We start from the raw sequence: 112177 nt of genomic DNA, 5'->3' as shown, positions 1-112177 counted from the left end.
GCTGGCACTTCGACGTCCAGCCGGTGAACATCGCCGGCGGCACACCGCGCTACGAGCATCACGAGCGGATCTGTGTCGAGAACAACGGTCCCTTCGGTGGTGGCGCCGTGGGCGTTCCGTTCGAAGGGTCAGTGATCGCCCGCTGACGCCAGGATTTCCCCGGATCCGGCCCGCCTGAGTTTCCTCAAGGCATCCTCTCTCCCAGCCGGATTCGAACTTGGGCGGGGCTCCGATACCACGGAGTCCCGCTCTTCTTTTGCCGGTGGTGAGGTGGTTCTTTTACCCGAACTTGAGAGCCAGAGCCGCAGCGACGGCGTCGGCCTCTTCAGGCGTCAGGGGGGCCTTGTAAACGTTGACCATCTTGGTCACCGCGTCCTTCCAGAACTGAGCCCCTTTGCCGCGCGGCTGGGTGGTGATGTAGTCGAGCGAATGGCAACTCGAACAATGGTTCACCACGACCTCAGCATCTGCGTCGGCAAGTTCTGTCGGGGTGTCGCCGATCGGAAAATCGAACGTCACCGGCTGGGCGGCCGTGGCGATGCTCAGAACGAAGGTGCCGGCCCCGAGCAGGATGGCGAGGGGACGGATCATGCGACCTCCAGGGTCAAGGTCTCGGCCACATTGCGCATGTAGCCGGCCGGCTGCCACAATGGGTCGAGCGGTTGAGTGGCACCGCTCTGGCTGAATGCCCGCACCTTGATCGGATGACGGCCCTTGCCAAGCTTCGACCCCAAGCGCCACTCGCGGAACGAGTAGCGGCCCAGATCCTCGCCAAGCCGGGCTTCCTGCCAAGTCCCGCCGTCATCGGTCGACACCAGCACTCGCGCGACACCCTCGCCTCCGCTGAAGGCGATGCCCCGCAATTCGGTGCTCCCCGTCTCCGGCACGACCTGGCCGTCGCAGTGGCTGGTGACGAACGAGCGGACGTTGAGGCGGCTGATCGGCCGGGTCTTGTCAGGCTTGCCTCCCGGTTCGACGCAATTGCAGTCGTTGTCGGGCACGCGATAGGCGGTCTTCATCCAGTAACCGTCAAATACGCCTTCTACGACGTTGATCTCACTGAGGTGCTTGATCCAGTAGGTCCCGTAATAGCCCGGCACGACCAGCCGTAGCGGAAAGCCGTTGAGGAACGGCAAGTCGGCGCCGTTCATGGCAAAGGCGACCAGCACCTCGCCATCGCGCGCGTGATCAAGGTCCAGCGCCTTCACGAAGTCGGGGATCGTATCGAGCGGCGGCTTGTCGAGGCCGTTGAAGGTCACTTGCCCCGCCCCGGCTTTGACACCTGCACGATCGAGCAGCGCCTTGAGCGGCACTCCGGTCCAACGGGCGTTGCCCATCGCGCCATTCCCGAGCTGCCCGCCGCCTACGCGCGGTTCGAAGAAGCCGCGGCTGTTGCCCGAGCATTGGTTGACCGCGACGATCTCCTGGACGGGAAAGCCCGTCTTGAGGTCTGCCAACGACAGGGTTAGCGGCGTGTCGACCAGCCCACCGATCGTCAGCCGAAACGTCGCTGGGTCGATGGTGCTGGGCAGACCGGAGAGGTGATAGCGGACGAAGAAGGCATCGTTCGGCGTCAGCACTCCTTCGTTGAAGACCTCGAATGGGGTCTCCAGCTGGGGCGGACGGGCTGTCAGCCCGATCAGCGGCCGCTTCTGTGGGAGCTGGACCAGGGGCCGCTCGCCGTTCGCGAAGGGTTGGACGATGCGCTCCTGAGCAAGGGCGCGGGCGGACAGCACGGATGCGGCTGCCCCGACGAGGAAGCCCCGCCGTTGTACGAATGTCATGCGGGATTGGCTCCGGAAATGGCGCTCTTCAGGATCGGACGCGGCCCAGCGCCGAAGCGCAGGTCGTGTCTGTCGACAAAGGACCGCAGGATATCCGGCTGGTGAACCGTCGTGTGCCTGCGGGAGTCCTTCAACGTTCGCGCGTCCAGGTGCGGGGCCAGCAGTTCGATCAGGCGACCGGTGTAGTTTCGCAGCAGAGCGCCATGGGGAATGGCGATCTTGGTGCTCGACGCCTTGAAGAACTTGTTGGACCCCGCGACAGTCGCGAAGGCGTCGTCCGGCCCGTTCTCGATCGCCATCTGCGCCACGATCCCCACCCCCATGCCGAGCTTGACGTAGGTCTTGATCACGTCCGCATCGACGGCGGAGAGATGAAAGTCGGGCTGTAGCCCTGCGCTGGCGAAAGCCGCGTCGATGTTGGAGCGACCGGTGAATTCCGGCGTGTAGGTGACGATCGGGTAGCGCACGAGATCGGCCAATGTGGGCGCTTTGACCCGCGCCAGCGGATGCTCGTGCGGGACGATGGCCACGTGCTCCCAGGTGAAGCAGGGGAAGGTCTGGAGGCCCAACTCGCCATCGACCGCTTCGGTCGCCACGCCGATGTCGGCTTCTCCCCGCAGCAGCATATCGACCACCGCGCTTGGGCTGCCCTGCCGCAGCTCCACTTCGACATCGGGGAATTCCCGGCTGAAGCGGACAAGCACTTGCGGCAGCACATAGTTGGCCTGGTTGTGCGTCGTCGCGATCGTCAGGCGGCCCTTATCGGCCTGCACGAACTGCTGGGACAGGCGCTTGAGGTTCTCGGCCTCCTGCAGCAGGCGGTCGATCACTTCGGCCGCGCTGTGCCCCGCCTCCGTCAGACCGACCAGGCGTTTGCCCCGGCGGACGAAAATCTCTATCCCGAGTTCGGCCTCGAGCTCCTTGATCTGTTTGCTGACGCCCGACTGCGATGTGAAGAGCCCGTCGGCAACCTTGGTCAGGTTGAGATCGTTCTGAACCGCAGCGCGAATGTATCGGAGTTGCTGGAAGTTCATAGGGTGCCCGCCTTGATGAAGGGGGCGCGACGGACATTCAAGCCGCTGACTCCACGCACTTTCTGTGTTCGCGCCACCATACCACCCGCCAATTCAGAGGAGCAGCATCCGGTGTCGGGTAGCTTTCTCTACCGATTTGATTGAGAAATGTGTCCCTGGCAAGACTCAAAGGGCAGCCCGTTTCGCAACTGCGACAAGGAATTCTTCTATCGGTGCAAGATGGAGCGAGAAGTCAGAAGTTCACGATCCAGTCGCCTGAGAACACCCACCCCGTCCCGCCGACTTGCGACGGCAGCGAGGAACCGCCCACGGGGGAGCCGTTGAGCTTCAGCGCCTGGATGTTGAACCGGGTTTCCTTCCGGTTGAACGGATAGATATTGGCGCCAAGCGCCAGCTCCCACGGGTCGCCGTACTCGCCGAAGATCTTGGAATAGGTGACATAGGGCTGGAGTACCTTCGAGATCGCCATGGCGGAGGCCTGGAGCGAGAAGCCGGTATCGTAGAGCTCGGTCACCGGGATCGGCCCGACCGTGACGAAGTCATCCACCCAACGGAAGTAATATTCGCCTTCGAAGTGGAATCCCTTGAACTTCACGCCCGCGTTGAGGGCGAGCATCTGGTAGGTCGCCTTCTCGATGTGGCCCCCGGTGTTGAAGGGATCGGGGCTGAACAGCAGAGTGCCGTCCGACAGGCGGATCTGGCTGTTCTCGAAGTCGTCGAGGTCAGGCTGCCCTTGAGCGTCCTCCCGGCTGCGCGTGAAGTGGACGCCGACGAGGGTAGCGACTTGCTGGTGCTCTTCGAAGTCACCCATGCCTGCCGAAGGGCCGAATTCACCGGTGGTGGGCATCCACCACAAAGCGCCCGACAGGGTGTTGAACCCCGCGTCGAGCTCCTGCGAGCTCACGCCCAACTGGGCGAGATTGTTGGCCAGCGCGACGCGGTAGCGAAGTCCGCGCGCGATCTCGCCCTGAGCGTCGATCCCGGTTGAGTAGGACCCGCGGAAAAACTCGTCCGCCATGACCCGGTTGTCGTTCCGCAACCAGTTCGGGAAAGTGTAGTTGGTCGAACGGGTGGTGGGCAGCGGCATCACGCCTGCGGTAACCGTCAACGCATCGTTGAAGTGGTACTGGAAGTATCCACCCAGGACGACCTGTGCGCCCTCGCCCATTTGCGGGTTCGAGGTCCAGAAGAAGAAGTAGTAGCGGAAGTCGGGGTCGAACAACCAACCCTTGAAGTTCCAGCTGAGCTTCTGGAACTGGATGTCCTCGCGGATGTCCGCCAGCTCCTTGGTCCGGCCGAACGCGTCGACGTAGGTTGGGTTGAGGTTTTCCTGGTTGAGGTACCGGGCATAGGCGAAGACACCGGCGCCCAGCTCGCCTTCGTCTCCTCGGACCAAGACGAAACCTCGGCCGGGAATGTAGCGGCCGCCAAAAGAGGGGTCTTCTCCGGATACCGCCACAGCGGTCGGCGGTGGCGCAGGATCGGCAATCGGGGCTTCAGCCAGATCCGGTGTGCTGAATGTGGTCTCGTAGTCTTTCCCGTCGCTCGAAGCGGTCACCGCAGGACTTACGGGTTGGCCTGAAACCGTGGCGGTCTCCGGCTGACGCGCGGCTGGCTGCACAGGGATCGCGGCCGCTGCTTCGGGTTCCGCAGCCTCCTCCATTCCCAGCCGCCTTTCCAGGGCTTCGATGCGCGCATCGAACTCTCGCCTGGATTGCTGCAGCTCGCGCAGCTCGGCCTGGATCGCGGCGCGGTCCTCGGGAGACATGGCCGTTTCCTGCGCTTGCGTTGCCCAAGGAAAGACCAAGGCGGCGAGGGACAGGGATCCCTTCAACCAGGCCAGTCGCAACCCTCGTCCGTTGTTGGACATTTTCCCTCCGCGGCCAGTGCGCTTTGTCCAACCTATGCTTCCGCAGGAGCCGTTCACTCGGGTTTTCTCTCAATAGAGCCGGTATTTACCCTGAGGAGGTCAGCCGGGCACATTGGCTTGTTCCCACGCTCGAACTTTCGCCCGCCCCGCGTCGAACAGGCGCTCGTAGTTTCCCAGAGTGATCGCCTGTCGGGTTTCGGGCCGAACCTGACCGAAAATCCCGTCCCACAAATGGAACACCCGCAAGTTCGCCTCGATGTTGGCCGGGGCCACATTGTCGGTGCCGAACAGGAACCGGTCCGGGTACTTGTCGAACAACTGCGCGGTCCGCCGCATCGTCTCGGGAGAGGTCACGGCGTACTTGGCGACCTCATCCCAGCTGATGTCGAAGTAGACATGCGAAAGCTGCGGGTCGGCCAAGAGCTGGTCGACCAGTTCGAGGTGATTAGGGGGTCGTTCGCCGTTGGGTCCTGGATCCTGCACCGGCTCGGGCGAGACGACGCGCCCCAGTCCCGTATGCGCCCAGATGATGGTCGTCTGGGGATGGCGCAGCAGCAGTTCGCGCATCTGGGTATAGTAGATCGGCAACGCGTTGCCCTTGGCGAACGGCACATCGATGTCGCAATGGAGGATCACGACGAGCCCAACCTCACCCGCAAAGTCGAGTATCTTGTCGAGCGCCGGGTTGAGCAGCGAGGCCGTCTCGCCCGCGACTTTGCTCGAGACGAATTCCTTGTGCACGCTGAATTCGCCGATCCCGGTGAACACGCCGGGGTAGATGGTCAGCACGCGGCGGATGTGGTCGGGGGCGTACATGTCGGCCGGATTGAACCCGGTGATCATCGGGTCGAGCCGCGCGCGCTGGTCTGGCGGCAGCGCGAGGTATTCGGTCGCGATTACCGCGTCGGTAAAGCTGTAGTAGTAAAGCGAAGCGTCCGACTGCAGGTAATAAGTGGGCGCGAAATCGCCCGAGTTCGGGTGGTACCAGATCTGCTGCAGCGGGATCCCGAACAGCGTCGAGCGCTTGACGGTATTCCCCATCATCTGGACGTATTGGGCCGCCGTCAGCCCCCGTTGAATGTAGTTGGTCAGATGGAAGTGGGAGTCACTGTAAAGGTAACCCCCACTGTCCTGCGCGTGCGAGGGCGTGCTGAGAAGCGCAGCCCCGAGTGCGGCCAGTGCTGCGACCCTGCGCACGCTCCGCTTCCGTTCAACCGAACTGCGCGTAGGGGTTGGCCTTGAGCTCGTTGACGATGTCGATGATCGCCTTCTGCCCGCGCACGCTGTTCCCCGCATCGTCGAGCGGTGGCGCGAATGTGCCTATGCCGAACTTGCCGGGCACGACCGCCAGAATCCCGCCACCCACGCCGCTCTTGGCCGGCACGCCGCCGGTGTGGAATGCCCACTTGCCGCTGTCGTCGTACATGCCCGCTGTCGCCATGATCGCGAGCACCCCGGGCACGATGCTCGGATCGAGCACCTGCTTCTTGGTCACCGGGTTGCGCCCGCCGAAGGCCAAGGTCGCTGCCATCGTGGCGAGGTCCACCGCGTTGACGTTGATCGAGCACTGCCGAGTGTAGAGATCGACCGCCACCGCCGGGTCCGACGGGAACCGCTCATAGGCCGACATCAGCGCCCCGATAGCCCGGTTGCGCTGGTTGGTCGCCGCTTCGGATTGATAGACCGGCTGGTTTACCTGAAGCTGGCGCCCGGCCATGTCGGAATGGATACCAATGATCTTGTTCCACACCTCGTCCGGGGTGCCCTTGACGTTGCCGACCGTGGCGATGGCGCCCGGATTGACCAGCGGGTTCATCTCCTTGCCGCGATACTGCTCGACCGCAGTGATCGAGTTGAACACTTGGCCGGTGGCGTCGACCCCGACGCTGTCTTCGATCAGCTTCGAGCCCGACTCCTGCATCACCAACGCAGCGGTGATCGGCTTGGAGACCGACTGGATCGAAAACTCCTGCTTGGAATCTCCGGCCTGGTAGACCGTGCCGTCACCCGTCACGATCGCGATGCCGAAGAAATTCGAGGGCACCTCCGCCAGCGCCGGAATGTAATCGGCGTTCTTGCCTTCGTTGAGGCCGCGGTACTTGCCATAAGCGTTGTCGAGCGCCGCCTGGATCGCGCTCGACGACGGGCCTGAGCCACGGCCCTGGGCAAATGCGACCTCGGGAAGACCCACCGCCCCCGCCACGGCTCCAAGCGCCAGCACGCCCATCAGCTGGCGGCGATCAAGATCGAAATCGGCCATCGTTGTCTTCCCTGTCGCTCGAGTGTGTCCGTCAGTTGCCCCAGATGTCCTTGCTTGAGAACGAGGCCTTGAAGCTGGTCTGCAGGCGCAGATCGTCGCCTTGCGCGCCATCGTTGTCGGTCCGCTGGCCCCACAATAGTTCGATGCCCGCCAGGAGCCGGCTTTCGGGCTGCCACAACAGGTTGACCGAGGCGTACTCGCCTTTGTGGAAGGCCGTCGGGTCCTGGAAATTGGTGTTGTCGACTTCGGTGAAGCTGTAGCCGAGCGCCGAACTTAGCTGCTCGGTCCACTGCATTTCGATGTAGCCGGTGACGCCCAGCAGCTCGACCGCGTCGGCCTCAAGCAACAGGCCGTTGCCCGGCGTCGGCGGGACGCCTGGGGTCACCTGGCCAAGCTCAGCCGAGGGCGCCAGGTCCATGCCGCCATCGTTCATGTAGCTGGCAATACCCTCGCCATAGACGACGCCGCCACGGAAGGTCACGGGCGCGAACTTGAGCACCGTGGTGGCGTTCAGGCCCCAGCCGGTCTCGCTGCCGGAAGGTTCGTTGTCGGGCGTGTCGACCGTGTCATAGCCGACCTTGCGCAAGACGCCGGCGAGCTGGACGTGCCCCCAGTCGCCGCCGTAGCGGACCTGGCCGGTCAGATCGGGGAGTTCCTCGGTGCCGCGCAAGTTGGCGGCGACTTCGGGCGACACCAGCCTGATCGACCCAGGGTCGACGTCGTTGTTCGGCTGCTCAAGTCCGATCTTCGCCGTCCACCCGCCCCCGTCGACCAGCGTCAGAGCGATCTGCGGGTTGCGGATGAAGACCATTCCCGCTGGCCCCCAATAGTCGACCACGTTGGGGAATATGTCGCCATCCATGAACAGCGTGTTGGTCTGCCCCGCCAGGATTGGACCCCACTTGGCATAGGCATGCCGCAGGCGGAACGTAGTCTGCCCCTCGTCCACTCCGACGCCGTAAAGATCGAATTCGAACTTCGCCTCGTAGGGCTTGCCGGCAATCATACCATCGGCCTTCACGCCGAGGCGCGATTGCCGCGCGCTGGCGATGAACTGGCCGTCACTGCCATAGAGACCATCGACCGTCGGGATCTTCGAGGGCCGCAGCGTCGCATCCCAACTGGGGTTCACGCGGTCAAAATCCTGGATCAGGTCGACCTGGGCAAATCCGTAGAGCTCGAGATTGTGATCGCTGCCGATGCCCCCGCTATCGGCCGGCTTGCTTGCGGCAACCTGCGCGGCCTGCGCGGCTTGCTGCTGTTGTTGTTGCGCATCGGCCTGGGCCCGGGCGGCCACTTGCGCCTCCAGCTCGGCCAGGCGCTGCCGGAGCGCTTCGAACTCCGCCCGCTCGGCCGGGGTCATCCCCGACTGGGCTTGAGCCGGCACCGCTGCCACAATCGCGCTCGCCGCGACGAAAGCCAGAATCCTGCGCATTTCGCTTGCCCCTCCTGAGAAAGGCCACTCCCTGTGGCCAATCAAATTCAAGAGGTTGAACTATGAACCTTGGGAATGGGCCGCCAATCAGCACAAACCCTCATTTAACTCCGGGAACTTTGTGGATAGTCGGGAGCCGTTATTTGCTTCGCCATTTCATCGGGTTCGAAAAACTCTTGACGAAATCGACCCGCGATTTGCGCTTTTTCGAGGGTCAGTTGGCTTCGCTAATCTCTGCCGGGGTGGCAACGGCACTGTCCGACCCAAGCGCACGATAGAGCTCGATCCGATTGCGTACGCCGATCAGCAGGACCGCCACCTCCCTCTGCCGGGCGACATAGAGGCTGCGCTGGGCATCGAGATTGGCGAGGAAGCTGTCGATGCCGCCGCGATAGCGAGCTTCGGTCAGGCGGGCGGTGTCTGCCGTTGCTTCGCTGCTCACTCGTGCAGCGCGCAGGCGTTCTCCGATCGTGCCTTGCACCGCGAGAGCGTCGGCCACCTCGCGAAAGGCGGTCTGGATGGAGCGTTCGTAGGCGGCGAGCGCGGCGTCGCGCTGCGCCTGGCTCACCTCGACATTGGCGCGACGTCCGCCGCCATCGAAGATAGTGTAAGCGGCATCGGCGCCGAGTGTGGTCGGGAACGCGCCGCCGGTGAACAGCGAGCCCAGCGTATCGCTCGCCACTCCAACGAGGCCGGTCAGCGAGATGCGCGGGAACATCTCGGCGCGAGCGACGCCAATGTCGGCGTTGGCGGCCCGGAGCAAATATTCGGCCTCGACGATATCGGGCCGGCGCAGCAGCACAGCGGAATCGAGACCCGCCGGTAAAGTTGCGACCGATGCAAAGACTTCGTCCAGCCCGGCGGGGAGCAAGGCGGGATCGACCGCGCCACCGACCAACAGCCGTATCAGGTTCTCGTCCTGCGCCACGGCGGTGGTCTGCGCGGCGAGGTCACCCTCCGCCGTCGCCAGCACCTGCTCTGCCTGGCGGACGTCGGTTCGAGGAGCGATGCCGCCTTCGAGTCGCGCCTGCGTCAGCTGGACCGCGCGGCGGGCGTTGGCGGCTGTGTCGGCGGCGACGGCCAGGAGCTCGCGGTCGGCGGCGTATGTCGCCCAGGCGTCGGCCAAGTCCGCGACGAGGCCGATGCGCACGGTTCGTCCGGAGGCCTCGGTCGCCAACATGCGCTCGCGCTCCGCCGCCGTGGCATTGGCCAGGCGCCCGAACAGGTCGAGCTCGAAGCTCGCGACACCGCCTTGGAGCGCGTAGCTCTCGCTGTCCGCCCCCTCCCGGGTGAGGTAGCTGCTCGAAGCGCTGACGCCAACTTCGGGGAACTGCCCGGAGCGGACGACACGGAACTGCGCCCGAGCCGCCGTCAGATTGGCGGCAGCGATGCGCACGTCGCGGTTATTGACCAGGGCTTGGCCGATCAGCGTCTGGAGCCGCGGATCCTGGAACACGTCGCGATAGGAGACCTCGGGCAGCGCCGCTTCGGTCTGGGCCAGGTAGGCGTCACCGGCCGGCCACGACACCGGCACCGGCGCCTCGGGCCGAACATAGTCCGGTGCCAGCGAGCAGCCGGCCAGGGCCAGCGCCAGGAGGCTAGCGGAAAGGGAGCGGTTCAAGCGGCCGTCTCCGGGTCCGGGCGGCGGCCGAACCGCTCGCGCAGCTTCTTGAGCCCTTCGCGCGTTCCCCGGCGCACCAGGACGAACAGCAACGGAATGTAAAAGACCGCCAGCAGGCTCGCCGTCAGCATGCCGCCGATCACCGAAGTGCCGATGGCGATGCGGCTGTTGGCGCCCGCGCCGGTCGCCAGCGCCAAGGGCATAACGCCGAAGATAAAGGCAAAGCTGGTCATCAGGATCGGGCGCAAGCGGATGCGGGCAGCCCGCAGCACCGCGTCGATAACCCGCGCGCCTTTCTTCTCCTCGTGCTCGGCGAACTCGATCATCAGGATCGCGTTCTTCGAGGCGAGCCCCATCGTGGTCAGCAGGCCGATCTGGAGGAACACGTCGTTCTCCAGGCCGCGCAGGTTGGCGAGGAACAACGACCCTACTAGGCCGAGCGGGATCACCAGCAACACCGCCACCGGAATCGACCAGCTTTCATAGAGCGCGGCCAGGCACAGGAACACGACCAGCAGCGAAACCGCATAGAGCAGCGGCGCCTGGCCTGAAGCCTGGCGTTCCTCGTAGGACGCGCCCGACCAGCCGACGCTGGTGCCTTGAATCCCGCTCGCCAGGCGCTCGATTTCCGCCATCGCCTCGCCCGAGCTGACGCCCGCGGCGGCCTGGCCGGAAATGCCAAAAGCCGGAACTCCCCCGAAGCGGCTGGTGCTGGCCGGAGTGGTTGCCCAACCGATATCGGAGAAGGCGGAGAAGGGCGCCATGCTGCCATCGGCCGAACGCACGTACCACTGCCCGAGGTCTTCGGGCTTGGCGCGGTACTGCGCATCACCCTGGACGTAGACACGCTTGACGCGGCCGTGCTCGATGAAGTCGTTGACGTAGCGCCCACCCCAGGCGGTCGAGAGCGTGTTGTTCACGTTGGCCTGGGTGAGCCCATAAGCGCTCAGCCGTTGCGTATCGAGATCGACCTTCAAAGTGGCTACGTCGGGCAAGTCAGCCAACCGGACTTGCGTCAACAGCGGGCTTTTGTTGGCCAATTCCAGAAGGCGATCCTTGGCCGCCACGAACTCTTCGCGGCTCATCCCGCTCGAATTCTGGAACTGCATGCTGAAGCCGGAGGCGTCGCCCAGCCCCTGCACCGATCCCGGCACGAGGGTGAAGACCTGGGCATCGCGCAAGTTGCGGAATGCGGCCGTCGCGCGCTGGGCGATCGCGTCGGCGGTGTTCTCCTTGCCCGGGCGGTCGTCCCAATCCTTGAGATTGACGAAACCTTGCCCGGTATTCTGCCCGGCGACACCGCCACCCCCGCCGCCGCCGGCAACCAGGAAGTGGAAATCGACGTTATTCTTCTCGTAAGTGTCGAGGTACTTCTCGATTTCGTTGCGCACCTCGATGGTGCGGGCCTGCGTCGCGCCAGCGGGCAAGCGCCACTGGATTTGCACCCGTCCCTGGTCCTCGCCGGGAATGAACCCGCCGGGGAGGCGCCAGAACAGGAAGACCAGCAGCACGATGATCACCGCATAGAGGCCCATGAACAGCCACTTGCGGTCGATCACGTTGCGCACCGCCGAAACGTAGCGCAGCACCATGCGGTCGAAGGTGACGTTGAACCACACCTTGGCGTGCTCGAGAGCGTTCGCAATTCCTGCGAAGCGGCCGTGATGCGGGTGGAATTCGGTCCTCGAGCCATGCGATCTGGGCCTGAGGACGTTGGCGGTGATCGCGGGGCTCAGGATCAGCGCGACAAGGACCGACAGCACCATGCAGGAGATGATGGTGATCGAGAACTGGCGATAGATCACCCCGGTCGAGCCGCCGAAGAACGCCATCGGCAGAAACACGGCCGACAAGACCAGAGCGATCGCGATCAGCGCGGTCTGCAGTTCCTTCATCGACTGGATGGTGGCCTCTCGGGCGGTCATGCCCGGGTTCTCTTCCATCAGGCGCTCGACGTTCTCCACCACCACAATCGCGTCGTCGACCAGCAGGCCGATCGCGAGGACCAGCCCGAACAGGGTCAGCGTGTTGATGCTGAAGTCCGCGAGGTAGAATATTCCCAGCGTACCGAGCAGCACGACCGGCACGGCGACGGTCGGGACCATCAGCGCGCGCCAGTTCTGCAGGAAAGCGAACATCACCAGCACGACGAGCACGACCGCCTCTAGCAGCGCCTTCTGCACCTCCGTCACCGAGAGGCGGATGAAGGCAGAGCTGTCGTTTGCGTAAGTATAGGCGAGCCCCTCGGGCAAGCTGCGCCCCAGCTCTTCCATCTTGGCCTTGACCAGGTCGGCGGTCTTGAGCGCGTCGGCGCCCGGCGTCAGCGAGATCTGCATGCCCGCGCCGGGATAGCCGCTCATGCGCAGGATTACGTTATACTGCTCGGCCCCGATCTCGACCCGGGCGACATCCTTGATGCGCACGCTCGAACCGCTGGGCAGGGTCTTGAGGACGATATCGCCGAACTGCTCCGGGGTCTGGAGCTTCGACAGCGCGGTCACCGTCGCTTGCAGCATCTGCCCCTCGGGCGAGGGAAGGCCGCCGACGTCGCCCGCGGCGACCTCGGTGTTCTGGGACTGGATCGCGCTGACCACGTCGCTCGGCATCAGACCGAAGCCGGCCAGGCGTTGCGGGTTGAGCCAGATGCGCATCGCGTGGGGCGAGCCGAACACGTTGACGTCGCCCACCCCGGGAATGCGCGACAGCGGGTCCTGAATATTGGAGGCGAGGTAGTCCGAGATGTCGACGTAGTTACGCGTGCCGGTGGTGTCGTAGACCGCGACCATCAGCAAGGTATCGGCGTTGGACTTGGTCACCCGCACGCCCTGCTGCTGCACTTCGGCTGGCAGGCGAGAGATCGCAGTCTGGATCTTGTTCTGCACCTGCACCTGGGCAATGTCGGGATCGACGCCCTTCTCGAAAGTCGCGGTGATGCGCGCCTGGCCGCGCGAGCTGGAGCTGGCGCTGAAGTAGAGCAGGCCGTCGAGGCCGGTGAGCTGCTGCTCGAGAATCTGCGTGACGCTGTTCTCGACTGTTTCGGCCGATGCGCCCGGATAGTTGGCCTGGATGTTGACGTTGGTAGGCGCAATGTCGGGATATTGCTCGATCGGCAAGGCGCTGAACGCACCGATCCCCCCGAGCATCACGATGATCGCGAGCACCCAGGCAAAGATCGGCCGGTCGATGAATATCCGTGACATGGCGCGTTACCGGGCCTGTCCGGACGCGGGCTTGCCGCCGCCGTTCCTTCCCGGCGGAGAGACGTTTTGCGGCGCGCTGGCCGGCACCGGACGGACCTCGCCGTCGGGCCGGAGATTATTGCCGAGCCCCTGGGTGATCACCTTGTCGCCCGGGTTGAGACCGGCGGTCACGACCCAGTTGGTGCCGTTGGTACGCGCGGCAGTCACCTTGCGGCGCTGCGCCTTGTTGTCCGGAGTGACGACGAAGACGAAGGCCGAACCGTCGAAATCGCGCTGCAAGGCCGGTTGCGGAACGAGGAACGCGCGCGGCTCGACGGCTTGGTCGAACACGGCTTTCACGAACATGCCCGGAAGGAGCAGGCCCTGCGGGTTCGGGAAGCTCGCCCTCAAAGTGACGGTGCCGGTGCTCTCATCGACAGCGATGTCGGAGAACTTCACCTGGCCGGCAACGCCATAGTCGCTGCCATCTTCGAGCAGCAGGCGCACGCTCGTGCTGCCGGGAGTCACTTCGCCCCGCTGCAAGGCCTGGCGCAGCGAGGTCAGCTCGGCGCTCGACTGCTGCATGTCGACGAAGATCGGGTCGAGCCGCTGGATCACCGCGAGCGGGCTCTGCTGGCTGGCGTTGACGAGCGCGCCGACGGTATAGAGCGAACGGCCGATCCGTCCGCTGATCGGGGCGGTCACGGTCGTGTAGCGCAAGTTGATCCGCGCGGTATCGAGCGCCGCGGCATTCTGCGCGACGCCGGCCCTGGCAACACGCGCCTGTGCCGCCGCGTCGGTGTAGTCCTGTTGCGCGATCGCCTCCATCTCGGCGAGCGGCTGGTACCGGTCAGCCCGTGCAACCGCCGCGTCGGCGCTGGCCCTAGCGCTGGCGAGATTGGCTTCGGCCTGGTTGACCGCTGCGCGATAGAGGCTGGCGTCGATCTCGTAGAGTGGCTGCCCCGCCCGTACCACGCTGCCTTCGGTGAACAGTCGCCGGCGGATCAGGCCGTTGATCTGCGGCCGAACTTCGCTGGTCTCATAAGCCACAGTCCGGCCCCCAAGGGTGACCGAAACGGGCACGGCGGAAGGTTGTACGACGACATAGCCGACTTCAGGTGCCGGACGACCATCCCCGCCACCTGTGTCCGAGCAGGCCGCCAGGACCGAGAGAAGGATGCAAAGGCCTCCACGAATGAGGGCCGATCGCGTGTTCAACATTGCTGGGCTGCGCCCTTCGCCACTGGTTCAAGATTCCGGGGGGGCTTTCAGCGAAAGGCGCCCATATCACAAGGGGGTCATCAACCCTTCTGACAATTTGCGACAAATTCGCGGAAAGGAAGGCGCGTGCCCTGACCGCTTGTTAGCAGGAAATCCCCATTCGCCTACAGGGTTTACCCCGATTAAGCCGACCCCCGATTGTCCATAGCTCTGGCGTAAAGGGGGGCCTTGGCCTTTGCGCATTACGCCAATCCTGTTCCTGCTCGTCGCCCTGATGCTCGGCGGATGCAACCGGCAGGATTCGCTTTCCGCCCCGCCGCGGTCGACCAGCGTACCCCAGTTCGAGAGTCAAAACTCGACGCTGGTGGTGCCGATCGAGCTTCCTCTCGACGATCTGCAGAGCGCGCTTGAACGGCGGACGCCCCACACGCTGTGGTCGATCGACCGCCGCAACAAGAGGTGTGTGAGGGGTCAGCGGGTCAAGGTGTTCGGCGAACGGCTCAAGGTGACGCCCGACATCGACTGCCGGATCGTGGGCCAGGTGACCCGGGGCCGGATCACCCTCTCGGGTTCAGGCAAGCGGCTTACGATCAACATGCCAATCAAGGCCGTAGTGAGCGCACGGGACGTAGGCGGGGTCTTGAAGGGAGAGACAGCCACGGCCACCGCCAATGTGCGGGCGGATGTTGCTTTCGGCCTCGACTCCAACTGGAACGCCTCCGCCAAGGTCAATATCTCCTATGACTGGGCCGAGCCACCGGGGATCGACTTCCTCGGCCAGCGGATCGAATTCGCCAGGAGGGCCGATAAGGAACTCGCCGGAGTCATCGCCAGGCTCGAGCGGGAAGTTCGGGCGGAAGTCGGGCAGGCGAATATCAGGCCGATCCTGACCGAGGCCTGGAAGCAGGGCTTCACCAACATCCGCCTCAGCAGCAGGAACCCGCCCGCCTGGATGCGCATCACACCACAAGGCATGGGCCTGGCGGGCTACAGCGTCGATGGACGCAAGGTGATTTTGACGGTTGCGGTCGAGGCCCAGACCGAGACTTTCGTCGGCGACGAACCGCCTGCGCCGACCCCCACGCCGCTGCCGCCACAACTGGCCGAGGTGCAGGACGTCGGGCTCAATTTCTTCATGCCGGTGGTCGCCGACTATGCGCAACTCGAGCCCGTGGTGTTGAGGGAACTCCGCAAGCTGGCCGACAAGGGCATCAATATTGAAGGCGTGGGCTCGGTGAACGCGCAGTTCAACGAGGTGACGATCTTTGCCACCGACAACGGCCGACTGGCGGTCGGGATCGATGCCGAGGTCGAACCGATCGGCGCGCGCACCGGAATGAGCTTCGGCAAATCGAAGGGCAAAGTCTGGCTGACGGGCCTGCCGATCAGCGAGGCGGATTCGCAAGTGGTGCGCATCCAGGACCTGCGGATCTATGGCCGCACCGACGGCATGGCTACCAACCTGCTGCTTCGCCTGGCCTCTAGCGAGAGCGTGCTGCAGAGGATCGCCAGCAGCCTGGAGGAGGACTTCACCAAGGATTACGACAAAGTGCTGGGCAAGGCCCAGCGTGCGGTGGCTGGCAGGCAAGTGGGCCGGTTCCTGCTCTCGGCACAAATCGACGAGGTCCACCACGACAAGGTTCAGGTTACGGGCGCGGGCCTGTTCACCCCGGTGAGGGTGAGCGGCAGGGGCCAGATCAAACTCGTCCCCCAGAAGCAGACGAATTGAGCCGCTTTAGCGTCGGTAGAATGGGGGCAGTTGGGCGTCGACGTTGAGCCAGACGCTCTTGGGCTCGGTGAACTCGTCCATCGCGAAAAAGCCCATCTCGCGGCCATAGCCCGAGTCCTTGACCCCGCCGAACGGCGAGCCGGGGTGGAACCGCTTGTAGCAGTTGATCCACACCATGCCGGTATCCATGCCCCGAGCCATGCGGTGGGCGCGGTTGAGGTCGTTGGTCCATAGCCCGCCGCCGAGGCCGTAGGGTGTGGCGTTGGCCATCTCCAGCACCTCTTCCTCGCGGCTGAAAGTCGAGACCGCGGCGAAGGGGCCGAAGACTTCTTCGTGACAAACCCGGTCCTGCGGCTGGGCAGTCACCACCGTGGGCTCGACGTAGCAGCCCTTGGCGAACGTTTCGCCTTCGGGGGCCTTGCCACCGGCGAGGATCTCGCTGCCTTCCTGGTGGGCGATCTTGACGTAGCTGAGCACCTTCTCCTGGTGCATGCGACTGGTCAGCGGACCCATTTCGGTCGCCGGATCGCGCGGGTCCCCCAGCTTGATCGACCGGGTCAGGTTCAGGAACTTGTCGAGGAACTCGTCCCGGATTGTCTCGTGCAGGATGATGCGGCTGCCGGCGATGCAGGCCTGGCCCTGGTTATGGAAAATCGCGAAGGCCGAGCCGTTCACCGCGGCATCGATGTTCGCATCATCCCACACGATGTTCGCGCCTTTGCCGCCCAGTTCGAGTTGAACGCGCTTGAGGTTACCCGCCGAGGCTTCCACCACTTTGCGGCCCGTCGCGGTTGAGCCGGTGAAGCCGATCTTGTCGACATCCATGTGCTCGGCCAGCGCCTGTCCGGCCGTGGCGCCAAAGCCCGGCACGACGTTTATGACGCCTTCGGGGAAGCCGACCTCGGCCGCGAGCTCGGCGACGCGCATGGTCGAGAGGGGGGTCAGCTCGGCAGGCTTGAGCACCAGCGTGTTCCCGGCGGCGAGTGCGGGACCCATCTTCCAGCTGGTGAACATCAGCGGGAAGTTCCAGGGTACCACCAGCCCGACCACGCCCACCGGCACCCGCATCACGTAGTTGAGGAATCCGGTATCGACCGGGATCACCCGGCCTTCGTGCTTGTCGGCGATGCCGGCGAAGTAGCGGAAGGTCTGCACCGTGCGGAAGATGTCGAGGTTGTGCGTGTCGCGGATCGGGTGCCCGGTATCGAGCGTCTCGGTCAGTGCCAGGGTGTCGCGGTCTCTCTCGATCGCATCGGCGAGCTTGTAGATCAGCTCGCCGCGCTGGGTGGCCGACATCGCGCGCCAGACGGGCAGCGCCTTCCGAGCTGCCGCGACAGCGCGGTCGATATCCTCTCGGTCGCCCTCCGCCACTTGCGCCAGCACCGAGTTGTCGTGCGGGTTGAGCACGTCGAAGGTCTTCCCGCTCGCCGCGTCGACGAACTGGCCGCCGATGAACAGCTTGGTCTGGAAGGCGGGCAGAGTAGCGGTGTCGAGCATGGGCATCCCTCTTGTTTTGCAGCTGTTTGCCACGCCAGCGCGGCCGATGCGAGGCCCTGTGCACAGCCTCCGACAACCCATTGCGGACGTTGAGCTTAGGGGTACACTCGACGCCAAGAACAAAGGTTCGGAGAGGGAGCCGATGAATCTGAAAAACCTGACGCGCGGCCTTGCGCTGCTGAGTTTCGCTGTCGCCTTGCCGATGCCGGCGCTGGCGCATCATTCGTTCGCGATGTTCGACAATAGCCGCTCGATCACGCTGCACGGCAAAGTCAGCAAATACCAATGGACCAACCCGCACGCCTACCTGGAGGTCGACGCCGACCAGCCCGGTGGCGGCACCAAACATTACACGCTGGAGATGACCAGCATCAACATGATGTCCCGCGGGGGCTGGACTTCGCGGACGGTCAAGACGGGCGACGTGGTCACGGTGGTGGTCGCGCCGCTGCGCGACGGGCAGGCCGGCGGCCTCGTGCTCGAAGTGACGCTTCCGGACGGGCGCAAGATGCTGCCCGGCGTGCCCAACGCTCAGAACTACAAGCGCACGTCCTGAGCCGATGGAAAGGATGACGATGGCTTCGAAAGCCCTGTTGATTGGCGCCAGCCTCGCGGCGTTGGCGTCCCCGGCCCTGGCCGAACCGGACTTCACCGGCAGCTGGGAACGGTACCCGCAAGCGGGCGAGACACCCGACCCGAAGTACGCGCCGACACCGATCCCCAACCCGCCGCTCAAGCCCGAATACCTGGCGAAGTGGAAAGAGCACGAGGCCAAGCTAGCGGCGCGCATGGCCGAGGGGCAACCCGCGGGCGACAACTATGTGAAGTGCCTGCCCGACGGCATGCCGGCGATGATGCAGGGCATGTTCCCGATGGAGATCTTCCAGCGGCCCGAACAGATCAACATCACCCAGGAAGCCTTCAACCAGACGCGTCGCGTCTACATGAACGAGACGCTGCCGCGCTGGGACGAGCTCGATCCCACCTTCTACGGCCGCTCGGTCGCGCACTGGGAGGGTGAGACGCTCGTGATCGAGACCACCGGGATCAAGGAAAACGTCCAGTTCCGCTGGACGCCGCATTCCGAAGGCATGAAAATTACAGAGCGGCTCCACCTGCTCGCGCCCGATATCCTGCGCAACGAAATCGTGGTCGAGGACGAATACCTCGCCCAGCCCTGGACCTACTCTTACACCTACCGGCGGATGCCGGGATACAAGCTGCTCGAGTACGTGTGCGAGGATAATCGCGAGTACGTCGACGAAACGGGCATGGCCCGGCTGCGGATCGAGGAACGATAGCGGGCCCGAAATCCTCCGTGTGAGGCGCAGCTTCACCGGGAGGATCTGGAGGGTATCCCCCTCCCGCGTGCGGGAGGGGAGCAGGCTTACCCAACCTCCCGCGAGCGGGAGGGCAGTCGGGACCGCCTCACCTCGCAGGCAAGGCGAACGTCACATAACGGCTGGGTCCGGGATCGGGCTGGCCCTTGTGCGAGAACAGCCCGTCTCCGCCGACGGGAATGGTGATGTATTCGCGCCCGCCGACTTCGTAGATCGCCGGCACACCCTCGGTCGCCGCGTCTAGCTTGTGCTCCCACAGCACCTTGCCAGTCGCGGCATCGCGGGCGCGGAAGGTGCGGTCGCCCGCGGTGCCGACGAACAGCAACCCGCTGGCCGTGGCCACCGGGCCGCCGCGCGGGGCCTGGCTGCCGATGCCGGTGATGCCCTGCTGTTGCAGCAGCATGCTCTCCCCGTTGGGGATGTGGTAGAGCATTTCGCCGGTATTCATGTCGTAGGCAGTCAGGAACGAGAACGGCGGCTTGATCGCGACCATGCCGTTCGACTGCATCAGGAAGTTGTACGGCGTGTTGAAGGGCGTCACGCCGGGAGTGTAGCCCGGCATCGTCTTTGGGTCGGTCTTGGTGTCGGGGATCAGCGTATTGAGCACCGGGATCTCGCGGCTGACCACGAACAGGCGCTGATGCACCGGATCGATCGCGGTGTTGCCCCAGCTGGTCCCGCCGTTGTGGCCCGGGATCGAGATCGAGCCCTGCACGCTCGGTGGCGTAAACAGGCCCTCGTTGCGCGCGGTACGCAGCAGTTCGCGCAGCTTCGCCTGGTCCTCGGGCGGGATGTAGGGGTTGATGTCCGCTTCGGTGAAGGTCTGGCGCGAGAACGGCTTGGGCCAAGTGGGGAACGGCTGGGTGGGCGAGGTATGCTCGCCCGGCGCGTCGGACTGCGGCACGGCGCGCTCCTCGATCGGCCAGATCGGCTCGCCGGTGCGGCGGTCGAAGGCGAATACGAAGCCGTGCTTGGCGACAACGATAACCGCCGGGATTTTCTTGCCGTCCTTGGTGATGGTCATCAGCTTCGGCGCATTCGGCAGGTCGAAGTCCCACAAGTCGTGGTGAACCGTCTGGAAGTGCCAAAGGCGCTTGCCGGTACGGGCGTCGAGCGCGAGGATCGAGTTCCCGAACAGGTTGTCGCCCGGGCGATTGCCACCATAAAAGTCCGAACGCGCCGTGCCGGTCGGGATGTAGGCCACGCCGGTCTCGGTATCGACGGTGAACTCCGACCAGTTGTGGACCCCGCCGAACTTCTCGCGGTCCTGTTCGGGCCAAGTGTCGGAGCCGACCTCACCCACGCGCGGCACGACGTGGAACACCCACTTCAGCGCGCCAGTGCGGATGTCGTAGGCTTGGATGTCTGCCGGGTGCGAGGCATAGCCCCCGCCCGCCGGCAGCGAGATGATGATCGTGTCCTCGAAGATGCGCCCCGGATTGTTGGTCATCAGCGGCCGCGGCGTCTCCGCGTGTCCGGCCGGAAGGGCATCGCGCAAGTCGACGCTGAAGCCCGGAATGTACCTGCCAGTGCGCGCATCGATCGCGCGCAGGAGGCCATCGTTGAGGAAGACCAGGCGGCGGTCGCTGCCGTCCTTGCTCTGCCAGTAATTGATCCCACGCGTGCTGATGCGGCCGGTAGTCTCGCTCTTCCACAGCTGCTTGCCGGTCGCCGGGTCAAGCGCCGCGATCTGGCCGTCGCCCGTCTGGACATACATCAGGCCGTTGACGACAATCGGATTGAACTGCGGCGCGGCACCCTCTCCCGTCGGGAACTCCCACGCGACCTGCAGCTGCCCGACATTGGCCGGGGTGATCTGGTCGAGCGCGGTGTACTGCGAGCTGTCCGGCCCACCGAGGTACTGGTCCCACCCTACATAATCGAAGGTCTCGTTCGCCAGCGCGGCCTGGTTGGCCGAACCCGCTCCGGGTGTTTGCGCACAGGCAGCGAGGGAAAGGGCGAATCCGGAAACGGCAAGCAGTCTGGCGCGAAGACGCGCGCGGCCGAGGTTGTTGAGCATGGAACTCCCTGATTTCTTTCTATTATGTGTTATTGGGGCAGTGACGGGATCAGCCGAAATCGACCGGATAAGGTTTGAGTTCGCCCGAAGCGTAGCGCAATTCAAGACCGGGCGTACCGTTCTCCATCACCATCAGCATCGATCGCTTGGGTGAAAAGCCCTGGTGGCGAATGTCGGCCGGCATCGCGCACACGTCTCCCGCCTTCATCACGATCCGCCCGCGTGGCAGGCCGGAGTTCTTGTCGGCGATCTGCCAGTGAATCTCGTCGGTGAGCTGGATGAACCACTCGTTGCGGTCGTTGCCGTGGATTACCGGCAGCATGTGCTCTTCACTGGTGACACAGCAGATGCTGGCGCCGGTGATCGCGGTGAAAGACGGGTTCCAGGTCACGTCGGCCCGGGCGATGTGGTCGAACAGGTTGATCGCGTGGAGCTGCCCTTCGAAGCCGGGTTCGCATTCGATGTCCGGCTTGTCGAACTCCAAGTCGGCGAAAGCTCGGTTGATCGGATGGCCCGTGGCGTCGGAACGGACCGGCGCGTCGCCCTCCAGCCCGAGCATGCGAGTGGCGGACTGGAAGCCGCGGACCAGCGGATCGGTGCGCTCTCGCGTCTTCGAGCCCAGCGGCGATCCGGTCTCGAGCGGGGCGCTGAGCGGATCGTAGCCCTCGTTGATCCAGTTCCGGCTGATCGTCTCGAACGCGTCCTTCACCACCTCGGCCGGAAAAGTCTCCAGGTGGTCGATGCCCTGGTCCTTGCACCCCTGGTCATAGGCGCCGGCAAACACGTCGACCGTGCCGTAGTGATTGGTGGTGCCAAAGATGTCGTCGAAGAAAATCCAGCCGTAGAAGAAGCCCCAGCCGATATCACGCACCATGGCGCGCAGAAACCGGTCGATCTCGATGATGTGGCTGCCCTTGGGCCATTCGATATGCGCGAAATACTCGTCGCGGCGGAAGGTGAACTGGCCGAGGCGGAAGCTGTCGTAGCCGGTGTCTGGATTGGTTCCGATGGCGACGACTTTGGAAGATTGCACGTCCATCGTTCTCTCCCTCAGCTCAAGGTGCAGATATCGGACCAGCGCTTGGTCGTGACCGGACCGTCCATGGTCTGGACGAGGACGACCCCGGGCGCCGCCGAGGTCAGCTGGTAGGCCGCCCCTTTCGGCAAGAGCACCTGATGTCCGCGCCTCGCCCTCACGCGTCCCATCGTCGGACCGTTCGGCTTGGCGCCAAGCTGCGCCGCCCCGCCTGCGTGGCTCGGCACCTGGGCGTCCGCGAGCTTGACGAAGTTGAAGGTTATCTCGCCGTCCATGACGATGGCGAACTCGTCGTGCGGCGCGGCATACCAGGGGGACTCGCCATCCACTCGCATGACCTCGGCAACATACTCGAGGTTTTGCGCGACCGCGGTTCGTTCGAACGGAGGGCTATGGCTCGCCACCTCGAACACGTTCGAGAACGCGTATTTGCGAAGGTCATCCTTGAGCTCGATCACGCCTTTCTCGAAGGCGCTCAGCGAACTGACATGCGTCTTGTAAGCCACGACGCTATCCTCCCACGACTGTTATGTTCTTGGGTCGTGGCCGGATGATAACATCGTCGGCAAATCGACGGCAACCGCTCGATTGGATTGCCAGAATGCCGGCGCGGTCAGTGGCGGCCTAGGCGTCGTTCAGCTTGAAGGGGATCTGCACCAGCCCGGTAATGGATACGGGCCGGCCATCCCTTACCGTGGGGGACCAGCGCCACTTCCCAACCGCCGCAACGGCCGCGTCATCCAGCGCGGGAAAGCCGCTCGATCGCGAAACGGAGACGCTTGCGACCCGCCCATCCTCCGTGATCACCAACCTCAGCACGACAGTACCTTGCTCGCGCTTGCGACGGGATGCGTTGGGGTAGACCGGCGGAGCCCCGCTCAGGAGGTTCGTATTGAGATTGGCAACCTTGACCGGTCCGGGTGCCGCTGGCGCAGCGGAAGGCGCGGCGACCGGGGCCGGTGAAGGGACCGGGGGCACGGGAGCCTGGGTTTCCACCGCCGGTTGCTGCTCGGGCCGCGGGACCACGAGGTCAGGCTGCGGCACGATTTCGGCGACCCGAGGTTGCGGCTGCGCCACAGGATCGAGGTGGGCTTCCGCCGGCTTGGGTGGAGATGGCGGTGCCGCCTCGGGAGAGGTCGGACGAACGTCGAGTACCGTCAATCTCTCTTCCCGGGACTTGGTCATCGAACCGATGCCCAGGGAGAGAAGCGCGGCGAATATCAGCCCTTCCAGCCCAACCGTGACACCGACGGCGATCCAGTTCAGCCGCCGGAAGCGGTCAACCATCCCGTCGCGCAAGCTGGCGACGACGGACGCGGCAGACTCTGGCCGTGCGTCGGGAAGAAGCGGGGATTTCGCGGACATGACAGTCATTTCCAAATTCGATCGCGTGGGAGCCGATCAGCCATCGGCCTCAATGCGCTGGAGCGTTCGCGGATCGAAGAAGGCTTCGACCTTCTTTCCATTCTCGTCGAAGCCGTAGACTTCATAGCATCCGTAATAGACCTGGATCTTCTGGATCTTCCATCCGGCCTCCTTGAGTTGCTGCTGCAACTTGACCGAAGGCTGCCGCTCCTTGCGCGGCACGGTGCACGACACGTTGCCGTGAGCCAGGGCGGGCAAGGACGTGAGGCCGGCCGTCAGGACCGCGCCTGCCGTAATCAACGCCGTGATCGTCTTCTTCATGACATGCTCCTGGAGATTTCGCCCGCTGACACCGTTAGGTCTTTGCCCAACGCCGCAGCAGATTGTGGTAAAGGCCCGACAGGCCCGCAAGTTCGGGGCTATCCGCGTCCAGTTGTCCTGACAGGCTCTGGATCGTCTGGTCGAGATCGAACAGCATCTCGCGCTCCGCGACATCGGCGACAAGGCTCTCGATCCAGAAGAACGAGGCCAGGCGCTCGCCACGGGTGACGGGCGCCACGCGATGCAGCGTGCTTGCGGGATAGAGCACGGCATCCCCTGCCGCGAGCTTGACAGCTTGCGCACCCAGGCTGCTTTCGATCTCCAGCTCTCCCCCGTCGTAGTCTTCCGGATCCGAAAGGAACACCGTGATCGAAAGGTCGGTTCGCACCATCCGGTCCGATCCAGGCGCGCGCATCAAAGCCGCGTCGACGTGCGCACCATAGGTCTGACCCACGCCGTAGCGGTTGAAGCGCGGAGGGTAGAGCTTGCGTGGAAGCGCCGCCGAAATGAACAAAGGGTCGGTCCACAGGCGGTCAACGATCCGCTCGCCCAGTTCGAGGGCGAGGGGTGCGCCATCGGGCAGCTGCCAGTTGTTCTTCTGGCCGCGGGCAAAGGCTCCGGCTGTGTTGGCACCGCTCTCCCAGTCGGCATCGGCGAGCTTCTTTCGAACCGCGCCCAGCGTCTCGCTATCCAGCACACCTTCGAGGATGACGATCATGCCGCTCTATCTCCCGGCGCCCAGAGGAACCAGGTCGGTATCGCGCACATCCGCCAGCGTGGCACACCCGGAGAGGGCCATGCACGCCTCCATCTCCTGGCGCAGAAGCTTTATCATATGAGCCACGCCAAGGGCCCCGGCCACACTGAGGGCGTAGGCCTGGAGGCGACCGACCAATACTGCATCGGCGCCCCCCGCGATCGCCTTGAACACATCCGCGCCGGAGCGAATTCCGCTGTCGAGCATGAGAGGGAACCGGTCTCCGACCGAGGCGCGCACGGCCGAGATTGCCGAGACGCTGGCCGGCGCGCCATCAAGCGCCCGGCCGCCATGGTTTGAGACAATGATGCCGGAAACGCCACGCGTGACCAGTTCCCGCGCATCCTCGGGATGCAGGATACCCTTGACCCATAGCGGCAGGCCCGTCTCCTGGGCCAGCCAATCGATGTCACCAAAGGTCGGTGCGCCCCGCATCATCCCGCACAGGATCTCACTTTCGCCGGGCTCCAGGTCCTGGGCGGGCGGTTTGGGATAATCGCGCAGATTGGCCATCTCCGAAGGAGGGACGAATCCGGCCTCAAGAGCGCGATGGCTTGGAAGCTGGATCGGCGTATCTACCGTGACAACCAGTCCGGTATAGCCCGCCGTTTCGGCGCGGCGCACAATGTCGCGCGTGACCTGACGATCCGGCTGGAAGTAGAGCTGGAACCACCTGTCGGGTCCCGCGACCGCCGCCACGTCCTCAAGACTAAGCGACGCCATCGTGCTGGCGATGAAGCAGGTATCGGTGGCCTGCGCCGCCGCCGCTGACGCCCTTTCGGCATCGGCGTGGAAAAGCGCCTGCGAGCCGACGGGTGCCAGCATGATCGGATGGGGCCGTTGCTGCCCGTTGAGTACGCAGCGGGTGTGCCCCCCGCTCACCCGGCGCAAGGGCTGGGGCACGACGCCGAGGTTCGCGAACGCGGCGAGGTTTTCGGCGGCTGTCCGGCCTGGTCCGCTGCCCCCCTCGAGATAGGCAAACAGAGCCGGGTCCATCACCTCCGCCGCAAGGCGAGCGTAATCCGCCGCACTGTGCACGCCGGCGGGTATCTCGTGAAGGGATAGGGGCTGCTCGTTCATCGTATCCCGCAAGTGCCGGCCCAGACTCGAATGTCCGGACCGGCTTTAGCTGGCGTTTCGTTTATCAGAAACTGATGTTCAATGTTCCCGTTACTCTACGGGCGTCGCCCTTGTAGAGCATTGCACCGGAACGATAGACCGCGAGATAGTATTCCTCGTTGGTCACGTTGTTCACGTTTACGCGCAGTTCCATGTTGTCGGTGAGGTGGAGCTCCGCAAACAGGTCGAGCACTGTGTAAGCGGGCACGATGCGCGAACCATCGCCGGTGACGGCACCGGTGTCCGGCTGGCCGCCGTACCGCTTGCTCTTGTATTTGACCGCGCCGCCCAGGGCGAAGTCTTCGGTGATCTGATAGCGGCTCATGAACTGCACCTGGTTGTTGGCGAAGTTTGCCAACGGCTGACCGATGTTCGCCGGAGTAAACGAGTCGGTCACCTTGCTGTCCATGATCGCGATGCCACCCTGTACGGACCATTCCGGGGTGATGTTGCCGGTAGCTTCAAGCTCGATCCCGCGGACCCGGTTCGCCCCGGTGTTGACGGTGCCGGCGCTGGTGTAGTCCTGCCCTGAGAGACCTTCCATCACGTCGCTCTTGTCGATCTGGAACAACGCTGCGGTCAGCAGGAGCTTCTCGTCGAAGATGTTCCACTTGGTGCCGACTTCGTAGTTCCACGACCGTTCGGGTCGGGCTCCGACATCGACGCCACCGACGATGACGAAGCCGCCGTAGCCGGCGCTTGTGCCAACGTCGGACTCGCCGCCGTTGATGTCCGCCGAGCTGGCGATCGAGGCATAGATCACACCGCCGCCGCCGACCTTGTAGGTCAGGCCGAGGTGGCCGTTCCAAAAGGTGTCGGAGTCTTCGTACGAGGTGACGGCAAGTGCGGCGGACTGAACATCGAGATTGAACTTGTATTTGTCCATGCGCAGGCCCGCGAATACGGTCAGGTCGCCGATGTCAAAGGTATCCATGACGTAGCCGGAGATTGTTTCCACTCCCCAGTCCTGATCCCAGCGCCCCTGCGTGACCCGCCGGTTCATCAGGGTATTCAACCCGTTCACCACGTTGCCGCCGGTGTCGTAGACGCAGAACTGGGTGCCGCAATTGGGTGTGCCCGTGAACAGCCTGTTCGAGCCATCGAGGGCGTTGACGTACACACCGTTCAGCACCTTGTGATCGGTGTATTCCGCGCCGAAGATCAACTCGTGGTCGAGGCCGGCCAACTGGGCGTTGACGTAGAGATTGGTCTGGTTGGCAAAATAACGAACCTCCTGCCAGCCGTTGTGGGTACCAAGCTGGACACGCGGATTGGTTCGGCCGTTTGCGCTCGTCAGGACGTAGCCGTTGTCCGAACTCCCGTAACGCGTCAGGTTGTTGAGGCGAACGTTTGGTGAGAACTCGTACCTGATGCGGGCGGTACCGACGTCGACCTGGGTGTCCTGGAAATCCTGGGCCTGGGCGTAAGTCGGGACCTCGACCGGCTCGTTGTCTGTCGTGAGATACCCGCCAAGGTCCGGATTATCGTGCGCCCTCAGGCCGTAATAGTCTGCCGTGATGCTGAAGTTGTCGGTCGGGGTATAGTAGGCCGACGTGGCCAGCCCCCTGCGCTCGCGGTCCGCGGGACCCCGATCGGGAACGAGCTCGTAGGCATAGAGCACATTGGCGCGGACAGCGAAGCTGTTGCCGGTCGAATAGTTGATGTCAGCGGTGGTGCGCACGAACTGGTCGGTGCCGATCCCGACCGATCCCTTGCCGAAATTGTAGTCGATCGTCGCCTGCTTGGTGATCGCGTTGATCGCGCCGCCTGCCGTGCCGCGCCCGCCGAAGGTCGAGCTCGGGCCCTTGGAGATCTCGAGCTGTTCGATGGCGAAGCTCTCGCGCGTCGTCATGCCCGGGTCGCGCAGACCGTCGACGAAGACGTCGCTACGCGCTTCCTGGCCGCGAATGATGTAGCGGTCGCCAAAGGCGTTGCCGTTCTCGCCGGTGCCGACCGTGATGCCAGGCTGGGAGTCGAGAATCTGCTTGAGATCGGTGTAGCCGGAATCTTCGATCTGGGACCGAGTCAGAACCGTAATCGTCTGCGGCGTTTCCGCGATCGGGCGTGTATGGCGTTCGTCGCCCGACGTCCTCGCCTTGTACGGTACGCCGACCTGAGCATTGGGGTTCGGATCGATTGCCGTCGCTTCGACAGTGACGGTTGCCAGGGGCGCTTCGTCAGCCTCTTCCGGTTCGGACTGGGCCAATACCGCTGTCGGCATCAGCATCGCGACGGAGAGCCCCAGAGCCGCGCCCGCCTTCAGGTGACCATGGCCGGAACGAAGGCTTCCTGGCCGGCGGATGTTGCGAGTTGCGGTCCCCATTGATTTCCCCTGTTTGGAATTGTGGTTGAAATATAGATACTTATTTTAGACGCAATCGAGCTATCGCTCGTCGCAAAGAGAATCAGCAATTGCGATGCAATCGCAATAACGAGCGGCGCCTAGCGACCGACGGGATTCCGCACAAGGCCAAATGCGCCAGGGATGGATTTTTTTGGCCTCGCCCGCTCCTGCGCGGAAAACCACGAGGGCAGACCGGGCCGGCCGGACACCCGGAGGCGGCATAAAGGCGCGCCGAGCCCAAGCTAACGCTCGGGCAAAGTGATTACGGTACTTGGAGGGTGGCTATCGGCTCTGCGACAACTCGGCCGTCGCCTTGAGATAGGCGGCGATTGCGTCGATGTCCGCGTCGGCCAGTTCCGCTTTGCGGAAACTCGGCATGGCGCCGATCCCGTTGCGGACAAACAGCCGCAGCGCGTCGCCGTCGAGGTCGTCACGCAGCTCGAGCGCGCCGGGGATCTCGCCGCCGTAGCGCCGCGAGAGAGCCGCCGTGCCCGGAAGCATCGGCGAACCATCGTCGCCCGGACCTGCTCCATGACAAGGAGCGCATTGGCGCTCGAAGATGGTCCGGCCGGGCAGGTCGGCCTTGACCACCACCGCTGGCGTAACCGGAGCCTGCCGGTTCTGGGCGGCAGCGACGCCGGCCATTCCAGCAAGAACCAGCACCACTGCCGCTGTGGTTGTTGTGCGCCGGCTCATTTGCGGAACCTCTTCGGCCAGACGCCCCCGCGGCCGGGGGCTATGATGCCATCGGGATCGACGGCATCCTTCAGCTGCTCGTGAAAGCGCCGGAGCGCGTGGTGGTTGAAGCTGTAGGTATCGGCCACATGATCCTGGTAGATCGGCGCCGCGCGGTAATCGCCCCAACCGTGCTCGGCGGCCACCGCCACGACCTTCTTCATCGCCTGATGAACGATGGCGTTATGCGCCGGGTCGTCGTGCTTCACCGAGGGGGCAAAGACCATCTGGAACGCGTAAGTGTGCCAGTAAAGCGGCGCGGTGGTTGCGTTGAAGAACGGCCGCAAGGGGAACTCCTTCAAGGCATCGCCCAGCACGCGCTGCATCTCGAACACCGCCTCCCCGCTGCGGGGGAGGATCGGGAAGAAGCCCACATGACCATTGTCGCCGACGATGCGCCAGATGCCGAGGCTCGGGACCCCAAGTGCCCCGTAGCGGCGAATGCCGGTCTGGTAGGGCTGGGTCTTGTTGAGCAGCTGCTCCTCGGTCGCGGGCAAGGGGAAATGATCGCCGTCGATCGCCTTCGCTCCCGGGATGTCGGAAAGGATGCGCGCTTTGGCGTAATCCCAGTTCGCACTGGTTGTGGCCTCCGGTCCGAAGAACTGCAGGTCCACCTGCCAGCTCGGCAGGCCCGCGCGCTCTGCTGCCGCGTCCATATCGGCGTCGGAGGGGCCGCCCAGCTTGGTCGCGAGGGCGAGAAACTGTGGATCGCCCATCAACCGCTGCAACGGACTGCCATAGACCGCCTCGCCGCACATCGAGCTGTCTGACAAGTAGTTCACGTGCTCGACCAGCTTCACGAAGTCGCGCCGCCGGGGCACAGTGATCAGGCCCGTGCGGTAGTATTCGGGCAGAGGCATCAGGCGGAAGCCCATCTTGGTGACGATGCCGAAGTTGCCCTGCGCGAACAGGCCCGCCGGGTCAGGCCCGAACCCGTAGCGATATTCCTGCCAGGTCCTGGAACCCGGCAGCGCGCCCATGCCGGTACGCATGAGTTCGCCATTGGGCAGCACCACTTCCATGCCGCAACTGGCGCCGAAGTGATCGCGGAACTGCGGCATGGTATAGCCGATACCGCGCTCCAGGGAGTTGCCGATCGGGCTGCCCCAACCCGGATCGGGGCAATCGACCATGACCTTGAGCCCGCGTTCCTGGATGTGGCGATAGAGATCGAAGTAGGACACGCCCGGTTCGACCAGGGCGAAGTGGCGCTTGTCGTCGACCTCCAGCACCTGGTTCAATCGCTTCAGGTCAAGCACCACGCTGCCGTTCACGTTGGGCGAGGGGCCGCCGTAGCCGTAGTTCTTGCCCGTGGAGATGGGGAACAACGGCACCTTGTACTTGCCTGCGATACGCACGATCGCCTGGACCTGCGGCACGTCGGCGGGAGCAATGGCGGCTGAGGCGTGACGTTCCTCCGCCGTGTCCCACACGGGCGAGAAGCTGTCGCGATAGGGACCAAGATCCTCGTCGCTCGACCAGAGCCAGTCGGCACCCACCGCGCCTCGGAGCTCTTCGAGCATTTGCGAGAACGTGGCCGCATTCATGTCGGGGGGTAGGACCGCCATCGCCTCAGGCCTTCACCACGCTGGGGTGAACGGGCGCGATGACCCAGCTCGCCGCCGCCACGCCGAAACGGTCGGCCGGACGCAGTTCGGTGCGGCTGACCGCCCGGCGACCGCAATCGAAAGCGAGCCGTTCGAGCACGAACAAGGCATCGGTGCCGGTAATGCCGCCGAGCACGAAGCCGGGCTTGCGCCAGAGCGTATCGAGCGTGTTGTACCAAAGCGCGGTAACGTCGCCGTCGATGGTGTAGGTCCGGCGAGCCGCCAGGGCGGAAAGCCCGGCGTCGGCAAGACGGCTGTCGACCACCAGGGCATCGAGGCCTTCGGGTACCGCCGCGAGCGCGCCATAGGGTCCGCTCGCCAGAACTGGGGCGACGATGCCCCACGTCAACATCTCTCTCCGATCGACCATCGGGCCGCCCCCACTGTCGCCCATTCTCGGCGTCACTCAACCTCCCTCAGGTTTTATACGATCGTACAACTTATACGACCGCATAAACGCCTTGCGGCTCAGGTCAAGAGTGACATCATTGTTGCGGAGGTAGCGACAGCGCAGCCCGGGCAAACGGCAGGAGATAGCTCATATCGTCCAGCCTGATGGCGCCCTTGCCCAGAGGGGTGGTGTTGCTTCGGGGCGGTGGTCCGAGAGCGGCGCCGGAGATGAAACGCACTCGCGCGCGAATCTCGTCGTTGGACAGGTGCGGGAGGGATGGAGCGAGAGCCGCGCGAAGCCGCAAGCTGAACTCCTCCATCGAACGCAGCACGCGCTCTTTCAGCGCCGCTTCGCCGTGCGCGGCTAACCCGTCGAGCACGGCCAGCGCCCGCCCGTTCGGCGTGAACGCGGCTGGCCTGAGCAGCGGCTCCAGCCATTGCACCAACACTTCATCGGTTGTTAGCCCGCGGTCCGTTCGGATGCCGCTCCATGCGTCGAGCATCGGTTCGAGGTTGATCCCGCAAAGCTCGTCCAGGAGGTTGTACAAGCTCTTGAAATGATAAGTCACCAAGGCGGGGTTCTGGCCAGCGCCTTCTCCCACCCGCCTCACCGAAAGAGCATTTACGCCTTGCTCGACAAGGATCCTCTCCGCTGCCGCCAGCAGGCGCGTCCTGGTGCTATCTGTCGACACCTTTGCTTCCCTATGGTCCCGCGCGGTGATCCGCAACGGGCGCCTCAGGCCAATGACTTGGAACGCGAGGCCATCACGTCGAAATGGTGGCCCCTGCCGACTTGCTTGAAAGCCTCGAAGCCGGCGTCCCGCAGCATCGCCGCGATCAGGTCCTTGTCAGACCAGCGGCGGTCTACCTCGTAGAAGATGCACTCGATCCTTGGCGCATGGGAGCAGGTCAGCAGCTGCTCGATCACGGTCGCCTCATGCCCTTCGACGTCGACCTTGATCACCAGCGGCAGCGCTCCATCGAGCAGGCGATCGAGCTCGACGGCCGAAACCACTTCGATCGTCTCGGTCTCGGAATTCGATCCTGCGGAGGGACGCAAGGTTGCCATGCCGCTATGGCCACGCGGGACCGAGATCTCGATCCGCTCCGCCTTGTCCGACACGCCGAGATTAAGCGCTGTGACCTTCTCGGCCCCCAGGTTGATGGCGATATTTGCCCGCAGGGCTGCGAAAGTCGCAGCTACAGGTTCGAATGCGATGACCTGCTGGCAATGGGGGTTCTTCGCCGCGATGAGGCTGTAGAGGCCCTGGTTCGCGCCGACATCTGCAAACGCGAAGTCATCTTGCCGGTTGGCCAGGTAGTCCGAAAGAAAACGCCCGTAAGTTCCAGCCCGACAGTAAACGAAAGTCCTGTCATCCCACCGCTGCCAAAGCCGCACGCCATAGGCGGTCGGGCCGTGCGCAGGTTTCTGACCCGTAACCCGGTTCCAGGCCGACCGCACGCGCGCGGTCGATAGCCACACCGTCTTGTGCGCGGTCTTGACGATTCCGTAGCGCCAGAAGCTCATGCGCGATCGCCTGCCGCTCGGCGGTCCAGCCAAGCGACGATCGCCTCTGCCGCCCTGTCGGCGGACGGCCGGTCGTTCAAATCGAAGCTGTAGGCGAAAAGGCGCTGCTGCATGTCGGCATACTCGTTGGGGTAGACGAGCGCTTGGTGAAGGGCGCTGGCCATGGTGTCGATGGAACTCACTACCGGACCGGCCTGCCAGTGCGCAAAATCCGCGGAGCCCTGCCACCTGAGTTCCCCTGGATTGAGGAAGACGCAGGGGCGCGGGCGACGAATGAACTCATAGACCTGGCTGCTCGCGTCGCCGAGGTAGATGTCCGCCGCGTTTGTATAGCTCATGTCGAGCGATGCCGGGCTGCCGCGATCGATGCGGATATGCGGTAGGCCCAGATAACGTTCCGGCACGTGCGGCACGCGCGCGATGGAAGGCGGCGACAACGCGATAGTCCAGCGCTTGGCAAACAGCATCACGTGCGGCGCAAAGATCAGGTTGAACCTGTCCTGCCGGGCAAACCAGTCGAGGACCTCCCTCCCCATCCGATACCACGAGGAAAGAGCCGGCGACGGGTGCGGATTGTAGAGCACGGTCGGGCGATCGTTGTCGAACAGGCGCTTTGCCGGCGCGCTATCTCCGCAAAGGTCGAATTTGGGATAGCCGACGATCGCGTATCCATCGGGCTTCAGCAGGCCCGCCTGCTCAAGCCGATCCTTGATCTTCTGACCGGACAGAAGAACCAGATCGAACCGGCCGCTTGCCGCATCGAAACCGACCGCGCGATCTCCGGCGCCATGACGAGTGTGAATCAAAGCCACCTGCTCCAGCCCGAAGCGAGACTTGAGCAACGTGGAAGTCTTCTCCGGCGCTATGAGGGCATCGAGGCCGCGAAAGCGATCGATATTGCGGCGCAGGATGGAAACCCTGTCGGCAGGTATCGCGCCGCCGGACAGGGAGGCCAGTAGGCTGGTTGCCTTGGATGGAGGGCTCAGACGTTCGATGCGGTGGTCATCGAAGGCATGACCACAGGCAGCCCATGCGCGCCGGACTTCAGCCTCGGCCGCCCCCGTCGCAACGAAGAGCTGCAGCTCGATGCCCGGATAAAGCCGCGCAAGAGCCGATGCTATCGGAAGGGCATGGGCCACCTGATGCCCTGCGGCATGATTGAAGAGAAAGCCCACACGCATCAGTCACGCGGTCCGCCAATCGATAACAGGCCAGCCCTTCAACTGTGCGAGCGCGAGCATCTTGGGCGAAGGATTGACCGCAAAGGCCTCGTCGGCCCATTCGCAGACGTCCCTGTCCGATGCATGATCGGTGAAGAACCTGACATGCGCCTTCGCCCGATCGATCTTTCTTGCCTCCAACGCATCGATGATCATCGTGAGCTTATGCGCGCCGTAGCAATTGGTGCCCGCGATCCGATGCGTCAGAATGTCTCCGCGACGGAGGGCCCCGGTGGCCACGACATCGGCGATCGCCAGGTGCTTAGCCAGCGGCGCGATATAGAGCGAGGGAGCTGCCGTCGCGAGCACGACCGTACGCCCGGCCTTCCGTTCGGCCTCGATCCGCTCGATGGCTTGGGGATAGAGGCCGTCGCGATATAGCTCGGTGGCGAACTCCTCTGCCAGGATCTCCGCCTCTTCGCCCGCCAGGGATCGACCCAGTGCGACCCAATGCATGCATTCCTTCATGCGGGTGCGGGTGATCAGCCCCCCGGCATAGGCCAGCGCTGCCGGGATCAGGATCGGCGTGAGAATGACCCTCCAGGGCGCATGCCGCCGCATCGCGTGCAACAGGAACAGGCTGTACGTCGGCTTCCGCGTAATCGTGCGGTCGACGTCGAAAATCGAAAGCTCGATCATTGGAGCTGGCGGGCTAGCATGCTTTCTACCAACGAGTGATCCGCCAGCTTGTCAACGTCTACCCCGGCTCGCGCGAATGGAATTCGAACCGGACGCGCCTCGACGCCCAGCTTCCGGCCCGCGGCCCCGAAGGCCTCGATCAGCGTCAGCCGCCGCAGAAGGAAGCTCACCAGGAGAGTCGGCCCAAGCTTCCAAGCCATGCGCCAGGGCTTCTTGCGATTGGCCTCGAGCGATCGCCAGTATTGCAGGGCCGGGAACACCGATCGCGAATTCAACGCGAAGAGGTTGGCGCCCGTGACGTCAACGTCGCGGAAGCGCAGCCAGGTTCTCTTGGTCTCGAGCGCGTCCGCCACGAAGGCATGGCTGTCCACCATCCCGACCGCCACGTCGCAATCAGCCGAGTGGTCGAAGAACCAGTCGAGCGTCCCCTTGTCGAGCAGCACGTGATCCGAAGTCGTGATCAAGACCGGCCAATCGAGCCATTGCCGCTGCAGCGTCCCTTCGATGGAGCTGGCGATGCCCGAACCCGAAGTCTCCAGACGAACACGCGGGTCTGCCAGAAACGAACTGAGCGCCGGATTTTCGAACAATAGTTCGGGATCCTGGGCGAGGACGAAGACATCCCCGATCTGCGGATGCGCAAGCAACGTTTGCAACACGTGCGCCAGCATCGGCTTTCCGCCGAGCGGGACCAAGGATTTGGAGGCCACACCGAAAGCATGCGCAAGAGGATCGCCCCCCGGCCTGTCGCCAGCGAGAAGTATGGCATGCCACCGCGTCGTCTGTGCGCTGGCGCTCGCTGCCGTAACGGGACGCAATTCCATGCGTCGCTCATTTCAGAAGCCCCTTGGATCGGTATGGGCGCAACATTTATTTTCGCCCATCTTTGGCCGGGATGGGCGTCGCAAGTATGTAGGAATCCAAATCCAACGATAAGCTGGAGCTCACGCTCAATCTCTACGCCGCCCGGTCGACGCAGGACGGAGAAGCACGCATGAAGGGTCTGGGCCCCCTGGCCTTTGTCATATTGTCGATCGGGAGCGCCGCCGTCGCACAGCGGCCGGCAACGATTTCGGTTCTCGACGCGGTAAGGATCGCCGAACGTAGCGGAAACTGGCAGGTGACCGATGTCGAGATGGACCACTGGGGAAAAACGCCGGTCTACGAAATCGAGGTCGTTCACGCCGCGAAGTCGGAAGAGTACATCATCGATGCCAGGAACGGGAAGATACTGCGGCAAAACTCATCGTTAATGAGAGACTTCTGGGAAGAGGTTTTCGGCCGATCGAACGAGGCTTATCTGAAGCGGGCACGCAGCTTGTCGTCGATCATCGCCCCACTTGAGAGTCGCACCGGAGGCAAGGTGCTTTCGGCGTCGTTCGACGTAGAGGACGGTACAGCCTATTATGAAGTGGAGTTTCTCAGCCAGATCGGCCGCACCAAGCTTTACCTCGATCCGGTAACCGGCCAGCGCCTCAACTTCATTCCGGACGATTAGGGTCAGGATCCATAGGAGTTATCAAGACCGTGCAGGTTCTGCTGATCGAGGATGACACCCGAGTGGCCGAATTCGTCGCCGGGGGATTGCGGCAGGCCGGTCACCAGGTCGACGTTCGCCATGACGGCAGGGACGGATTGATCCAGGCCACTTCGGAAACCTACGACGTGATAGTCCTCGATCGCATGCTGCCCAATGTCGATGGTCTCAAGATCCTTCAGACGCTCCGCGCGACAGGTGACACGACGCCGGTTCTGATCCTGAGCGCGCTCGCCGATGTCGACGAGCGCGTCCGCGGCCTGAAGGCCGGTGGCGACGATTATCTGGGCAAGCCTTTCGCCCTGTCCGAATTGTTGGCGCGTGTCGAAGCCCTGGCCCGGCGCGCTCCACAGTCGGACGCTCCGGTCACCGGGTTTGAAATCGACAACCTGGTGATCGACCTGCTGGGGCATACGGCCCAGCGCGGCGGTAGACGCATCGACCTGACTTCAAGGGAGTTTCGGATTCTTGTTTGCCTGGCGGAAAACGCCGGGCGCGTCGTGACGCGCAGCATGCTGCTCGAACAGGTCTGGGATTACAGCTTCGATCCTCAAACGAACGTGATCGACCAGCACATCAGCAAGCTTCGCCAAAAAATCGACCGCGAGTTCGAAAGGCCGCTGATCCACACGGTCCGCGGCAGCGGCTACGTGCTTCGCGCGGGATGAATTACGTCCGCAGTTTCTCGCTGCGCCTTGCGCTGACTTACGTCGGACTTTTCCTGCTTTCGATCGGGCTGTTGGTCGGTTCGTTCTACTATTTCAGCGTTCACCGGCCGCACGAGGCGCTCAGAAAGCAGATCCGGCGCGAAGCGCTGCAGCTTGAGCAAATCTACGCGGTCGATGGCGAAGCCGCCCTGATAAAAGCGTTGGCCGCGCGCGCCGCGGCGCGAGGCGACAGGGCAGCGTTTCATGTCTTCATCGGTCCGGACGGCGATCTGAAGTCCGCCAACATTCCGACCTGGCCCTCGGAGCGGGGCGATCAGTGGCTCGACCTCGAGGCGGACATCTATACCGAAGGCGCCGAGTTCGATCAGCACGCCTTTGCCCTCGACATCGGGTTCGACAACGGGGCGAGGTTGATGGTTGGGCGCGATGCGGAAGACTTGGAGGAACTTCGCGAACTCCTCGCTAACGGAATGGTTTGGCTGGTGGGAAGCAGCCTGGTTCTCGGCTTGCTCGGCGGCGGCCTGATCAGCCGCGCGATTGGCATGCGACTGGAGCAAATCTCGCGTGCGGCGACCCAGGTCATGGAGGGCGACCTCGCAGGAAGGGTCCCGGTCGACGGCAGCAACGACGATTTCGATCGAGTCAGCCAGACCCTGAATCAAATGCTCGATCGCAACGAAGAACTCTTCGCGTCCGTTCGAAGGGTGTCGGACAATGTCGCGCATGAGTTGAGGACACCGCTAGCCCGCTTGCTCGCGGACGTGGAAACGCTGGAGGCGCGGTATCCGAGCGAAACCAATCCGGAGGTAAAAAGGATTGGGATCGAGACGCGGCGGCTGCGGACGATCTTCGACTGTCTGCTGCGCATCTCGCGCATCGAGGCCGGACGGCATTCGCTGGCCTTCACCCCCATCGCGCCAGTCGCTTTGCTTCAGGATCTCAAGGAGTTCTATGATCCGGCCGCCGAGGAACTGGAGGGTCGGATCAAGATAGAGAACGGGGCATGCGAGACGTTCGGTGGTGACCGGGACCTGCTCTTCCAGGCTTTGAGCAACCTGGTCGACAATGCGCTCAAGTACGGCGGGCCCGAACCCCAAATCGGAATCTCGGCCTGCGACAGGGATGGTTCAGTCTGCTTCACGGTCGCGAACAATGGACCGGAAGTTGGCGAAGACCTTTTGGAGCGCGCAAGCGAGCGGTTCTTCCGAGGCGAGAACGCGACCGATAAGCCGGGAGAAGGACTTGGCCTGGCGGTGGTCCAGGCAATCGCCGATGCTCACGAGGGCCACTTCGAGCTGCGTCACGCAAATGGACAGACCGAAGCGATCCTTTGCGTCCCATCGCGCCGGGTATCCTAGCCCCGGTCTCCTGCGTATCCCAGGTGCTTCTATTTGGGATGAGTCGAGAATAGACCTACGTGAGGGCACCAATTCGAGTTAACCCGCGACTGCCGATCCGCGGAATGCACGGAAAGGAACGTATGTCCCGATCAAGGCGCGAGGTCTTTCTTTCGACCCGGAATACATTGCTGTATTCCGATCCAGAGAGGCTCATCGGCATCGGACGTGCGGTGACCGTGGGGTTCGCCCTCCTGGCGATGTACCTGGACCCGACCCAACCCCGCAAATTCCAGTACGAAGTCAGCACCCTGCTAGCGGCCTACGCGGTTTTCGCGGCGGTCCTCCTCCTCAGACCGATAGATCGACCGACGCGCAGCCTCGCCCACCTATGGGTCCACCTGATCGACTCGCTCGTTCTCGGATTGCTGGCCTTCCTCTCTAACGAACTGACCAGCCCGTTCTTCTCGTTCTTCTCGTTCCCCCTGCTGGCGATGACGATGCGCTGGGGCCTCAAGGGTACGATCCTCGGGGCCGCTATCCTGGAAGTCATGCTGCTGGTCATCGGGATTCCCGATATCCTCGATGGGAACTCGGAGCTGAATTACCTGATCGTCCGCGGCGCCTATTTCTTGGTGTTCGCAACGATGCTGGGATACTTCGCGGCCTATCGCGAACAAAGCCGTGCCAGGCTGATCAGTCTGGCAAACTGGCCGACCGACAATCTCGCCTACGACCAATACGCGTGGCTGAGCCGAATGTGCAGGCATGCCACGACCGTTCTCGATGGTGAGGAACTGATCGTCGTGTGGCGGGAACAGGAGAGCCCGCGCGGTTGCGTCGCGCATTGGCAGGGCGGCCAGTTGTCGATTCATCGCAACGCCGATCCCAACTATTGGAGCAGCGTCGAAACCCATGCGTTTGCCCGTCTCCCGGCGCGCGGCGCGCGCCTCATCGACCGGGCAAACCTTGCGGAAATGAAGCTGGCGCTCGGTATCGCCGGCACTTCCTCGATTACAAAGGAGCCGACAGTCATTGCCGCGAGCTTCCACACGTTGCGGTTCACTGGCCTTTGCGCGATTTCCAATCCCGACAGCCGGCCCGAAGACGCTCTTTCGCTTGTGGAGATCATCGCCTCCCATTTCGCGGGAGAACTGGAACGGTTCGACCTCGTGTCCCAAGTGTCGGACATCGCGCGATCCGAAGAGCGGGAGAAGCTCGCAAGGGATCTCCATGACGGCGTCCTCCAGGACTTGACGGCGATCACCCTCAAGTTGCGCAATGCGCATGTCCCGCTGCCGGAACAGACGCCGGTCCTTCGGGAGATCGAACTGCTGATCGCTGAGCAACAGCGGCGGATCAGGCACTTTGTTGAAGACCAGCGTGACCGTCGCTCGAGTCACACATTCGATGCCGCTTCGGAATTGCGAGTCCTGGTCGGGCGGCTGGCGAACCAGTGGGCGATCGATGTCGAGATCGAAGAGATCGATCTCCCGACCAAGCTGCCCCGAGGAGTTCTGGAGAATGTCGAGCAACTCGTCTCCGAAGCCACCGCGAACGCGGTTCGGCACGGCGCGGCGCGGCAGGTACTCGTGCGCCTCTCCGGCGATTCCGAGAAGCTGGCGCTGGTGATAAGGGACGACGGCAAGGGCTTGGCTGAGGAGAAGCTGGACACGGGTTCGAGTTCGCTGCGCTCAAGGCTTGAGAAATTTGGCGGGAGCATGTCCATTGGCCGCGCCTTTCCGGGCCTGGAAATCACGATGAACATTCCGATGCGAGGCCGCGCATGAATCGAACTGTCCTCCTGTGCGACGATCATCCGCTACTGCTTCAGGGCCTGGTCGACCTGCTGCGGGGAGCCGGCGGATTCGACATTCTCGATTCCACTACCAGCGGCCATCGGGCGCTGAGTCAGATCCGCAAGCTCCGGCCCGACATCGCCGTCCTGGATGTGTCGATGCCTGACATCGGCGGCCTCGACATTCTGCGCGCAGTCCATACCGAACGGTTGGGAGTCCGCGTCGTTTTCCTCACCGCCACCATCCCGGGCAAGAAGGTCGCCGAGGCACTTTCCTATGGGATCTGGGGCTTGTTGACCAAGGATTACGCCACCGAGCACTTCCTCGAATGCCTCCAGACAGTCGCGGCTGGCGAACGGTGGCTTCCCAAGAACCTGCTCGAAAAGGTCGAATTGGAAGAGGACGACGACATCAGCGCGCGCCTCGCCACGCTCACCTTGCGCGAACTGGAAATTTCCCGCCTGGTGTGCCGGGGATTGTCCAACCGTTCCATCGCGGCAGAACTTGGCTCCGCCGAAGGCACGGTCAGCATCCACCTGGGCAATATCTATCGCAAGCTCGACATCTCGAGCCGGACCATGCTCGCCTCGCTCTTCGTGCAACACCACATGTTGACCGACGACTAGCGATGGAAGTGCCCGGGGATACCGCGTTCGCCTCCTCGGCAAACAAGGGCTGGCGTTGGCTCAAGGCCATAGTCGGAATTCTATTCGGCGCGATCGCACTGTTCGTGCTGTGGCAATCGGTCGATTATCGCGATGTGGCCGCCCATTTCGGCAAGGCGGCGGTGGCTCCTCTCATCGTCGGCCTCGTCGCCTACGCGCTCGATTTCCTGCTCCGCGCTTACCGGTTCAAGCTCTTGCTCGAAGGAACCCGGCACGAGATTCGCTTCCTTCCCACCGTGGCGCCCTTTGTCGCGAGCTTTGGAATCAACGATATCCTTCCGTTTCGATTGGGTGATGGTTTTCGTGTCTTCTGGTTTCACGATCGCCTGAACCTCCCGCTAGGAAGGGTCCTCGGCGCTATGCTGCTCGAGCGGCTGCTCGATCTGGTTACGATCGTCCTGTTGGCCTGCCTGGCGCTGATGGCCATCGACGCCGAGGTTTCGGACCTGGTGCTGGAGCGGCTCCGCTGGGTTATGATCGCGTGCTCCGTCGGGGGAGTGTTGATCCTGTTCTCACCCCTGGCGCTCAGCCGGCTCGGGGAGCGCTTGCGCCAATCTCGGCGGCGCACGATCGCGCTTATCGGCGCTGGCATCGCGTCGATGTCGGATGCCATCAAGGAAGCCGGCACACTCAGCCGCATGAGCCGGTTGATCGCTTTCTCGCTGCTTATCTGGCTGCTGGAGAGTGTGCTCGCCCTGGCGGTCTGGGTCAGCCTCGATGGAACGGTCAGCGAGTGGCTCAAGCCGTTCTTCGCCTTTACAATCGCAATGCTGGGTACCTTGGTCCCCGCCTTGCCAGGGCACTTCGGGTCTTTCGACTACTTCGGCGTGCTGTCATTCCAGGCCGTCGGAGTCGATCGGGACTTTGCGGCCGCGGTGATCTTGCTGCTGCATCTCTTGCTGTGGCTGCCGACCGCTCTGTTCGCGATCGGCTGGCTGATTCTGGCGCCAAAATCGGGAAGACGGGTCTTCAGGCCAGCGTCTTGAGGAGTCGAAGTACGCCCTGTCGCAGAGGGGCCCGATGAGCGGTGTCCGCCTCTCCGCGTCCCGCATGCTGGACGAACCAGTCGTAACTTTGTCGCAGCATCGAAGCGTTGGAATGGGCCGGCTTCCATCCGAGCGCCAGAAGCGGCTGAATGTCGAAGAAGCAATCGCAATGATAGGTCCGGTAATGCCAGGGGGTCAGCCCTGAAAGACCCATGGCGTGCAGAACCCGGAGCGACTGCACCGCCGGCCAGACAGGCAGCGGCCGCACGCGCGAGGCGCTACCGGCATGCGCGATGAGCCCCTCGAGGTCCTGGCGCAGCGTTCCGAAGCTGTCGGTGCCGACGTTGAAAGTGCCCTCCAATCGCCGTTTCAACGCAAGCGAATGGAACGCGATAAGGTCGTCGACGTGGATGAACTGCTGTCGCTGCGCCCCATTGCCGATGATCGGAATGGAGGCCCCGTCGCGGATCCATTCGAATAGGATGTGGAAGATGCCGAGGCGGCCTGGGCCGAGGGTCACTCTGGGACGGATAGTTGTTAGCGGGATCGAGGCTTCCTCGCTGATCCGCTTCATCGCGCTCTCCCCGGCAAGCTTGGAGCGGCCGTAGTCCTCGATCGGACGCGGCACGACGTAGCTAGTGATCGCCCCAGGGCCGGTCAGCCCATAGACGGCCGTGGTGCTGAGGTGGATGATGTGCCCAACTTGGCCGCGTGCCGCTGCCAACGCGACATTGCGCGCGCCTTCGCGATTGACCTCGTAATACCGTTGCCCCGCGGCCGACTGAGCAACCAGGGCCGCGTTGTGGTGGACCACGTCGACGTCCTTCATCGCACGCGACACGGCGGCTGCATCGGTAACCGAGCCGCGCTGGAACTCGATTTCCGGAAGCCGGGACGGATCGTCAACGATGTCCAGTACCCGGACCTGTTCGCCCTGCATCGCCAGCTTGCGGGCAATCGTGCCGCCGATGAACCCCGTTCCGCCGGTGATCAGGTGACGCATCGGCCCGCTCAGCCAAACCGGCGTTCGATTGCGTCGAGGACATTGCGGTGGGCCACGCCCATGACCGTCCCCTGCGGGTTCACCACCGTCGGCGTGCAGAGCAGCGAGGCGTCGGCAATGTAGAGACCGTCGGCCCCGTGAACCTTGCCGAATGAATTGGTAGCGGTGCGCCTCTCGTTCTCACCCATGGGGCAGGACGAGAACACATGCACCGACGTGACGCTTCCGTCGGAGGAATCGAGGCTTGAAGGCATGAATTCCACACCTCGCTTCGATGCGACATCGGCGTAGCCCGCGACACACGGAATCACACGAACCGCGTCGGCAGCACGCAGGCCTTCGCAAAGCTTCCGTAGGCCGGTTCCGAGAACGTGGAGATCGTCAGCGGTGAATCCAATCCTGACCAGCGGATCGGAAAAGCCAGGGAGATTCCGCACAGTTGCGGACCCACCGGTCGTCTGCACGTAATAGATACCCATGCGCCTCGACCGCTCCTGCACCAGATCCCAGGCGCCATGCCGGTCAGACAGAGCGACGCCCAGCATCGGCCGCTTGCTGATCGAACATCCCATGCCGAAGGATGGCTCGAACTCCTTGATCTGGTGAACCGGGTCGAGGTCTCCGGCGGCATTCACGTCGCGATCGAATTCGGCCACCACTTTGACCATCGGGTGAAAGCGCAAGCTGTTGCCGACATTGTGCGTGATCCCGGATCGCCTGAGGAGCGCGGGTGTCTGCACCGCGCCACAGGCAACGAAGACTCTTTCGGATCGTATCTCGATCGGCTGCGAGCGTCCGGCGGCGTCCTTGGTAGTGCCTGTCGCGATCCAGGCGCCGGATACACGGCGAAGGCGATCAATGCGCGTTCGAGCGTGAAGTCGCCCGCCATGCTGCAGAAAACGCCGGACGAAAGTCTCCGACATCGATTGCCTTCTGCCACCGTTTCCATCGGGATCGTAACTGAAGAGACGTGGCGCCTCGGTCGATTGCCAACCCAGGGCCTGCGCGCCGCGCTGCAGCCGCTGGGACATCTCGGATGGCGTGCCCGGCACATATTCGACCCGAGCGATTTCCTCGCAAGCCGTGAAGTGAGCCTTCATCGAATGGGTGCCGATGTTGTCGACGCCGAAGTCTTTCCGCCAACTCTCGAGCACATAGTCGGGCGTCCGACGGTAGAGGCCGCGATTGACTTCGCTTCCTCCCCCTACGCAGCGCCCTTCGACCCAGGCCAGTTTATGCCGTCCCAACGCGACGCTCACGCCCCCGTTTCGGTATTTGCGGAGCATCTCCTCTCGTGAAAAGTGGGGTGCGGCATCGAGCGAAAGGTGCTCTCCTTCTTCCACCATCAGGACATCGTGCCCGGCTTCGGCCAGGAGGGTCCCGCTGACGCATCCGCCCGGACCTGAGCCTATCACCAGGATCGACGTGGTCATGACGTCCGGCCGGCTCATGCCGCGACCTTGTCGGTTTCGATGCCGTCGTCGTCCTGGACCTGCGAATAGAGCCCGAACGCGGTGAACGTGGCGTAAAAGGCGATCATGGACCGGCGAAAGCCCAGGCGGCTTGTCCGCCAGGCACCGACTTGCGCCTGTCGCTGCGCCTGATCGAGGCGATGAAAACGACCGCCACGCAAGGGCAGGCTCCACCAGTCGAACATCACCGCGAGCCAGCAGAACCCCAGCCGGAGGTAATCTGGCATGACCTCGACTGTATCTCGTACATATCGGCACACCACCGTGCGATCCGCTGCGCTGGCGGTCGGGCACACCTCCATCGCCAGGGTATCGACCAGCGCGTCCATCGCCCTTCCGGCTGCCTTACGCATGGCCGGATTCCGTCAGGATCGGGGCGAACACGTGGTCGCGAAAATCCCGAAAGGTTGGCGAGCGGTCGTTCGACCTGAACGATCGGATCAAGGTTGGCACCGAAATGGAGCGCGCGGCCTCCCAATCACGGTCGAACCGGTCACCCACGACGATGGCCTGATGGGGAGAGGTGGCCGTGCGATCGAGGATGAGCTGCAACCCTGCCGGGTCCGGCTTGAAGCGATTGACGGCAGGATCCGACGAGCAAACCGCGATGTCGGCCGTCAGTTCGAGTTTCGAGAGCTTGGACTCTACGGGATAGTCGGACCACGCCGCGATGGTGCGCCCCTTCTTTCTCAGGGCAGCGAAAAGCTCGCACGCCCCCGGTGTCCTGCGGCGCCTGAGCCGCGACAGGGGCTCTTGCTCGATCCAGCGTTCGACGATGGTCCGGACATGGGCCTCGCTACAGCCACGGTCTCTTGCCGTGCGACGATATTGTTCTCCGGAGACGCCTGGCGACCTGGCATTGCCGAGGCTCTCCCTGACCTTGCGGAAAGTCGACAGGATGCGGATCGTATCGAGAGAGCGCTGTTGCACACTGTCAGCAACCAGCGCGCGCGCCATGTCCAAGCGCAAGGGCCACTGATCGTAGAGCGTGCCATCCACGTCGAAGATGACCAGCTTGATACCCGACCAGTCGACCCTCATGAGCTAACCTCCGGGGCTTCTCATTTCGACCGGCGTGAACGTGCGTTCCGTCAGTTGGCGCAATTCCGGGATGTCCACGAAGGATAGCAGCAGGAGAGCGAGAGCCGTCACCACCAGTGTGGTCATCAGTCGCCGCGAACGAAACATCCTCTCCGGTCGCTGCGCGATCGAATTCTTGATCATCGCCAGCCAGAAATAGCATCCGAACAAGCCCACGATGAAGGGAAATGCGAGGAGAAATTCCAGCCGGTACTTGATCAGGAACACGCCGACGAAGAACGACGAGACCATGGCGTAGATCAGGCAACTGACCGTCAGGCTTTCCGCCGTATAGCCGCTGAACGAACGGCGGTAGCGTTGCAGCGTCGCAATCCCCTCGCTCGCCACGATATCGCGATATTCCGACAGGCGCTTTGACCCCATCAGGAAAGCCCCGCCGAACCAATAGGCCAGCAGCAAGCTGAGGGGCGGGAAGCTGGTCTGATCGATCATCAGCCAGCCGAGAGTCAGCCGTATCGGGTTATTGACCGATTCCGAGATCACGTCGACGAACGGGCGATCCTTCGAGCGGATCGGACGGACGTTATAGATCAGTCCCGAGATCAGAAACGCGGCCGAGACCAGGAAGAAATAGCTGCCCAGCGTCTTGGCGAGCGTCATGCCGAGCAGCGCAAAGATCAGGTATTCGACCGTGACGAGACCGGGCGAGAGCGAGCAGGCGACAGCTGCCCGGCGCGACTTTGTTGGATGGTGGGCGTCGAACTCGCGGTCCAGCCACTCGTTGATGACGTAGTTCGCCGAAGCGATCGCGATGGCCGACAGGAAACCGACCGGAACCTTCCACAGTGCATCGGCCAGTGAGGGCTCACGCAGCGCATAAGCCAGGACAAGGCCGGGCAAAATGAAGATATGTTTGGTGATGTGATCGAAGCGCGCCAGCGACAAGTAGTCGCTCAGCCTCGATTGCCGCGACGCGACGGGGGCGATGACCTCAGTCACGCTGAGCCCTCTCGTTGCCGTCGGAGACCACGCGGTAGACCCTGCCGTCGGCGAAGGACCCCACGAGCATCGCCGGCAGTCGAGCCGCGAGAACTTGCTCGTCCGCCAGGTAGAACCGCCAGTCGATGCCGTCGAAAAACACGACGGCGATCTCGCCAGAGTTCGCCTCTTCGCGAACGCGCCCGAGTTGCTTTTCGAGCGGATTGCCGGGCTCGGGCAGGTTCGTGCGCAACTGCTTCTCATGCGGAATGAACTGGGCTGTCCGCCCCGTCATGTAAGCGATCACGTCGGGAGCGTTCGAATAAATCCGGGTCCCCGCCGGCAGCGCTTCGACCGTGGCCATCGTGGGCGAGTTGCGCCACTGGATCGACTGGAAGCCGTATCCCTCGCGAGCCACTTCGATGGTCCGTACGCTCGTCCGGACCAAGTGGCCACCGAGCACGACAACCGAAAGCGCGGCGAGGCAGTAGAGCGCCAAGCGCTCGACAAGGATGTCTCGCGACAGCTTCGAGGCCTCTATCGACACCAGCATGACGAGAAGAACGTAGGCCGGGAAAGCGTATCGGCCGGTCAGGCTGAGATTGGCCTCGATCGATACCGACAACCCCACAAAGGCCAGGTAGAAGACGAAGAAGGCCCCAAGCATGAGCGGCAGGGATATCGCCGCATCGTCGATCCCCACTTCGGGGTCGCGGCGCAATTGCCTGGCCGTAATCAACCAACGCCAGCCGGCGAAGCAGACCACGGCAAGTACCGCGAGAATGCGCAGCGAGAAGGGAGCCGGCTTGGGCAGGATCCACGCCGCCATTGCCCCAAAGCTGGCGCGCCACTCCGCCGGGCCCATCGTCCCGTAGAACCAGAGATCGCGACCGATCGATCGACCCACTTCCAACTGACTGATCACCACCCAGCTGAAGAACAGCAATCCGCTCAATCCGCCGAGAATGGCGATATCTCTGACTTTCGCGGCTAATTCCCTTCGAGGATCGAGCAGGAACACGCCGGCGATCGCCGCGCCGAGCGGCGGCATGGTGAACCGGGTCAGCGATCCGATCGCGATCAGGAGGGCGGCGGCAATGAGCCAGGAAAGCCGCCCGTTCTCGAAGTAGTTCAGGATCGCCCACAAGGTCAGGAGCACACACAGCAGGAAGGGCGGCTCCGACAACGCGCCAGTGTGCATCGTCACGAATTGAGGTGAGAACGCGATCAGGGCGGTGCCGACGAAGGCGAACACCCAGCCCTTCGTAGCCCGCGCGATGAGCGTAAAGATGAGGCTGACATTGGCGACGACGAAGATCGCCGCGAGGAAGATCGCCACGGCGTCGAAGCTGAACCCGAGCGCGTGTCCACCGACCAGCAGCCAGTGATACATCGGCGCATCGTATCCCACCGGGCTCAAACCCATGTAGCGGGTGCTGTCGATATAGATGCCGATGCCCTGCCAGGTGTTGGCCACGAACAGACCGATGGAGGGAATCAGGACGGCGAGCCACGCCAGTAACAGCGTTGCCTGGGTGGTCCCGCTGTCCCGGCTTCGACTTAAGGCCGGAGTGGAGAAGAGACTGGCCATCAGCCAAACACCCGCTTGATGTTCTTAGCTACGAAGCGGACCGTCGCATCGGCAATTCCGCGGCCGAGAATGTCATCCAGCGCATCGACCAGCCGGTCGACCTGGGCTTCGTCGACGATGTAGGGAGGCATGAGGTGCAGGACTTCGCGCGCGCCCGGCTGGAAATGTGCCAGGATCGAGTGCCGCTCGAACAACTCCCGGGTCAGCGCTCCGATCAGAACCGTCTGATACGTGACGAACAGCGGATTCGTGCGGATATCGACCAGCTTCGCGGCAAGCTCTTCTCCGAAATTCAAGCGCACCGCCTGGAAGCAGCCCTTGCCTCTGAGCTCGACGATGGTGTTGGGGTATTTGACCTTGAGGCGGGCAAGACCGGCTTTCAAATGTTCGCCGATGCGGCCCGCGCGTTCGATGAGCCGCTCGCCCTCCAGAATGTTGAGCGTCTCGATCGCGACGGCGCAGGATTCGCCCATCCCGCTAAAGCTCGAGCTGTGGAGATTGCAGTCGTTCTTGTTGCCATAAGCCTTGTCCCACAGCGCCTGTGAGGTGACCATCGCCGCCATCTCGCGTTTGCCACCGCCCAGGGTCTTGCCCATGGTGACGATGTCGGGGACCGCCTCGGAGTGCTGGAACGCGCAGAACTGCCCGGTCCGCCCCATCCCGACCTTGATCTCGTCGAAGATCGTCAGGATGTCGGCTTCTCGGCAGATGCGCACGAATTCCTCGAGGTAGCCCGGTGGCGGCGTCTCGCACGATGTTCCGCGGATCGTCTCGACGATGCCGGCGATAATCCGGTTGCCCTTGCCGCGGGTCTCCCTCTCAATGGCCTCGCGCACGGATTCGATGTTGCCGAATTCGGCGTAGATCATGTTTTCCTTGGGAACGCCCAGGAGGAAGCCCGTCTGGACATCGGTCGCCGTTGTCAGGGACAACGCTCCGTGAGTTTTGCCGTGGAAGGCGCCCTGCATGCACAGGAACTTGGTCTTGCCCTTCGGCGTCTGGACTCGCTCGGCAAGCTTCATCGCCGCCTCGTTGGCCTCGGCACCGGACACCGCCAAAAAGGAAACGTCGAGCGGCTCGGGCAGCATGCGCGAGATATTGTAGGCCAGCGCGCCCTGGAGCTTGTGCGGCGCGATCTTGATGCAATCGATCACCTTCTCGTCATGGCACCGCCGCTCCGCAGCGATGATCCGCGGATGGTTGTGGCCAAGCCCGAGAACTCCGAAGCCGCCTGAGAAATCCAGAATCTTGCGGCCGCTTCCGAGTGTAATCTCGGCGCCCTGAGCGCTGGCGATATCGATGTCTCGCAGGCCAAGAATATCGAACACCTGCAGCATGTATTTATTCAAGTGCTGCGAATAGAGCTCCATCGCCGCGGCATTGTCGAGGTTAAGGCACTGATCGAGCGTCAACAGTTTATTGCCAACAAGCCTGTCCCGCCGCATTTCTGGTGCTCTACCGATCGCTGTCACGGGAAATCCTCACTCAGAGATTCCCTTTTCTTTAGCTCATACGGAAACACCGCGGCATCTACAGACCTCCATAGTCCCGATGGGCAGGCGACCTCTCCAAAGCGGTAGTCTTTCGGGTACGCATTTGGGCGAAAGATCGCCTCCATCGCCGCAAAGCCGCGCCGTGGGCCCGCAATCTTGACCCCCGTCAAAGTCAGGGACCCTCGGTAAGGCTACCGGAACGCCCAAATCAAAAATCGAGCATGACATGGACACTATCGTAACGCGGACCGGGTTCTGGTTCGTGGTCATCCTTCTGGCCATCGTCGCCGTGGCGCTGGCGCAGGACGCGGGATACGCCGCGCACATGACCATCGTCGCGCTGGCGGCGGGGGTGTGCCTCATCGTGAGCATGACCAACGTCGACTACACCGCGGTCGCCAACGGCATCCTGCGCGCTCCGGCCGATCCTTCGCGCTATGACGACGATCCGATCCGCTGGGGCGTGATCGCCACCGTGTTTTGGGGCATCGTCGGCTTCCTGGTCGGCGTCTTCATCGCCCTTCAGTTGGCCTATCCGCAGCTTAACTTCGAACCCTACCTCAACTTCGGACGCGTTCGGCCGCTGCATACTTCGGCGGTGATCTTCGCCTTCGGCGGCAATGCGCTGATCGCGACCAGCTTCTACGTCGTTCAGCGCACCTGCCGCGCCCGGCTGGCCTTTCCGCAGCTCGCCCGGTTCGTATTCTGGGGCTACCAGCTATTCATCGTCCTCGCTGCGACTGGCTACCTGCTCGGCGTCACTCAGTCGAAGGAATATGCCGAGCCCGAATGGTACGTGGACTGGTGGCTGACGATCGTCTGGCTCGCCTACCTCGCGGTATTCGTCGGCACGATCGTCAAGCGTTCGGAACCGCACATCTACGTCGCCAACTGGTTCTACCTCGGGTTCATCATCACGGTGGCGATGCTTCACGTCGTCAACAACCTCGACATGCCGGTGAGCCTGTTCGGATCGAAGAGCTACCCGCTGTTCGCCGGAGTGCAGGGGGCGCTGGTGCAGTGGTGGTACGGCCACAACGCGGTCGGCTTCTTCCTCACCGCCGGGTTCCTGGCGATGATGTACTACTTCGTGCCCAAGCAGGCGGAACGGCCGATATACAGCTATCGCCTGTCGATCATCCATTTCTGGAGCTTGATCTTCCTCTACATCTGGGCGGGTCCGCATCACCTCCACTACACGGCGCTGCCCGACTGGGCGCAGACGCTGGGCATGGTGTTTTCGGTCATGCTGTGGATGCCGAGCTGGGGCGGCATGATCAACGGCCTGATGACGCTCAACGGCGCGTGGGACAAGATTCGCACCGACCCCATCATCCGCATGATGGTGATGTCGCTCGCCTTCTACGGCATGAGCACCTTCGAAGGCCCGCTGATGTCGATCAAGAGCGTCAACGCGCTGTCGCACTACACAGACTGGACCATTGGCCATGTGCATTCCGGAGCGCTTGGCTGGAACGGCCTGATTACCTTCGCCGCCGTCTACTATCTCGTGCCGCGGCTGTGGGGGCGGGAGCGGCTCTACAGCCTGCGCATGGTCAATTGGCACTTCTGGCTCGCGACCATGGGAATCGTTTTCTACGCCGGAAGCATGTGGGTGGCCGGGATCACCCAGGGCCTGATGTGGCGCGAATTCGGGGCCGACGGCTATCTGGTGAACAGCTTCGCCGACACCGTTGCCGCGATCCATCCGATGTACGCGCTGCGGGCGCTGGGTGGGGCGCTGTACCTCGCAGGCGGCCTGGTCATGGTCTGGAACGTCTGGGCCACGATCCTCGGCCATCTGCGGACCGAAGCTCCGATGAGCGACGCCGCCTTCGACCCCGCCAAGGATCGCCCGATCGTCGCAGTTCCGGCCGAATAGGAAATCAAATCATGACCGGTTTGGCCCAGCGCCATAAGAAGCTCGAACGCAACGTGACGTTGCTCGCCCTTGGCGCCTTCGTCACTGTCGCGATCGGCGGCATTGTCGAGATCGCGCCGTTGTTCTGGATCGACAACACGATCGAGAAGGTGGAGGGGATGCGCCCTTACACTCCGCTCGAGCAGGCCGGGCGCGACATCTACATCCGCGAAGGCTGCTACGCCTGCCACAGCCAGATGATCCGTCCGTTTCGCGACGAAGCGGAGCGTTACGGCCACTACAGCCTCGCGGCGGAATCGATGTTCGACCACCCCTTCCAGTGGGGCTCCAAGCGCACCGGACCGGACCTTGCGCGCGTCGGCGGTCGCTATTCGGACGAGTGGCACGTGCAGCACCTCAAGGACCCGCAAAGCGTGGTGCCCGAGACGGTGATGCCGAAGTACGGCTTTCTTGCCGAAACCAACCTCGACATCGGCGATCCGGAGGCACGGCTGCGCGCGCTGCGTCGGGTCGGAGTCCCCTACACCGACCGCGACCTGAAAATGGCGATCGCCGACATCACCGCGCAGGCCGACCCGGATGCCGACGCGGGCGATCTGGAGACCCGCTATCCCAAAGCGCAGATCCGCGACTTTGACGGCGACCCGGGGCGCGTGACCGAGATGGATGCCCTCGTCGCTTACCTCCAGATGCTCGGCACCCTGGTCGACGTCAACGCCGCCGCCGCCCAGGAAGAACTGGTGCAGGAGACGGGGCGGTGAGCACGCATTCGACTTACAACATGCTGCGCCACCTAGCAGACAGCTGGGGCTTGCTAGTCATGCTGCTGGTGTTCCTGACGCTGGCGCTCTGGCCATTCCGCCCCGGCGCCAGACGGCGCAACAGCGACGCGGCCAATCTGATTTTCAAGGATGACCACGATGGCGAATAGGCGCCTCGACGAAGCGACCGGCACCGAAACCGTCGGTCACGAATGGGACGGCATCGAGGAACTCGATACGCCGATGCCGCGCTGGTGGCTGTGGACCTTCTTCGCAACCGTGCTCTTCGCTATCGGCTACACCATCGCCTATCCGGCCTGGCCGCTGGTCGAGAAAGGTACGGAGGGAGTTCTCGGCTGGACCAGCCGCGGCGACTTCGACCGGGAGATGCAGCTGGAGCGAGACGGCCGCGCGGCGCTGTTCGCGCAGCTCGCCACCACGCCGATCGAACGCTTACCTGACGATCCTGCGCTCATGCGGGCCGCGGTCTCCGGTGGGAGGGCGGCGTTCAAGGTCAACTGCGTCCAGTGCCACGGATCCGGCGCTGCCGGTTCGGCTGGCTATCCCAATCTCAATGACGATGACTGGTTGTGGGGCGGAGACCTCAAGACGATCGAGTACACGCTGCTCCACGGCATCCGCCAGCCTGGTGTGGACGCGACGCGCACCAGCCTTATGCCGGCTTTCGGTGGCGCGCTCAGTGCCGACCAGATCGCGCAAGTGACCGATCACATCATGAGCCTGTCGGGCAAGTCGAAGGGCGATGCCGCGGGCGCACAGTTGTTCGCGGACAATTGCGCGGCCTGTCACGGTCCCGCCGGCACCGGCAATCGAGAGCTGGGAGCGCCTAATCTCGCGGATGCGATCTGGCTCTATGGCGGGACACGGGAGAGCATCGGGCAACAGATCCGGCAGCCGCGCCACGGCGTGATGCCCGCCTGGAAGCACCGTCTCGATCCCGTGACTGTCCGGATGCTGGCAGCCTACGTCCATTCGTTGGGGGGCGGTGAGCAATTCTTGGAAGTTGCCGCGAACGCGGCGGACCAGGCCGATGAGCAGCGTTGAGCGCATAGCGCCGGACAGCCCAACCAAGCTCTTCGCCAAGCGCCAGCCCGTCCACCCGCGACGGATCGACGGACCCTTCCGCCGCTTCAAGTGGCTGGTGATGTTCGTCACCCTGACCATCTATTACGGTACGCCTTGGGTACGTTGGGATCGCGGTCCTTACGCGCCGGACCAGGCAGTCCTGATCGACCTCGCCAATCGGCGTTTCTACATGTTTGGCATCGAGATCTGGCCGCAAGAGTTCTACTTCGTCGCCGGACTGCTGATCATGGCCGGAGTCGGCCTGTTTCTGGTCACCAGTGCCGTCGGGCGCGCGTGGTGTGGTTATTCGTGCCCGCAGACGGTGTGGACCGATCTGTTCCAGCACGTCGACCGCTTCGTCGACGGGGATCGCAATGCTCGCATGCGGCTCGACGCGGCGCCGTGGAGCGCAGGCAAGGCGGCCCGGCGGGTGGGGAAATGGACGATCTATCTGGTCATCGCCTTTTGGACCGGCGGCGCGTGGATCATGTATTTCGCCGACGCCCCGACGCTGACCCGCGATTTCTGGAGCGGCGAGGCGGCCCCCGTGGCCTATGGGACAGTGGCGGTGTTGACCGCCACCACCTTCTGGCTCGGCGGATTCATGCGCGAGCAGGTGTGCCTCTACATGTGTCCCTGGCCGCGCATCCAGGGTGCACTAATCGATGAAAGATCGCTGATCGTTACCTACAAGGATTGGCGGGGAGAGCCCCGGGGCAGCGTCAAGAAGGCCGAGAAGGATCCCGGCGCTTTGGGCGACTGCATCGACTGCAACTTGTGCGTGGCGGTCTGTCCCACCGGCTATGACATTCGCAAGGGGCCCGACGTCGCTTGCATAACCTGCTCGCTATGTATCGACGCTTGCGATCGGGTGATGAAAGAGGTGGGCCGGCCGCGCGGATTAATCGATTATGCGACCCTCGAGGATTGCCGCAACGAAGCGGCAGGCGGCCAGCCCCGTCCGGCGTGGCGAACGCTAATGCGGCCGCGCACGGTGATCTATTTCACGATCTGGGCGGGCATCGGCCTCGCGCTGCTGTTTGCCCTTGGCACCCGAACCCACCTGGGGATCTCGATCGAGCCGGACCGCAACCCTTCGTTCATGCTCCTAAGCGACGGTAGCGTCCGCAACGCCTACATCGTCAAGCTCCGGAATATGCAGAGCCGGCCGCGCTGGGTGCAGCTCGATCTCAAAGGCTTTCCTGCGGCCGGAATGTGGACCGACGACATGTCCCGGCAGGATGCCGCGCGGCAAATCGTCCGCGAGGTGCCGCCCGACACCACGCTGCCGCTGCGCGTCTACGTCATCGCGCCGGCTGGTAGCCGGCCCCAAGCCTTCGACTTCGCTGCTACGGCTCAGGGCGAACGGCCGGAGCGGGCGGCGGGCGCAACCAGATTTGAAGCACCGGAGGACACACGATGAGCAGGCCATTCACCGGCTGGCATATGGCCACGATCCTCGTGGCCTTCTTCGCCGTCGTGATCGCGGTCAACTTCACCATGGCCCGCCTTGCCTCGTCCACCTTCGGCGGCATCGTGGTCGAGAATTCCTACGTCGCCAGCCAGAAGTTCAACGTCTGGCTCGATGCCGCCAAGGAGCAGGAGGAACTGGGGTGGGACGTGGTGACCACATGGCGGCCCGACGGGCGTTTGGCGGTCGCGGTCACGGGCGCCCCGGCGGGCACCAGGCTTACCGGCATGGCGCGTCATCCGCTCGGTAGGGTGGCCGACATTCCGATCGCATTCGACGGCATCGACGAAGGACGCTTCCTCTCGCAAGAGGTCTTGCCAGAGGGCCGCTGGACTCTGAGGCTCGAACTGGCGCGGGGCGGCGGCCAGGTGTGGCGTCGCGAGGAGACCTTGCGATGACGGCCGTGGCGCTCGAGTCCGAGCGGCTGGAGCGAACCACGCTGGCCGTTCCGGGCGCTCATTGCGCCGGGTGCATGAGCAAGATCGAACGCGGCCTGTCGGCGGTTCCGGGCGTCGCCGAGGCCCGTGTAAACTTGTCGGCGCGCATGGTCTCGGTCAGTCACGAAGAGGGGCTCGACCGGCGCAAGCTGGTGCATGCCCTGGCCGACCTCGGCTTCGAGGCCCAGACCCGTGTCAACGGCTCCGCTCGTCCGGACTCCGCCGCCCGTCAGTTGCTCGCACCACTGGCAGTCGCCGGCTTCGCGGCGATGAATGTCATGCTGCTCTCGGTCAGCGTGTGGTCGGGCGCCGAAGGTTCGACCCGCGACTTGTTCCACTGGCTCAGTGCCCTGATCGGCGTTCCCGCGATTGCCTACGCCGGGCAGCCGTTCTTCCGGTCCGCCCTTGGAGCCCTGCGCAAGGGGCACACCAACATGGACGTGCCGATCAGCCTCGGCGTGCTCATCGCCAGCGGGCTGAGCCTTTACGAAACCGCGGTCCATGGCAGGCATGCCTGGTTCGACGGCGCCCTGATGCTGCTGACTTTCCTGCTCGCCGGCCGCGCGCTTGATGCGATGATGCGCGACAGGGCGCGGACGGGGGTCGATGCTCTGATTAGCCAGGCCCCCCAGGGTGCGACCGTCGTGAGCGAAGATGGAACCCTTGCGTGGCAGGCGACCGATGCCTTGCGCCCCGGCATGATCCTGCGCGTCGTGGCGGGCGAACGCCTTGCCGCCGATGGTGAGGTGGTGAGCGGGGCGAGCCAATTCGATCAGTCACTCTTGACCGGGGAGAGCCGCCCTGTCGCCGCGCAAGTGGGCGACGGCGTTCTTGCGGGGACGCTCAATCTCACCGGCCCGGTCGACGTGCGGGTGAGCCATACCGGCTACGACACGACGCTGGCCGAGATCGTGCGGCTGATGGAGGCGAGCACGCAGAGTCGCTCGCGCTACGTCCGCCTCGCGGACCGGGCCTCGCGGCTCTACGCGCCGGCGGTCCATACGCTGGCGGCGCTGTCGGTGGGGGGGTGGCTGATTGGGGGGGCCAGTGTCTACCAGGCATTGGTGATCGGCGTAGCCGTGCTGATCATCACATGTCCCTGTGCGCTCGGGCTGGCGGTACCGGTGGCGCAAGTCGTGTCCAGTGGGGCACTGATGCGGGCGGGTATCATGGTCAAGGATGGCTCGGCGCTTGAGCGGATCGCACTCGTAGACCGCGCCTTGTTCGACAAGACCGGGACACTGACGATGAGCCGGCCCCAACCCGATCCGGCAGTACTCTCGGCGATCGATCCGGTAGCGGTATCGGTGGCGCTGGCCCTCGCTTCACATAGCGGCCACCCGCTTTCACGTGCCCTGGCGGCATCTCTTTCCGCCGACGGCCACCGGGCGGCTGAGCTCGACGCGGTCGAGGAGCGAGCCGGCGAGGGCATCTTCGCCCGATGGCTCGGCCTGGAAGTCGCCCTCCGCAGGCCCGAGGCCGCCAGCGGCATCGCCGTGAGTCTTTTTGTTGAGGGCAAGCCGACCTGGCTGATCCCTTACGCCTATCACCTGCGGCCCGATTACGCCGAAGCGCTGGCCGAGCTGCGTACTCTGGGGATCGAGGCGTCGATTCTGTCCGGCGATAGCGTCCCCGCCGTCGCCGAAGTCGCGCGCGCCACGGGCCTCAGCGCGCAGGCCATGACGTCGCCGGCGGACAAGCAGGCCCTCATTGGCAGATTGCAGGCCGCGGGGCGGCGCGTCCTGATGGTGGGCGACGGCCTCAACGATGGCCCCGCCCTCGCCGCCGCCGATGCGTCAATGGCGCCCGGCTCTGCAAGCGACGTCGGCCTCCAGTCCGCCGACCTTGTCTTTACCCAGGACTCGCTGCTGGCGATCCCCCGCGCTGTGAGGGCCGCGCGGGCAACGACGCGGGTGGTGAAACAGAACTTCGCGCTGGCGATCGGGTACAACGTGCTCGCCGTTCCGCTAGCGATGGCAGGTTTCGTCACCCCACTGGTCGCTGCCCTCGCCATGTCGACCAGTTCCTTGATCGTGATCGCAAACTCGCTCCGGCTTGCGAGGATCGCCCGGTGACAAGTCTCCTCTTCCTGATACCGGTCGCACTCGGCCTGGGGTTACTAGGGCTCGCGGGCTTCTTCTGGGCGCTGCGCAGTGGGCAGTTCGAGGACCCCGATGGCGCCGCCAGCCGCATCCTGATCGACGACGAGACCGACTGACGGGCCAAGCCCCGACCGGAATCCTCAATCCGCCGGTTGGGATTGGTCCGATGCCCTGCTAGGGGGCCCGCCGGACATGATCACCATCAACAACATCACCGTGCGCCTCGGCGGCCGCACCATCCTCGATCGCGCCTCGGCCGCGATCCCTCCGGGCGGCCGCGTCGGGCTGATCGGCCGCAATGGCGCGGGCAAATCGACCTTGATGAAAGTCCTGGTCGGCCAGCTCGATCCTGACGAAGGATCGATCGAAATGCCTCGCCGCACGAAGCTCGGCTATATCGCCCAAGAGGCACCCAACGGCACCATCACTCCGTTCGATGCGGTCCTGTCTGCGGACGTCGAGCGTGCCCAATTGCTTGACGAAGCAGAACATTGCACCGACCCCGACCGACTTGGCGACATACATGAACGCCTGCTGGCCATCGACGCCTACACCGCCCCGTCGCGCGCCGCGATCATCCTGACCGGGCTCGGCTTCGACGAAGACATGCAGGCTCGGCCGCTCGACAGCTTCTCCGGTGGCTGGAAGATGCGCGTCGCGCTGGCAGCGCTCTTGTTCTCGGCGCCCGACGTACTCCTGCTCGACGAACCGTCGAACCACCTCGATCTCGAATCGACGCTGTGGCTGGAGAACTTCCTCAAGGCCTACCCCGGCACCCTGATCATCATCAGCCACGAGCGCGACCTGCTTAACAACGTGGTCGATACGATCGTCCACCTGCAAGCCGGCAAGCTCACGCTCTACCCCGGCGGCTACGACGCCTTCGAAACCCAGCGGGCCGAGCGAGCCGCCCAGCTGGCAGCAGCGAAGGCCTCGCAAGATGCCCAGCGCGCCAGGCTGCAGGACTATGTGGCGCGCAACAGCGCCCGCGCCTCCACGGCAAAACAAGCGCAATCGCGCGCCAAGATGCTGGCCAAGATGCAGCCCATCGCAGCGCTGATGGAAGACCCGAGCCTGAGCTTTGACTTCCCGAGCCCCGACGAGATGCGCCCGCCGCTGATTACGCTCGACCTCGCGGCCGTGGGCTATGGCGGGAAACCGATCCTGCAGCGGCTTAACCTGCGGATCGATCCGGACGACCGCATTGCGCTGCTCGGCCGCAACGGTAACGGCAAGACCACGCTTGCACGCCTGCTTGCGGCGCAGCTGAGCCCGCTCGATGGTCAGATGCAGGCCTCCGGGCGGATGCGCGTAGGCTATTTCACGCAGTATCAGGTGGAGGAACTCGCGTCCGATGATACTCCGCTCGAGCATATGACCCGTGCCATGAAAGGCATGACGCCCGGCGCGGTCAGGGCGCAGCTGGGCCGGTTCGGTTTCTCGGGCAATCGCGCCACGACGAAGGTCGGCCAACTCTCCGGTGGCGAGCGCGCGCGTCTGGCCTTGGCCTTGATCACGCGCGATGCGCCGCACCTGTTGATCCTTGACGAGCCCACCAACCACCTCGACGTCGATGCCCGCGAGGCTCTGGTCCAGGCCCTCAACGACTTCGACGGGGCGGTCATCCTGATCAGCCACGACCGTCACATGGTCGAACTGACTGCCGACCGGCTGGTGCTGGTCGATAACGGTACCGCGGTGGACTACTCGGGCAGTATCGAAGACTACATCGACTTCGTCTTGGGCCGTAACCAGCCGAAGACCGGCTCGCGGCCGAAAGGCGAAAAGAAGGACCGCAAGGCCGCCGCGCAAGCGCGTGAGCAGGCCAAGCAGATCGGCAAGGAAGTTTCCGACGCAGAAGCGGCCATCGCGCGCCTGCAAGCCCAGGCCACCAGCATCGACCTTGCCATGGCCGATCCCGCCGCGGCGGAACCGGCCCTGCGCGCCCTGACGATGGGCGAGCTTGCTCGGCGTAGGGCGCAAATCGCTGAGGAATTGGAGCAAGCGGAATTGCGCTGGATGGCCGCAAGCGAACGGCTGGAAGGCCAGACTGCATAAGCAGCGGCCAATGGCTGGAGAGACAGCGTGCGGACCAGGCTAAGCATCTGCAGGAAGAAGGTGCGGTACAGCTCGAAAGACGAGGCGACCGCATCGGCGCGACGCGATGGCTTGCGGCTCCGTCCCTATCGTTGCGATCGGTGCGGCCAGTTCCATCTCACCAGCCGAACCAAGGGCAAGAAGGTGCCCCGCCACGAACTTGAGGCCGTGAGTAAGCGCCTGGAGCGCTAGCCCCTGTCGTCAGGCTGCGAACCGCTTTCGGGCTTCTCTCCGACCTCGACCAGCCCGTGCCCCACGCTGACCCGCTCGTCGAACACAAAGCAGCTACCCTGCCATCGGCTTTCGCTCTCGGGCACCTGTTCGAGGTAGGCTAGGATCCCGCCTTTCAGGTGGACTACGCCTTCGACACCCTGTGCGCGGAGGAAGGCGGTCGACTTCTCGCAGCGTATGCCGCCTGTACAGAACATTGCGACCTGCTTGCCCGCAAATGTCTCGGCGTTGGCGCGCCACCAGTCGGGAAAGTCGCCGAAGGCCCTGGTATGGGGATTCACCGCGCCGTCAAAAGTGCCGTAACCCACTTCGAAGGCGTTCCGGGTATCGATCAGCACGGTATCGGGGTCATCGATCAAAGCGTTCCACCCGCCGGGATCGATATAGCGCCCGGCATCACGCGCCGGATCGATACCCGGCACCTTCATGGTCACGATTTCCTTTTTCAATCGCACCTTGAGCCGCTGAAACGGCATGGTCGAGGCGAACGAATACTTGACGTCCAGTTCCGCGCAGCCGGGCAGGGACCGGATATGCTCGATCGTTGCCGCGATGGCCGCGGCGCTGCCCGCGATCGTTCCGTTGATCCCCTCGGGCGCAAGCAGCAGCGTGCCCTTGATCCCCTGTCTCGCACACAGGTCGAGCAGCGGCTGGCGCAGTGCCGCGGGCTCGTCAAAGGGCGCGAAGCAGTAAAGAGCGGCAACGGTAAGACTCATGGAGCCGCCCCTTACCGCGCAGGCCGGGCTTGTCGAGGCGCCTCGGCCGGGAAGTCTACCTCCCAGCGATGCCAACATCCCGACGGCGGCGAGCAATAGCCAGCCGCTTGCTTACCCGGTCGCGCCACATGTCCATGCGTCGCGCCAGCGTCCTTGGCGGCTGCGCCGCGAACCGGTCGTCGCCAATGTCTGATTCGAGCATCATCTCAAACAGCGGGAACGGGAAGACGCTTAGGTTGGGAACACCGTGCTCCCAGTGACGGTCGAGCTGGTCATCGACCGGGCGGACGACATTGCGGAAGGTCTTTACGAAAACTTCCGCCGCCGGTTTGGTGACGACATAGCCTTGGGTGCCGAAGGCAAGATCGAGCAGCTCGATGATCGAGGTGGAGCGACGCACGAAGTTCCGCTCCCGCACAAGGTAGCGAGCGGGATATTTGTAGTAAAGCCTCAGGTAGCGAATGCCGCGCTGGACCAGCGGCTCCCGGGCCAGGGCTGCCAGGAACTTCCAGTCCGGAACAACATCGTCCTCGAGAACGATGTAAGCGTCGTCGTCACTCTCGAGGAGTTGCTGCCAGATTGCGTAATGACTCGAATAACAGCCGAGCTCTCCGGGCTTAAGGGGCCGGCCCTTGCGACGGATGGCCTCCGCTTCATCGTAACGCAGGCCCGGGGCGAGACCGCGATGGGCGTCGAAGAACTCCCAGTCGAGAGAGTCCGCCGGAACCGTCGCGGAAAAACGTGCGCGCCGATCGCTGGCTGTATCGAGGCTGACGACGACGACCTTCACCTTCATGGACGAGCCAGACCTAGCTTCTTCTTCAACACGCCCGTTACCCCGCGCGCCCGCGCTATCGCCAGGCTGTGCTCAACGTATCCCGTCCAGTTCGCGCTCAGGTCACGGCGTATCGAAGCCGCAGTCGCCCGCAATTCGGCGACGAGTTCCGGTGGCATATATTCCGAATAACGGTCGACGAAGAAGTCCAGGCCCTGCGCGCGCTTCAGCGACCGTGAACCGATGCGCTCGCCGACGTGCTGTCTCCACTCCACCAGTGGTTCGTCGAGAACCGCGTAGTGCGGGTCCGCCGCGATCAGGCGGAACAGCAGATCCCAGTCATTGAAGACGCTAACTTCCGGATCGAACCCGCCAACCGCCAGGAAACGGTCGCGAGTGATGGCGAAGTTGCTGCCCGTCATGCCACCCGGGACCGTGAAGAGCGAATGTGAGTCGAGGCCTTCGGGAAATCTCCGAACGCGATCTTCCCGCTCCGGTGAGCATTCAACCAGCGGTGCCAGGATCAGGGTCGCGTTATCGAGGAGAGCGGCCTCGGCACAGCGACGCAGAAATTCGGGCCGCCAGACGTCGTCGTCATCGAGGAACGCCAACCAGTCACAGACCGCCAGCTGCGCGCCGAGGTTGCGCGAACCGCAGGCTCCCGGCTCGGGGCGGTTGACGACGTAACGCAAGGGGAAAGGAATGGCAGGCTGACGGGCCGCGATCAGTTCCCTTGTGTCCGCGTCATCCACGTCGCTCACGACGATGAGCTCGAGCGGTCGGAGGGACTGAGCAGCGACACTCGAAATGGCCTCGGAAAGCAGGTCCGGCCGCAGATGCGTAGGAATGATCGCGCTGAAGTATAGCTTGTCGACGGTATCACACATTATCGCGCAAGCTCCCCGCGCCCGGCCAGCGCCGTTTCCACGCTCGTTGCCAGCCGAAGGTGCTCATAGTTCCGGTTCCAGGCCCCGATGTAGCCGGAAACCTTGCCATAGCTGTTGTCGAGCGCGACGTGGGGCATGTCGAGCAGCAGCGACAGGATGTGGCCATGCAGCCGATCCGTGATGACCGCCTCGCCCTCCGACAGCATCGCCAGCCCACGTTCAAGGCGCTGCCGGGCAAGCCGATCGAACAGGGTGAGCCGCCTGGCCGAACGAGAGAATTGACCCCGCATGAGCGCTTCGACGCGAGCCCGACGCTTTGCATTCTTGAACAGATTGGCGGGCTCCTCGATCCAGTCGACGAGGCGTGAGTTTTCGAGCGAGCCGAAGGCTCCCCGCTCCACGCCCGCCCGCTCTTCATCCGTGCGCAGCAGCAGGACCGTCGCGACATCAGGCGTCGCGCGGCGCTGTTGCGGCCCAAGGTAGACCGCGCAATCGGGCACCAGCGGAGCCTCGATCCCCAGCGCTTCACGGGCGAACTCGCGGCTTGCCTCGTCGCGCACCATCAGCGTGAAGTTGCCGTGCTGCCGGCCGAGCTCTGCGAAACGCTGCGCACGGCCGAGGTCATGGAACTTGATCGATTGCGGCAGCTGGATGATCGGCCGACCGGGGAATCGCCGCAGCAACTCTTCCCGCAAATCCTGGTGCGCCGGCCAAAGATCGCCGAAGTTGCCGCCACCGTTGATCAGGATCGGACCGGAGCCAACAGCGGCGGTCAGTGCCGCTTCGTTGAAGCCCTTGATGGTCGCGACATAGGCTGGAGGACGGCCTGCCAAATCCTCGAGCAAGGCACGCGCGCCGAGCCATATCGCGCTGTCGCCGACGTTGGAAAAGTTTGGAAAGTCGACCAGCGCATAAGCTTGCCCTGGCGAGAGGACCTTTGCCATCGCATCGCGCAACAGCAGTCGTTGCTCGTGAACGAGCACGGCGCTCGAACGCAAGGTTGCCCCTGCATCTCCACCGTTCCGTGACCTGCGTGGGTCCGGCAAGTCGCCGATGATCATGGCGCTACTGTTGCGAAGGCTGGGCAAGGCGATTTCCCATTTGCTTAAGAGTTTGCACGATTTCCTTCTCCGGCCCGTCGGGCATCCCCGCCATGAACCAGAACACGGCGAGGCTGCCGATGTAGAGGACCGCCCCAATCAAGGTCATGGCGATGAGTTCCATCAGTTGGGCCTGCCAGCTTGTCCCGGTCGACAGCAGCCCATGTACGAGCAAGACGCCACCCGTCATGACGGCAGCCGCTGACAGGACGCGCAAGTTGTCCATCACCTGCTCTCGATAGCCCAGTCCGGTGATCGATCGAACGACGGCCATGTTGAAGCCGATTGCGACCGACCCGGTGATCGCCCGGGCCCACAAGATTCCCGGCAGTCCAGCCAGGAACATGCCGAGCACGATCAACGGTACCCTCAGGGCGAAATTCTGGAGATCGCGGATGAAGAGCATCCTCGTCCGCCCCGTCGCCATGGCGAGCGGCTGCGCGAGCGAACCGATCGTCTGGAGAGCGAAGACGGCCGAGAGCATCTGGACCACGAATACCGCCGGTCGCCATTTTTCCCCGAGGAGCAAGGGTATGAGCGGGTCGGCAATCAGGGCTGCACCGACGCCTAAGGGGAGTACGACGCATGTCACGGTGGACTGGGCGCGCTGATAGTTCCTTACGAGACGCTCCCTGGAATCAGTGACGCGCGTAAAGGCGGGAAACAGCGCCGAGAACAGCGGCGTCGTCACTTCCTGCGTGGGCATCGCCGCCAGATTGCTTCCCATCGAGTAATAGCCCAGTGCGGGCCTGCCGAGGAACCCGCCGATCAGCAGATGGTCGATGCGCCAATTGGCGGTTCGAACAATGCTTCCCAAGGTCAGCCAGACCGAAAAGCCGAGCAGCTCACGTGCGTGCTTCAGTCCGGGCCGGGGGCGATAGGGCAGGACGCTGTAGGAAACCGCAACGCTGACCGCCTGCCCGATGACGGTCCCGAGGATCATCGCCCAATAGCTGCGGTAGATCAGCGCGAGCGCCACGGCGACCAGCAGCTGCGTCAGCTTCTTGGAAACCTGCAGCATGAACTGCTGCCAGAAGATCAGATCCTTCGTCAGCAGGATCGACCTTGGGTTGGCAAATCCGCTGAGGACCAGCGTGATCGAAAGCACGTACATGACGTCGACCAGGCGCGGTTCGTTGAACAGGCGGGAAAGCGGATAGGCGGCGACCGAGAAGAGCACCGCGGCGATTACCCCGCGTATGACCCCCATGGTCAAAATGGTGTTGCAGTGGTCCTCGCCCGGATCGTCGTGCTGGACCAGGGCCGAAGCCAGCGACGTGTCGGTTATGGCCGACATCAGCAGGATCATCGCCATGGCCAGCGCGACCAGGCCGAAGTCGTCCGGCGTGAGGATGCGAGCGAGGACTACCGTACTCAGGAACCCGAGCGCGTTCACGGCGAGGCGCGAAGCCCCCATCCATCCGGCTCCGGCTAAGAGCTTGCCGCGAAACTCCACCATCAGACTCTTTCGGCCTCCCGATAAACGGCAAGCGTGTGTTGCGCGATCTGGTCCCAGTCGAAGCGGTCGTGGAGGTCTCGCGCGTCCACCGAGAACTCGACCGATGGCTTGCCCATCTTCTCGGCCAGTACGTCGGCATTGCCAACCGGGAAGTAGTTCGCCGCCCCCAATCCCAGATCTCGGTTAGGCTGGATGTCGCTAAGAAGCATCGGCGCTCCGCAGCGTCCCGCTTCTAGGGCCGTGATCGGCAAACCTTCGTGAAAGGAGGGGAGCACGAAGAGATCTGTGTTTTCATAAAGAGCCTTGAGCACGGGCCTCGGCTGCTGTCCTGTCAGTATGACGTTTCCGCCTGCTTCGCTCATGATCTTCCTGGCGTAGGCGGAGCCGTGATCGGCGCCTCCCGCGATCACCAGTTTCCGCCCGGTCCCACTCTTGCGAAACGCGTCGATAAGGTAGTCGAAGCCCTTCTCCGGTACGAAGCGGCCGACCGCGAGGATGAACTTTCGAGCCGAGAGGCCAAAACGCGACAATATTTCCGCGGAACCCAGCTCGTCGTCGATGAGCGCGGGCGCGCCGTTCGGAATGTAGCGAACCTTCTCCGCGCATGACGGGTATTGGCGCGCCAGTCTTTGCGCGAGCGAGGGCGACACCGCGATGACCCGATGGGCGCAGTTAAGGCCCCAGCTCTCGCCCGTCCGGAGCATGAACTTGGCGAAGCGGCCCCACTTCGCCCGCTCATAGTCGTCGCCGTGATGCGTCATCACGACCTTGAGCCCGATCAATCGGGCGAAGGGGGTAAGGATTGCGGGACCTATGGCGTGAATGTGAAGGACGCGAGCCCCCCTCCAGCGGGCGTAAAGCACCCCCACGGTGGTCGAGATGATGGCCTCGAGATGCGATTGTCGCGGGGACGGAAGCGACGTGATCAGCACGCCTTGGCACCGATCCGACACGCCCTTCATGTAGGGCCGTCGACCCAACACTTCGATTTCGAACTCAGGAGCACTTACCGCCACCCGCGGGAGCAGTTCTTCGCAGTGCGTTTCCACACCGCCCATCACCCCGGGAATACCGCGCAAGCCTGTGACGCACAGGCGAGAGCGTGCAGAATCCATAGCAACTCCTCGCCGTCCGTTCGACGCTACCACAGCGGTACCGCAGCCTCCCTGTTGCAACGCAGCATACGACTAGAACCTCAGATGCGTTCCGGCAGTTATTAGGCAAAGCGCCGAAGTGAGACTGGCGTGAGACCGGCTCACGAAACGTGCCTCCGAAGGCCATGGCGGAGAACGAAAGCCGTAATAGACAGTTGGGAGTACGCAGATGCACAATGGTGCGGAAAGGTGGGTATGACCGAGGCCTCGAAGATCCAGTTACGCGAAGATGTCGACCTCGAGGCGCTGGCCAAACCTCATTCACGCGGATGCCTCAAATCCTTTCGGGCGCTCCGGCTGTATCTGGCCGCTGACCTGCATCGCTACCACGGCGGCCGCTTCCACTTCTGGCGCCATTTCCTTTTTACACCCGGGTATAAATATACCTTCTGGATGCGGGTCAGTGGCTACCTGAAAAGTGGGCGCGTCACTCGGCTCACGCTCTATCCGGTCGCCAAGTTCATCCTGCTGCACTGCCGCTACAAATACGGGATAGCGATTCCCGAATATACCGAGATCGATCCCGGCCTGTTCATCAACCGCTTCGGCGGCATCTACGTCCATGGCCACACGAAGATCGGACATGATGTGACCTTGAGCGCGATGACCATGATCGGCCAGACTAACCGCGGAAAACGGGCCGGCACTCCCACTATCGGCAACCGGGTCTTCATGGGGGTCGGCGCGAAAGTCATTGGCAAGGTTACGGTTGGCCAGGATAGCGCGATCGGCGTGTCCGCGCTGGTAACCCGGGACGTGCCGCCCAACAGCGTGGTCGCCGGCATTCCCGCGAAGGTGATCTCGGAGGACGGCTCCGACGGCTATGTCAATCGTGTGGTTCCGGCGGACCTGCTCGCGGCTTGTTATGCGGCGAACGGGCAGACTGTGCCCTAGCCCGCCAGTTTCCGTAACCGCATAGCCCATGCGGCCAGCCAGTAGCCGGCCATCCTCATGCCGTCGCGCATCCAGGGCGCGTAAAGCGCCCGGAAGAACTCAAGCCCAAAGGGCACGCCGTTCCCTGCCGAGTGACGCGCGTAGAGCAGGACTTCCTGGTTCGACAGGCGCTTGAGAAGCTTGCGCTGCTCGGGCGTCGCTTCATCCAACAACGCTGCGATGGTCGAGACGATAACCGGCAAGCTCGAATGCCGTGTCGAGCGAGTTACCCGGTTTACCGTGTCCTGGTGGAACTCGGCGCTGGAGCGTTCGACGAACACCGCCTCGGAACGAGCCAGGGCGCGAAGCCACATGTCCTTGTCTCCGCCCCGCCGAGTGCCGTCTTCCGGGAATAGGCCGGCTTCGAGCAGAAGCTCGGTCCGAATGGCCGTCGCGCCCGTCCAGACAGGACATCGCTCGGTATCGAGCCAGGCCTCGATGAGACGTTCGAGCGGGAGCGCCTGGCCTGCCGTCAGCCGGTGTGAATGCCGATAAGGCCGTCGGCCCGCGGCCTCAACAATCTCGAACCGGCTGAACGCGCACCCTACGGGGTCGGATGAAGCGGTGATGGCCTTGTAGAGGTCTTCGAGATGGTGATCGCTCCACATGTCGTCGGCGTCGAGAAAGGCAATCCAGTCCCCCTTGGCTTCCCTGATGCCCACGTTCCTGGCGGCATAACCTCCGGGACCCGGAGGGGATCGGGTCAGGATGCGCAAGCGGTTGTCACTGATGGAGCGCACGATTTCCAGGCCTCCATCGGTCGAACCATCGTCAATGACGATGATCTCTTCTGGCGACCGGCTTTGACTGAGCGCGCTGCGGATCGTCGCCTCGACGTGCGGCGCCTTGTTGTAGAGCGGCATGACCACCGAGAAGCGCGGCACCGCGTTGCCCGATCCTCGCTCGGATGACATCACAGACTGCCGTGGAAGCGGGCTTCGAGCAGATGAGCTGGGTCGAACTCCCACTTCGGAGCCCGGCGGTAATAAGCGTGCATCGTGTGCCCCCAAAGATAGCCGTAGAGAATGAGCCCTTCGATCAACCAGAAGGGCATCGTCGCCATGTTGAGCAGAAGGAAGCTCAGGTGCGCCGCCAGCAATCGCGGTGCGAATTCGCCGCTCCGCGCCGCCAGGACGAAACCCGTCGCAAACAGGGTGATGAAGGCAGCTTCGCCCAGCAGGCCACCATCGAACAATCCGCCGATGAAGGTGTTGTGAGCGTAGATCTCAAAGTGATCTTCCCACGCATCGGGGCCGAAGCCGAGCAGATGCTGGAGCGCGTTTCCTTCCATCCACCCGTAAAGGTATTGGCTCCAGATATAGGCTCGGGCGCTCAGCAAATCCTGATCGGCGGCCGTGAAGGATTCCGGTGGCTTCAGCAGATCAACCTCGCCCTGGAGCAGCCCTCTGATCTCGCTGAAGCGCTCGGAAACTCCCAGGGCGTAAACGAGAAGCGCGACTCCAAGCAGAGTAATTCCGATGATCACCACCGCGCGCAACTTGGGCTCGACCCATCGGCCGACACCCATGGCGGTCGCGTAGAATCCCAGGGGCAGAATCCCGATCATGGCCGTACGATAGTTGGCTATCCAGATGCCGGCGGCGGCCGCCACCATGGCCATCGACCGGATGGTCAGGTTCGCGCCCTTGGCGAGACAGGCCGCGAAGAACAATCCGACAAGCGCCACTGAGAAGGCTGCTTCGTGATTGTACCCGCCGATGTAGCTGATCGAGCCGTCGGGCGCCGTCTTCGGCATTCCCAGCACCACCGAAATCAGCTGCAGAAGCACGAGCGGACTGAAGGCGAGGAGAACTGCAAGGCCGAAGCCGCGTTCGTTCTTCTGCAGCGCTTGATAAGTCGCGAGCGCTATCACCAGGAAATAGAGATACTTGATAAGGACGTCGAACCCGGCAACCAGCCGGGAGTTGGCCACGGCGCTTAGCACCGTCACGACGATCAGCAGGTAGATGGGTAGTACCGCCTTGTTGAGCAGCAGCGGCTTGCGAATGACCAGGAAGCCAAGTCCAACCACAAGGATCGAAAACAGCGCGTTGATCGACAGGCCGCCCGCGACCTGTGCGTAGGTATAGACATGCAAGGCCGAGAGGACGAGGCGCATCCAGATCGCGAACACCACGAAGCGGGCCGCCAACCCTTGGGCGGTCCACAGCGCGTAGAGCCCGACAAGCGTGAGCAGGCCGAGCGCAGGAAGCAGCGCATAGGCGGGAAGCATCGGGGCCACATCGGAAAAGCTGTCGCTCATCCTGCCACCGCCGGTTGGGTGAGGACGAGATCGGCCCGGATAGCGTGATGGTCCGAGCCCATGGCCGGAAGCACTTCGACGTTCTGCACCGACCATTGCGGCCCGGTGTAGACATGATCGATGGGAAGAAACGGCACGGGCCAGGATATTCCTGCGATCTTCGCCGGGAAGCTGAACGCCGCGCGCGTGCCACGGCTAAGCGGGGCGAGATCCCCATCGAGCTGATGCATGGCCGAACTCCAGGGCGTGAGATTGAAGTCACCGCCCAGGATCAGCCGCTGGGTTCCCAACGACGCCAGCGCATCTGGAAGGGTCTCCCGCCACCTCGCCTGTCGCGCCGCGGGCAGAGGCCAGGGCTGGTGATAAGTAACGATCGGAATCTGCGTCCCGTCCTCGAGTTTGGCGACGGCCCAGAGCAACGGTGGGCCGAATTCGTCGCCGCCCGATGTCCGGGCGCGGTACTGGGCCTCGATCAGCGGCAGTCGCGAATAAATCACAGCGGAGCAGCTTTCGCCGCAGGGACTGTGATAGGGAAAGCGTTGCTTGAGCCGTGGATGAAAAGAACCGACGGCGCCGTCGGTCTCCTGAAGCAGTACGATGTCCGCACCGCTCGCCAGCAAGGCGTCGATCGTGCCGATCGGGTCGGAATTCCGTACCGAGACATTTTGAGTGATCAATGTCAGGCGTTGGCCCGAAGCGCCTGTCGCATTCGCCCGGCCCGGGGCGACGACCTCCGGAACCATCGCCACCGCCGCGACGAGAAAGACGCACACCGCGATACCCTTCACGACACGGGACATGCTGCCTCGCCCTGGAATGAAGGCGGCCAAGGCGAATAGCGGGGCAAACGGCAAGAAAGAGGTAAAGGCATCGATCGTCCCGGACAGGCGACCGAAAGGCAAGGTCAGTATGATCGCGACAGCCATCATAACGCTAACATGGCGCCAGCCGATGCGAGTGCGCTTCATGGCTCGGCCACTCCATTTGCCATCACGGACTCGATAATTCCCCAGTACGCCCCAACGGCCCTGTCGACGCTGAACTCCGCCGCTCGCCGCCGTCCTTGCTCTCCGAAGGCACGAGCGCGGCCCGGCTCGCCCATAAGACCAATAGCGTCGGCCATGGCCGGAACGTCATTGGCCGGCACGAGCAGTCCGCCCTCGCCTTCGGCCACCTTCACGCCGTCGAGACTTGTCGCCAGGACCTCCGCTGGCCCGGATCGGCAATCGGTGGCGACGACGGGCAGGCCGACAGCCATCGCCTCAACCAGTGCGTTCGGGAAGCCCTCGGCATTGGAACTCAGCACGAACAGGCCGCCGCGAGCCAACAGCGCGTAGGGGTTCTCGACGAAACCGGGCATGACCAGCCGCTCGCCGAGGCCCAACTGGTCGCCAAGCGCGCGCAACTCTGCGTGAAGGGGGCCGGTGCCAATCAGCACCAGGCGTCCACGCCGGCCGCTGCGGGCAAACCCTTCGATGGCCAGGGCGAAGTTCTTGTTCGGGACCAGCCGACCCATGGCGATGCAGTCGTCCGCACGCATCTCTATCGAGGGGTCCTCGGCTGCGAGCGAGGCGATCCTGTCAAGGTCGACGGGATTGAAGACGACCGAAATCCGCCGCCGCTCGACGCCGAAGTCGCTCACAAGCGTGTCGGCGACACCGTGCGAGACTGCGATCACCGCCGCCGCGCGCGGGTAGGTGAGACGGACCAGAAATTTGCTCGCCCAGGCAAATCGCCCAGTCGCCAGGTGCGCCGCGGTATCGACACGCTCGCTGATGACGAAGGGCTGCCGGCGCATCATCATGGCGAAGGCGGCAGCGACATTCGACCGTGTGAGAAACGAAACGGCAAGCTGAGCTTTCTCTCGCCTCGCCGTTCGCGCCAGTCCGGCGATGCTCCGCGGCAAGCTGTGCCGGCTATTGAGTTGCTGCACACTCATGTCGCGCGGCAGGCCGTAGGCGCGCTCCTCGCGGTCGAGGAGCGCGACCGAGACGTCATATTCGTCTCGATAAGGCGCAGACGCCGACAGGATGGTACTGAAGACTCGCTCCGCACCCCCACCCGCCAGCGAGTTAATAACGAACACGATCCGCTTACTCATCGGATCAGGCGGGTTCCTTCTCGTACTCACGGTAGAGATGCGTCTCGGCGCTCGATTTCGCCTGCGCGCGGATATCGACCATGTTGAGTACCGCACCGGCAACGTCCGCGCCGGATCTCTCAAGCAGATCTAGCGCCATGCGCGCGGTGTGGACGGGCGTATCACGCCAACGGACCACAAAGAGCGTCTTGTCGGCCATGGCGGCCAGGGCCCGTGCCTCCGCGATCTGCAGCACCGGTGCGGTGTCGATTACGACCAGATCGAAGCTGTCGGCCAAGGTGTCGATCAGCTGCTGCATCCGGTCTGAAGCGAACATGTCGTAGTCGGGACTTTCGCCCCTGAGCTGCGGCAAAACGCTGAGGCCCGTCTCCTCGTCGGTGATGAGCGCGTCCTCGAAGTGGGCCGTGCCCGCCAGCACCTGGGCCAACCCGACAGGGCCGGTCCTGAATTCCCTGCTCGATCCCCGTTGCCGCTCGTCACAATCGACCAGCACCACGCGTTGGCCGAGCTTTGCCGTGGTCCGCGCAAGTGTGAGGGCGACCGTGGTCTTGCCTTCATGGGGAATCGAGGAAATCACCGCGACTGTCCTGGCGTCCCGGTCGCCCCGCCCAATACGCAAGGTTGTGCGGATCGAGCGGAACGTTTCTCCAAATAGCGAGCCGCTATTGGTCAGGGCATAGTCGCTCGCTGCCAACGGTGCATGGACCGAATGCGAACCGCCATTGACCGTGGCGAGATCGGGAGCGGAGGCCAGGACAGGAACTCCGAGCGAAGTTTCCAGTTCACGCCGCGTCCGCACGCCCCGCTCAAGCATCTCGAGCAGCAGCACGATCATCGCCGCTCCCGCGAGGCCCGCGAGAAGGCCGACTAGCAGGTATACCGTGAGATTGGGCGAAGTGGCCGCGCGCGGGATTGGCGCCAGAGAGACAATGTAGGCGTTGCCGCGCTCGGTGCCCTGTGTCGCAACGGCCTGCCGATAGCGCTCAAGCATGGCCGAATACAGGACACGAGCCGCCTCGGCGTTGCGTTCCAGTTCGGCCAAACGGACCGAGGCCCGATTGCCTGCGCGCACATTGCCGATCACCTCGCCAACAGACCCGCTGAGCGAGCCTGCCTTGCTACCCACCGCCCTCGCCTCGCTTACGAGGCTTCTGCTGAGACGACCAGTTTCCTCGGCGATCTTGCTGCGCACCACCGCCAACTCTTCGCTGAGGGGCGTCATCTCAGGGTAGTTGGGACCATAGCGAACGCTCATCGAAGCTTGCTTCGCGAGAAGCCGGGCTTCCTCAGTGCGCAACTGGTTTATCACCGGGGAATCGAGGATTTCGGCCACGTCACCGCTTTGGCCGCTCGCAGCGCGAGAAGCGGCGGCAGCTTGCTCGGACCGAGCCTGCGCCCGCATTCCGTTGATCGTGGCGATCTGCTGCTGCGCGTTGCCATTGTCGTTGTAGATGTCCACCAGGTTGGTCTGATCACGATAGCTCGCAACGTCAGCCTCTGCTTGCTGAACATCGTCGCGCAACATCTCGAGACGTTCGGCCAACAAAGCCACCTGCTTGTTGGTTTGCGCCGACAGACCCTGGGTTTGTGAATCAAGATAGACCTGAGCCGCGGTGTTCACGATCTCCGTCGAAGTTTGCGGGTCTCCCCAGGGAAAACTGATGGCAATCGCGTAGGACGTCCCCTCCCGCTTCACGTCGAGACCATTGCGCACCACGTCGATGGCCCGGGCCCGAGCGGCCGGAAGCGCCTCCGCGGCCGGAGGCGAAGCATCGGCGGGGAACCCGAAACCCTCGCGCTGGGCGAGATCGAGCCGATCGACGACGCCGGCAGCAATCGTCGGTGACCGGAGAATCTGCACCTCGGTGTCGACCGTCGAGGAATCTGTCATCACCGGCCGCTCGCGTGTGGAATCCATCGGAACAACGTCTTCCACCTGCCGTTCTATCGCGACGTGTGCCGTCGCGGAATAGGTAGGACTGGCCATGGTATAGGCGAGAATGGCGCCAAAAAAGGCGATCCCCATGACCAAAGCGATAGGAAGGGCACGTCGACGGATGATCCCCGCGATGCCGCGAATATCGATCAGGCCGGGCTCAGGAGCCCGGCGGCCGAAATTACTGGTGAGTGCGTCCATCAGTTATCCTTGAATGACGTCCGCCCCTCGACATCCTCACCTGACGCAGAACCGCGGGTCTCCCTACTGGTTCCAAAGGGATTCGGCTGGGTGTCAGTCACGGTGGAGCGGGCCCCTGACCGTCTTTCTAGTTTCGGCTCAGGAACTTAGTCCCGATCCGCCCATTTTAGGGGCAGGTAGAAATGCGACCAAGTGTTCAGCAATTCGGTTGAGCGCTTGAGTGTAAAGACGCTTGGGTATATTCTGGACATAGGCCGCCGGCGACAGTGGTTCGAAGAGCGGCAAGAGGATGCTGGCAAAGAATATCGTGAAGCTGGAAGACGTGAAGAGCCGTGCCGTGGTGACGGCGCCAGATGCAGTACCCCGAAAATCGGTACTCGCTTTTGGCGTGGCATTGTCGGTTGGCCTGCTCGCGTGGGTGGGTCTCTTTCTGCTGATTTTCTGAACTCCAGTACTTAGGATTGGATCGGTCGAGACGGTCCGAAATTGGCTGGCAGGGGTCGACGCCGGGTGTTTTCGGCGCCGTGATTGCTGCTGACCGCGCAATTTCCTCCGTTCGGCGCTACCTCAGGAACATTCGCGTCCATCGCTCGTGAAGGCCCCAACAAGGTCGGGGTCTCTTTTCGGGTGCGTAGCTCTTGAACTTTCAAACTCTCCGCGATGGCTTCATTGAATCTCGGCAAGCCCTCTCGCGGCGGCTTGAACCGCGGCGCCATGCGCGGGCGCAAATGTCGATGGTCCTGCTCGTCGGCGACATCGTCGCGATAGCCTTGGCACTCGCCCTTGCGGCCAAACTTGGCGCCTTTTGGTCGCGTGGCTTTGACTGGAGACCTGTCGCCCTCGCGGCGATGCCGATCTACATCGCTGCCGCGACCAACTTGCGGGCCTATGCTATCGATGCTTTGCAATATCCCGGCAAAGGACTCTCACGGGCCGTCATCGCGGCCGTCTTCACGTTGCTGGTCATTCTTCTCGTAGGCTACTCGCTGGGAGGGATCGGGCGCTCCGGCCTGGCGATCGCCCTGATCCTGGTTCCCGCGGCGCTGGCGCTCGCCAGACTGGCGGGAGGCGCGATTGGCGGGCACGTCTTCGAAAACCGCTATCTTACCGAACTTGTCATTGTGGACGGGGAGGAGGTCGATGCCCCCGCGCACGCGGTGGTCATCGATGCGCGGGATGTCGGGATCGAACCCAATCTGCGCGATCCGGTCATGTTGTTGCGCCTCGCCGAGGTTCTGGAAGGAGCCGACCGGGTCATCATCGCCTGCCGGCCGGAAGCTCAATATGATTGGGCCATGTCGCTTAAGGGAGCGAATGTCCGCGCCGAAATCCTCAAGCGCGATCTCGAAATGATGGGACCGATCGGCGTCGGCCGGATGAGCGGCGGGTCTACGATGGTCATCGCATCGGGTCCGCTCGGCCGACCCGATCAGATCGTCAAGCGGGGCTTCGATCTCGGACTAGCGGTTTTAGCGCTAGCCGTCCTCGCACCGGTTCTGGCTGCGATTGCCTGTGCCATCAAGCTCGACAGCAAAGGCCCGGTTCTCTTTCGACAATCCCGGGTCGGCTGGGGCAACTCGCTATTCACGGTCTTCAAGTTCCGCACCATGAGGACGGAGATGTGCGATGCGGATGGAACCGTTTCGACCCGCGCAGACGATGACCGGGTTACTCGCGTCGGCCACTTCTTACGGCGCACCAGTCTCGATGAGCTTCCCCAACTGTTCAACGTGCTCCTCGGGTCGATGAGCTTGGTCGGTCCCCGGCCCCACGCCCTGGGGTCGCTGGCCGGACAGGAGCACTTCTGGGAGGTAGACGAGCGCTACTGGCATCGCCATGCTCTTAAGCCCGGCATCACCGGCCTGGCCCAGGTCCGCGGCTTCCGCGGGGCCACGCATAAGCGTGCCGATCTCACGCAAAGGTTGCAAGCCGATCTCGAGTATATCTCAGGCTGGACCATAGGGCGGGACATCCAGATACTCATGAAGACGGCACTCGTCGTCGTCCACCCCAACGCGTACTGAGACCACCCACAGCGCGCTCTCAGCTCTAGCTGGCGGTGACGATGCGTTGCTCGGTTCGCGGAGGGACGAACTCGATGATCGGTGCCGGGCCGTTCTCGACAGCGATCAGCGCCGCCGACGGCGCCTCGATATCCGCTTCCTCGATCACGATGCGAGCGGGTGAGTTCGTATTGAAAAGGAAGACCGGAGAGGTGTTGCCTTGTTGGGCACGGACCTTGGGCCGGACAATGCGATAGGAGCCCACATCACCGTGGAAGGAGAAATGGGCGGTTCGTCCACTGCCGCCCCGAGAGACCGGATCAGTGCTCTCGCAATCCTGCAACTCTCCGCTGTTCCACAACCGGAAATTGCGCTTGTTCCCCTCGGCCTTGCAGCGTTCGAGCTTTACGCTTGCCGACTTGAGGTCGAACCCGCCATCGGTGCACCCTGTCGCCTGGCAGTCAAGGTAGCGGATGGCGCTGTTGCCGCGTTCGTCGGTGAAGCCGTCGCCGTTCCAGTAGCTGCCCGCCGCGCTGTTGGCCTCGCGGAACCCGTGTGCGGAAACTCGCTGGTAAGTAATCTCGCGGGCCTGGTCATCCAGCGCGAAGCCCACGCAGTAGGCATCGCCCCCGCTGTTTCTGCAGGTCGCGGTGACATCCTCGATCTGCCCCCGCGCCGATTGATAGCGCAATCGAAGGAAGCCGTGCTCAAGCTCTCCTGCCTGCACGTTTCGAATGACGAAATCGCTGAGCGAGGCATCGGGAAGTCCTGAAGCGGCCGTTGTGTCGAGGAAGCGGTGAAGATTGTCGCCGCGGCTATTCTCGACATTGAGCTGACCGATCGGCTTTGAGATGCGGACACCGGTGGCCAGGCCCTGAAATACGCCGTCCACAATCCGCGTTCCGTCAGAGGCAATCCTGATGCCCTCTCCGCCCGCGCTGCCGCTCCCCGATCCCCGGGTGCCGCTGAAGATTCGGCCCTGTATGAGATTGGTGACGGTGGCTGCGTTGGCTGCGGGAATGAGCAGGCCGCCCCAACGGCGCACGGTCAGTGAGGCGGATGAGACCGCCGCGATGGCGAACAGGTGGCGCCTGGTCACGCGTTCCCAGTCCACATCGCATCTCCTGAACTGATGTCGGTTGCCGACGGCACAAGCCGTTGATCGGCAACGGTGCTTAGCCCAAAATGTTCTCTCTTCCCGCCAATTGTCGGTCCAACCGTGGCCCCAGCCCGACGCTCCGCGTTGTCGAGCAAGCCGGCGTCCGGGCCAAAAAGACACTCCCCGGCAGCCAAGAGACTCTCTAGAAGCCGCCGATCCCCTAAGCCGAACACAGACGGAACCCATGATGTCCAGCACCGCCCAAGCTATCCTCGATACCTCCTCCGAACTCGCACGCGTGTTCGCGCTGCAGCAGGCCCATCAGTGGGATGTGAAGGCCTCGACTGCCGAACAGCGCAAGGCAAAGCTCGCCCGGCTCAAGGATTCCGTCCTGGCTCACGCGGACGCCATCGTCGCGGCCGTGCAGAAGGACACCCGCAAGCCCGAGGGTGAGATCCGCGTCACCGAGGTGCTCAACATCGTCGGCAACATCCAGCTCAACATCGACAATCTCGAGACCTGGATGACGCCGACCGAAGTCACCCCCTCGAAGAATCCGAACGACAAGGCCATGATCGCCTACGAGGCGCGCGGCGTGTGCCTGATCCTCGGGCCCTGGAACTTCCCGCTCGGCCTGACGCTCGGCCCGGTGGCCGCCGCGGTGGCCGCGGGCAACTGCTGCATGGTCAAGCTGACCGACCTCTGCCCGAACACCGCGCAGATCGCCGGAGTGATCATTCGCGAGGTCTTCGACGAGAACGAAGTGGCGCTGTTCGAAGGGGACGTCAGCGTCGCCCAGGAACTGCTCGAGCTGCCGTTCAGCCATATCTTCTTCACCGGCAGCACCCGCGTCGGCAAGATCGTGATGCAGGCGGCGGCCAAGCACCTCGCTACCGTGACCCTGGAACTCGGCGGGAAGTCGCCGGTCATCATCGATGACGGCGCCGACATCGACAAGATTGCTGCCGACCTTGCTGGCGCCAAGCAGTTCAACGGCGGCCAGGCCTGCATCTGCCCCGACTACGTGTTCGTGAAGGAAGACCAGAAGCAGCGCCTGGTCGATGGGTTCAAGGCCAATGTCACTGCCAATCTCTACGAAGGTGGCGAGCTCAAGAAGGAGCGCATCGCCCAGATCGTCAACGGCGGCAATTTCGCCCGCGTGAAGGGTCTGTTCGATGACGCTGTGGCCCAGGGCGCCACGGTCGCCGCGGGCGGCGTGCTGGAGGCCGACGACCTCACGGTCCACCCGACCATGCTGACCGATGTGACCCCGCAGATGAAGATCCTGCAGGAGGAAATCTTCGCCCCGGTCCTTCCGGTCATGACTTACGAGAACCTCGACCAGGTGATCGAATATATCGAAGCGCGCGACAAGCCGCTGGCGCTGTACATCTACAGCAACGACGAGGCGAACGTGGACAAAATCCTCGCCCGCACTTCCTCTGGCGGCGTCACCGTCAACGGCGTGTTCTCGCACTACCTGGAGAACGGCTTGCCCTTCGGCGGCGTCAACCAGAGCGGCATGGGCAGCTACCACGGCTACTTCGGCTTCAAGGCGTTCTCGCACGAGCGGGCGATCTACCGCCACCAGTAAGACTGGCTGATCCAATCCTCCCTGTCGCGAAGCGATGGGGAGGTGGCAGACGCCGAAGGCGGCTGACGGAGGGGCTAGTGACACTCCGCCAGCCCCTCCACCATCCGGTTCGCGGACGGTCCCCCTCCCCATCGCTTCGCGACAGGGAGGATTTTTGGACTCCAAGGTGACAAGGGGTGACGGGGTGACACTGTCCAACGGATTTCTGTCACCTTGCCCGCCCAAGTTGACACTTTTCCGCCCAAAACTGTCACCTTGGGCCGGAAAAGTGTCACCTTGCGACCGCCAGCGCGCGAAAAGTGTCAACTTGGCTTGCCGTTGAGATTGAGCGACGGACGAGCGAGGTTCGGTCTGGGCCATCTGACAGGATGAAGCAGATCGCGTGCTTGTAGGAAAATGTTTTTTCTCAAAGAGTTCCGCCCACAATACCGAGCTCATTCCGACCCCACCCTCGCGCTCGCATTGACCCGCCGTTTCGGTTAGATTGACCCCACAGGGGGGCTCCCATGAACGACGGTCGAAGCGACGGTGTGGGGAAAGCTTGGACATCGCTCCGCCCACAACTCTGCCTGACCGTGGGTGTGACCGGACACCGGCCGGCAAGGCTCGGTTCCGAGACCCTCGATCAGTTGCGTGAATTGGTGGCTTCGCTGCTGTCCGGCCTCGCGGATGCGGTCCAGACAGTCGGGCGTGAGCATGGCGAAGCGTTCAGTGAGGAGCCCCTTTGCCTCCGGCTGGTAACGGGCCTCGCCGAAGGAGCCGACACGCTCGTGGCCAAGAGCGCGGCTGAGCGCGGTTGGCGCATCGACGCCTGCATCCCGTTCCCGCGTGGCCTTTACCTCGAGGATTTTGCCGAGCCGGAAGCGAAGCAGACTTTCTCCCAACTTCTGGAGCGCGCGACGGCAGTGTTCGAACTGCCGGGGGATCGCGCCAACGAGGATGCGGCCTACGAAGCGGCCGGACGGGTGATGCTGGAACAAGCCGACATCGTCCTCGCCCTATGGGACGGCGAACCCGCGCGAGGGCGCGGCGGCACGGCCCAGATCGTGGCGGAGGCGATTGCTCATCAGGTTCCGGTGATCCGGGTCGATACGCACGCGGTCCAGCCGCCCACGCTCTACTGGTCGGGTCTGAGCGACCTCGACTTCGACAGGCCGACTATCGACAGCGTGGCCCGGGCGGCTGCGGGAACCGTTCTGGCGGGCGTGGTCTCGGCCCTGTGTGCGCCCCCGGACAACGACGTTGATCGCCGGATGCTGGCGAGGTTCCTGCAAGAGCGCGACCACAAGCGCACGCCCGCCTGGCCCTATCCTCTCCTTCTGTCAGCGGCCCGCGTTCGGCGGATCCGGCGCGCGGATTTGCGCCCTCCCCGCCCGGACCAGTGCGCTCTGTACTTGCAAGAGCGATCCAATCCCTTCGGCAACGAGCGAGGAACCTACGCGAGCGCCTTTATAGACAGGCTCGTCCCCCGTTTCGGCACCGCCGACGCCGCGGCCACCTATTTCGCGCAGATCTTCCGCAGCGGTTTCATCATCAATTTCGGGTTCGCCGTGCTGGCGGTCCTGCTGGCGACGGGCGGACTGCTATTCCCTTCGGCCAAGCTGTTCCTGATCGCGACCGAACTCGCCATCATCATCCTGATCCTGCTCAACACGCGGGTCGGCTCACGAGCGGGCTGGCATGAGCGATGGATGGACTACCGCCACCTGGCCGAACAGTTGCGAGTGCTCGCGGCAACGGGACTGCTCGGCGATCTCTATCTTCGACACGGGGACGCGGGAGAATCGGGAAGTATTCCGGGGTGGGTACGCTGGCTCAGCCGTGCGACCGCGCGGGAGCTGGGGCTGCCCTCGGTGTGCGCCGATCAGCATTACCTCTCGCGCGTACGGGCGGTGGCGCAGACAATGATCGAGGACCAGATCGAATATCACTCGCGCAATGCCCACCTGATGCACAAGCTGGATCATCGGCTGCACAAGGCGGGCGAGTACCTTTTCGGCGGCACCATCGTCGCCTGTGCCGCCTGGATCACGCTCAAGCTGGGCGGCTTCGACGTGACCCACGGGAGAGGCGTGAACGTCACCTCATTGGTCACGGCGGTCACCGCCGTCCTGCCCGCGATGGGTGCGGCGCTCTACGGCATTCGCATGCAAGGCGACTTCGCCGGGATCGCCGAGCGGTCGGCGGTCACGGTCAAGCGGCTTCAACGGCTCCAGCGGGTCGTCGAGGCCGACGGGCCCGATTTCGACTTGCTCTCCGCCCGGCTGCGGAGGCTGCGCGAGATCGCTCTGGCCGATGTCGCGCACTGGCGCACGACCTATCAGGCGCGGCCTCTCACCCTGCCGGGCTAAGGATCAGCGATTGACGATGCGCGGGTCGAGCGAAACGAGATGTCCGTTCGGAGGATCGGTCTCGACCCACAATTGGAGGCAATAGCTGTAGCCCGCGCCGTCATCGTCGTTGTCGTCGATGATCACTTGCATGAGGCTGTTGCCCGGCAGCGCGTTGATATCGCTGTTGCCGCCGCCATCGCGGGTGATGACCACCGCTTGTGACGGCGTGGCCGGGAAGCCGAAATTCACGTTGTTGCCGCTGGCGTCGGTGATCTGGCCCGACAGGTTCACGGTGATGTCGGTGTCCACGTTGTAGCTGCTGCTGTCGTAGGCCATGTTGTTGAGGTTGATGTCCCCGCTTGAGTCCACCACGTTGGAACTAACCGGGTTGGAGCCGGCCTGCGCATATTGCGCGCTGACCGAAACGTTACCGCTGGCGTCGACGGTCCCTGTCACCGTCACGTTTATGGTCAGGGTCATGTCGGGAAGGTCTGGCATGTCTGTCTCCTCAGGTTCGGAACAACTGCGGCAGCGAGTATTCACTCTTCATCGACGACCCGTTGGGCAGGGCAGAGAGTCCGGATTTATCCTTCAAGAAAGTGGCGGCGGCGATCATCCTTGAATCGGTGATCGTGGTGCCTGAGATCAGATCCCGCGCCTGGGCGAAGTCCGCCCTCGCGCGAGCCTTGTCACCGGACGCCGACCAATCCGCGCCGGACAAGAGATGGACCATGACTCGCGCCAGGCGCTCCTCGTCCGACTGCGGGTTGGTGCTGGCACGGAAGTCGCGTTGAAAGGCGTTGATCTTCTCGCGAGCCGCTTCCCGATTCCCCATGGCCTGGGCGATCGCAATCTCGCGCCAGCGCGCCGGCATCAGGCAGTCCGAACGCCATTCCATCACGCTCGCGTCGGTGGAGAGCAACTGCTGCGCCTGCCGCAGCGCCCATTGATTGGTCTCCCTGGCGCCGGACCAGTTCGCCATCATCATCTGCGCTTCGGTCCGGACGTTGGCGGACTTCACTGCCATTTCCCCCCACAGGCTGTTGGAGGGATCGCCCCGCTGCAGCGCCTGAAGCGCCTCGAAACTGGCATCGGCATACTTCAGCGCTTTCGCCGGTTCTCCGGCTTCCAGATGGAGTTCCGCGATCCTCAACCAGGCCAGATAGAGCGATTGCCTGATCTCGCTGTTCTTGGGATCGGTGGCGAGGACTTCGTTGTAGAGCTTCACCTCCTGCAGACGATCGACCAGCGCGCCCGACGGATCGAGCATCTTGCGCCGGACATCGGCCTTCCAGGCCAGCGCCTGGGCTATCAAGTAAGTCTGCTCCTGCTTGTCTGCTGCCTTTTCGCGGAGCTGGGTCGAGGCCTGCTGGGCCTTTTCAAAGTAGCTCAGCGCAGCCGGCAGGTGGCCATCGTCGAGTTCCAGCGTCCCCAGATTGGAATAAGCGTTGCTCAGTTCTCCCTCCCATTCCGGCTTGGGACGGTCGAGTTTGGAAAGCCTCTTCGCGTACTGGAGGTACTGGTCGAAATACCGGCGGGTCGTCGCGAGATCGCCGCGTTGCCACGCAATCGCGCCGACCCAGAACACGCTTTGCGCGTGATCGAAGAGGCGCTGGCCGTTGTCGGGATCGCGGCGCAATTGCTCCGAAGTGGTGGCCGCGGCCTGCTTGTAGGTAGCCAGCGCTGCGTCCAGATTGCCCTGCAGGTTCGCGACTTCGCCGACGAGCAGCAAGGCCCTCGCCCGGCGGCCAAGCGCATCGGCGTCGAGGCTGCCCGGGTCCTGCCTGGAATAGTAAGTGAGCGCCCGGTCGCCGACGCTGTCGAGGACGTCGAGGCGGCCCACCGGCTCAAGCTTCGAACGCAAGTCCGTCAGCATGTATTCGACCAGCCCGTCGGCCTCGGCCCGCTGGCGCTGTGCTTCGTTGCGCGACCTGATGGCCACGACAGTCAGCGTGCTCATGACTACCGCCAGCACCGAAGCCGCCGCCGCGATGGCGGTTAGGCGGCGGCGGCTGCGCTGGGCCTCGCGCTGGACCAGGTCGTCCAGCTTCAGCCCCGTCAGCCCCGCGACCACCTTGAGCTTGGCAAGGCGTTCGCCATCCCCCTCCGGCCGCAAGTCAGCGGCAATCGGTTCCGCCGGGACATCCGAAATCGTGCCGTCTGCCCGAACCCTCAAGCGCAAGGCCTCGGGAAAGCACTCCGCCTCCGCCTCGTCAGGCGTGACGCCAGCCCCGGGCTCGCCCGCGGCGATCACCACCAGGACCCGGTCCTCGCCCCGGTGCTGTTTGAATAACCGGATTTCCTCGTTGACCCAGCGCGAAGCGGCGGCCGACGGAGAGGCAATGACGATCAGGAATTCCGACGCCAGCAGCGCCTGTTCGATCTCGCGCGACAAGTCGCCGGCTGCCGGAAGTTCTTCCCGATCCTTGAAGATGGGGACCAATCGGCGGGGGACCGGGCCGATTTCGGTAACCTTGCCCACGAGGCGCGAGGGAACGCGGTAGGATTCAACCGCGCGATGGAGCCAACTCGCACGGGATGCGTCAGCATGACTATAGCTGATGAAAGCGCGGAATAGCATCTCGCCCGAATGCATCACAGCACCTCCGCCCCCCGCGGTTGCGCCAGCAAGGCAATGGCAGACTATTTATTGTATGCGGTTTCCACTCCAAAATCTATGTTCTATCCTGAGATGCAACTCTTTCATTTCCAAGATTATTTGTTTACTTCTTGCAGGATGGGGAGATTTGGATTCCGAACTCTATGTTTTAATCTATTGGATTATCTCACGAGTCTGGGCTCGATCAGGCCAGGCGAAAGGGGGGCCAGGCAACCGCTCCCTTGCGACCGCGCGATACCTCGCCTCTCGGAAAGAGCGCTGAGCAGACGCGACGTCGCTCATTCCGGGTGGTTGGCGTAGAAGTCGTTCGGCCAGCGGAAGTTGGTGTGGGTAAAGGTCACGCTGAAATCGAGAGCGGTGACCTGGTGCCACCAGCCCAGCGGGACGAATAGAGCGTCGCCCGGTTCGAGCATGACCTGATGCACGTGGATGCCTTCGAGTGCCGGAAAGCGCTCTACGATACCAGGTTCGGCGAGGTCGCGGATGCGGCTGTAGACGTGGTGGTCGTTGTAGAGATGCGGGGTCACGTCGGGCGCGACCAAGAGCACGCGCTTGCGACCGGTTATCTGAAGAAGCAGGTTGTTCGTCAGATCGTGATGCAGCGGGGTGAAGCTGTTCGCGGATCCGATCCAGGGCATGCCGTGCGCGGTCCCGCCCTCCCGCGTGAGCAGCTTGTCGAGGAAGCCGAGATCCTGGTGCAACAGCTCCAACGTGGCGGCGTTCGCTGCTGAGTTGTAGGCTGTCAGGTAGAGATCGTTACCGTCGCCTTCTGCAATGATGCGATCGATGAACGCGTCGAAGGGCATGGTGCGCCGGTGGCTTGTCATGTTGCGTTCGAAGTCCGGATCGGAGCTTCGATCGCCCTGCACCTCGATCTCGCGCGATCCAATCAGGTGCTTCAGGTAATCGGGCGTCCACCGGTCCAGCGCGGACCAATCCGCCAGTTCACCGTCGAGTATGACCGGCTGGTTGGCGGCGTAGTGCTGAGCCAGGAATTCCTCGGCCGAAATCCCTCGCTTCCGCAAGATCGCTCTGGGCGCCAGCGCCTGCAGTCGTTCCTTCGACGTCAGGATCCATTCGTACTTAGCTCCTAGACGGTCCTTCGCCGGCCGTTCGGCAGCGGGAGGCTCCGGACGAGAGCTGGGAGCGGCTGGGCGATCGGGGGTTTCACGGTGAAAGGCCGCGGCGCCGTCGAATTCGGCAAGACGCAGCTTGGATTGATGATCGCCTGCGCCCGGACAGCCGTCGGACTTCAGACCCCGGTAGTAGAATTTCTGCCACTTGGCGCTGGGATTGGCCGGCGGATTGGCCGCCACTTCCACGTGGAAGGCGTCGCGGGACCGGCTCCATTCCTCAAACTGCCGCTTGAGTTCGGGCTCTTCGTCGATCGCCAGGATGCGCGGCTCGACCGATTCCACCAGATGCCGCTCAACTGGAAAGAAGAAGCAGAACGGCTCATTCTCCTCGAAACGCACGACCTGATTGGGACGGGTGAAGCGCCAGTTCATGGTGAAGCTGAAAGGCGACCAGTCGGTTTCGATCACGCCCCCCAGTGGAGCGATGCCGTCCTTGGCATGGTTGGGTGACCCACCCACCCAGAGATTGAACCCGGGCGGGGTGCGCATGATGCCTTCTACATGAAAGGTAACCGTGCCCTGCCCGAACAGCGGAACCGGGGCACGATGGGCTGGCGTGCCAGGATCGGGCCGAACCTCGACATCGCTAGGCGCCGCGCCACCGTTCCATTCGGCCTCGAAGCCGCAGGGGCTGAGAATTTCCCAGCCATGGGCGTTGGCGATGTTGAGCGGCAGGCAGCGGTAAGCAAACCTCTCCGGCGTCGCATCCATCCAGTCCCGGCGTGGCGACGCGGCCCGGATTCGGGGCTCCCAGCCAGGATAGACGTAGCACCTGAGGTCCATCTTTCCTCCGTGGACTGTCGGCATGGCCAAGACGCCGCCGGGGGCCTGCCTGGCCAGGAAGCCAATCTGACAGAGCAAGACGAGTCCGTGAAGTACGGAGAAGTACGGACCATTCTTGACGGTCGAGGCTGGAGTTATACGGTCAAGACGGTCCGCGAACGCGGTATGCGGTGTCAGTTCGCGATAGCCAGGACTCTATTAGTCAGGCATAATATCGGCATTCCAATAAGAATAACCGGGCCGTGATTGGTTGTCCGAAAAGGACTCCATGAGAAGGATGCTATCGACGCCCGGAATAGTCCCGATTCCGCACGGACGAAGACTGGTTTCTGGCGTCGCAGCCTGCCCTGCGAGCCACCGCGACTGCCGATGAAGCCAGACGCCAAAAGAAATTAGCCGACCCACACGATTAGACGTCGCAAGAAACCACCGCCCTTCGAGTCGTCGCCCGGTACTCCATGCCTCGTACGGAAGGTTGAGCCATGTCTCATATCTGCGGAACGGTTCCTGTCCTCTCTCCCTCGCTCCATGTCGGCCCCGACACCGGAGAGGCCGCTACCTCTCCAAATGTATGGGAAAAGGACCTGACCTATTCGCCGGCACCGGGCGGCGGCACCAAGTTCATCATCCTCCATTTCATGAACGTCACCCTCCCGGCGAACAATCGCCTGGAAGTCGACCTAGGTTACGATACCGACGTATTCACCTCGGCCAGCGGCGGCTCGTTCTGGACGCGGCCGATCAACGTCGGCGCGGTCGGGGCCTCGATCAAGATCCGCTACATCACCAACGGCGCCGGGAACGGCGGAGCCTTCGTCGATCGATATGGCCGCGGCGAGAGCCTGCAGAGCACCGAGCCGGGCCACAACAGCATCACAAACTGCAACCCGTTCCTGATCAACGGCTGGGTCGAACCCAACTTCCCCCACATCCCGGGCTCGACCGATCCCAAGTACGATCCGTTCTGGATCTGCAACAAGTCGGCCGCACCGAAGTGGCAGAACGTACGTTGCGCGCCGGTCGGCTCTCCGCAGGACAAGGTCGCCCGTAGCGTCGGGATGATCGTGTCGATCCACCAGCCGAGCAGCGGCCACCCGGAAGAGAATGTCAGCACCTGCTCGGTCACGCTGATCGATTCAGACCTGGTCGTGCTCGCCGCCCACTGCATTTCGGACCATCCGTTCGAGGTGCCGACCAGCTCGGTGACCTTCGATTACGAAGTCGCTTGCGATGGCTCGCTGCTGCCCGCGTACAACGCGGTTTTCTACAAAGTGATCAAGCTGGTGAAGTTCCGCTTCACCGACGGGCGCGACTACGCGATCCTGCAGATCCGCGGCACGCCGCCCCTGTCGCCGGTCCCGGTCAGGATCACCAATCTCGGAGCCAACGAGGCGGTGTTCGGCGTCCATCACCCCAACGGCGCGGTCAAGAAGGTCTCCCCTTCAGCGAGCGGCACAATGCCGATCTCGTTCTTTGGCACTTCGATCGGCGTCAATCTCGACGTCGCCGGGGGCAGCTCGGGCTCGGGCCTGTTCGACGCCTCGGGTCATATCGTGGGGGTGCTTTCGAACGGAAGCGGCTGCAGCCTGTCCTATTCGGCGCTCAAGACCATGATGGCCGACCCGATCGTCATTCCCAACCCACCGACCCAGCGCGCGGTCATGCTGGTGTTCGATCGCTCGGGAAGCATGAGCGAAGGAGCCGGGGGCGGGAAAATCAAGATCAACGAGGCTCGCGCCGCTGCCGAGCTGTTCGTCAACATGATCCGCACCACCGGCAACCGCGCCGGGCTGATCTCCTTCTCGAACGATGCCACCAGCCCGGTCGACTTCGCCCTGGCGCCGGTCACGACGAGCACCAAGTCGCAGATCAACGGCAAGCTGGCGGCCATTTCGCCCAGCGGCGCAACGAGCATCGGCGATGGTCTAGCGGTCGCCCGCGATCAGCTTGCCGGTACTAGCGGTTTGCCCAAGACGATCCTGTTGCTCACGGACGGCATGGAGAACGAACCGCAGAAGATCGCCGATGTCAGCGGCCTCGGCGCGATCGAAATCACCGCCATCGGGTTCGGCGCGGAGAGCAATCTCGACGGCGCCAAGCTCAGCGGTCTCGCCCAGTCGCACGGCGGCCTCTACAAACGGGCCGGAGACGGGCTGCAGCTGAAGAAGTTCTTCGCCCTCGCCTTCGGTGAGATCTTCGAAGCCGGCTCCCTGGCCGATCCGCAACTGCACTTGCCGGCCAGCCTGAGGGTCGGGCCCTCAATTCCCTTCCACGTCTGCGGCGAGGAAGCGGTCACCATCGTGATCGGCTGGGACAACGAGGATGCTCCGCTGTTCATCGAGCTTGAGTCACCCAGCGGCCAGATCGTCAATCTGGGAGCCGGGGGGATCGACAGCGACGCCGGTACGACCTGGCGCTTTGCCCGCGTTCCCCTGCCGCAAGGCGGCGAGCGCGACGGTGTGTGGAAGACGCGGGTCTTCCGGCCCGGCGGGGGAGAGTTCCCGCCCCCGGCCATTCCCGTGAACTACTTCGTGAACGTCAACGCGCGCGGTGGTCCGAGCCTGCGGCCGTTCATCCAGCCGCAGCGGATCTACACAGGCGATGTCCTCCATCCCAAGGTGATCCTGCAATTCGCCGATGAGAGCGTGCCCCCGGGGGGAAGCGTGTCGCTCGCGGTGCGGAGACCGGCCAAGAGCGTCGGCACCCTGATCGCCAACAAGGGCCTGGCCGCGGCAACCACGATCAAGGGTGATGTCCTGCCGGAACGCCAGTCGACCCTGAAGAAGATCGAGCAGGACACTGGCGCGCCTGCGACCGACTATGTCGATTCAAACTACGTCCTGAGCGATGAACCCGAGGGTTCGGAGATGTTTGAGCCTGCCGGTATCTTCGGGGCGCGGCTCGACAACGTGCTCGTGGTAGACGGGACCTATACGTTCCACGCCAGGGCGACGGTGGCGATCAACTGTACGACCACTCGCGAATGCCAGTGGAGCTACCATGTCGCGGTCGGGATCGATCCGGGGTCCACCACGGTCACCACCCAGCCGAACGGTACCGGCCCGACGGGCGGTGACAAGTGGCAGGTCATCTTCACCCCCCAGGACAAGTACGGCAACCTGGTCGGGCCCGGAATGGGTGACGACCTAGACGTCCAACCGCTGCCCGGCGGGACCCTGGTAGGCGGCCTCGTCGACCTGGGCGACGGCCGTTACGTCCAGGAAGTGGAGACCGAGCCCGGCAGCGACGCCGATCCCGGCCTGACTGTCGGCCAGCCGGATCGAGGTCCGGTGGTCGTCGCCCCGCCATCCCGCATCCGTACGGGATACCGCTACACAACCTCGCTGGCATGCGGGGTGGAAGGCGGTGAATGCTGCGATTGCTCGTCGGTCGTGCCGGGACGCTTCGCCACCGCGGTCACAGCCTACAACGGGACCGAGAAGGATGTGGCGCTGATCCTCGCGGTCATCCCGACCACCTTTGCCGGAGCCACTTCCGGGCGGTGGCCGGATGCGGTTTCGGCACGGGCCAAGGATCGGATGGTCCTCAAGCCCGGAGAAGCGACGACGATCGATTGCTGCAGTATCGCCAGGATGCTGCTGGGAGCGCCGGCGCCGGCACAGGGTGCCTTGACCTTTGGCGTCGTGGCGCTCGAATGCAGCGCCAAGGTGGATGTGTCGGCGACCTATACCGTCGCCGGCCGCGAAGGGGAGGCTCCCTCGATCGATGTAGAGGCGCTGCTACCCAGCGAATTCCGGGTGCGAGAGGCCCGGCCCGCACCGCCTCCGCCCCCGCCGCCCCCGGCAAAAACGCGCGACGTCCCCCCGCCTCGCCCGCAGGATATCCCACGGCAGCGGGAAAAGGAGGAACGCCCCGAAACGGGAAAGGCCAGGCCGAAGCGCAGCTCCCAAAAGCCTGCCAGCTCGCGGAAGCCGGCCAAGACCTGAGCCGATGCGCCCTTGGTCGCGGGGCGCATCGGGTTCGCAGGCCGTTCGCGTTGACGCGCGAAGTGGCTATTTATGGATCGCCGAGATCTTCGACCCTTCCAGGTCCACGCCGGCCATCAGCCCCTTCTGGTCGAACGGGAAGGCGTAGACGTCATTCTTGAGCGTGGTCGTGTTGGCGGCGGCTGCCGCTCCCTCGTCGACCACGACCACGTTCGGTCCCGTGCCGATCGCCCATCCGTTGTTTTCCTTGAGATAGCCGATCGCGCTGTCGTTCATCAGGAAGAGCGCGTAGCCAAATGTCTGCCCACCGGCCTGAAGGCCAATCGAGGCTGCGGAAATCCGGTAATAGCCCGCCGGTTTGCCGTCGATGAAAAGAACGCCTTCCCCGCTTTGCCCGCCAACTACGAAGCCGGCCTTCACGATCTTGGGGAATACCAGGATGGCGCGGGCCTCCTGGCCAAGTTTGCGCGCCTTTTCCGACTGGGCATAGAGCCGCTCGAGCGCGGCCTTGCCGTCGGTGGACAATTCCGAAGCGCTTGCCGCAATGGCGCTGTGTGACGGACCGATAAGCGTGGTGGCCAGGACGAGCCCCAGCGCGACGAGCCAGTTGCGTAGTGTGGTCATGGTTCCGCCCTTCGAAGGTGAACGTGCGCGGGCAGTTTGATCCACCCAGCAGGCGCTAACCATCGGCAATTCACCTGAGCGAGGGGTTTGGGGCGAGATGTCCGTTACCGACCCTTGGTCCGGTTCGGAAAGCGGGTGCAGTGCCAGGCGCCTATCGCAGAGCAGGTGCCTTACTGGCTGTCCTTGACGCCGCCCTAAAGAACATGGCCGATATCAACCACAGCGCCGCGAAGATGCCGCCGAAGAGCAAAGCCTTTAACGGGCCGTCCGGCGTACTTGCGGTGACCGGCCCGGTCGCCGTGGCGGTGCCGAGGAGCATTTGCATGATCGCGACGCCGACCATGGCCCGTGCCATGCCGGCCGGACCGAACCCGGCAGAGACGGCCCCCACGATCGCCGCCATGACCAGCATGAAGTAACTCATACCGGTGCCGTCGTCGCGAACGATCGTCGTCCAAACCGTGAGTAGCGATGCCACCACAGCTACGAAGGCTCCCGCGCGGTAGGCCAGATTTTCGGCCGATCCCGTCATGCACTCATCTCCTCCGGCAAGCCGCGGAAGCATAATGACCTCAGTCAGGCTGTGGGGCATGAGCAAAGGGTGAGGAAGGGCTGAAACCGTGACTCTTCGCCAAACGATGGCTCGTCAATCGCGCGGGAAGGGCATAAGGGGACGGCTCAGATAGTGGAGGCAAGTCCATGAGATTGGGCAAGTATGTTCTGGTCGCGATTTCCGCGGTCTCGATGGCCGGTTCACCCGTCGTGGCGCAGGCTGCCGACGGCTCGGGCGCGATCGCTCGCACCGGCGCGGGAGTTGAAGAGGCCGAAAGCCTGGGTGGCAACGGCCTCCTCAGCGGCGGCGGGTTCGTTATCCCGTTGATCGCGGTTATGGCCGTGCTTTTGGCCGTCCTGGTGGGAACCGGCAACGACGATGCCGCGGTAAGTCCCTGACGCTCGGCAGGCGAGGGTTAACCTACCCTCGCCACTCGCGCCGTTCTTCGGCCTGCCGCAGCACTTCATAGGCGACCTGGCAGGCCTGGAATTCCTTTGCCGCTCCAGCGTCGCCCGGCTTGACGTCGGGGTGGAGTTCCTTGGCCCGCGCGCGCCAGGCTTTCTTGATCGTTTCGAAGTCCGCATCGACTTCGAGCCCTAAAACTTCGAGCGCGCGCATCTCGTCGGCACTGCGGCTGCCGTCGCCGGATCCGCCCCAGCCGTAGTACGTGGCAGAAGCATAAGCGGAATTGGTGCGCTCCTCGGCACCCGCGCGCTCTTCGGCCTCGGCCTTTTCCAGGCCTTCGAAGTAGTCCCACTTGGAGTTGTATTCGGCGGCGTGGCGCTGGCAGAAATACCAACGCTCGGGGCTGTTCGGCGCCTTCGGGGCGGGGCAGTTCCCGGGCTCGTCGCAGCCATGCCTGTCGCACAGGCGAACCTTGGCCGCCTCACGCGTGGTGCCGTAGCTGCGCCAGCGAGGAAAGCCCCAGTCAAGGGAGCGGGTCGAACGGCTCACGATATTAACTCTACCGACAGCATCTTTTCACTATAGGCGCTCCCGGCCATGCCGCATAGGCGTTGCCGCGCAGGATTCATTGACCGCGGTCCGGATATGCTGCGTTGCAATATAGACGGATATTCGCTACGTATAGCGCCAGTTTCCGAATAGAGATTGATTATGTCCAAGCAGCTTTCCGTGGCCTCGGCTTTTTCCGTGTTCGCTCTTTCGGCGCTGGCCCTGTTCGGTCCGGCCCAGGCTGGCATTGAACGCCTGGATCATGAAAAGGGCGCCACGATCGAACTCGCCGCGCCTTCTTTTTCGGCTGAACTGCCGCTTTTCGACTGACTCTGTCGCTGCGGCGGATCAGGCGACTCAACTTGCATCGTAACACCTGAGAACCCTCCCCCTCCCGCAAACGGAAGGGGGAGAGCGGAACTCACAGACCTCAGTTCAGGATAACCGTCACCGCGCGGCGGTTGCGGGCCCACGAGGCTTGGTCCGAGCCCAGCGCGATTGGGCGTTCCTTGCCGTAGCTGACCGTGTTCAGACGGTCCGGCGAGATACCCAGGCTGACGAGGTAGTTGCGGGCTGCAGTGGCCCGGCGCTCACCCAGAGCGAGGTTGTATTCGCGCGTGCCGCGCTCGTCGGCGTGGCCTTCGATCGTGGCGCGAATGTCGGCATACTGCTGCATGTACTGAGCCTGCTGGCGCAGTGCCGCCTGATCTTCCGGATCGATGTTGTACTGATCGGTGTCGAAGTAGATCGTGTCGCGGCCCTGCATCGCCTGCGCGAAGTGCGCTTGCGAGCCGGGGATCGGTCCGGTCTGCGGCGGCGGACCACTGGGGGTCGGCGTGGTGGTCTGCGGCGGTGGCGGCAGTTCTTCGGGCGCCTTCTTCGAACAGGCCGACAAGGCAAGCGCACTCGCAAGGGTCACGGCGATTGCGGTCTTGTTCATGTCTATTCTCCTCCTTGGATAACTTCTCTTTCGGTGCGACCCGATACGGAAACGTCTGTTGGTATTCAGGGTCAGGACCCTGACCCTATGGCAGGACTGGTCCCCAGGCGGGGTCGGATGCCCCGACTGGAGTATTGAGGCGGCGCTCGTTCCGGCCGGTCAGGTCGACCTGCCAGATCGAGGTTTCGCCGCTGTTCGGCGCCGTGCGGAAGAACTGCACGATGCGCCCGTTGGGAGCCCAGGTCGGCGCCTCGTCCTGCCAATTATTGGTCAGGTAACGCATGCCGCCGCCGGACGGACTCATGACGGCGACGCGGAGGTCGCCGGCAATGTGGGTGAAGGCGATCTGGTCGCCCCGCGGGCTCCATTCGGGCGTCGCCGCGCGGCCTCCGAAGAAGCTGATCCGCCGCTGGTTGCCGCCGTCGGCGTCCATCACATAGATCTGCTGGCTGCCCGAACGGTCGCTTTCGAACACGATCTTCGAGCCATCGGGCGAATAGGAACCACCGATGTCGATGCCCGGGGTGTCGGTTAGCCGCTGGCTGGTGCCGCCTCCGGAGGCCGAGACGCGATAGATGTCGGTGTTGCCGCCCGTGGCCATCGAATAGAGGATCCACTTGCCGTCCGGCGACCAGCGCGGCGCCATCGTCGGGTTCTGGCTTTCGGTCACCAGCGTCTGCCGTCCGGTTCCGATGTCGTAGACGAAGATGCGCGGATAGCCGTTGAGGTAGCTTAGGTAGACGATCTTCGAATAGTCGGGCGAATAGCGCGGCGTGAGCGCCGTTGCCTGGCCGTTGGTGATGAAGCGATGGTTCGCCCCATCCGAATCCATGATCGCCAGGCGCTTGACGCGGTTACCCTTGGGGCCGGTCTCCGCGATATAGGCGATCTTGCTGTCGAAGAACGGGCTCTCGCCGGAGAGGCGCGAATAGACGAGGTCGGCGCACTTGTGTGCGGCGCGGCGCCAGTCGGCTGCTGTGACCACCCAGCCTTCGCGGACGAGCTCCTGCTGCAGTTGCACGTCATAGAGGTAACAGCCGACCGTCAGCCCACCATCCGCATTGGCGCGCACGTAGCCCTGTACGAGCATCTCGGCCGAGCGTCCCTGCCACGCGCCCCAAGTCGGAGCGGTGATCTCCGGATAGGCCGGACGCGGCAGCGCGTCGGGCCCCACCGGGCGGAACAGGCCGTTGTTGCGCAAGTCGTTGTAGACGACGCGTCCAAGCTCGAGTCCAAGCGCGCCAGTTCCCTGCGCGTTGGCGGCCGTGGGCTGGTTGCTGTTGGTGGCGAAGGCCGGGATGGCGATGCCAAGATCCTGCCAGGCGCTTTCGTCGGTGACGGTGCCTACCAGACCTTCGTCTTCAAGGTTGGGTACCTCGACGGGCTGAGCACCCGCAGGAGCCTGGCCGGCATCTTGGGCGAACGCCGGAGCGGCGAGGACACAGAGGCCCACGCTGAGGAAGAGTGTGCGGATGTTCATGGTCCAAGCCTTCTGTCGAACGTCCATGTCAGGCGCTTCCATTTGCTATAAAATTCCTTGGGCAAGTCGAACGGCGCGGCTAGCTGTACCGCCTTGATCGCGCGTTCCGCGTGCAGCGCGGCCTGTGGCCGATTTGAATCGGTGATTCCCGTCTGCCTAACCAGCTGGGGTCTGCCCTTCAGGCTGCCATCCTCGTTGAGTTCCCAGACGAGAACCGTGACGAGTTTCTCCGCATCGAGACCCTGCGGCGCGCTCCAGTTGGGACCGAGTTGGCGGTTGATCGCCTGCTGCAGCGACGCCTGCTCTGCGGCGCCAAAAGCGGCTGCCTGTGTTCCGCGGGTCGCTCCGCTCTGGCTCGCTCCAGCGCCCGCAAGGAAGTCGGAACCGAGCCGGCTTCCGCCCCCACGATTGGCCTGCGTGGGCGCAGTTGTGGGGCGGGCCGAAGGGGCTGCCGACGGGCGCGCCGATGGCGCAGGTGCTGGGCGCGCGGAAGGCGCGGGCGTCGGGCGGGCTGAACTGGTCGGCCGGGGCGAAGGCCGTGCCGTTGGCGTGGGCGCGGGCTTGGGCGTCGGCCTGGCGGTAGGGCGCGGCGTGGGCGGTGGCGGAACCGGCCGCGCTGTCGGCTTGGGCTGAGGCGCGACAACCGGCTCCTGCACCGGCTCAACGACCGGCGCGGGCTCTGGCGCAAGCACGGGCGCGACGGCGGCCTGGACTTCCGGCACGGCATCCGGCGCGGTCGATTCAAGGCTCACCTGGTCAGCCAGGCTGACCGTCATCCGCTCCGGGATCGGCAGCGGCGTGGGGTCGTCCTGCACATTGTAGTACAGTCCCGCGACGAGCGCGATATGGGCCACGGCTGCTATGCCGAGACCGATGCGCTCTTCGCGAGATAGATGTGTAGCTGGCCCCATCATTGCCTGGGCTATGGAGCCTCAACTGAACCTTGGGTGACCAGCGAGATGCTATTGCATCCCGCACGGTTGAGTTCGCCCATCACCGCCATGACGCGGCCATAGTCGAGCGACTTGTCCGCTCGCAGGGTGATCAGCGGCGCGTCGGGACGGCTGCAGTTCACTCGCTCCATCGCTTCGGGGAAGCGGCCTTCCTCAACCGGGGAATCGTCGACGAAGATGAAGCCCTGGCGGTCGATCGAGATCGTGACCTGGTCCGGCTGCTGATCGAGCGCGTTGGCGCGGCTGTCGGGCAGTTCCACCGGCACGCCGCTCGCCAGCATTGGCGCGGTGACCATGAAGATGATCAGCAGCACCAGCATGACGTCGACGAGCGGAGTCACGTTGATCTCCGCCACCGGCGCTCGGCGGCCCGAACGGCCACGGCGGCGCGAGGATGCGTGAAGGCCCATTGCCATCAGGAGCGTTCCAGCTCGCGCCCGATCTGGGCGTGGACCTGGTCGGCGAAACGTTGCAGCCGGGCCTCATAGGCATTCACGCGGTGGCTGAAGCGGTTGTAGGCGATGACGGCGGGGATGGCCGCGAACAAACCGATCGCCGTCGCGAACAACGCTTCCGAAATGCCCGGCGCTACCACGGCGAGCGAAGAGTTCTGCTCCATCCCGATCTGGAAGAAGCTGTTCATGATGCCCCACACCGTGCCGAACAGGCCCACGAAAGGCGCAACCGAACCCGTGGTGGCGAGGAAGTTGAGCCTGTCCGCAAGGGCATCCGCCTCGGTCGCGACCTGGCCTTCCATGATCAGCGCGATACGCGCCTTTGTCCCATCGCGATTGCGCAAGCCGTCCTTGGTCGAGCTGCGCAGTTCTTCGAGCCCAGCCGCGGCCACACGGATAGAAGGGTTGTCCTGCTTCTTCTTTCGCGAAACCAACGCGTCAGGCTGATCTGCATCCCAGAACTCTTCCTCAAACCGGCGGCTCTGACGCCGGACCTTGGAGATACGCAGCGAAAACGAGACAATGATCATCCACACCCAGATGCTCGCCAGCACGAGGCCGGCGATGACGATCTGCACCACGATGTCGGCATCGAGGAACAATTGCACCGGATCGAGCCGTGTTGGCGCAGTGGCAGCTGTGGAAGAGAGGGTCGAAAGCAGGATCATGCAGCGTCTTTCGGGGCAAGTACGGTTTCGAAGGCGGCCCGCCACGGAGCGGGCTGGCGGCGCGGTCGTCCATCAGGGGAGATGAATCCAACCCGAACAGACATTTCCGCGAGCAGGTCTTTCTCTCGCGTCGCCCGCTGGAGCAGGCGTACGCTTGCCGCACCGATCTCGGTTGCGGTCGTTTCGATGATCACCGCATCGTCAAGGCGTGCGGGGGCAAGATAACGGATCGCGAGGTCGGCGACGGCATAGGCCCCCTCCCCGGCTTCGACAGCACCGCGCTGGTCAACCTCGAGCAGCCGGAGCATGTCCGAGCGGGCCCGTTCGAACCAACGCAGATAATTGGCGTGATAGACGATCCCCGAAAGGTCCGTGTCCTCGTAATAGACACGCACCGGGAACAGGTGCTGCGGGCCCTGGAACAGGCCCGAGGGAGGAGGGGGCAGCGTCTTAACCATCGTCCGGGAAGGCCTTAGCCAACCCGCGACTCGGGTTGCAACCTTCGGAGGACTATTCCCGGGTATTCTCCAACGCGGGGTGGCGGACTGTGCCTAGCGCGCGATCATCGGTCCGAGGGGGCGTCCGCCGAAAAGGTGAACGTGGAGATGCGGCACTTCCTGCCCACCATGGGCGCCGACATTGGCCAGCACGCGGTAGCCCGGTTCAACCAAGCCGTTTTCCCGCGCAATGTGCCCTATTGCCCGCACGAACCCGGCGATCTCTTCCGCCGAAGCCTTGGCGGCGAAGTCGTCCCAGCTCACATAGGCGCCCTTGGGCACTACCAGCACATGCACCGGCGCCTGGGGCGCGATGTCGTGGAAGGCGAGAGCCCACTCGTCCTCGTAGACCTTGTTGCACGGGATCTCCCCGCGCAGGATCTTGGCGAAGATGTTCTGGTCATCGTAGGCCAGGGTCGCGTCGATCGGCATCAGGCCCCCCGCGCGGCTTTTTCGGCAAGGCCCGAAGTCCCTTCCCGGCGTTCCAGCTCGTTCAGGACATCGCTGAACGGCACACCCTTTTCCGCGAGCAAGACCAGGAGATGGAACAGCAGGTCGGCGGACTCACCCACGAGGTCCTCGCGGCTGCCGGAGAGGGCGGCGATGACCGTCTCCACGCCTTCTTCCCCAAGCTTACGGGCCATGACCGGCAGTCCCCGAGCCTGGAGGCTGGCAACGTAGCTGCCTTCGTCCGCCGCCGACCGGCGTTCTGCAATCGTGCGTTCGAGGCGGGCCAGAGTGTCCATTGGCGCGGCATGCGCAAGCCGGCCGCTTGCGTCAAGTGAGGCGCTTGGCGCTCAGTCCTGGTCGCTGTCGCGCATCGCCGCCTTGCGACCGATGATGAGGCCGAGGACACCAAGGGCGAACAGGGTGAAATGCGACGCGCCGGAGACCAGTGACGCTTCCTGGGCAGCCACGGCGGGAGCCGCGGCGGTCAGGAGTATAACGAAGAGGAGGAAACGTGAGACCATGCCCCGGCCATGAACGCCGGAGCCGCGTTTGCAACCGCGCCGACGATATATGTCCCGCGCCGGGACCGTCCGCCGATTTGAGGTTAACCCCGCGCCGGTAACCCCGCCGCCCGCAGCGCCGCGTGGGCCTCTGCGATCGTGTAGGTGCCGAAGTGGAAGATCGAGGCCGCGAGCACCGCGCTGGCATGGCCTTCGATGACCCCTTCGACGAGGTGTTGCAGGTTGCCGACCCCGCCGCTGGCGACCACCGGTACCGAGACCGAGTCGGCGATCGCACGGGTCAGCTTGAGGTCGTAGCCGCGCTGGGTTCCATCGCCGTCCATCGACGTCACGAGCAGCTCGCCTGCACCCAGTTTGGCCAGGCGAACGGCATGCTCAATCGCGTCGATCCCGGTCGCGCGCCGGCCGCCGTGGGTGAAAATCTCCCAGTGGTCGTGGCTCCAGCGCGCATCGACCGAGGCGACAATGCACTGGCTGCCGAATCGTTCGGCGATGTCCGAAACCACTTCGGGCCGGGCCACGGCGGCACTGTTCACCGCCACCTTGTCCGCGCCAGCCAGCAGCAGCGCGCGCGCATCCTCGACCGCACGCACCCCGCCGCCAACGGTCAGCGGCATGAAGCAGACCTCGGCGGTGCGGCGAACGATGTCGAGCAACGTTCCGCGCCCTTCGTGGCTGGCGGAGATGTCGAGGAAGCAGAGCTCGTCAGCGCCGGCTTCGTCGTAGGCCTTGGCTTGCTCAACGGGGTCGCCGGCGTCTTTCAGGTCGACGAAGTTGACGCCCTTCACCACGCGGCCATCGGCCACGTCGAGGCACGGGATGACGCGGACGCGGACGGTCATGCAGAATTCCTGACAATCAGGATCGAGGCTAGCCCAAGCAATGTGACACTCATCAACAACTTCACGCCGCAGATGATCCGAAAAGCCGTCGGACGCTCCACCTTGGAGTAAGTACCGAATAGCGTCGTCGCGGACCCCAGGCGGATATTCTTGCGCGCGTCGAGAGCGATCAGGACGGCGGCCACGATCCCTACGATGACGAAGATCATCGCCCTGAGCCCGCCATCGCGATCGCCGCCGCCAGGTCCAGTCGACCGTCGTAGAGCGCCCGCCCCGTGATCACCCCTTCGATGCCCTCGTCCGCATGGAGAGCGAGCATGCGGATGTCGTCGAGACCCTTCACGCCGCCGCTGGCGATGACTGGCAAGTTGGTGCGCCTGGCAAGGTCCACCGTCGCGTCGATGTTGCAGCCGGTGAGAAGGCCGTCGCGGCCGATGTCGGTGAAAAGAAGGCTAGCGACCCCGGCGTCTTCGAACCGTCGGGCCATGTCCTCGACCGGCACGTCGGAGACTTCGGCCCAGCCTTCGGTCGCCACCATCCCGTCGCGAGCGTCCACCGCGACAACGATGCCGCCGGGGAACTCGGCCGCCATGTCCTTCACGAACTGCGGGTCTTTGAGCGCCGCGGTGCCCATGACCACTCGCGCCACGCCAAGGTCGAACCAGCCCTCGACAGCCTCGCGCGTACGGATGCCGCCGCCGAGTTGCACATAACCGGGAAACGCTGCGACAATCGCTTCGACCGCAGAGCGGTTCTCGGCCCGTCCGGCGAAGGAGCCGTCGAGATCGACGACGTGGAGATGTTGCGCCCCCGCCTCCGAGAACAGCATGGCTTGCGCGGCCGGATCGTCACCGTAGACGGTGGCGCGATCCATGTCGCCTTCGGCCAGGCGCACGACCTGACCCTGCTTGAGGTCGATGGCAGGAAATACGATCATCGCCGGCGCGAGTAGTGCGAAAGCTCTACCGGCGCAATCTCCTCCCCAGGGGAGGGGGCTAAGAGGGCGCGAACGCCGATTTGGGCACGTGCGTGACGCGGCATGCCAGGTCCGCCTCCCCGCTCGCCACGATGAAGTGATCCTCCGCCTCGACGATCCCGGTCGAGAAGACCACGTCGTCGAGATACATCTGGTCCTTGATCGGCTCGGTCAGTCCAGCATTCGGCTCGATCAGCGGCGAATGGTTGGTGGCGATGACCTTCCACGGCTCATCGGGATCGAGCAGCGACCAATACGTGCGATAGATGCCGACAAGCTGCTTCGGCTCCACCCCATGCCACAGCGACAACCAACCGCGCGTGCCGGCAACCGTGGTCAGGATCGGCGGCGTACCCCCACCGATCCGCGCGGTCGATGCGGTGCCCGAATGGGGGCGGATGTGCGGCTCTAGGCACGGCATCCAGTGCAACGCGTCGGGACTGGTGGCGAGATTGATCGACGGGCCCGCGTGATAAGGACTGCCCGGCGGATAGGCGAAGAACAGCTGCCCAAGCGGACGCGTTTGCGCCCAGTACTTCCCGCTCACCTTGCCTTCGAAAATCAACATGTCCTTGTTCTGGTGATCGAGGACGATACCCTCGAACTTCCAGTCGAGCGCATTGCGCGAGGAATAAAGCGTGGTCGAGTGCCGCTCCGGGCTGACCGAGCAGGTGGTCATCAGCCAGCGATCGCCGACCTTGCTTATCCGCGCGTCTTCGATCCCGTAGCATTGCCAACTGCCCTGCGGGGCAATCGCCTTGTCATAGTGGTAGCGAACCAGGTCGAGCCCGTCTGCGCTGACCTCTACCGGCAGCAGCCACGAGAGCGAGGTCAGCGCCATGATCGGCCAGCCCTGCCCGTGGAGCATGAACTTGCGCGGGTCCGAGGTGTCGCACAGCCCTAGCGGCCACGCGTCCAGCACGTAGCGCCCTTCGTCCCAGCGGATCGCATGGACCGCGTCGTCGAACACCGGCTTTCGTAGAGCCTCCGCCACCCGCACCATCAGAAGCAGGTTGCCGTTGGGCAGCCGGGTCATGCCCGGATTGAACGCGCCGAGGACGTAAGTCTCGCAGTCGATGTGCCCGGCAAGCGGGCCTCGAGAAAGGTCGATGTCGTTGGGAGTGATGACCAACCGGTCTTCGGCAAATGGCGTTCGGTGCAGGTTCCGATCCGCTTCTGTCATGGGCGCCTCCAATCCAGCGGAGACGCCTCGGATCAGTTGAGGTTCCCTCTCAGAGATCCCATTCGAGGAAGCGGGACAGCAGCCCGAGGCCATAAGCCTGGCTCTTTTCAGGGTGGAACTGGACCCCCACGATATTGTCGCGGGCGACCGCGGCAACGAGGCCGCCACCGTGATCGGTCATCGCCGCTACGTCGTGGCCGTCCTCGGGCCGGAAATGGTAGGAGTGGAGGAAATAGGCTTCGCCCGGCTCGATCAGCGTGGCACCGTTGGGATGAGCCATTGGCGAAACGTCGTTCCAGCCCATGTGCGGGACCTTTATCCCGGGATCGGTGCGTTCGATCAGTCTTACTTCGCCGGGGATCCAGCCCAGGCCGGGGTGCTCCCCGTGCTCGAAGCTGCTCGACGCGAGCAATTGCATTCCCACGCAAATGCCGAGGAAGGGAACGCCGTCCCGCAGTACTCGCTCCTCCAGCGCCTCAACCAGGCCCGGCATGGCCCGCAGGCCATCGGCGCAGGCCTTGAATGAGCCCACACCCGGCAGCACGATCCGCCGGGCGCCAAGCACCAGGTTGGGATCAGCGGTCACAGCCACGTGCTCTGCCCCCGCCGCCTTCAGGGCGTTATGGACCGAGTGAAGGTTGCCGGCGCCGTAATCGATCAGAGCAATGGCTTCAGCCATAAAATCGCGCTTCAGCCCCCGAGCTGCCCCTTGGTCGACGGGATGGCCCCGCCCTTGCGCGGATCGAGCTCGACCGCCTGGCGCATCGCGCGGGCAAAGCCCTTGTAGATCGCCTCGCACACGTGGTGGTTGTTCTGGCCGTAAAGCAGCTGGACATGCAGCGTGATCCCGGCGGCCTGAGCCACCGAATGGAACCAGTGCTCGATCAGCTCGGTATCCCATTCTCCCAGCTTTTCCTGTGTGAAGCGGGCTTTCCACACGAGGTAAGGTCTGCCCGAGATATCGAGCGACACGCGCGCCAACGTCTCGTCCATCGGCGAATAGGCCATGCCGTAGCGGCCGATCCCGGCCTTGTTGCCAAGCGCGTCCGAAAGCGCCTGCCCAAGGGCGATGGCGCTGTCTTCCGTCGTATGATGCTGGTCGATATGCAGGTCGCCCGCGACCTTGAGCGTCACGTCGATCAGGGAATGGCGGCTGAACTGTTCGACCATGTGGTCGAGGAAGCCGATCCCCGTCGACACGTTATAGGTTCCCGTCCCGTCGAGGTTAACCTCTACGGAGATGTCGGTCTCTGCCGTCTTGCGGGCTACACTGCCGGTGCGCATGGGCTGCGCTATACGCGACGAACCGACGCGCGCAAGCATTCGCGCTTGACCCGGCGGCGAGCGCTCGCCACGTAAAAGGGCATGAGTGAAGATACGCCTGACAGCCTGATACCCTACGACGAGATTGTGCAGGAGGCCCTGCGCGCCGTGGTTGGCCGGGTGCTCGGCTCGGTCGAGCGCGGGGGCGGCATGCTTCCGGGCAACCACCACTTCTACATCACCTTCAAGACCGGCGCCCCCGGGGTCAACATTCCCCAGCACCTGAAAGAACGGTTCCCTGACGAGATGACCATCGTCATGCAGAACAAGTTCTGGGACCTGGCCGTCGACGAACACGAGTTCACCGTCGGCCTGAGCTTCAACCAGATTCCGGCCAAGCTGGTCATTCCGTTCGCCGCCATCACCGCCTTCGTGGATCCCGCGGTCGATTTCGGACTCCAGTTCCAGGCCGCCGTCACCGACATCGAGCCCGCCGCGCACGAGGACGCCGAGAACGATACTCCCGACGCGGACGGCAAGCCTGATGCCGCCGCGCCCGACGATGGGTCAAACGTCGTAACGGTCGATTTCGGCCGCAAGAAATAACGCGCGCCGGTTCAAGCCCGCGCAGCCAAGGAGCTGGCGCATGAGCGTGAAGGCACCCAAGGGGATCAAGAGGGCCGCCAGGAAGGCCAAGGGTACCATCGCCAAGGTTCCCGGACCCAGCACCAATCCGGCCACCAACATCCTGATCTGGGATATCGCCACACGCGGCATCGTCATGATTGTCGGCCGCCAGATCGAGAAGGCCATGCTCGGGATGCGCTACGAGCCGGATAAGGCCTCCGACATCGTCAAGGGCCGCACCATGGTGAAGTCGATGACCGCGACTGGTGCCGCGCGGGTCGCGTCGAAATCGATACCGGGACTGCTGGCCGTGACCGGGGCGCTTCTGGCCAAGACCGCATTCGATCGCGGCTACAGCCGCCGGGAAGCGCGCCGGCGTGGTGAAAAGACGCTGTCGGACCAGGCTGCGAAGGCCGAAGACTAACGCCGGACTTGATTTCCCCTCCTCCGCTGCGCCAACAGCGCACATGGCGGATTCGACTTCCCACTCTCCCTCTCACCCTCGTCGCGGGCTGATGCTCATCCTGTCTTCCCCCTCGGGTGCGGGGAAGACCACGATAGCGCGCAAGCTTTTGGCCGAAGACGCCAACCTGCGCATGTCGGTCTCGGTCACCACCCGGCCGATGCGCCCGGGCGAAGTCGACGGGTACGACTACCATTTCACCGACTTGCCTCGCTTCCGTGAGATGGTCGACGCCGACGCCTTCCTCGAATGGGCCGAGGTTTTCGGCAATTGCTACGGCACCCCCCGCGCCCAGATCCGCGAAGGGCTGGAGAGCGGGCACGACTTTCTGTTCGACGTCGATTGGCAGGGCGCCCAGCAACTCTCGCAGCGGGCCGGGGCTGACGTCGTTTCCGTCTTCCTGTTGCCGCCGAGCATTGCCGAACTCGAAGCGCGCTTGCGCTCCCGGGGTACCGACAGTGACGAGGTCATTGCCGGCCGAATGGACAGGGCGCGGGCGGAGATCAGCCATTGGGATGGTTACGATTATGTCGTGGTCAATCACCAGATTGACGGCTGCTTCGAGCGAGTCCGCACCATCCTCGAAGCCGAACGCCTACGGCGTGCGCGGCAGACCGGACTGGTCGACTTCGTTCGCGAACTGACGCGTTAGTTACCCGGCCCTCTTCCAGAAGCCGAGGGCCTTCGCGGCAAGGATCAAAACTCCCGCGACCACCTAACAGCCGCGCCTGTGTCGTCGGGCAGCGTCGCGTAGTGACCGGGATCGGCACGATAGAACAGGCTCACCGCGGCGCTGCCCTCCAGCAGGAATCCTCGCCAGGCCAGTTCGACCAGCAGTTCCCGACCCGTAGGCGAAAGGCCGAGTTCGCGAACGGCATAGCCTGGCAGCAGCGTCTCGTAGCTGTAGCTGCTCGGAAGGAGCAGGTTGAGCGCACCCGCCTCGACCCGGAGCGGTTGCGAGACGCGGAAGCCCAGCGCATCGTCCTCAGCAACGACCGCGCGCCGCTCGAGATCGAAAGACCACGCCGTGCTCGAAATGGGCGAGCCGCGAGCGACCAGCCCGCCCGAATGCACCTTGGTCTGCCCGTGACGCAGGGCCGCGCCCAGCCGCCAGCCGGCCGCAAGCTCCCAGCCGAGCCGAGCATCAAGGAAGATCGTATCCGCGCCTGCCAGGCCGAACGCATCGTGGAACCGACCGCCCAGGAGAGTCCGCTCCTCGGCCAGCAACGAAAGCGCCAGGGAAGCGTCGAGGTCACCGAAGCGCCGGTCGAAAGCGACCGAATAAGTCGAAGCGCCACTTTCGAGCTGCCGTCCGCGCATCTCGTAGGCGCGGCGGATCTCCGCTCCGCTCAGGATTGCGCCGCGCTCGGCAGCAAAGGTCAGCCCCCAGCCGTCCAGCTGCTTTCGCAGCGCGAAAGAGACATCGCTCCGGTTGAGCGAACCGGTGTCGCCGGCTGCTTCCTGGGCAATCATGAACGCGGGTCGATCCTGCCCCTGCAGCTGCGCGACCAGCCCGTTCGCCCCTTCGGCAAAGGCGAAGCCCATGGCCAGGTCGGGGGCGAGGCGGGTGGCGACTCGCGCGGCGAGAACTCTGGCCTGTTCGGCGTCCTCGATGCCGAGATGCAGATCACCCTGCCGTAACCCGAGGTGGGGGTCCGAAGCATCGATCGAAAAGGCCAGCGAAATCTTCGCCGAGCCCAGCGAAATCTGCCTCTGCTGCCCCCCTACGGCGTTGCGGAGTCGTTCGGCGGGCCGGGCGCCGCGCAAGGTCCCTGCGAGGTCGGTTTCGAACGCTCGCCGATATTTATCGAGCACGATCGCCGGAAGCGCGGCAGTGGCAAACGCGTCGCCCATCGCCGAAGCCCCCGCTCCGGTCACGTCGGCCAGCGCGACCGGGGCGCCGCTGCCTGCCAGCGACAGGGTGCCGATGGGCTGGAACGCCTTGGCAATGTCGAGGATACCGCGGCCAAAGACCGCGTCAGTTCCAGGCGCGCCCACATCATACGCCGAACTCAACAGGATCTCGGCAAGCTCGCGCCCCGTCAGGTTGGGAAAGGCCTGCGCCAGCAGGGCCGCGGCGGCCGACACCTGGGGCGTCGAAAAGCTGGTGCCGGACAGAAGATAGGCAGTCCCACTCTCGTAGACGCAGCAGACGTCCTCTCCGAGAGCGGCCATGTAATGGCTGTTCTGCGCACCCGCCTTGTTACTGAAGCTGGACAGGGCTCCGTTGGCGTCCACCGAACCCACGATGATAACCCCGCCAGCGGCCGCGGTGTCGAGCAGCGTGGCGAAGCTTTCGGGCTCGTCCTCTCCGCCGTTCCCAGCCGCCAGGACGATCAGCACCCCGCGGTTGGCGGCCGCGGCGACGGCGTTACGGACTTGCGCCGTGGCGCCGTCCCCTCCGAGCGAGATGTTGATGACCTTGGCTCCGTTGTCGGCGGCATAGGTCACCGCGTCGGCGATGGCGCCATCCGAAAAGAGACAGCCCGAAGCCGAGCCCGAACTTCCCGGTACGCAAGAGCCCACGTCGTCGGTCCGCAAGGCCAATATCGTCGAGTCATAGGCGATCCCGACGACGCCGCTGTCGTTCCGGGCGGCGCTGGCGAAAGTCGCCACCCGCGTGCCGTGATTGTCCGAACCCGAGATATCCCGGCCGGCATTGAGGATGTCCTTGGAGAGCGGCGAAATCCGCCCGGCGAACTCGGGGTTGTCCACGTCGATGCCGGTGTCGACGAACGCGATCGTAACGCCCTTGCCGGTACTCCCGCCGCCCCAGGCCGTGGCCGCGTTATGGGCGACGGGCCCATCCGAGCGCCGGAATTCGGCGGTATTGAATGCCGTGGGCACCGGTTGGGCCGGCGGCAAACCGGAGGCCGGCGTCGGGGTCGGGGCAGGCGCGGGTGTAGGGGTCGGGCTCGGCGCTGGAGTGGGGGACGGAGTTGGCCCCACGATCGGTGGCGGTGTACTGATCGGGCCCCCTCCCGATCCTCCCCCACAGGCTGCGAGGAGTCCGACGGGCGCCAAGACCAAGACCAGTGGAGTTGCTCGAGAAAATTCTTTCGCCACCAACATCTTACCCGCCCAGTGACCCGCCCGGGGACAAGTGGCACCCCGCGTGAAAGTCGTCATCGGGTCGAGAGAATTTGCTATCGCGCCTTGCCCCTCCCCCCTCGCGAAGCTAGCGGCGCAAGCGCAACGGGCCCCGACCCATGGCCCACACAGGAGATACCATGTCCGCCGACCTCGAGAAAGCTATCGCCCAGGCTTGGGAAGACCGTGCCAATGTCACGCCGGCCAGCAGCCAGGTGCGCGAGCCGGTCGAGGCCGCGCTCGAGTTGCTCGACAGCGGCAAGGCCCGCGTGGCGGAGCCCGACGGTGAAGGCGGCTGGCGCGTCAACCAGTGGTTGAAGCAAGCGGTTCTGCTGTCCTTCCGCCTCAACGACAACCATCTCATCGAAGGCGGCGCGGCCGGAGCCCCTGCGTTCGACAAGGTGCCGAGCAAGTTCGACGGCTGGGGCGAGAACCGCTTCCGTGACGCCGGCTTCCGCGTGGTGCCGGGTGCGGTGGCCCGCCGTGGCAGCTATATCGCCAAGGGCGTGGTGCTGATGCCGAGCTTCGTGAACATCGGCGCCTATGTCGACGAAGGCACCATGGTCGATACCTGGGCCACCGTCGGCAGCTGCGCCCAGATCGGCAAGAACGTCCACATCTCCGGCGGTGCAGGCATTGGCGGCGTGCTTGAGCCGCTGCAGGCCGGGCCGGTGATCATCGGCGACGGCGCCTTCATCGGTGCGCGCGCCGAAGTGGCCGAGGGCGTTCGCGTGGGCGAAGGCGCGGTGCTTTCGATGGGCGTCTACCTCGGCGCCTCGACCAAGATCGTCGACCGGGCGACCGGCGAGGTCCACCAGGGCGTGGTGCCGCCCTACGCGGTCGTCGTACCGGGCAACCTGCCGGGCAAGCCGCTACCCGACGGCACCCCGGGCCCGTCGCTCTATTGCGCGGTGATCGTGAAGACCGTCGACGCCCAGACGCGCTCCAAGACCGGGATCAACGAGCTGCTGCGCGACTAGGCGCATGGCCGGGTAGCCGGGCAAGTTCGAGGACTTTCCCGGCCGCCTCCAACGGAACATTCTCTGGCCCGAACCGTAGTTTCCCGGTGGTCCCGCTCGCGTGCGGGCGGAACGGGAGGCCGTGAATGGCTAACGAGCAAGACGAAATCCACGCCGAGACCGATGCCGCACGGGCAGGGTCGACGCCGCACATCGTCCGCTGGATCCTGATTCTGAGCCTTTTCGCAGCGATAGTGTTGCTCTCGCTAATCTGGATTACCGGCGCCGCCACCCGTGGCCCAGGCCCGCAGAACGTCGAATACTCAGAGGCCGCTCAGGGTAGCTCGACCGAAAGTATAGTGAGCGATAACGCCGACAAGCTGCAAGCGCCGAAGGCGGGCGACGTCGGCTCAGCCCCGCTTCCCACCGTCGAGAACCAGGCGGAACCCGCCCCTTCACCGACAGCCAATACCGGCAACTGACCCCGGGAGCCCCTCCAGCCCTAGGCGCCCGCAGCAGCGGCCGGCCGAGGTTCGGCCATCTTGCGCATGACCTGCGAAGCAATATCCAGAATCTGTAGCTGGGTGGCATACTTGGCCACGACAGAGCCGTCTTCGGCCAACGCATCGGCCAGCGCCTCGATCGCGACGGCGACGTTCATCAAGTCCGTACCCGTGATCGGCGTCGGTTCGAGATCCGTCCGCGGCTCAGGCTTGGTGTCGACCCTGCCCTCCTTCACTTCGTGAACTATCCGGTCCACATCCTGCTGCGTTGTGCCGCTTCCAGCGGGGAGCCAATCGGAGACCTGGACTTCGCGATCGAAGCACATGCCGGCCTTCCGGGGCTGGCGCCAGACGACTTTGCCGGAGACGCTCAGACCAGAGCGCACCAGCTTCAAGTGTTCCCCGATATTGGGAAGCGACTCACCTTCGATGAGGGCCCCGCCGGCCGACATGTTCCTGATCTTGATGGGTCCAGAGGCCGAAGTAGTGGCCATGGTGGCGAGCACGAACATACTGGTTCGCGAATGAGCGCGCTTCCCATCTCGTTGTGCGTCCACGTCTAACGACCTCCCATCACCCGCGTAGGCGATTATGGTAAGCGTCACCTTCTCAATGATATAGGTAAAATCACGTATTCAGCGAGCGACTTGCCCGGGCGAGCCTAGGCCCCGCTTCGCACCAGTACTCCAAATGCTTCATACGGGACGAGTTGTTTCAAATACCGGCCCGGCACTCGTTGTTAAAATAGCAAGTTTATGGCAATATAACCTGAATAGAACGCTGCGATCGGGGAGATGCAAAATGCCCCTGAGGCTCGATGCGATCAAGTTCAACCACGATCCTAACACCGTTCATAACAACGCCATTAATATCCGGCGAAACGGCACGACTTTCGTCACGGTCCCCGAATGGCGGGCCGGTGTCAGCGTCAATGCAGAAGACTCGCCCGCGGCCTACGTCAAGAAAGAAACCGCCGGCCACACGCTGACGATCCAGGCGCGCTTTCGCTGGACCTCCAAGCCTGCCCGCGTGCGAATTCGAGCGATCGACGCGACGATCCGAGGTCATGGACCTTCAGGCTGTCTGGGTTGGCTGCTCCGCTTGTTCCGGGCGCTGTTCGGCAACGTGTTGGGAGAGGTCAAGGCGCGGCATGTCGACTTCAACGGTCCAGGCCTGAGCAGCTGGGAGACGTTCGAACTGCGCAAGACGAGACTGCACAAGGTCGGCGTGGGCATTCGCATCACCTCGTGGCGCTGGCAGTACCGGCGCAAGCGCGGGCCCTGGAAGGATTTCGATACCTCCAACCACCGGATCTACGTGCTGCTCGAAACTCCGACGGCACCCTGGCAGCAGGCTCCCTATGCCTCTTCCAACACCCAGCTTCCCTGGACCGAAGTGCTCGACAAGGCCTGCGGCTGGGCGTTCGGCGCGGTCGACCGGGACACCGCCGCCGGCCAGATCACCCAGATGGTCTACGATCTCGGCCATTCGGTCATAGAGTATGACTGCCCTGGCGGCGGCAGCACGCGCTATGCCTATCCGGACTTCGACTGCACGGCGTTCCTCGAACGGATCGCCGGAGGCCCCGGCCGCGGCCAGTACGTCAACTGCACCGACTGCGCGACGTTCGTCTCCACTTTCGCCAACGCCCTTGGTTGCGATCTCTGGCAATCGCGGATGGGTTGGGGCTTCCAGCTCAATCCCCTGCTCGCGATCGGATCTTCGACCTGGCAGACGGCCTGCGGCTGGTCCGGCTTCAGCTATCACGAAATCCCGTGGAAGGATGCCTGCGGAGCGGCGGACCGCGTCTACGACGCTTGCCTGCAGGTCGATGGCGACGCCGATCCCACAAGCGCCCCGCACACGCCCCTTCTGCCGGCCAACATGGTCTTCGGGACGCCGGGCAGCGGCGACTATCGCGACAAACTCTCGCCCTCGGGCAACTGCGACCCGCAACCCTCGACGCGTGTCCGGCGCAGCGTGTTCTGACTATCGGAGGAGCGCAAATGGTCACGCAGCAATATGAAGCTCTCCGCGAACGGTTCGGGTTCGATGATTGGAAGGGCACCAACCGGCTGGAACAGGATCTTGAGCTGCACGACGTCGCGCTGCCCTGGGACCTGATCCCCGGCCTCGACGCGGGACGGGTGCGGCTGATCGACCCGGGCGACGGCACCCGGCTGCTGCGAGCCTCGTGGACCCCGCCCGACAAGCCCGACGCACTGCTGCTGCTCGACATCCGCGAATGCCCTTCGCGCGAGGCGGCGCACGAGGTGCTGCTCGAACTGCTCGGCAACATGCAGGCCCCCGAAGTGCATCAGCTGCAAGACGCGCCCGGCGACGTGGCGTTCTCCTATGCCGCGGCGGTCGCGCTGACCTTCGCGCGCGGAAACCTTGCGGTCAGCATCGCCAACGGCGGATCGGGAAAGGCCCCTGTCGAACCGATCGCGCGCAAGATCGACGACTGGATCGTCCGCAGCGGATCGGGTTCACCCTTGCCTGCGAACTCGGCTTGAGGGTTTGGGGTGCCATTCACCGCTCCGGCTCCAGCCTGGCATTCCAACTGCGAGGTGGACTGACCGCCTACCGTTTAAGGCTCCACACCCAGGCAGTGCGAAAGGTCCCAGGAACTGCGTTTCCTTGCTCATCCCGGGCAGGATCGTAACGGACACCTTGGAAGCCGTGACAGGCCGCTTTGTCCAAAGAGGCATGACCACTTGAGGTCACGACACTGCAGCGGGTTGGTTTGCCGGACGCATCGACAGCGCATCATCCACCCTCGCAAGGGGGGCTCCGGGCCGGAAGTCGCGGAAAACACTTTCCTACAGGCCCGCCCCTGGTCCAGGGTGATTCCGGCTCTTTCCCAATGTTGGATACTCTTCGTGGACTGTCGCCCAAGCGCGAAAAACTGTCAGCTTGCGACAATGGCAAGAGGCCCAAAGGTTACACTCGTCGATGCAAGTTGGCGGAAATATTGGCGGTTTTCTGCGGAAAATCGGCAAGGTGACACTTTTGCGCAAATGGCGCACGACAGTGTCACCCCGTCACCCCAAAAGCGTCAACTTACTCGCGGATAGCAGACCAAGGATCCTCGACACGTGGCCCGGCTGATTCTGTTCAACAAACCCTATGGCGTGCTGTCGCAGTTCACCGACCGCAGCCTCGATGCGGCTCGCAGAACGCTGTCGGACTTCATCGACCTGCCCGGCGTCTATCCCGCCGGACGGCTCGACCTCGACAGCGAAGGCCTGCTGCTGCTGTGCGACGATGGGCGGCTGCAGGCGCGGATTGCTGATCCCCGCTTCAAGATGCCGAAGACCTACCTCGTCCAAGTCGAAGGGGAGCCGGGCGACGCTAATCTCGACCAGTTGCGCGCGGGGGTCCAGCTGAAGGATGGTCCTACCCGGCCCGCCAAGGCCGACCGCATTCCGGCTCCGGACCTGTGGCCACGCGATCCGCCGATACGGGTTCGCAAGACCATCCCCGACAGCTGGCTCAAGCTGACGATCAGCGAAGGTCGGAACCGCCAGGTCCGCAGGATGACCGCCGCTGTGGGCCACCCGACGCTCAGGCTGGTTCGATGGTCGATCGGCGACTTGACGGTGGAGGGCCTGGCACCGGGCCAGTGGCGGGAGATCGCGGTGTCCTAGGCGCCGGGGCTGCCTCAGTCCTCCTCGTCGAAAGCGACGCTTCCCTGATTGAGCAGGATCGTGATCAGTTCCACCGTGGGCTCGGACGCATCGGGGCCGACTGATACCCGCTCTTGCCCTGCGAGCCGCTCGGCGAAGGAGGTCGTCTCGCCCGCACAGTCGAAGCAGTGGCCGTCGACCGCCAACAGCACCGAACCTGACTCCTGGCGAACGAAGGCAAAGCGGCTGGCGGGATTGCGCAGCAGTTGGGCGGGCTCGGCCAGGATGCGACGCACATCATCGACTGCGAAGGGATCATCGGGCTGCCAGCTGATCTCGGGCCGCTTGGGCGTGGTGCTGTATCCCGCGAACCAGCGTGTGAAGGCGTCGCGATCGAGCATTCGTTCGGCAACCATCCCAAGCAGGTGCTCGATGGCTTCCGGTGAAATCTCGCCGGGATTGTCCTGCGCCGTCAGGTTCGGATCAGAGTAGCGATCGTCATCCTCGAGGTCAGCCGCAACGGCCTCGGCCAGATCGGTGATCAGCTCGGTCCGCGACGGTGCCCGGAACCCGACCGAATAGGTCATGCAGTCGTCGCCGACGGCAATGCCGTTGTGCGCGACACGCGGCGGGACGTAGAGGATGTCGCCAGGCTCAAGCAGCCATTCTTCGGTCGCCTCGAAATTCGCGAGCAGCCGCAAGTCGTCGTGCGACAATAGCTCAGCGTCGGGGCCACACGTCGCGCCCAGTTGCCAGAGGCGCTTGCCAAGACCTTGCACCAGGAACACGTCGTACTGATCGAAATGCGGACCGACCCCACCACCGTCGGTCGCGTAACTGACCATCACGTCATCAACCCGCCAGTTCGGGATGAAGCGAAACGGCTCGAGCAGTGCGGCCACTGAAGGAACGTGGTGGTCGACCGCCTGGACCAACAGCGTCCAGGGCGCCCTGCCCAGCCGGCCGAACTGGCTTTCCGCCAGGGGCCCGTGCTTCAGCTCCCAGTTGTCCGCGGCCAGCGTGACGAGGCGGCTCTCGACCTCGCTTTCGCAAGCCAGCCCGGCGAGCTCGTCAGGCTCGAGCGGGTTGCTCCATGATTTCCAGGGGTTCCTGATCAGGAGCGGCTTCTTCTGCCAGAATTCGCGTAGGAATTGCTGGTGGTCGAATGAGGTCATTTCCATTGGCGCGGGGCTAGCCGTATCTCGGCCAGGCGCAAGGCAAAGCTTAGTCTGATGCGCTCACCAGCTCCGCCAGCGCCATGGCCGCCGCGGGCGCACGGTGCTTGGCGCCGTTAATCATGAAGGCGAAAACATCACCGCCCTTGCCGCTGCTTTGCGCCGCATCGCCAGCGTAGGGCAGACCCTTGATCGCTTCGCCAGCCTCCCATCCTCGGCACAGGCCGGCAATGCGCGCGAGGTCGGTGGGCGCATAGCCGGTCGGCTGATCGGCATCGAGGTTCTTGCAGCGCAGATAGGCGAAATCCGCGGTGCGGTCCGCGATCGGAGTGCGGCTCTCCTGTTCGCACCAGACGATCGCCACGCCCGCCGCTCGTGCCAGTTCGACGAACTCGGGACAGGCGAAGCTTTCATGTCCGGTCTCGATCGCGTGGCGCAGCGGCACACCCTTCAGATCGCGCGGCAACAGATCGAAGAACGCCGCGATGTCTTCGGCATCGAACCGCTTGGTGCCCATCAGCTGCCACAGGATCGGGCCGAGCCGATCGCCAAGCTCCTCGAGGCCTTGGCCAAAAAACCTCGCCATCGCCTCTCCCGTCGAAGCCAGAACCTTGCGGTTGGTGACGTAGGACGATCCCTTGACCGCAAACACGAAGCCATCGGGCGTCGCTTCGCGCCATTTGCGGAAGCTCTCCGGCTTCTGCAGGCTGTGGTAGGTTCCGTTGATCTCGATCGCGCCGAGCTGGCGCGAAGCCCACTCAAGCTCGCGCTTCTGCGGAAGCCCTTCGGGATAGAAGGTACCCTTGCGCCATGGGGGATAGACCCAACCGCCGATGCCGGTGCGAATCACCCAGCTCTCCTTCGCGACAATGGAACCGAAGTCCGCGATCCGCGATTTGTTCGAGGAAGGATGTGCAGAAGGGAGCTACCCATGGCGGTGGAGGCTATCTGGAACGACCAGGTCATAGCCCATAGTGACCGCACAGTCGTGGTCGAAGGCAACCACTATTTTCCACGCGAAGATGTCGATCCCTCGGTACTGGAGAAGAGTTCCACGACCACTGAATGCCCGTGGAAGGGTACGGCCCATTACTATACGCTAGATCTCGACGGTGACCGGAACGTCGATGCCGCGTGGTATTATCCGGAGCCCAAGCCGAAGGCTGAGACAATCCGTGACCGCATCGCCTTCTGGAACGGAGTGGAAGTGATCGAAGTGTGAGCCCCGTCAAAGCGCTCATCGAAGACCTTCGGCTGGTCCCCCACCCGGAAGGCGGCTGGTATCGTGAGACCTGGCGGGCCGAAGCTCCTGAAGGGCAGCGGTCTGGAGCGACGGCGATCCTGTTTCTGCTCGAAGCCCATCAGCGTTCGCACTGGCACAAAGTGGACGCCGCGGAAGTGTGGCTGTGGCACGCAGGCGACCCACTGCTGTTAAGTCTGTCGGCGGGCGTCGAAGGTCCGGTTCGCGAGGTGCGTCTCGGTCCCGATGTCCTGGCCGAGGACGTCCCCCAATACGTGGTTGCTCCGTTTGAATGGCAAGCCGCCGCGCCGTTGCCGGGCCGGGCCGGTTACACGCTCGTGTCCTGCATCGTGACGCCCGGGTTCGAGTTCGCCGGCTTCACTCTTGCGGAGCCGGGTTGGCGT

General features: G+C 63.8%; 108 protein-coding genes and 1 pseudogene (2 of these 109 only partly in view). 37 read left to right on the top strand and 72 right to left on the bottom strand.

The features are described 5' to 3' along the window. On the top strand, positions 1-146 hold the final stretch of the coding sequence (locus KK137_RS00855; protein WP_214534034.1) for a hypothetical protein. It extends 835 nt beyond the left edge of the window; only the last 146 of its 981 coding nucleotides appear in the window; its start codon lies beyond the left edge, outside the window; the stop codon is at positions 144-146. Positions 147-279: 133 nt separating this feature from the next. Here the strand turns inward: KK137_RS00855 and KK137_RS00850 are convergent, their stop codons facing one another. The 10 genes from KK137_RS00850 to KK137_RS00805 form a co-directional block, all read right to left on the bottom strand. Next, positions 280-591, bottom strand: coding sequence for a cytochrome C (locus KK137_RS00850; protein WP_214534033.1), 312 nt, complete (start codon positions 589-591; stop codon positions 280-282). Beyond that, the gene (gene sorA / locus KK137_RS00845) at positions 588-1784 is read right to left on the bottom strand and encodes a SorA family sulfite dehydrogenase catalytic subunit (RefSeq protein ID WP_214534032.1); all 1197 of its coding nucleotides are present in this window, start codon (positions 1782-1784) and stop codon (positions 588-590) included. The genes KK137_RS00850 and sorA overlap by 4 nt, the downstream gene beginning before the upstream one ends. Further along, on the bottom strand, positions 1781-2818 hold the full coding sequence (locus KK137_RS00840) for a LysR substrate-binding domain-containing protein (protein WP_214534031.1): 1038 nt from the start codon (positions 2816-2818) through the stop codon (positions 1781-1783). Before KK137_RS00840 ends, sorA begins: the two co-directional genes overlap by 4 nt. A 232-nt stretch (positions 2819-3050) precedes the next feature. After that, a complete protein-coding gene (locus tag KK137_RS00835) occupies positions 3051-4586 on the bottom strand; it encodes a hypothetical protein (RefSeq protein ID WP_250893532.1) in 1536 nt (511 codons plus the stop codon). Positions 4587-4787: 201 nt separating this feature from the next. Then, on the bottom strand, positions 4788-5885 hold the full coding sequence (locus tag KK137_RS00830) for an amidohydrolase family protein (protein WP_214534029.1): 1098 nt from the start codon (positions 5883-5885) through the stop codon (positions 4788-4790). 13 nt (positions 5886-5898) lie between these two features. Further along, positions 5899-6948, bottom strand: coding sequence for a glutaminase A (gene glsA, locus KK137_RS00825; RefSeq protein ID WP_214534028.1), 1050 nt, complete (start codon positions 6946-6948; stop codon positions 5899-5901). A 31-nt stretch (positions 6949-6979) separates the two neighbouring features. Then, positions 6980-8383, bottom strand: a complete 1404-nt coding sequence (locus tag KK137_RS00820; RefSeq protein WP_214534026.1) for a DcaP family trimeric outer membrane transporter — start codon at positions 8381-8383, stop codon at positions 6980-6982. A 214-nt stretch (positions 8384-8597) separates the two neighbouring features. Next, positions 8598-10004: an efflux transporter outer membrane subunit gene (locus KK137_RS00815; protein ID WP_214534024.1), complete on the bottom strand. Its 1407-nt coding sequence runs from the start codon at positions 10002-10004 to the stop codon at positions 8598-8600. Continuing rightward, on the bottom strand, positions 10001-13204 hold the full coding sequence (locus KK137_RS00810) for an efflux RND transporter permease subunit (protein ID WP_214534022.1): 3204 nt from the start codon (positions 13202-13204) through the stop codon (positions 10001-10003). Before KK137_RS00810 ends, KK137_RS00815 begins: the two co-directional genes overlap by 4 nt. Before the next feature lie 6 nt (positions 13205-13210). Next, the gene (locus KK137_RS00805; protein WP_214534020.1) at positions 13211-14404 is read right to left on the bottom strand and encodes an efflux RND transporter periplasmic adaptor subunit; all 1194 of its coding nucleotides are present in this window, start codon (positions 14402-14404) and stop codon (positions 13211-13213) included. Between the two features lie 235 nt (positions 14405-14639). On the opposite strand from KK137_RS00805, the gene KK137_RS00800 reads away from it, so the two are divergent. Continuing rightward, positions 14640-16133 (top strand): DUF4403 family protein, encoded by a 1494-nt coding sequence (locus tag KK137_RS00800; protein WP_214534018.1) that lies wholly within the window; start codon positions 14640-14642, stop codon positions 16131-16133. A gap of 6 nt (positions 16134-16139) precedes the next feature. On the opposite strand, the gene KK137_RS00795 is transcribed toward KK137_RS00800, so the two are convergent. Further along, entirely contained in the window at positions 16140-17630 is a 1491-nt protein-coding gene (locus KK137_RS00795) for an aldehyde dehydrogenase family protein (RefSeq protein WP_250893531.1), read from the bottom strand. Between the two features lie 142 nt (positions 17631-17772). On the opposite strand from KK137_RS00795, the gene KK137_RS00790 reads away from it, so the two are divergent. Together KK137_RS00790 and KK137_RS00785 are read left to right on the top strand one after the other, a co-directional pair. Then, the gene (locus KK137_RS00790) at positions 17773-18186 is read left to right on the top strand and encodes a DUF6152 family protein (RefSeq protein WP_214534011.1); all 414 of its coding nucleotides are present in this window, start codon (positions 17773-17775) and stop codon (positions 18184-18186) included. Positions 18187-18205: 19 nt separating this feature from the next. After that, a complete protein-coding gene (locus KK137_RS00785) occupies positions 18206-18931 on the top strand; it encodes a hypothetical protein (protein ID WP_214534010.1) in 726 nt (241 codons plus the stop codon). 127 nt (positions 18932-19058) lie between these two features. On the opposite strand, the gene KK137_RS00780 is transcribed toward KK137_RS00785, so the two are convergent. From KK137_RS00780 to KK137_RS00705, 16 genes are all read right to left on the bottom strand, one after another. Then, the gene (locus tag KK137_RS00780; RefSeq protein ID WP_214534008.1) at positions 19059-20990 is read right to left on the bottom strand and encodes a pyrroloquinoline quinone-dependent dehydrogenase; all 1932 of its coding nucleotides are present in this window, start codon (positions 20988-20990) and stop codon (positions 19059-19061) included. Between the two features lie 49 nt (positions 20991-21039). Continuing rightward, on the bottom strand, positions 21040-22029 hold the full coding sequence (locus tag KK137_RS00775; RefSeq protein ID WP_214534007.1) for a hydroxyquinol 1,2-dioxygenase: 990 nt from the start codon (positions 22027-22029) through the stop codon (positions 21040-21042). 11 nt (positions 22030-22040) lie between these two features. Then, positions 22041-22532 (bottom strand): cupin domain-containing protein, encoded by a 492-nt coding sequence (locus KK137_RS00770; RefSeq protein ID WP_214534006.1) that lies wholly within the window; start codon positions 22530-22532, stop codon positions 22041-22043. 118 nt (positions 22533-22650) lie between these two features. Then, positions 22651-23400: a TonB family protein gene (locus KK137_RS00765; protein WP_214534005.1), complete on the bottom strand. Its 750-nt coding sequence runs from the start codon at positions 23398-23400 to the stop codon at positions 22651-22653. A gap of 27 nt (positions 23401-23427) precedes the next feature. Further along, a complete protein-coding gene (locus tag KK137_RS00760) occupies positions 23428-23712 on the bottom strand; it encodes a PepSY domain-containing protein (protein ID WP_214534003.1) in 285 nt (94 codons plus the stop codon). A gap of 34 nt (positions 23713-23746) precedes the next feature. Continuing rightward, positions 23747-24430: a Fe2+-dependent dioxygenase gene (locus tag KK137_RS00755; RefSeq protein WP_214534000.1), complete on the bottom strand. Its 684-nt coding sequence runs from the start codon at positions 24428-24430 to the stop codon at positions 23747-23749. A gap of 6 nt (positions 24431-24436) precedes the next feature. Beyond that, entirely contained in the window at positions 24437-25549 is a 1113-nt protein-coding gene (locus tag KK137_RS00750) for an alpha-hydroxy acid oxidase (RefSeq protein ID WP_214533999.1), read from the bottom strand. A gap of 64 nt (positions 25550-25613) precedes the next feature. Next, entirely contained in the window at positions 25614-27911 is a 2298-nt protein-coding gene (locus KK137_RS00745; protein ID WP_214533997.1) for a TonB-dependent receptor, read from the bottom strand. A 303-nt stretch (positions 27912-28214) separates the two neighbouring features. Continuing rightward, positions 28215-28628 carry a c-type cytochrome gene (locus KK137_RS00740; RefSeq protein ID WP_214533995.1) on the bottom strand — a complete coding sequence of 138 codons (414 nt, stop codon included), beginning with the start codon at positions 28626-28628 and terminating at the stop codon, positions 28215-28217. Further along, a complete protein-coding gene (locus tag KK137_RS00735) occupies positions 28625-30235 on the bottom strand; it encodes an FAD-binding oxidoreductase (RefSeq protein WP_214533993.1) in 1611 nt (536 codons plus the stop codon). The genes KK137_RS00740 and KK137_RS00735 overlap by 4 nt, the downstream gene beginning before the upstream one ends. 4 nt (positions 30236-30239) lie before the next feature. Further along, the gene (locus KK137_RS00730; RefSeq protein WP_214533991.1) at positions 30240-30680 is read right to left on the bottom strand and encodes a hypothetical protein; all 441 of its coding nucleotides are present in this window, start codon (positions 30678-30680) and stop codon (positions 30240-30242) included. Between the two features lie 79 nt (positions 30681-30759). After that, a complete protein-coding gene (locus KK137_RS00725; protein ID WP_214533990.1) occupies positions 30760-31356 on the bottom strand; it encodes a TetR family transcriptional regulator in 597 nt (198 codons plus the stop codon). Positions 31357-31400: 44 nt separating this feature from the next. Then, positions 31401-32192, bottom strand: coding sequence for an FkbM family methyltransferase (locus KK137_RS00720; protein ID WP_214533989.1), 792 nt, complete (start codon positions 32190-32192; stop codon positions 31401-31403). Further along, positions 32189-33373, bottom strand: coding sequence for a hypothetical protein (locus tag KK137_RS00715; protein WP_214533985.1), 1185 nt, complete (start codon positions 33371-33373; stop codon positions 32189-32191). The genes KK137_RS00720 and KK137_RS00715 overlap by 4 nt, the downstream gene beginning before the upstream one ends. A 3-nt stretch (positions 33374-33376) precedes the next feature. After that, positions 33377-34051: an HAD family hydrolase gene (locus KK137_RS00710; RefSeq protein WP_214533983.1), complete on the bottom strand. Its 675-nt coding sequence runs from the start codon at positions 34049-34051 to the stop codon at positions 33377-33379. Further along, on the bottom strand, positions 34048-34875 hold the full coding sequence (locus KK137_RS00705) for a nucleotidyltransferase family protein (protein WP_214533981.1): 828 nt from the start codon (positions 34873-34875) through the stop codon (positions 34048-34050). Before KK137_RS00705 ends, KK137_RS00710 begins: the two co-directional genes overlap by 4 nt. Positions 34876-35045: 170 nt before the next feature. Between KK137_RS00705 and KK137_RS00700 the strand changes: the two genes are divergently transcribed. From KK137_RS00700 to KK137_RS00675, 6 genes are all read left to right on the top strand, one after another. After that, positions 35046-35549 carry a PepSY domain-containing protein gene (locus KK137_RS00700; RefSeq protein WP_214533979.1) on the top strand — a complete coding sequence of 168 codons (504 nt, stop codon included), beginning with the start codon at positions 35046-35048 and terminating at the stop codon, positions 35547-35549. A gap of 29 nt (positions 35550-35578) precedes the next feature. After that, positions 35579-36256: a winged helix-turn-helix domain-containing protein gene (locus KK137_RS00695; RefSeq protein ID WP_214533976.1), complete on the top strand. Its 678-nt coding sequence runs from the start codon at positions 35579-35581 to the stop codon at positions 36254-36256. After that, positions 36253-37614 carry a HAMP domain-containing sensor histidine kinase gene (locus KK137_RS00690; protein WP_214533974.1) on the top strand — a complete coding sequence of 454 codons (1362 nt, stop codon included), beginning with the start codon at positions 36253-36255 and terminating at the stop codon, positions 37612-37614. The genes KK137_RS00695 and KK137_RS00690 overlap by 4 nt, the downstream gene beginning before the upstream one ends. 122 nt (positions 37615-37736) lie before the next feature. Beyond that, on the top strand, positions 37737-39383 hold the full coding sequence (locus KK137_RS00685; protein WP_214533972.1) for a sensor histidine kinase: 1647 nt from the start codon (positions 37737-37739) through the stop codon (positions 39381-39383). Continuing rightward, positions 39380-40018, top strand: coding sequence for a response regulator (locus KK137_RS00680; protein WP_214533970.1), 639 nt, complete (start codon positions 39380-39382; stop codon positions 40016-40018). Before KK137_RS00685 ends, KK137_RS00680 begins: the two co-directional genes overlap by 4 nt. Positions 40019-40020: 2 nt before the next feature. Continuing rightward, entirely contained in the window at positions 40021-41043 is a 1023-nt protein-coding gene (locus KK137_RS00675; protein ID WP_214533969.1) for a lysylphosphatidylglycerol synthase transmembrane domain-containing protein, read from the top strand. Here the strand turns inward: KK137_RS00675 and KK137_RS00670 are convergent. The 7 genes from KK137_RS00670 to KK137_RS00640 are packed head-to-tail and all read right to left on the bottom strand — an operon-like array spanning position 41027 to position 48540. Further along, on the bottom strand, positions 41027-42046 hold the full coding sequence (locus KK137_RS00670; protein WP_214533967.1) for an NAD-dependent epimerase/dehydratase family protein: 1020 nt from the start codon (positions 42044-42046) through the stop codon (positions 41027-41029). The genes KK137_RS00675 and KK137_RS00670 overlap by 17 nt on opposite strands. An 8-nt stretch (positions 42047-42054) precedes the next feature. After that, entirely contained in the window at positions 42055-43497 is a 1443-nt protein-coding gene (locus KK137_RS00665) for a GMC family oxidoreductase (RefSeq protein ID WP_214533965.1), read from the bottom strand. After that, positions 43494-43871 carry a hypothetical protein gene (locus KK137_RS00660; protein ID WP_214533964.1) on the bottom strand — a complete coding sequence of 126 codons (378 nt, stop codon included), beginning with the start codon at positions 43869-43871 and terminating at the stop codon, positions 43494-43496. Before KK137_RS00660 ends, KK137_RS00665 begins: the two co-directional genes overlap by 4 nt. Continuing rightward, positions 43864-44559 (bottom strand): HAD family hydrolase, encoded by a 696-nt coding sequence (locus KK137_RS00655; RefSeq protein WP_214533962.1) that lies wholly within the window; start codon positions 44557-44559, stop codon positions 43864-43866. Before KK137_RS00655 ends, KK137_RS00660 begins: the two co-directional genes overlap by 8 nt. Before the next feature lie 3 nt (positions 44560-44562). Next, a complete protein-coding gene (locus KK137_RS00650) occupies positions 44563-45558 on the bottom strand; it encodes a UbiA family prenyltransferase (protein ID WP_214533960.1) in 996 nt (331 codons plus the stop codon). Beyond that, the gene (locus tag KK137_RS00645; protein ID WP_214533953.1) at positions 45551-47128 is read right to left on the bottom strand and encodes a glycosyltransferase family 39 protein; all 1578 of its coding nucleotides are present in this window, start codon (positions 47126-47128) and stop codon (positions 45551-45553) included. The genes KK137_RS00650 and KK137_RS00645 overlap by 8 nt, the downstream gene beginning before the upstream one ends. Next, the gene (locus tag KK137_RS00640; protein ID WP_214533951.1) at positions 47128-48540 is read right to left on the bottom strand and encodes an aspartate aminotransferase family protein; all 1413 of its coding nucleotides are present in this window, start codon (positions 48538-48540) and stop codon (positions 47128-47130) included. The genes KK137_RS00645 and KK137_RS00640 overlap by 1 nt, the downstream gene beginning before the upstream one ends. A 307-nt stretch (positions 48541-48847) precedes the next feature. Between KK137_RS00640 and ccoN the strand changes: the two genes are divergently transcribed. The 9 genes from ccoN to KK137_RS00595 all read left to right on the top strand — a co-directional run bounded on the left by ccoN (position 48848) and on the right by KK137_RS00595 (position 58418). After that, positions 48848-50503, top strand: a complete 1656-nt coding sequence (gene ccoN, locus KK137_RS00635; protein ID WP_214533949.1) for a cytochrome-c oxidase, cbb3-type subunit I — start codon at positions 48848-48850, stop codon at positions 50501-50503. 11 nt (positions 50504-50514) lie between these two features. Then, the gene (gene ccoO / locus KK137_RS00630; RefSeq protein ID WP_214533947.1) at positions 50515-51264 is read left to right on the top strand and encodes a cytochrome-c oxidase, cbb3-type subunit II; all 750 of its coding nucleotides are present in this window, start codon (positions 50515-50517) and stop codon (positions 51262-51264) included. After that, complete coding sequence (locus tag KK137_RS00625) at positions 51261-51434, top strand: cbb3-type cytochrome c oxidase subunit 3 (protein WP_338027896.1); 174 nt, start codon at positions 51261-51263, stop codon at positions 51432-51434. The genes ccoO and KK137_RS00625 overlap by 4 nt, the downstream gene beginning before the upstream one ends. Continuing rightward, on the top strand, positions 51424-52329 hold the full coding sequence (gene ccoP / locus KK137_RS00620; protein ID WP_214533945.1) for a cytochrome-c oxidase, cbb3-type subunit III: 906 nt from the start codon (positions 51424-51426) through the stop codon (positions 52327-52329). Before KK137_RS00625 ends, ccoP begins: the two co-directional genes overlap by 11 nt. Then, positions 52316-53773, top strand: a complete 1458-nt coding sequence (gene ccoG, locus KK137_RS00615) for a cytochrome c oxidase accessory protein CcoG (RefSeq protein ID WP_214533942.1) — start codon at positions 52316-52318, stop codon at positions 53771-53773. Before ccoP ends, ccoG begins: the two co-directional genes overlap by 14 nt. Then, positions 53770-54219 carry a FixH family protein gene (locus tag KK137_RS00610; RefSeq protein WP_214533940.1) on the top strand — a complete coding sequence of 150 codons (450 nt, stop codon included), beginning with the start codon at positions 53770-53772 and terminating at the stop codon, positions 54217-54219. Before ccoG ends, KK137_RS00610 begins: the two co-directional genes overlap by 4 nt. Next, a complete protein-coding gene (locus KK137_RS00605; protein WP_214533938.1) occupies positions 54216-56333 on the top strand; it encodes a heavy metal translocating P-type ATPase in 2118 nt (705 codons plus the stop codon). Before KK137_RS00610 ends, KK137_RS00605 begins: the two co-directional genes overlap by 4 nt. Then, complete coding sequence (gene ccoS / locus KK137_RS00600) at positions 56330-56476, top strand: cbb3-type cytochrome oxidase assembly protein CcoS (protein WP_214533936.1); 147 nt, start codon at positions 56330-56332, stop codon at positions 56474-56476. Before KK137_RS00605 ends, ccoS begins: the two co-directional genes overlap by 4 nt. A 76-nt stretch (positions 56477-56552) precedes the next feature. Further along, positions 56553-58418: an ABC-F family ATP-binding cassette domain-containing protein gene (locus KK137_RS00595; protein WP_214533934.1), complete on the top strand. Its 1866-nt coding sequence runs from the start codon at positions 56553-56555 to the stop codon at positions 58416-58418. A 227-nt stretch (positions 58419-58645) separates the two neighbouring features. On the opposite strand, the gene trhO is transcribed toward KK137_RS00595, so the two are convergent. From trhO to KK137_RS00565, 6 genes are read right to left on the bottom strand one after another with little or no spacing between them, the layout of a single operon-like run. Then, a complete protein-coding gene (trhO, locus tag KK137_RS00590) occupies positions 58646-59404 on the bottom strand; it encodes an oxygen-dependent tRNA uridine(34) hydroxylase TrhO (RefSeq protein WP_214533933.1) in 759 nt (252 codons plus the stop codon). A gap of 55 nt (positions 59405-59459) precedes the next feature. Beyond that, the gene (locus tag KK137_RS00585) at positions 59460-60200 is read right to left on the bottom strand and encodes a glycosyltransferase family 25 protein (protein WP_214533932.1); all 741 of its coding nucleotides are present in this window, start codon (positions 60198-60200) and stop codon (positions 59460-59462) included. Further along, the gene (locus KK137_RS00580; RefSeq protein ID WP_214533931.1) at positions 60197-61066 is read right to left on the bottom strand and encodes a glycosyltransferase family 2 protein; all 870 of its coding nucleotides are present in this window, start codon (positions 61064-61066) and stop codon (positions 60197-60199) included. The genes KK137_RS00585 and KK137_RS00580 overlap by 4 nt, the downstream gene beginning before the upstream one ends. Next, complete coding sequence (locus tag KK137_RS00575; protein WP_214533930.1) at positions 61066-62154, bottom strand: polysaccharide pyruvyl transferase family protein; 1089 nt, start codon at positions 62152-62154, stop codon at positions 61066-61068. Before KK137_RS00575 ends, KK137_RS00580 begins: the two co-directional genes overlap by 1 nt. Then, positions 62132-63625: a lipopolysaccharide biosynthesis protein gene (locus tag KK137_RS00570; RefSeq protein WP_214533929.1), complete on the bottom strand. Its 1494-nt coding sequence runs from the start codon at positions 63623-63625 to the stop codon at positions 62132-62134. Before KK137_RS00570 ends, KK137_RS00575 begins: the two co-directional genes overlap by 23 nt. Beyond that, complete coding sequence (locus KK137_RS00565; RefSeq protein WP_214533928.1) at positions 63625-64740, bottom strand: glycosyltransferase family 4 protein; 1116 nt, start codon at positions 64738-64740, stop codon at positions 63625-63627. The genes KK137_RS00570 and KK137_RS00565 overlap by 1 nt, the downstream gene beginning before the upstream one ends. Positions 64741-64974: 234 nt before the next feature. Here KK137_RS00565 and KK137_RS00560 point away from each other — a divergent pair, with 234 nt between their 5' ends. Then, positions 64975-65673 (top strand): serine O-acetyltransferase, encoded by a 699-nt coding sequence (locus tag KK137_RS00560; protein ID WP_214533927.1) that lies wholly within the window; start codon positions 64975-64977, stop codon positions 65671-65673. Here KK137_RS00560 and KK137_RS00555 read toward each other — a convergent pair. The 5 genes from KK137_RS00555 to KK137_RS00535 are packed head-to-tail and all read right to left on the bottom strand — an operon-like array spanning position 65670 to position 72213. Continuing rightward, a complete protein-coding gene (locus KK137_RS00555) occupies positions 65670-66626 on the bottom strand; it encodes a glycosyltransferase family 2 protein (protein ID WP_214533926.1) in 957 nt (318 codons plus the stop codon). The genes KK137_RS00560 and KK137_RS00555 overlap by 4 nt on opposite strands. Then, a complete protein-coding gene (locus tag KK137_RS00550; RefSeq protein WP_214533925.1) occupies positions 66626-67975 on the bottom strand; it encodes a hypothetical protein in 1350 nt (449 codons plus the stop codon). Before KK137_RS00550 ends, KK137_RS00555 begins: the two co-directional genes overlap by 1 nt. Next, positions 67972-68943, bottom strand: a complete 972-nt coding sequence (locus KK137_RS00545; RefSeq protein WP_214533924.1) for an endonuclease/exonuclease/phosphatase family protein — start codon at positions 68941-68943, stop codon at positions 67972-67974. The genes KK137_RS00550 and KK137_RS00545 overlap by 4 nt, the downstream gene beginning before the upstream one ends. Then, entirely contained in the window at positions 68940-70076 is a 1137-nt protein-coding gene (locus tag KK137_RS00540; RefSeq protein ID WP_214533923.1) for a glycosyltransferase, read from the bottom strand. The genes KK137_RS00545 and KK137_RS00540 overlap by 4 nt, the downstream gene beginning before the upstream one ends. 4 nt (positions 70077-70080) lie before the next feature. Beyond that, positions 70081-72213 (bottom strand): GumC family protein, encoded by a 2133-nt coding sequence (locus tag KK137_RS00535; protein WP_214533921.1) that lies wholly within the window; start codon positions 72211-72213, stop codon positions 70081-70083. 289 nt (positions 72214-72502) lie between these two features. Between KK137_RS00535 and KK137_RS00530 the strand changes: the two genes are divergently transcribed. Both KK137_RS00530 and KK137_RS00525 read left to right on the top strand, forming a co-directional pair. Continuing rightward, positions 72503-72658 carry a hypothetical protein gene (locus KK137_RS00530; protein WP_214533919.1) on the top strand — a complete coding sequence of 52 codons (156 nt, stop codon included), beginning with the start codon at positions 72503-72505 and terminating at the stop codon, positions 72656-72658. A gap of 289 nt (positions 72659-72947) precedes the next feature. Next, on the top strand, positions 72948-74237 hold the full coding sequence (locus tag KK137_RS00525; RefSeq protein WP_214533917.1) for an exopolysaccharide biosynthesis polyprenyl glycosylphosphotransferase: 1290 nt from the start codon (positions 72948-72950) through the stop codon (positions 74235-74237). Positions 74238-74262: 25 nt separating this feature from the next. On the opposite strand, the gene KK137_RS00520 is transcribed toward KK137_RS00525, so the two are convergent. Further along, entirely contained in the window at positions 74263-75330 is a 1068-nt protein-coding gene (locus KK137_RS00520) for a hypothetical protein (protein ID WP_214533913.1), read from the bottom strand. A 232-nt stretch (positions 75331-75562) separates the two neighbouring features. Here KK137_RS00520 and KK137_RS00515 point away from each other — a divergent pair, with 232 nt between their 5' ends. Together KK137_RS00515 and KK137_RS00510 are read left to right on the top strand one after the other, a co-directional pair. Next, entirely contained in the window at positions 75563-76909 is a 1347-nt protein-coding gene (locus KK137_RS00515) for an aldehyde dehydrogenase family protein (RefSeq protein ID WP_214533912.1), read from the top strand. A 506-nt stretch (positions 76910-77415) separates the two neighbouring features. Then, a complete protein-coding gene (locus KK137_RS00510) occupies positions 77416-79260 on the top strand; it encodes a hypothetical protein (RefSeq protein ID WP_214533910.1) in 1845 nt (614 codons plus the stop codon). 3 nt (positions 79261-79263) lie between these two features. Here the strand turns inward: KK137_RS00510 and KK137_RS00505 are convergent, their stop codons facing one another. From KK137_RS00505 to KK137_RS00495, 3 genes are all read right to left on the bottom strand, one after another. Further along, positions 79264-79740, bottom strand: coding sequence for a hypothetical protein (locus KK137_RS00505; protein WP_214533909.1), 477 nt, complete (start codon positions 79738-79740; stop codon positions 79264-79266). Positions 79741-79750: 10 nt separating this feature from the next. Further along, the gene (locus KK137_RS00500) at positions 79751-81838 is read right to left on the bottom strand and encodes a TIR domain-containing protein (protein WP_214533907.1); all 2088 of its coding nucleotides are present in this window, start codon (positions 81836-81838) and stop codon (positions 79751-79753) included. A gap of 302 nt (positions 81839-82140) precedes the next feature. Then, complete coding sequence (locus tag KK137_RS00495; protein ID WP_214533906.1) at positions 82141-83781, bottom strand: DUF6065 family protein; 1641 nt, start codon at positions 83779-83781, stop codon at positions 82141-82143. A 482-nt stretch (positions 83782-84263) separates the two neighbouring features. Between KK137_RS00495 and KK137_RS00490 the strand changes: the two genes are divergently transcribed. Continuing rightward, positions 84264-87728: a VWA domain-containing protein gene (locus KK137_RS00490; protein WP_214533905.1), complete on the top strand. Its 3465-nt coding sequence runs from the start codon at positions 84264-84266 to the stop codon at positions 87726-87728. Positions 87729-87794: 66 nt separating this feature from the next. Here KK137_RS00490 and KK137_RS00485 read toward each other — a convergent pair whose 3' ends face one another. Beyond that, entirely contained in the window at positions 87795-88352 is a 558-nt protein-coding gene (locus KK137_RS00485; protein WP_214533904.1) for a lipid-binding SYLF domain-containing protein, read from the bottom strand. A gap of 151 nt (positions 88353-88503) precedes the next feature. Then, positions 88504-88884: a hypothetical protein gene (locus KK137_RS00480; protein WP_214533903.1), complete on the bottom strand. Its 381-nt coding sequence runs from the start codon at positions 88882-88884 to the stop codon at positions 88504-88506. 167 nt (positions 88885-89051) lie between these two features. On the opposite strand from KK137_RS00480, the gene KK137_RS00475 reads away from it, so the two are divergent. Beyond that, the gene (locus tag KK137_RS00475) at positions 89052-89303 is read left to right on the top strand and encodes a hypothetical protein (RefSeq protein WP_214533902.1); all 252 of its coding nucleotides are present in this window, start codon (positions 89052-89054) and stop codon (positions 89301-89303) included. A 22-nt stretch (positions 89304-89325) separates the two neighbouring features. Here KK137_RS00475 and KK137_RS00470 read toward each other — a convergent pair whose 3' ends face one another. Beyond that, positions 89326-89859, bottom strand: coding sequence for a J domain-containing protein (locus KK137_RS00470; RefSeq protein ID WP_214533901.1), 534 nt, complete (start codon positions 89857-89859; stop codon positions 89326-89328). Between the two features lie 162 nt (positions 89860-90021). Here KK137_RS00470 and KK137_RS00465 point away from each other — a divergent pair, with 162 nt between their 5' ends. Beyond that, complete coding sequence (locus KK137_RS00465) at positions 90022-90189, top strand: hypothetical protein (protein ID WP_214533900.1); 168 nt, start codon at positions 90022-90024, stop codon at positions 90187-90189. Between the two features lie 100 nt (positions 90190-90289). Here the strand turns inward: KK137_RS00465 and pal are convergent, their stop codons facing one another. From pal to hisB, 15 genes are all read right to left on the bottom strand, one after another. Beyond that, positions 90290-90799: a peptidoglycan-associated lipoprotein Pal gene (pal, locus tag KK137_RS00460; protein WP_214533895.1), complete on the bottom strand. Its 510-nt coding sequence runs from the start codon at positions 90797-90799 to the stop codon at positions 90290-90292. Positions 90800-90884: 85 nt separating this feature from the next. Beyond that, positions 90885-92279 (bottom strand): Tol-Pal system beta propeller repeat protein TolB, encoded by a 1395-nt coding sequence (gene tolB / locus KK137_RS00455; protein ID WP_214533893.1) that lies wholly within the window; start codon positions 92277-92279, stop codon positions 90885-90887. Continuing rightward, positions 92276-93133: an energy transducer TonB gene (locus tag KK137_RS00450; protein WP_338027893.1), complete on the bottom strand. Its 858-nt coding sequence runs from the start codon at positions 93131-93133 to the stop codon at positions 92276-92278. The genes tolB and KK137_RS00450 overlap by 4 nt, the downstream gene beginning before the upstream one ends. 68 nt (positions 93134-93201) lie before the next feature. After that, positions 93202-93648 carry an ExbD/TolR family protein gene (locus KK137_RS00445; protein ID WP_214533889.1) on the bottom strand — a complete coding sequence of 149 codons (447 nt, stop codon included), beginning with the start codon at positions 93646-93648 and terminating at the stop codon, positions 93202-93204. Next, a complete protein-coding gene (tolQ, locus tag KK137_RS00440) occupies positions 93648-94352 on the bottom strand; it encodes a protein TolQ (RefSeq protein WP_420829318.1) in 705 nt (234 codons plus the stop codon). The genes KK137_RS00445 and tolQ overlap by 1 nt, the downstream gene beginning before the upstream one ends. Beyond that, the gene (locus tag KK137_RS00435; RefSeq protein WP_214533885.1) at positions 94352-94813 is read right to left on the bottom strand and encodes a YbgC/FadM family acyl-CoA thioesterase; all 462 of its coding nucleotides are present in this window, start codon (positions 94811-94813) and stop codon (positions 94352-94354) included. The genes tolQ and KK137_RS00435 overlap by 1 nt, the downstream gene beginning before the upstream one ends. 93 nt (positions 94814-94906) lie before the next feature. Continuing rightward, positions 94907-95284 (bottom strand): histidine triad nucleotide-binding protein, encoded by a 378-nt coding sequence (locus KK137_RS00430; protein ID WP_214533883.1) that lies wholly within the window; start codon positions 95282-95284, stop codon positions 94907-94909. Continuing rightward, positions 95284-95598 (bottom strand): phosphoribosyl-ATP diphosphatase, encoded by a 315-nt coding sequence (locus tag KK137_RS00425; RefSeq protein WP_214533881.1) that lies wholly within the window; start codon positions 95596-95598, stop codon positions 95284-95286. Before KK137_RS00425 ends, KK137_RS00430 begins: the two co-directional genes overlap by 1 nt. A 51-nt stretch (positions 95599-95649) precedes the next feature. Next, a complete protein-coding gene (locus tag KK137_RS00420) occupies positions 95650-95823 on the bottom strand; it encodes a hypothetical protein (RefSeq protein ID WP_214533879.1) in 174 nt (57 codons plus the stop codon). 83 nt (positions 95824-95906) lie between these two features. Continuing rightward, positions 95907-96665: an imidazole glycerol phosphate synthase subunit HisF gene (gene hisF / locus KK137_RS00415; protein ID WP_214533878.1), complete on the bottom strand. Its 759-nt coding sequence runs from the start codon at positions 96663-96665 to the stop codon at positions 95907-95909. Then, positions 96662-96874: a hypothetical protein gene (locus tag KK137_RS00410; protein ID WP_214533875.1), complete on the bottom strand. Its 213-nt coding sequence runs from the start codon at positions 96872-96874 to the stop codon at positions 96662-96664. The genes hisF and KK137_RS00410 overlap by 4 nt, the downstream gene beginning before the upstream one ends. Continuing rightward, entirely contained in the window at positions 96871-97602 is a 732-nt protein-coding gene (gene hisA / locus KK137_RS00405; RefSeq protein ID WP_214533873.1) for a 1-(5-phosphoribosyl)-5-[(5-phosphoribosylamino)methylideneamino]imidazole-4-carboxamide isomerase, read from the bottom strand. Before hisA ends, KK137_RS00410 begins: the two co-directional genes overlap by 4 nt. A gap of 58 nt (positions 97603-97660) precedes the next feature. After that, complete coding sequence (locus tag KK137_RS00400; protein WP_214533872.1) at positions 97661-98824, bottom strand: glycoside hydrolase family 130 protein; 1164 nt, start codon at positions 98822-98824, stop codon at positions 97661-97663. Between the two features lie 49 nt (positions 98825-98873). Further along, positions 98874-99503: an imidazole glycerol phosphate synthase subunit HisH gene (hisH, locus tag KK137_RS00395; protein ID WP_214533869.1), complete on the bottom strand. Its 630-nt coding sequence runs from the start codon at positions 99501-99503 to the stop codon at positions 98874-98876. Between the two features lie 11 nt (positions 99504-99514). Continuing rightward, the gene (gene hisB / locus KK137_RS00390; protein ID WP_214533866.1) at positions 99515-100108 is read right to left on the bottom strand and encodes an imidazoleglycerol-phosphate dehydratase HisB; all 594 of its coding nucleotides are present in this window, start codon (positions 100106-100108) and stop codon (positions 99515-99517) included. A gap of 81 nt (positions 100109-100189) precedes the next feature. On the opposite strand from hisB, the gene KK137_RS00385 reads away from it, so the two are divergent. From KK137_RS00385 to gmk, 3 genes are read left to right on the top strand one after another with little or no spacing between them, the layout of a single operon-like run. Beyond that, positions 100190-100693, top strand: a complete 504-nt coding sequence (locus tag KK137_RS00385) for an SspB family protein (RefSeq protein WP_214533864.1) — start codon at positions 100190-100192, stop codon at positions 100691-100693. Between the two features lie 40 nt (positions 100694-100733). Beyond that, complete coding sequence (locus KK137_RS00380) at positions 100734-101138, top strand: hypothetical protein (RefSeq protein WP_214533862.1); 405 nt, start codon at positions 100734-100736, stop codon at positions 101136-101138. A 43-nt stretch (positions 101139-101181) separates the two neighbouring features. Next, the gene (gmk, locus tag KK137_RS00375) at positions 101182-101829 is read left to right on the top strand and encodes a guanylate kinase (protein WP_214533861.1); all 648 of its coding nucleotides are present in this window, start codon (positions 101182-101184) and stop codon (positions 101827-101829) included. 44 nt (positions 101830-101873) lie between these two features. Here the strand turns inward: gmk and KK137_RS00370 are convergent, their stop codons facing one another. Then, on the bottom strand, positions 101874-104024 hold the full coding sequence (locus tag KK137_RS00370) for a S8 family serine peptidase (RefSeq protein ID WP_214533860.1): 2151 nt from the start codon (positions 104022-104024) through the stop codon (positions 101874-101876). Between the two features lie 383 nt (positions 104025-104407). Between KK137_RS00370 and dapD the strand changes: the two genes are divergently transcribed. After that, positions 104408-105247: a 2,3,4,5-tetrahydropyridine-2,6-dicarboxylate N-succinyltransferase gene (gene dapD, locus KK137_RS00365; protein ID WP_214533859.1), complete on the top strand. Its 840-nt coding sequence runs from the start codon at positions 104408-104410 to the stop codon at positions 105245-105247. A gap of 125 nt (positions 105248-105372) precedes the next feature. Further along, the gene (locus KK137_RS00360; RefSeq protein ID WP_214533858.1) at positions 105373-105708 is read left to right on the top strand and encodes a hypothetical protein; all 336 of its coding nucleotides are present in this window, start codon (positions 105373-105375) and stop codon (positions 105706-105708) included. Positions 105709-105728: 20 nt separating this feature from the next. Here KK137_RS00360 and KK137_RS00355 read toward each other — a convergent pair whose 3' ends face one another. Then, positions 105729-106286, bottom strand: a complete 558-nt coding sequence (locus KK137_RS00355) for a PilZ domain-containing protein (RefSeq protein WP_338027889.1) — start codon at positions 106284-106286, stop codon at positions 105729-105731. Positions 106287-106530: 244 nt separating this feature from the next. On the opposite strand from KK137_RS00355, the gene KK137_RS00350 reads away from it, so the two are divergent. Then, entirely contained in the window at positions 106531-107718 is a 1188-nt protein-coding gene (locus KK137_RS00350; RefSeq protein WP_214533856.1) for a hypothetical protein, read from the top strand. A 17-nt stretch (positions 107719-107735) separates the two neighbouring features. After that, entirely contained in the window at positions 107736-108245 is a 510-nt protein-coding gene (locus KK137_RS00345; protein ID WP_214533855.1) for a hypothetical protein, read from the top strand. A gap of 67 nt (positions 108246-108312) precedes the next feature. Here KK137_RS00345 and KK137_RS16865 read toward each other — a convergent pair. After that, positions 108313-108483: pseudogene (locus KK137_RS16865) on the bottom strand (TonB family protein); the annotation flags it as partial. A gap of 344 nt (positions 108484-108827) precedes the next feature. On the opposite strand from KK137_RS16865, the gene KK137_RS00335 reads away from it, so the two are divergent. Continuing rightward, on the top strand, positions 108828-109379 hold the full coding sequence (locus tag KK137_RS00335) for a pseudouridine synthase (protein ID WP_214533851.1): 552 nt from the start codon (positions 108828-108830) through the stop codon (positions 109377-109379). 14 nt (positions 109380-109393) lie between these two features. Here the strand turns inward: KK137_RS00335 and KK137_RS00330 are convergent, their stop codons facing one another. Next, on the bottom strand, positions 109394-110539 hold the full coding sequence (locus tag KK137_RS00330; RefSeq protein ID WP_214533849.1) for a cupin domain-containing protein: 1146 nt from the start codon (positions 110537-110539) through the stop codon (positions 109394-109396). A gap of 43 nt (positions 110540-110582) precedes the next feature. Then, complete coding sequence (locus KK137_RS00325; protein ID WP_214533847.1) at positions 110583-111383, bottom strand: DUF72 domain-containing protein; 801 nt, start codon at positions 111381-111383, stop codon at positions 110583-110585. Between the two features lie 81 nt (positions 111384-111464). Between KK137_RS00325 and KK137_RS00320 the strand changes: the two genes are divergently transcribed. Then, the gene (locus KK137_RS00320; RefSeq protein ID WP_214533846.1) at positions 111465-111755 is read left to right on the top strand and encodes a DUF427 domain-containing protein; all 291 of its coding nucleotides are present in this window, start codon (positions 111465-111467) and stop codon (positions 111753-111755) included. Continuing rightward, positions 111752-112177 carry the 5' portion of a cupin domain-containing protein gene (locus tag KK137_RS00315; protein ID WP_214533845.1) on the top strand. The gene runs 12 nt beyond the window's last position, so only the first 426 of its 438 coding nucleotides appear in the window; it begins with the start codon at positions 111752-111754; its stop codon lies off the right edge, out of view. The genes KK137_RS00320 and KK137_RS00315 overlap by 4 nt, the downstream gene beginning before the upstream one ends.

The sequence above is a fragment of the Croceibacterium selenioxidans genome (assembly GCF_018599195.1).
Classification (GTDB): Bacteria; Pseudomonadota; Alphaproteobacteria; order Sphingomonadales; family Sphingomonadaceae; genus Croceibacterium_A; species Croceibacterium_A selenioxidans.
Note: the sequence above shows the minus strand (reverse complement) of the source record. Positions and strands in the feature narration are given on the sequence as shown.

What these genes read in the sequence shown, in the direction of transcription:
- KK137_RS00850 (WP_214534033.1), bottom strand. Translation starts at nt 591, where the DNA reads ATGATCCGTCCCCTCGCCATCCTGCTCGGGGCCGGCACCTTCGTTCTG.
- sorA (WP_214534032.1), bottom strand. Translation starts at nt 1,784, where the DNA reads ATGACATTCGTACAACGGCGGGGCTTCCTCGTCGGGGCAGCCGCATCC.
- KK137_RS00840 (WP_214534031.1), bottom strand. Translation starts at nt 2,818, where the DNA reads ATGAACTTCCAGCAACTCCGATACATTCGCGCTGCGGTTCAGAACGAT.
- KK137_RS00835 (WP_250893532.1), bottom strand. Translation starts at nt 4,586, where the DNA reads ATGTCTCCCGAGGACCGCGCCGCGATCCAGGCCGAGCTGCGCGAGCTG.
- glsA (WP_214534028.1), bottom strand. Translation starts at nt 6,948, where the DNA reads ATGGCCGATTTCGATCTTGATCGCCGCCAGCTGATGGGCGTGCTGGCG.
- KK137_RS00820 (WP_214534026.1), bottom strand. Translation starts at nt 8,383, where the DNA reads ATGCGCAGGATTCTGGCTTTCGTCGCGGCGAGCGCGATTGTGGCAGCG.
- KK137_RS00810 (WP_214534022.1), bottom strand. Translation starts at nt 13,204, where the DNA reads ATGTCACGGATATTCATCGACCGGCCGATCTTTGCCTGGGTGCTCGCG.
- KK137_RS00805 (WP_214534020.1), bottom strand. Translation starts at nt 14,404, where the DNA reads ATGTTGAACACGCGATCGGCCCTCATTCGTGGAGGCCTTTGCATCCTT.
- KK137_RS00795 (WP_250893531.1), bottom strand. Translation starts at nt 17,630, where the DNA reads ATGCTCGACACCGCTACTCTGCCCGCCTTCCAGACCAAGCTGTTCATC.
- KK137_RS00790 (WP_214534011.1), top strand. Translation starts at nt 17,773, where the DNA reads ATGAATCTGAAAAACCTGACGCGCGGCCTTGCGCTGCTGAGTTTCGCT.
- KK137_RS00785 (WP_214534010.1), top strand. Translation starts at nt 18,206, where the DNA reads ATGGCTTCGAAAGCCCTGTTGATTGGCGCCAGCCTCGCGGCGTTGGCG.
- KK137_RS00780 (WP_214534008.1), bottom strand. Translation starts at nt 20,990, where the DNA reads ATGCTCAACAACCTCGGCCGCGCGCGTCTTCGCGCCAGACTGCTTGCC.
- KK137_RS00775 (WP_214534007.1), bottom strand. Translation starts at nt 22,029, where the DNA reads ATGGACGTGCAATCTTCCAAAGTCGTCGCCATCGGAACCAATCCAGAC.
- KK137_RS00765 (WP_214534005.1), bottom strand. Translation starts at nt 23,400, where the DNA reads ATGACTGTCATGTCCGCGAAATCCCCGCTTCTTCCCGACGCACGGCCA.
- KK137_RS00760 (WP_214534003.1), bottom strand. Translation starts at nt 23,712, where the DNA reads ATGAAGAAGACGATCACGGCGTTGATTACGGCAGGCGCGGTCCTGACG.
- KK137_RS00755 (WP_214534000.1), bottom strand. Translation starts at nt 24,430, where the DNA reads ATGATCGTCATCCTCGAAGGTGTGCTGGATAGCGAGACGCTGGGCGCG.
- KK137_RS00750 (WP_214533999.1), bottom strand. Translation starts at nt 25,549, where the DNA reads ATGAACGAGCAGCCCCTATCCCTTCACGAGATACCCGCCGGCGTGCAC.
- KK137_RS00745 (WP_214533997.1), bottom strand. Translation starts at nt 27,911, where the DNA reads ATGGGGACCGCAACTCGCAACATCCGCCGGCCAGGAAGCCTTCGTTCC.
- KK137_RS00740 (WP_214533995.1), bottom strand. Translation starts at nt 28,628, where the DNA reads ATGAGCCGGCGCACAACAACCACAGCGGCAGTGGTGCTGGTTCTTGCT.
- KK137_RS00735 (WP_214533993.1), bottom strand. Translation starts at nt 30,235, where the DNA reads ATGGCGGTCCTACCCCCCGACATGAATGCGGCCACGTTCTCGCAAATG.
- KK137_RS00720 (WP_214533989.1), bottom strand. Translation starts at nt 32,192, where the DNA reads ATGAGCTTCTGGCGCTACGGAATCGTCAAGACCGCGCACAAGACGGTG.
- KK137_RS00715 (WP_214533985.1), bottom strand. Translation starts at nt 33,373, where the DNA reads ATGCGTGTGGGCTTTCTCTTCAATCATGCCGCAGGGCATCAGGTGGCC.
- KK137_RS00710 (WP_214533983.1), bottom strand. Translation starts at nt 34,051, where the DNA reads ATGATCGAGCTTTCGATTTTCGACGTCGACCGCACGATTACGCGGAAG.
- KK137_RS00705 (WP_214533981.1), bottom strand. Translation starts at nt 34,875, where the DNA reads ATGGAATTGCGTCCCGTTACGGCAGCGAGCGCCAGCGCACAGACGACG.
- KK137_RS00700 (WP_214533979.1), top strand. Translation starts at nt 35,046, where the DNA reads ATGAAGGGTCTGGGCCCCCTGGCCTTTGTCATATTGTCGATCGGGAGC.
- KK137_RS00690 (WP_214533974.1), top strand. Translation starts at nt 36,253, where the DNA reads ATGAATTACGTCCGCAGTTTCTCGCTGCGCCTTGCGCTGACTTACGTC.
- KK137_RS00685 (WP_214533972.1), top strand. Translation starts at nt 37,737, where the DNA reads ATGTCCCGATCAAGGCGCGAGGTCTTTCTTTCGACCCGGAATACATTG.
- KK137_RS00680 (WP_214533970.1), top strand. Translation starts at nt 39,380, where the DNA reads ATGAATCGAACTGTCCTCCTGTGCGACGATCATCCGCTACTGCTTCAG.
- KK137_RS00675 (WP_214533969.1), top strand. Translation starts at nt 40,021, where the DNA reads ATGGAAGTGCCCGGGGATACCGCGTTCGCCTCCTCGGCAAACAAGGGC.
- KK137_RS00670 (WP_214533967.1), bottom strand. Translation starts at nt 42,046, where the DNA reads ATGCGTCACCTGATCACCGGCGGAACGGGGTTCATCGGCGGCACGATT.
- KK137_RS00665 (WP_214533965.1), bottom strand. Translation starts at nt 43,497, where the DNA reads ATGAGCCGGCCGGACGTCATGACCACGTCGATCCTGGTGATAGGCTCA.
- KK137_RS00660 (WP_214533964.1), bottom strand. Translation starts at nt 43,871, where the DNA reads ATGCGTAAGGCAGCCGGAAGGGCGATGGACGCGCTGGTCGATACCCTG.
- KK137_RS00655 (WP_214533962.1), bottom strand. Translation starts at nt 44,559, where the DNA reads ATGAGGGTCGACTGGTCGGGTATCAAGCTGGTCATCTTCGACGTGGAT.
- KK137_RS00645 (WP_214533953.1), bottom strand. Translation starts at nt 47,128, where the DNA reads ATGGCCAGTCTCTTCTCCACTCCGGCCTTAAGTCGAAGCCGGGACAGC.
- ccoN (WP_214533949.1), top strand. Translation starts at nt 48,848, where the DNA reads ATGGACACTATCGTAACGCGGACCGGGTTCTGGTTCGTGGTCATCCTT.
- ccoO (WP_214533947.1), top strand. Translation starts at nt 50,515, where the DNA reads ATGACCGGTTTGGCCCAGCGCCATAAGAAGCTCGAACGCAACGTGACG.
- ccoP (WP_214533945.1), top strand. Translation starts at nt 51,424, where the DNA reads ATGGCGAATAGGCGCCTCGACGAAGCGACCGGCACCGAAACCGTCGGT.
- ccoG (WP_214533942.1), top strand. Translation starts at nt 52,316, where the DNA reads ATGAGCAGCGTTGAGCGCATAGCGCCGGACAGCCCAACCAAGCTCTTC.
- KK137_RS00610 (WP_214533940.1), top strand. Translation starts at nt 53,770, where the DNA reads ATGAGCAGGCCATTCACCGGCTGGCATATGGCCACGATCCTCGTGGCC.
- KK137_RS00605 (WP_214533938.1), top strand. Translation starts at nt 54,216, where the DNA reads ATGACGGCCGTGGCGCTCGAGTCCGAGCGGCTGGAGCGAACCACGCTG.
- KK137_RS00595 (WP_214533934.1), top strand. Translation starts at nt 56,553, where the DNA reads ATGATCACCATCAACAACATCACCGTGCGCCTCGGCGGCCGCACCATC.
- trhO (WP_214533933.1), bottom strand. Translation starts at nt 59,404, where the DNA reads ATGAGTCTTACCGTTGCCGCTCTTTACTGCTTCGCGCCCTTTGACGAG.
- KK137_RS00585 (WP_214533932.1), bottom strand. Translation starts at nt 60,200, where the DNA reads ATGAAGGTGAAGGTCGTCGTCGTCAGCCTCGATACAGCCAGCGATCGG.
- KK137_RS00580 (WP_214533931.1), bottom strand. Translation starts at nt 61,066, where the DNA reads ATGTGTGATACCGTCGACAAGCTATACTTCAGCGCGATCATTCCTACG.
- KK137_RS00570 (WP_214533929.1), bottom strand. Translation starts at nt 63,625, where the DNA reads ATGGTGGAGTTTCGCGGCAAGCTCTTAGCCGGAGCCGGATGGATGGGG.
- KK137_RS00565 (WP_214533928.1), bottom strand. Translation starts at nt 64,740, where the DNA reads ATGGATTCTGCACGCTCTCGCCTGTGCGTCACAGGCTTGCGCGGTATT.
- KK137_RS00560 (WP_214533927.1), top strand. Translation starts at nt 64,975, where the DNA reads ATGACCGAGGCCTCGAAGATCCAGTTACGCGAAGATGTCGACCTCGAG.
- KK137_RS00555 (WP_214533926.1), bottom strand. Translation starts at nt 66,626, where the DNA reads ATGTCATCCGAGCGAGGATCGGGCAACGCGGTGCCGCGCTTCTCGGTG.
- KK137_RS00550 (WP_214533925.1), bottom strand. Translation starts at nt 67,975, where the DNA reads ATGAGCGACAGCTTTTCCGATGTGGCCCCGATGCTTCCCGCCTATGCG.
- KK137_RS00545 (WP_214533924.1), bottom strand. Translation starts at nt 68,943, where the DNA reads ATGAAGCGCACTCGCATCGGCTGGCGCCATGTTAGCGTTATGATGGCT.
- KK137_RS00540 (WP_214533923.1), bottom strand. Translation starts at nt 70,076, where the DNA reads ATGAGTAAGCGGATCGTGTTCGTTATTAACTCGCTGGCGGGTGGGGGT.
- KK137_RS00535 (WP_214533921.1), bottom strand. Translation starts at nt 72,213, where the DNA reads ATGGACGCACTCACCAGTAATTTCGGCCGCCGGGCTCCTGAGCCCGGC.
- KK137_RS00530 (WP_214533919.1), top strand. Translation starts at nt 72,503, where the DNA reads ATGCTGGCAAAGAATATCGTGAAGCTGGAAGACGTGAAGAGCCGTGCC.
- KK137_RS00525 (WP_214533917.1), top strand. Translation starts at nt 72,948, where the DNA reads ATGGTCCTGCTCGTCGGCGACATCGTCGCGATAGCCTTGGCACTCGCC.
- KK137_RS00515 (WP_214533912.1), top strand. Translation starts at nt 75,563, where the DNA reads ATGTCCAGCACCGCCCAAGCTATCCTCGATACCTCCTCCGAACTCGCA.
- KK137_RS00510 (WP_214533910.1), top strand. Translation starts at nt 77,416, where the DNA reads ATGAACGACGGTCGAAGCGACGGTGTGGGGAAAGCTTGGACATCGCTC.
- KK137_RS00505 (WP_214533909.1), bottom strand. Translation starts at nt 79,740, where the DNA reads ATGCCAGACCTTCCCGACATGACCCTGACCATAAACGTGACGGTGACA.
- KK137_RS00500 (WP_214533907.1), bottom strand. Translation starts at nt 81,838, where the DNA reads ATGCATTCGGGCGAGATGCTATTCCGCGCTTTCATCAGCTATAGTCAT.
- KK137_RS00495 (WP_214533906.1), bottom strand. Translation starts at nt 83,781, where the DNA reads ATGGACCTCAGGTGCTACGTCTATCCTGGCTGGGAGCCCCGAATCCGG.
- KK137_RS00490 (WP_214533905.1), top strand. Translation starts at nt 84,264, where the DNA reads ATGTCTCATATCTGCGGAACGGTTCCTGTCCTCTCTCCCTCGCTCCAT.
- KK137_RS00485 (WP_214533904.1), bottom strand. Translation starts at nt 88,352, where the DNA reads ATGACCACACTACGCAACTGGCTCGTCGCGCTGGGGCTCGTCCTGGCC.
- KK137_RS00480 (WP_214533903.1), bottom strand. Translation starts at nt 88,884, where the DNA reads ATGACGGGATCGGCCGAAAATCTGGCCTACCGCGCGGGAGCCTTCGTA.
- KK137_RS00475 (WP_214533902.1), top strand. Translation starts at nt 89,052, where the DNA reads ATGAGATTGGGCAAGTATGTTCTGGTCGCGATTTCCGCGGTCTCGATG.
- KK137_RS00465 (WP_214533900.1), top strand. Translation starts at nt 90,022, where the DNA reads ATGTCCAAGCAGCTTTCCGTGGCCTCGGCTTTTTCCGTGTTCGCTCTT.
- pal (WP_214533895.1), bottom strand. Translation starts at nt 90,799, where the DNA reads ATGAACAAGACCGCAATCGCCGTGACCCTTGCGAGTGCGCTTGCCTTG.
- tolB (WP_214533893.1), bottom strand. Translation starts at nt 92,279, where the DNA reads ATGAACATCCGCACACTCTTCCTCAGCGTGGGCCTCTGTGTCCTCGCC.
- KK137_RS00445 (WP_214533889.1), bottom strand. Translation starts at nt 93,648, where the DNA reads ATGGCAATGGGCCTTCACGCATCCTCGCGCCGCCGTGGCCGTTCGGGC.
- KK137_RS00435 (WP_214533885.1), bottom strand. Translation starts at nt 94,813, where the DNA reads ATGGTTAAGACGCTGCCCCCTCCTCCCTCGGGCCTGTTCCAGGGCCCG.
- KK137_RS00430 (WP_214533883.1), bottom strand. Translation starts at nt 95,284, where the DNA reads ATGCCGATCGACGCGACCCTGGCCTACGATGACCAGAACATCTTCGCC.
- KK137_RS00425 (WP_214533881.1), bottom strand. Translation starts at nt 95,598, where the DNA reads ATGGACACTCTGGCCCGCCTCGAACGCACGATTGCAGAACGCCGGTCG.
- KK137_RS00420 (WP_214533879.1), bottom strand. Translation starts at nt 95,823, where the DNA reads ATGGTCTCACGTTTCCTCCTCTTCGTTATACTCCTGACCGCCGCGGCT.
- hisF (WP_214533878.1), bottom strand. Translation starts at nt 96,665, where the DNA reads ATGACCGTCCGCGTCCGCGTCATCCCGTGCCTCGACGTGGCCGATGGC.
- KK137_RS00410 (WP_214533875.1), bottom strand. Translation starts at nt 96,874, where the DNA reads ATGATCTTCGTCATCGTAGGGATCGTGGCCGCCGTCCTGATCGCTCTC.
- hisA (WP_214533873.1), bottom strand. Translation starts at nt 97,602, where the DNA reads ATGATCGTATTTCCTGCCATCGACCTCAAGCAGGGTCAGGTCGTGCGC.
- KK137_RS00400 (WP_214533872.1), bottom strand. Translation starts at nt 98,824, where the DNA reads ATGACAGAAGCGGATCGGAACCTGCACCGAACGCCATTTGCCGAAGAC.
- hisH (WP_214533869.1), bottom strand. Translation starts at nt 99,503, where the DNA reads ATGGCTGAAGCCATTGCTCTGATCGATTACGGCGCCGGCAACCTTCAC.
- hisB (WP_214533866.1), bottom strand. Translation starts at nt 100,108, where the DNA reads ATGCGCACCGGCAGTGTAGCCCGCAAGACGGCAGAGACCGACATCTCC.
- KK137_RS00385 (WP_214533864.1), top strand. Translation starts at nt 100,190, where the DNA reads ATGAGTGAAGATACGCCTGACAGCCTGATACCCTACGACGAGATTGTG.
- KK137_RS00380 (WP_214533862.1), top strand. Translation starts at nt 100,734, where the DNA reads ATGAGCGTGAAGGCACCCAAGGGGATCAAGAGGGCCGCCAGGAAGGCC.
- gmk (WP_214533861.1), top strand. Translation starts at nt 101,182, where the DNA reads ATGGCGGATTCGACTTCCCACTCTCCCTCTCACCCTCGTCGCGGGCTG.
- dapD (WP_214533859.1), top strand. Translation starts at nt 104,408, where the DNA reads ATGTCCGCCGACCTCGAGAAAGCTATCGCCCAGGCTTGGGAAGACCGT.
- KK137_RS00360 (WP_214533858.1), top strand. Translation starts at nt 105,373, where the DNA reads ATGGCTAACGAGCAAGACGAAATCCACGCCGAGACCGATGCCGCACGG.
- KK137_RS00350 (WP_214533856.1), top strand. Translation starts at nt 106,531, where the DNA reads ATGCCCCTGAGGCTCGATGCGATCAAGTTCAACCACGATCCTAACACC.
- KK137_RS00345 (WP_214533855.1), top strand. Translation starts at nt 107,736, where the DNA reads ATGGTCACGCAGCAATATGAAGCTCTCCGCGAACGGTTCGGGTTCGAT.
- KK137_RS00330 (WP_214533849.1), bottom strand. Translation starts at nt 110,539, where the DNA reads ATGGAAATGACCTCATTCGACCACCAGCAATTCCTACGCGAATTCTGG.
- KK137_RS00320 (WP_214533846.1), top strand. Translation starts at nt 111,465, where the DNA reads ATGGCGGTGGAGGCTATCTGGAACGACCAGGTCATAGCCCATAGTGAC.